Genomic DNA, 112401 nt, shown 5'->3' on the forward strand with positions numbered 1-112401 from the left:
TGCAGTAATTGGGAACGCCCGCCTCCCGCAGGCGCCCGAGAAGCGCGACGTTCTCCTCGATGGCGCCCGAGACAGTCTCCTCCCAGCGGTCGTGGAAGGCGCGGATCGAAGCCTCGTGATGCGGAAAATCCTTGACGAGGAGAGCCACCGCCTCCTCCCAGTCGCGCCCGCGGTCTTGCTCGAGATTCCACTGGCCAGTGCAGACCGTGGACAGAAACCACTCCATCTCGGACTCGTCGTCGAAGATCGTGCGGTACAGATTGCGCGGATCCCAGCGCAGCAGGACATTGCCGACATCGAAGACGACAGTGGTCGGATTCCGGACGCTCAAGGCTACCCCCATATTTTTGGCTTTGGTTTTCCGAAGTCTACTCCGCCGGACCTCGGCGGACCATTCTCAAAAATGGAACCCAGCCCCACGGAAACGGGGACTGACTGGCCATGCCCCACCTGAACCGATGCTGAAGCACTCGGCGGACCAAGACGGAGATTGCGGCATTCCACCGGAACCGTCACAGTTTTCCAAAGGGACGGGACGATCCACAGGCAGCGACGGCCTATGCCAGGGGCACAGAGAGTGACCGAAATGACGAGGGTTATTCCGGGCGTGGCCATTCGGGCCGGCAGCCGGACCACCCGGCACGGCCCGCGGTGAGGTGCCGATGGCCGAGAATGTCAGCCTTCTCCAATATCTCCTCGTGGCGCTCTGCGCCCTGGGGGCCGGGACCCTCGGCGGCGTCGCCGGCTACGGAACCGGGCTCCTGATGCCCCTCGTCCTCGTGCCCATCGTCGGGGCCGATGCGGTCGTGCCCATTATCGGGGTCTCGGCTCTCCTGACCAACGGCAGCCGCGTGGTCGCCTTCCGGCACGAGGTGGACCTGCGCCGGGCGCTCGTCGTCGGCAGCGTGGCGATTCCGACCTGCTTCCTCGGCGCCTACGGCTACACCTTCCTGTCCGGCGCCGGGGCGAGCATCCTGATCGGCTCCTTCCTGATCGCCATGGTGCCGCTGCGCATGGTCCTGAAGCGCCTCCGCGCCAGGCTCTCGGGCACCGGGCTCGCGGCGGCGGGCGCAGGCTACGGGCTCCTCGCCGGCGGCACTTCCGGATCGGGCGTGGTGCTGATCTCGATCCTCATGGCGTCGGGCCTCAACGGGCGCGCCGTCGTGGCGACGGATGCGATCATCTCCATGGCGATCGGCGTCGCCAAGACCGGCGCCTTCCAGGCCTTCGGCGCCCTGCCGCCCTCCTCGTGGATCATGGCCCTGCTGGTCGGCCTCTCGGCAACGCCCGGCGCCTTCATCGCCAAGCGGCTCACGGAAGCCCTGCCGATCCATATCCACAACGCGATCCTCGACGCCGCCATCGTGTGCGGCGGCGTCATCCTGGTCGAGCAGGGCCTGCGCTGAGAGCCCCGCCTCAGCCGCCGATATTGTAGGCCGCGAGCGCCGCCATGTTGACAATGTCCGCATCCGTCGCGCCGAGAGACACGATCTGGACCGGCCTGTCGAGGCCAACCACCATGGGTCCCAGAACCATGGCGCCGCCGAGTTCCTGCAGCATCTTGGTCGAGATGGAGGCGGAGTGGAACGCCGGCATGACGAGCACGTTCGCCGGCCCGGTCAGGCGGCAGAACGGGTATTGCGCCATGACCTCCCGGTTGAGTGCCACATCGGCCGACATCTCGCCGTCATACTCGAAATCGAGCCGCATCCCGTCGAGGATTCGCACCGCCTCCTGGATCTTCTCGGCGCGCTCCGCCCGGGGATGACCGAAGGTGGAGAACGACAGCAGCGCAACCCGCGGCTCGTAGCCGAGGCGCCGGCCGACGCCCGCGGCCTCGATGGCAATCTCGGCCAGTTCCTGCGCGGTCGGCATCTCGTGGATGGCCGTATCGGCCACCAGAACCGTATGGCCCCGCGCCAGGCACAGCGAAATGCCGATGACCCGATGGCCGGGCTTCGCGTCGATCACCCGGCGCACGTCGGCAAGCGCCGTCGAATAGTTGCGCGTGGCGCCCGTCACCATCGCGTCGGCATCCCCCAACGCCACCATGGAGGCTGCGAAATGGTTGCGGTCCTGGTTAATCAGGCGCTGGCAGTCGCGGAACAGGAAGCCCTTGCGCTGCAGGCGTTCGTAGAGGAACTGCGCATAGGTGCTGTTGCGGTGGGACAGGCGCGCATTGTGGATCTCGATGCCCTCGCGGCCTTCGAGATCGATGCCGGCCTGCGCAGCTGTCGCCTGAATGCGGTCCTCGCGGCCGACGAGGATGGCCCGGCCGAGGCCCTGGTTGACGAAGGACAGGGCCGCGCGGATCACCTGCTCCTCCTCGCCCTCCGCGAAGACGACCCGCTTGGGGAAGCGGCGCACGCGCTCGAAGATGCGGTTAAGGGTTCCGGCGACTGGGTCACGCCGGGCGGAGAGCTGCGCTTTGTAGGCGCGCATGTCGACGATGGGGCGGCGGGCGACGCCCGTCTCCATGGCGGCCTGCGCCACCGCCTGCGGGATCGTGTGGATGAGCCGCGGGTCAAACGGGACCGGAATGATGTATTCGCGCCCGAAGCGCGGGCGTGCGCCCTGATAGGCGGCCGCCACCTCGTCGGGCACGTCCTCGCGGGCGAGATCCGCCAGGGCGCGGGCCGCTGCGATCTTCATCTCCATGTTGATGGTGGTCGCCTGCACGTCGAGGGCGCCCCGGAAGATGTAGGGGAAGCCCAGCACGTTGTTGACCTGGTTCGGGTAATCCGAGCGGCCGGTGGCGATGATCACGTCATCACGGATGCGCGCGACCTCTTCGGGCGTGATTTCCGGGTCTGGGTTCGCCATGGCGAAGATGATCGGGTTCTCGGCCATGGAGCGGATCATGTCGTCCGAGAAGGCTCCCTTGGCCGAAAGCCCGAACACCGCATCGGCCCCCTCCATGGCCTCCGCCAGGGTGCGGGCTTTCGTGTTCACCGCATGGGCCGATTTCCACTGGTTCATGCCCTCGGTGCGGCCCTCGTAGATGACGCCCTTGGTGTCGCACAGAACGACATTCTGGGGCGCGAAGCCCATGGCCTTCAGAAGTTCCGTGCAGGCGATGCCAGCCGCGCCCGCGCCGTTCACCACGAGCTTGGTCTTCGCCATGTCGCGCCCGGTCAGATGAAGGGCGTTGATGAGCCCGGCCGCCGCGATGATCGCCGTGCCGTGCTGATCGTCATGGAAGACCGGGATGTCCATGAGCTCGCGCAGACGCTCCTCGACGATGAAGCATTCCGGCGCCTTGATGTCTTCCAGGTTGATGCCCCCGAACGAGGGGCCGAGATAGCGCACGCAGTTGATGAAGGCGTCCGGGTCCTCCGTGTCGACCTCCAGGTCGATGGAATCCACGTCCGCGAAGCGCTTGAACAGGACGGACTTGCCCTCCATCACGGGCTTGGACGCAAGCGCCCCGAGATTGCCGAGTCCTAAGATCGCGGTGCCGTTCGAGATCACCGCCACCATGTTGGAGCGGGTGGTGTAGTCGAAGGCGAGCGAGGGATTTTCGGCAATCGCCTTCACGGGCACCGCGACGCCCGGCGAATAGGCCAGGGACAGGTCGCGCTGGGTCGCCATGGGCTTGGTCGGTACGATCTCCAGCTTCCCGGGCCGCCCCTGTGCGTGAAACTGGAGCGCCTCCTGATCCGTGAAGGTCGGTCGGCTGCGGCGGGGCGTGGACTGATCGGTCATGTGTTTTTTCGCAGAGGGTTGCGGCGGGATGCTCCCGAGGGAGTCTGAGACCTTAAGGCAAGGATGCGTCTCCCCTCAAGACTTGTGCACACCCTCTCCCCTGACCCTATGCCACGGGTGAAAGCCGTGGCGGGTTTTGCTAGGAAGGGCGGGATGTCGACCCAAGCCCGCACCATCTCGCCCGACCGTCCCGAAACCGATGCGCCCGCCGCGGCCAAGCCCGCCGTGCAGGACGGTCGCGTCACGCCCATGATGGCGCAGTATATCGAGATCAAGGCCGCCAATCCCGACAGTCTCCTGTTCTACCGGATGGGGGATTTCTACGAGCTGTTCTTCGAGGATGCTGAAGTCGCGAGCCAGGCGCTCGGGATCGTCCTCACCAAGCGCGGCAAGCACCAGGGGCAGGATATCCCCATGTGCGGCGTGCCCGTGGACCGGGCCGACGACTACCTCCAGCGCCTGATCGGCCTTGGCTACCGGGTGGCGGTCTGCGAGCAGACCGAGGATCCGGCGGAGGCGAAGAAGCGCGGCGCCAAATCCGTGGTGCGACGGGACGTGGTGCGCCTCGTCACCCCAGGCACGATCACCGAGGACCGCCTCCTGGATCCGGGCCGGGCGAACCTGTTCCTGGCGGTCGCACGGCGCCGGGTTTCGGAGCACGAATGGTGCTACGGTCTTGCGGCCGTGGACATCTCGACGGGCCGCTTCACCTTGAGCGAGACGGACGGGGCCGGCCTTTCGGCCGAGATCGCCCGCTTCGATCCCCGTGAGATCCTGGTGCCGGATTCGATCCATGACGATCCGGAACTCGCGCCCTTCTGGCGCGAGACGAAGATCGCCGTCACGCCCCTGCCGCGGGAGGGGCTCGACCCCGCCTCTGCGGAGCGGCGCCTGAAGGAATATTTCGGGGTCGCGACCCTCGATGCCTTCGGGTCCTTCGGGCGGGCCGAGATCGCGGCGGCGGGCTGCGCCCTTTTCTATGTGGAAAAGACCCAGATCGACAGCCGGCCGGTCCTCCATCCGCCTTCCCGCGGGGGGACGGGGGCGACGCTCGCCATCGACGCGGCGACTCGGGCCAATCTGGAACTCACCCGCACCCTTTCGGGAGAGCGGGCCGGGAGCCTGCTCGCCACCATCGACTGCACGGTGACGCCGGGCGGCGCCAGGCTTCTGGGGGAGCGGCTCGCCGGCCCCCTTACGGACCCTGACGCCATCCACGACCGGCAGGATTCCGTCGCGGTTCTCCTGGATGACGGGGCGCTGCGGGACCGCCTCCGGCGCATCCTCAAGCGCTCGCCCGACTTCGCCCGCGCCCTGTCGCGTCTCGGCCTCGGCCGCGGCGGGCCGCGGGACCTCGCCTGCGTTCGCGACGGCCTCCTGGCGGCGCGGGATCTCGGCCTCGAACTCGCCATCGCGCCCAACCTGTCCCGGGAGTTGGCGGAGGCGGCCCGAACGCTGCAATCCCTCGACACGAGCGTCGCCGACAGGCTCGCGGCCCTCCTGGCGGACGAATTGCCCCTCCTGAAGCGCGACGGCGGCTTCGTCCGCGCGGGCTATGCGCCCGACCTCGACGAACTGCGCGAGCTCCAGCAGGATTCCCGCCGTTTCATCGCGGCCCTCCAGGCCCGCTATGCGACCGAGACCGGCTGTCGGACCCTGCGGGTGAAGCACAACCACATGATCGGCTACTTCGTGGAAGTGCCGCAGAACGTGGGCGAGGACCTGCTCAAGGAGCCTTGGAAGGAGATCTTCGTCCATCGGCAGACCATGGCGGGCGCCATGCGGTTCTCCACCGTCGAGCTGGGAGAACTCGAATCGAAGATCGCCTCGGCGGCCGACCGGGCGCTCAAGATCGAGCTCGGGCTCTTCGAGGCGATGGCCCAGGACCTCGTCGCCCTGTCGGCCGACATTGCGGCCGCCGCGGAGGCTATGGCCGTGGTGGACGTGACGGCCGCCCTGGCGGATCTTGCCATGCGGCTCGACTGGACACGTCCCCTGGTCGACAGGAGCCTCGCGTTCCGGATCGTCGGCGGCCGCCATCCGGTGGTCGAGGCGGCGCTCCGGCGGGAGGGCCAGCCCTTCATCGCCAACGATTCCGACCTTTCGGGCAGCGAAGCCGGGCATATCCAGCTCATCACCGGCCCGAACATGGGCGGCAAGTCGACCTATCTGCGCCAGAACGCGCTCATCGTGGTGCTCGCCCAGATGGGGGCCTTCGTGCCCGCGAAGGAGGCCCGGATCGGCATAGTGGACCGGCTGTTCTCCCGGGTCGGCGCCGCGGACGACCTGGCGCGCGGCCGCTCGACCTTCATGGTCGAGATGGTCGAGACCGCCGCCATCCTCAACCAGGCGACCTCCCACTCCCTGGTGATCCTCGACGAGATCGGGCGCGGCACCGCCACCTTCGACGGTCTCTCGATCGCCTGGGCGGCCATCGAGCATCTGCACGAGGCCAATCGCTGCCGCGCGCTCTTCGCGACCCATTTCCACGAGCTGACGGCCCTGGCCGAGCGGCTGCCCCGGGTCTCCAACGCCACCCTGAAGGTGACGGAATGGCATGGGGAGGTCGTCTTCCTGCACGAGGTCGTTCCCGGCGCGGCCGACCGGTCCTACGGCTTGCAGGTGGCCCGCCTCGCCGGCCTACCGGCGGCCGTGGTGGAGCGCGCAAGGGCGATCCTGAGCGAGCTCGAGCGCTCGGACCGGGAGCATCCCAAGAAGGCCCTGGTGGACGATCTGCCCCTCTTCGCCGTTGCGGCCCCGCGCCCGGAACCCGCGAAACCCGCGGCTCCCGATCCCCTGCGGCAGGCCCTCGAGGCTCTCGACCCGGACGAGATGACACCACGGGACGCGCTCGAAGCGCTCTATCGTCTCAAGGGCCAGCTCTGAGCGGAAATGTAACTCTATCGCATTCAGGAAGATTGCGATAAGTTCGCCGGCTCACGGAGTCCGGGTTCCTATGGTCATGCATGTCGCAACGGTCGCTTTCGAAGGAATCGAAGCGCGGACGGTCGATGTGCAGGTCCAGATTGCGGCCGGGAATGTCGCCTTCGCGGTTGTCGGGCTTCCGGACAAGGCCGTCGCGGAATCCCGCGAGCGGGTGCGCTCCGCCCTGATCGCCTCGGGCCTCGCCCTGCCGGCGAAGCGGATCGTCGTGAATCTCGCGCCCGCCGACCTGCCCAAGGAGGGCAGCCATTACGACCTGCCCATCGCGCTCGGCCTCATGGCCGCGATGGGGGCCATTCCGGCCGATGCGCTCAACGGCTTCACGGTGCTGGGGGAGCTGGCCCTCGACGGGTCCATCACGTCGGTGGCCGGAGTGCTGCCCGCCGCCATGGCGGCGGTCGAGCGGCAGCACGGCCTGATCTGCCCGGCGGCCTGCGGCGCCGAGGCCGCCTGGGCGAGCCAGGACCTCGACATCCTGGCACCGGCCTCGCTCATCCAGCTCGCCAACCACTTCAAGGGCAGCCAGGTGATGGCGCGGCCGAAACCGGCGATCATGCCGACCTCTGGCGCCATGCCGGACCTGCGCGACATCAAGGGGCAGGAGAGTGCCAAGCGCACCCTCGAGATCGCTGCCGCGGGCGCGCACAACCTGTTGATGTCCGGGCCGCCGGGGGCCGGCAAGTCTATGCTGGCCCAGCGCCTGCCCTCCATCCTGCCGCCTCTGGCGCCGCGGGAATTGCTGGAACTGTCGATGATCCAGTCCGTGGCCGGCCTGTTGGCCGAGGGGGCGCTCACGAACCGCCGCCCCTTCCGGGCGCCGCATCACTCGGCCTCCATGGCGGCCCTCGTGGGAGGCGGGCTGAACGCCCGGCCCGGCGAGGCGTCTCTTGCCCATCACGGCGTCCTGTTTCTCGACGAATTGCCCGAATTCCAGCCCCAGGTGCTCGATTCCTTGAGACAGCCCCTCGAGGCGGGCGAGATCCTGATCGCCCGTGCCAATCACCGGGTCACCTATCCGGCGCGCTTCCAGCTCGTCGCCGCCATGAATCCCTGCCGCTGCGGGCAGGCCACCGAACCGGGCTTCGTCTGCCGCCGCCAGCCGAACGAGCGCTGCATCGCCCAGTATCAGGCCAGGATCTCGGGGCCCCTGCTCGACCGGATCGACCTGGTCATCGACGTCCCGGCCGTGACCGCCGCCGACCTCATCCTGCCTCCGCCAGCCGAAGGCTCGGCCGAGGCGGCTGCCCGGGTCGCGCAGGCGCGGGAGCGGCAGGCGAAGCGTTACGCGGCCCTCGGACTTGAAGGCGTCACTACCAATGCGGCCTGCCCGCCGCCCGTGCTCGACGAGGTTGCGCAGCCGGATTCCGACGGGGCCACGCTGATCCGCGATGCCGCGAACGCCATGCGCCTCTCGGCCCGGGGCTTCCACCGGGTTCTCAAGGTGGCGCGGACCCTCGCGGATCTGGACGGCGAGGCCAAAGTCCGGCGCATCCATCTGGCCGAGGCCCTGTCCTACCGGGCTTCGGCGGACCGGCGCCCGACCGCGGCGCTGGCCTGAACAATCGGAGGAAATTCGGCCCAGAGCCAGAATTCATCCCTGAGGAAAGATGACGGAAATATTGCACGAGGCTTGATAAGTCTCTCTCGACCCTTGATCTTCCCTGTCACGAAACCGTTCGAAATGAGTCTTATGTCACAACGCAAGGGGCCCGATTCCTCCCGGGGTCCAACCCATACGGTTCAATCGAACGAGGTCACGATGACGCCTTCCCGTCCGGACGAAGCGGCTCCGCTTCGGCTTGCCGTCCCGGCACCGCCTGCTCCCCTTTCGGAAATTCGGGCGAAGAGCATCGTCAAGTTCCTGCCGGGCCTCCGCCGGGCCGTGCGGGACCACGGCACCCTCGACCCCGTCCTCGGCCGGATCGGCTCCCTCGAAGTGCGCCTGGCGACCACCGACAAGGAGATCCGCCAAGCCCAGAAGCTTCGCTTCAAGATCTTTTTTCAGGAGATGGCAGCCGTTCCGGACGGGACGGCCCGGCTCTCCCGCCGCGACGTCGACGATTACGACGCCATCTGCGACCACCTGCTGGTGCTGGACCATGACGTGGAGGCCAAGCCCTTCCGCCCGGCCAAGCCGAAGGTGGTGGGCACCTATCGCCTGCTGCGGCAGGAGGTGGCGGACCGGCATCAAGGCTTCTACACGGCCGGGGAATACGACATCGCCCCGCTGATCGGGTCCCATCCGGGCCTGCGCTTCCTGGAACTCGGCCGCTCCTGCGTTCTCAAGCCCTACCGGAACAAGCGCACGGTGGAGCTCCTCTGGCACGGGATCTGGGCTTACGTGCTGCATCACCGCATCGACGTGATGATCGGCTGCGCGAGCCTGGAGGGGACCGATCCCCACAAGCTCGCCCTGCCCCTGAGCTTCCTTCACCATTACGCCTCGGCGCCGCCGGAATGGCAGGCGAGCGCCCTGCCCGAGCGTTTCACCGCCATGGATATCCTGCCGAAGGAAGAGGTGGATCCCAAGGCGGCGCTCCATGCGCTGCCGCCCATGATCAAGGGCTACCTGCGCCTCGGCGCCAGCTTCGGGCGCGGGGCCGTGATCGACCGCCAGTTCGGCACGACGGACGTGCTCGTGATCCTGCCGGTCTCGGCGATCAATCCCCGCTATATCGACCATTTCGGGCCGAGCGCGAACCGTCACGCGAGCTGAAACTCTCCCGCCGCATAAAGAGCGTCGAGCCCCTCCCGGTAGGTGGGGTAGCGCAGCCTTACGCTGAGTTCGCGCTTGATCAGCCCGTTGGCGATCCGCTTGTTCTCCGCATAGAAGCCGCGCGCTGCAGGGCTCAGATCCGCGTCCTCGAAGGGGATCTCGGCGGGAGGCTCCACGCCCGCGAGGGTGGCCGCATAGGTCACCACATCCTGCGGCGGAGACGGCTCGTCGTCCGCCACATTGTAGATCGCTCCACCCCGGGGACGCGCCAGGGAGGCGGCCAGGATCGCCGCGATATCGTCCACATGGATGCGGTTGAACACCTGCCCGGGCTTGACGATGCGCTGCGCCCGGCCCCGGGCGAGGTTGGCGAGCGCGTTGCGCTCTGGCCCGTAGATGCCCGCGAGGCGAAAAACCTGGACGGCCTGTCCGGTCTCGCGCCCCAGGCCGAGCCAAGCCTCCTCGGCCTCGTGCCGTCGCCGGGAGCCCGGGCTCTGCGGGTTCGCCGGCACAGTCTCGTCCGTCCAGGCCCCGCCCCGGTCGCCGTAAACTCCCGTCGTGGAAAGATAGCCCGTCCAGGCGGGGCTAGAGGCGCGAGCGAGCAGTGCCCGGACCCGGGCGAGGAGCGGGTCGCCTGTTTCCGAGGGGGGCGCGCTGACCAGGAGAGCGTCGGCGCTGCCGATCTCGGCCGCAATCTCCGCATCGCTCGCCTCATCGAGGGACAGGGCCGCAATCCCGTCCCGTCGCAGGCTCTGGGCCTTTCCAGCACTCCTGACCGTGCCGGCCACCCGGCTCCAGGGCAGGCCGGACCGGATGAAGGCCTGTGCCGTGTAGCCGAGACCGAAAACGAAAAGCTTCATGCGGGGACCTCTCCCGGTGCAAGCGCCCGCTCCCACTCGGCGCGGACATCCTCGTCCGCCTCGTGCTCCCGCCGTCCGGCGGCGTGGCGGGCCACCTCGTCAGGGGCAAGCCGCGACAGGGCCCAGACCGCCATGGCGCGCACCAGGGGTGAGGGATCGTCGAGGAGGCGCACGGCCTCCGCCGCAAGGCCCCGCTCACCCGAATTGCCGATGGCGATCAGCACGTTGCGGACGAACCGGTCCCGGCCGGTCCGCTTGATCGGCGTGCCGGCGAACCGGGTCCGGAAGGCGGGATCGTCAAGACGAGCAAGTTCCGCGAGAGGCAGGGCCGCGAGATCGTCGCGCTGGGCGAGACGGGCCTCGCGGGCCGTCTGGGCAAACTTGTTCCAAGGGCAGACCGCGAGACAATCGTCGCAGCCGAAGATGCGGTTGCCGATCCCGGCGCGCAGGTCCTCGGGGATATGCTCCTTATGCTCGATGGTCAGGTAGGAGACGCAGCGGCGGGCATCGAGCCGGTAGGGCTCCGGGAAGGCGTTGGTCGGGCAGATGTCGAGGCAGCGCCGGCACGAGCCGCAATGGTCGCGCTCCGGCGCGTCGACGGGCAGTTCCGCCGTGGTGAAGATCGCCCCGAGAAAGAGCCAGTTGCCGAAATCCCGCGAGATGATGACCGTATGCTTGCCCTGCCAGCCGAGACCGGCGGCCTGGGCCAGAGGCTTCTCCATCACGGGCGCGGTATCCACGAACACCTTCACGTCGGCGCCGCCCTTCGCGGCCAGGAGGCCGGCCGCCTCCTTCAGCTTGCCCTTGATGACGTCGTGATAGTCGCGGTTGCGGGCATAGACCGAAATCGTGCCGCGATCCTTCAGGGTGAGCGCCGCAAGCGGATCCTCGGCAGGGCCGTAATTCAGCCCGAGGAGGATGACGCTGTGCACCTCCGGCCAGAGGGTCCGCGGATCCGAGCGGCGTTCCGCCGTCTCGACCATCCAGTCCATGGCGCCGTGATAGCCCTCGGCCAGCCAGGCCTTGAGGCGCTCGGGCGCGAGCGGGATCGAATCCGGGCGGGCGACGCGGACCGTGTCGAAGCCGAGGGCCTGGGCCCTCTCGACAAAGGCGCGCTTGAGCGCCTCGCCCTCTAGAAGTCGAGGTTGTCGTAATGCTCCCACGGATCCATTCCGGGCACCCGGTCCGCCAGGAGCGCGCGAAAGGACGGCCGGGACTTGATCCTGGCGTACCAATGCTTCGCTGTTTCGTCCTCGTCCCATGGCACGTCGCCGAGATAATCCACAATCGACAGGTGAGCGGCCGCGGCCATATCCGCGTAGGTCAGATGGTGGCCCGCAAGCCAGTTCCGGGTGGCGATCAGGTACCCGATATATTTGAGGTGGTATCGCACATTGGCCCGCGCCGCGCGAATCGCGCCCATATCGGGCGGGCCGCCGCCCAATTCCGCCGGCATGAAGCGCTTGTAGATCTTCTCCGTCGCGACGTAGTCCGACACCTCCATATGGAATTTCGACAGGAACCAGTCCAGGAGGCGGCGAACCTCCACCCGCTGCTCCGCCCCCGCGGGAGGAAGCGGCGGTCCCCAAGGTCCCCGCCCCGGGTATCGTCCAGATATTCGGCGATCACCAGGGAGCCCGGGACCGCAAGGCCGTCATCGTCGATGAACAGGGGCAGGTTGCCGGCCGGGTTGATTTCGAGCAGCGGAACGCGCCGCTCCCAGGGCTTTTCCTCGATCAGCTCCGCTTCGACGCCCAATTCGGCTAGAATCAAGCGTACGAACCGCGAATGCGGACAAAAGGGATGATAATGGAGGATTGCCATGAACGTCTCAGACGCGAAACAGGCGGCGAGAATAAGGCCGTGCTTCGTTAAGGCTCGGTAAGGAATTTTGGTGAATCTCATAAGCTCTGCAAAGCGGGAATGCCGCGGTGCAAGATGCTTGACAGGCCAGGGCCGCCTCTCCCATGTGACGCCGCTCTTTAGGATTTCCAACGATGTCGCAATTCATCGAGGCGCTGTTCCTGGGCCTCATCGAGGGCCTGACCGAGTTCCTGCCCGTGTCCTCGACCGGGCACCTCCTGCTTGTCGGGCACTTCCTCGGCTTCGAATCCACCGGCAAGACCTTCGAGGTGCTGATCCAGCTCGGCGCGATCCTGGCGATCCTGTCGGTCTACTTCAACCGGCTCTGGGCCATCGCCCGAGCGCTGCCCTACGACCCCGATGCCCGGCGCTTCGTGATCGGCGTCCTCATCGCGTTCCTGCCTGCCGCCCTCATCGGCGCAGCCCTGCACGGCTTCATCAAGGACGTGCTGTTCGATCCCTGGATCGTCTGCATGACCCTGATCGGCGGCGGCTTCGTGCTGCTGCTCGTAGACGCCATGCCGCTCTCGGCCGGATACCGGGACGCCACCAAGTTCCCCCTGCCCATGTATCTCAAGATCGGCTTCCTCCAGTGCCTCGCCATGATCCCGGGCGTGTCGCGCTCGGGCGCCACCATCGTGGGCGCGATGCTGCTGGGGGCCGAGAAGCGCGCGGCGGCAGAGTTCTCCTTCTACCTCGCCATGCCCACCATGGCGGGCGCCTTCGCGTATGACCTGCTCAAGAACTACAAGATCCTCACGGCGAACGATGCCTCGCTCATCGTGGTCGGCTTCGTGGCGGCGTTCTTCTCGGCGCTCCTCGTCGTGAAAACCTTCCTCGACTACATCTCCCGCCACGGCTTCGCGCCCTTCGCCTGGTGGCGGATCATCGTCGGCGCAGCCGGGCTCGCGGGCCTGATCGTGTTCGGCTAAAGGAACCGGATGCCCTCCCCCGGAGAAGCACTCGCGGTCACGACCGCGATCGTCGTCGCCCTCGCGGTCACGGTGCTGGCCGTTCTGGCAGGTACGCTTGCCACACCGCACGCGGGGCCGCCCGCCTCCTGCCGGGAATGGAGCGACGGCTGCATGGTCTGCCGCCGCCTTCCCGCCGGCACTGCGGCCTGCTCGACCCCGGGTATTGCCTGCGTGCCCGGGCCGCTGCGCTGCCTCGCGCGCTGAACGGCCCTTTAAGGAGCCGGTGTCTTGTCCGGATAGCGGCAGAGATCCACGATCGGGCAGCGCCAGCATTCGGGCTTTCGCGCCTTGCAGATATAGCGCCCGTGCAGGATCAGCCAGTGATGGGCATGGAGCCGGTACTCGTCCGGGATCAGGGCCTCGAGGGCCACCTGGGTCTCGAGGGGCGTCTTCGTGATGGCGAGCGGAATGCGGTTCGTGACCCGGAAGATATGGGTGTCGACCGCGATGCGCGGATCCCCAAACGCGATATTGACGACGACGCTCGCAGTCTTGCGGCCGACGCCCGGGAAGGTCTCCAGAACCTCGACGGAATCCGGCACCTTGCCGCCGAACTCCTCCACCAGCCTTTTCGAGAACGCGATGACGTTCTTCGCCTTCGTGTTGAAGAAATTGAGGGTCTTGATGCGCTCGCGCAGCCCCTCCTCGCCGAGCGCCACCATCTTCTGCGGCGTGTCGGCGACAGGGAAAAGGCCCCGCGTCGCCTTGTTGACGCCCACATCCGTCGCCTGGGCCGAGAGCGCCACCGCGACGAGGAGCGTATAGGGATTGGTGTATTCCAGCTCGCCCTTCGGCTCCGGGTTGAGATCGTGCAGGCGCCGGAAGATCTCCGCGAGGGTCGCCCGGTCCACGGGCTTGGGTGCACGGCCACGCGTGGCGCGGGCCGGAGCAGCCTTCCCGGCAACCACCTTCGGCACAAGGGTTTTGGCCGCGGATTTGGATATGCGGCGGGTTGACTGCTTCAGATCGGACATGACGGCGTTATAATTCCTGGATGGAAAGCAGCAAGGTGGCATACGAAGCCTCGGACCGGGCCGAACGGCCGGTCTTCGAAGCCGTGATCCGGCCGCACCGATCCCTCGGCCCGCAGGGCTTCCGGATCGTCATGGTCCTTTTGTGCCTCACGTCCATCCTCGCAAGTCTTCCCTTCGTGGCTCTGGGTTTCTGGCCGGTGGTGGGGTTCTTCGGCCTCGACTTCTTCGGCCTCTACCTGGCGTTCCGAATCAATTACCGGCAGGGCCAATCCTTCGAGGTTCTGGTCCTGACGCCCATCCGATTACTGCTCACCAAGGTCAGCCACCGCGGGGAGCGGCGCGAATGGCTGTTCAACCCCCTCTGGACCCGCCTCGACCGCCGGGAGGACGAGGAATTCGGCCTTCAGGAGCTGACCCTGGTGTCCCGGGGTCAGCACGTAGAGATCGCCCACGACCTGTCCCCACCTGAGCGGGAGAGCTTCGCGGAAGCCTTCGGCCGGGCCCTTGCCGACGTGAAGCGGGGCTATTGAGCGCCCCGGGCCGGGCGTCCTTCGTTTCCTCTTTTCTGACCTCTCCCTGGGGAAGAGGCCCTCGGCCGTCATTCCGGGGCCGCGCAGCGGAGCCCGGAACCCATAAACACCAGCGTTTCAGAATAATAAGTCACTGGAGCCGCTGTGCTTATCCTACACCGCCAGTGTTTATGAGTTCCGGGCCCAGCTCTCCGAGCTGTCCCGGAATGACGATGGTATCACAGGAAACGGGTGTCGCTCTCCCGCACGGGAGCTATGATCCTGTACAAAGGAATATGCCCATGCTGGATACATTGCGCGACATCACCATCGAGCCGGCAGCGCTCCAGGTCCCGGACGAGCCCCGTTCGGATTACGAGCGGGTGCGTTCGATCATCGCCTATATCTCCGAGCGCTGGCGGGATCAGCCGTCGCTAGAGGCCATCGCCGAGCATGTGGGGCTCTCGACGACCCATGTGCACCACCTCTTCCGCCGCTGGGCGGGCCTGTCGCCCAAGGCCTTCCTCCAGGCCATCACCCTGGACAACGCCAAGGCCCTGCTTGCCTCCTCGGCCAGCGTCCTCGACACCACCTATGAGGTCGGCCTCTCGGGCCCGGCCCGGCTGCACGACCTTTTCGTGACCCACGAGGCCATGACGCCGGGCGACTACAAGGCCGGCGCCCAGGGGCTGACTATGCGGTTCGGCTTCCACCCCTCGCCCTTCGGCGAGGCGGTGCTGGTCTCCACCGAGCGGGGACTGGCGGGCCTCGGCTTCGTGGACGACGGCGACCGCCAGGCGGCCCTCGCGGACCTGATGCGGCGCTGGCCGAAGGCCGAGTACCTAGAGGACCAGGCCGCCACGGCCCCCCTCGCCCGCCGAATCTTTGAGCCTGGCCGGTGGCGAGCCGAGCAGCCCCTCAAGGTCGTGCTCATCGGCACCGATTTCGAAGTCCGGGTCTGGAAGACCCTGCTGCGCATCCCCCGAGACGGGGCCGCCACCTATTCGGACATCGCCCGGCATCTCGGCAACCCGAAGGCCTGCCGCGCCGTCGGCGCCGCCGTGGGGCGCAACCCGGTCTCCTTCGTGGTCCCCTGCCACCGGGTCCTGGGGAAATCCGGCGCTCTCACGGGCTACCACTGGGGCCTCACCCGCAAGCAGGCGATCCTGGGCTGGGAGGCGGGCCTCCACTGAGGACGTTTTTCCTGGGCAACAGGGCGGAGAGCCCTGTTGTCTTCTTATGGCAGGATTGCAACACTTTCATTCGGGCAAGGGTGGCTGGAAACCATCCGCTCGCCTTCGTCTTGCAGCGCCCGAAAGCCCTTCTTATATCAGCGCCAGCACAGGGGGCGGCCGGCGACGGAAGCACCCTGTCCATGTTCAACCCATTAAGCCATGGGCCGGGCTGCTTTTAGGGCCCGGCGGTCTGCTTGAAAGTGAGGGATCCCGCCATGGGTAAGGTCATCGGTATCGACCTCGGCACCACCAATTCCTGCGTCGCCGTGATGGAAGGCTCGCAGGCCAAAGTCATCGAGAATGCGGAAGGCGCGCGGACGACCCCGTCCATCGTGGCCTTCACGGACGAAGGCGAGCGCCTCGTCGGCCAGCCGGCCAAGCGCCAGGCGGTCACGAACCCCGAGCGCACCTTCTTCGCCATCAAGCGCCTGATCGGACGCACCTTCGACGATCCCATGACCAAGAAGGACATGGGCCTCGTTCCCTATCACATCATCAAGGGTCCGAACGGCGACGCCTGGGTCGAAGCCGACGGCAAGCAATATTCCCCCTCCCAGATCTCCGCCTTCACCCTGCAGAAGATGAAGGAGACCGCGGAGGCCTATCTCGGCCAGCCGGTGACGCAGGCCGTCATCACGGTTCCGGCCTACTTCAACGACGCCCAGCGCCAGGCCACTAAGGACGCCGGCAAGATTGCCGGACTCGAGGTGCTGCGCATCATCAACGAGCCGACGGCGGCTGCGCTGGCCTACGGCCTCGACAAGAAGCAGCACGGCACGATTGCGGTCTATGACCTCGGCGGCGGCACCTTCGACGTGTCGATCCTGGAGATCGGCGACGGCGTCTTCGAGGTGAAGTCCACCAACGGCGACACCTTCCTGGGCGGCGAAGACTTCGACATGCGCCTCGTCGAGTACCTGGCGGCCGAGTTCAAGAAGGAGCAGGGCATCGACCTGACGAAGGACAAGCTCGCCCTTCAGCGCCTCAAGGAGGCGGCCGAGAAGGCCAAGATCGAGCTCTCCTCCGCGCAGCAGACCGAGATCAACCTGCCCTACATCACGGCGGACGCCTCCGGCCCGAAGCACCTGGCCATGAAGCTCTCCCGCGCCAAGTTCGAGTCGCTCGTCGACGACCTGGTGCAGAAGACCATCGAGCCCTGCCGCAAGGCGCTGAAGGATGCCGGCCTCTCGGCGGGCGAGATCGACGAGGTCGTCCTGGTCGGCGGCATGACCCGCATGCCGAAGATCCAGGAAGTCGTGAAGTCGTTCTTCGGCAAGGAGCCCCATAAGGGCGTGAACCCGGACGAGGTGGTGGCCATCGGCGCCGCCGTCCAGGCCGGCGTCCTCCAGGGCGACGTGAAGGACGTGCTGCTCCTCGACGTGACCCCGCTGTCCCTCGGCATCGAGACGCTCGGCGGCGTGTTCACCCGCCTGATCGACCGCAACACCACGATCCCGACCAAGAAGAGCCAGGTCTTCTCCACGGCGGAGGACAACCAGAACGCCGTGACGATCCGGGTCTTCCAGGGCGAGCGCGAGATGGCGGCCGACAACAAGCTGCTCGGCCAGTTCGACCTGATGGGCATTCCGCCGGCCCCGCGCGGCATGCCGCAGATCGAGGTGACCTTCGACATCGACGCCAACGGCATCGTCAACGTGACCGCGAAGGACAAGGCCACCGGCAAGGAGCAGCAGATCCGCATCCAAGCCTCGGGCGGCCTCTCGGACGCCGACATCGAGAAGATGGTGAAGGACGCCGAGGCCCATGCGGCCGAGGACAAGAAGCGGCGCGAGCTGGTCGAGACCAAGAACCAGGGCGAGAGCCTGGTCCACTCGACCGAGAAGTCCCTCAAGGACTTCGGCGACAAGGTCGCGGCGGCCGACAAGCAGGCCATCGAGACCGCCATCGACGCGCTGCGCCAGGCCCTCGGCGGCGAGGACGTGGAGACCATCAAGGCCCGTACCACGGACCTGATGCAGGCCTCCATGAAGCTCGGCGAGGCCATGTACCAGGCCTCGCAGGCCGGTGAAGGTGGCGAACAGGCTTCCGAAGAAGAGCCCAAGAAAGACGATGTCATCGATGCCGACTTCCAGGAAGTCGACGATGATGACAAGAAGAAGCGGGCTTAAAATAAATTAGGCGAATGGCAGGTGGCGAAGGGCGGATGGTTGAAGTGAGGCTTCTCCCATTCTCCCTTCGCCGCTCGCCATTTGCCCCTGCAAGGGGCTAACGCGTTCATGTCGAAGCGCGATTATTACGAGATCCTCGGCGTTTCGCGGACCTGCACCGAAGTGGAGATGAAATCCGCGTTTCGGAAGCTCGCGATGAAGTACCACCCGGACCGCAATCCGGGGGACCACGAGGCCGAGATCAAGTTCAAGGAAATCAACGAGGCCTACCAGACCCTCTCGGACGGTCAGAAGCGGGCGGCCTACGACCGCTACGGCCATGCGGCCTTCGCCAATGGCGGCGCGGGCGGGCCGGGCTTCGGCGGTGATTTCTCCGACTTCATGTCGGACATCTTCGAGAATTTCTTCGGCGATGCCGGGCGTGGCGGGCGCGGGCGCAGCACCGGCGGGCGCGAGCGCGGCGCTGACATGCGCTACAACCTCGAGATTTCCCTCGACGAGGCGTTCCACGGCAAGACCGCCGAACTCAAGATTCCCACCTCGATCACCTGCGAAGTCTGCTCCGGCAGCGGCGCCAAGGCGGGCTCCCAGCCCAAGCCCTGCCCCACCTGCGGCGGCGCGGGCCGGGTGCGCGCGACGCAAGGGTTCTTCTCCATCGAGCGCACCTGCCCCAATTGCCACGGGCGCGGCGAGGTCATCGACGATCCCTGCCCCAATTGCGGCGGCGCCGGACGCGTCACCCGGGAGCGGACCCTGTCGGTCAACATTCCGGCCGGGGTCGAGGACGGCACCCGCATCCGCCTTGCGGGCGAGGGAGAAGCGGGTCTGCGTGGCGGCCCCTCGGGCGACCTCTACATTTTCCTGGCGATCAAGGCGCACCCCTTCTACCAGCGCGACGGGGCGGACCTGTTCTGCCGGGTGCCGATCTCCATGGTGACGGCAGCCCTCGGCGGCGAGTTCAGCGTGCCCACCTTGAGCGGCACCGACGCCCAGGTGAAGGTTCCCGAGGGCACCCAGTCGGGCAAGCAGTTCCGCCTGAGGGGCAAGGGCATGCCCGTGCTGCGCTCGCGGGACGTAGGCGACCTCTACATTCAGGTCGTTGTGGAAACTCCACAGAAACTGAGCAAGCGCCAGCGGGAGCTCCTGATGGAGTTCGACCAGGAATGCTCCAAGGAAAACCACCCGGAAAGCAACGGATTTTTCTCCCGGGTGCGTGAATTCTTCGATGGGCTGAGTGGATCCACTTAGCTTGACGGTCGTTTTCATTGAGTTCTAAAGAACCTGTCCGATCCCGTCTCGAAGGATCCGCTTGTGCTCCAGTCGTTCCAAAGGCCCCGGTCTCGAAAGCTGCCGCTTGGCAAGGACCGCTTTGAAGACGAGGCCCGTTTTCTGCGATCCTGGCTCGAGCGTCCCCTCGTGATGGGTGCCGTCACGCCGTCCGGCAAGGCGCTTGCCCGGACCATGGCGGCCTTCGTGGATCCCCGCATTCCAGGCCCGATTCTGGAGCTTGGCCCCGGCACCGGCCCGGTGACCGATGCCCTCATCCGCCGCGGCGTCGCGCAGGACCGGCTGATCCTCGTCGAGTTCAATCCGGAATTCTGCCAGCTCCTGAAGCGTCGCTTCCCCAAGGCCACCATCGTCCAGGGCGATGCCTACGACCTTGCCGAGACGCTCTCGGGCGTCCTCGCGGAGCCCGCGGCCGCCACCGTGTCGAGCCTGCCCCTCTTCACCAAGCCCATGGACCAGCGCCTGGAGCTTCTGGAGACCGCGCAGGGCATGATGCATGCGGACGCGCCCTTCATCCAGTTCACCTATGCGGTCGTGCCGCCGATCCCGGCGCGCTCGCAGGCCTATCGCACCCGCGCCTCCAACCGGATCTGGCGCAATCTCCCCCCGGCCCGCGTCTGGGTCTACAACAAGGTCACGAATCCATGAGCGCCGCCATGTCCTTCCGCCCGGAATCCTCCTCCGCGAAGGACATGCGTGACAGACTCATCATCGGCCTCGACGTTCCGTCCGTCGAGGAGGCCCGCGCCCTGGTCGACCGGATCGGCGATGCCGGCACCTTCTACAAGATCGGCTACCAGCTCGCCTATGCGGGCGGCTTTGAGCTGGCGCGGGAGCTGATCGACCAAGGCAAGAAAGTCTTTCTCGACCTCAAGCTCCACGACATCGGCAACACGGTGGAGGCAGGCGTGCGCTCGGTCGCGCGCCTCGGCGCCACGCTCCTCACCGTCCACGCCTATCCCCAGACCATGCGGGCCGCCGTCGCCGGCAAAGCCGGCTCTTCCCTGAAGATCCTCGCCGTCACGGTGCTGACCTCCTACGACGACAGCGACCTCGTCGAGGCGGGCTATGCCCCCGTCCCGGCCGCGGAGCTCGTCGCCCGCCGGGCCGCCCAGGCGCGGGACATCGGCGTGGACGGCATCGTCTGCGCGGCCCCGGAGGCGGAGCGCGTGCGTGCCATCCTCGGGTCCGACCGGTTGATCGTCACCCCCGGCATCCGCCCGGCCGGTGCGGAGGCGGGCGACCAGAAGCGCGTCGTGACCCCGGCAGACGCCATCCGCGCGGGCGCCACCCACCTGGTCGTCGCCCGGCCCATCGTGAAGGCCGCGGATCCGCGCGCGGCCGCCGAGGCCATTCTGGCGGAAATCACGCAGGCGGCCTGATCCCCTTCCCGACCGTCATTCCGGGGCGAGCATAGCGAGAGCCCGACCCGGAGGGCCACGCGAAGCGGGGAAACCCATAAACACCGGCGTCTTAGAACAGGGCATTGCAAGAACCGCTGCGCTTTATCCTGCATCGTCAGAGTTTATGGGTTCCGGGCTCCGCTGCGCGGCCCCGGAATGACGCGATCCGCGGGAACGAGCGCTGAAGATCGGCTTGACGCCGCTGCTGCCATGCCGTTCGTTGTGCCGAAACGAACAGGAGTCGCCATGCCCAAAGGCTATGTCATCGCCCGCGTCACCGTCACGAACCCCGAAGCCTATGCGGAATATGCCAAGGGCGCCACGGAGGCGATCCGCCAATATGGCGGACGGCCGCTGGTGCGCGGCGGCGCCTACGAGGCGCTGGAAGGTCCGGCACGGGCCCGCAACGTGGTGATCGAGTTCGATTCGGTCGAGCAGGCGAAGCGCTACTACCATTCGCCCGAATACCAGGCCGCGAAGGCCAAGCGCGATGGCGCCTGCGAGGCCGAGTTCGTGCTCGTTGAGGGAGCCGAGTGATGGCGAAGGGTTACTGGATCGGCCGCGTGGACGTCGCGAATCCGGACGCCTACCAGAATTACGTGCGCGCCAACGCCGCCGCCTTCGCCAAGTTCGGCGCGCGCTTCCTGGTGCGCGGCGGCTCCTTCAAGGCGGTCGAGGGCGAGGCGCGGGCCCGCAACGTGGTGATCGAATTCCCCTCCTACGAGGCGGCACTGGCCTGCTGGGATTCCCCCGAATACAAGGCCGCGAAGGCGGAGCGCGACGGGCATGCGGTTGCCGAGATCATCGTGATCGAAGGATATGACGGGCCGCAGCCTGCATGATTGAGCCGGCCTATGCGGTCCGTCCGGCACGGACGGACGACCTGGGACAACTCGCCGACGTGGAGCGCTCGGCCGCGACGGTCTATATGGAGGCTCTCGGAGCGCCGCCGGGCATCCCCGATACCATGCCGCCTGAGGCCCTGCGCGCCTGCCACGCGGCGGGCCTCGTCTGGGTCGCGACCGATTCCCGCGATGTCCCGGTCGGCTTTCTGGCCGCGCAGGCGCTCGCCGACATGCTCTTCGTGAAGGAGATGAGCGTCCACCGGGACCATCAGCGCCAGGGGCTCGGCCGTCGCCTCCTGCAGGCGGCCGCCGAGCACGGAGCATCCCAGGCCTATGCGGCTCTGGCCCTGACCACGGACCGGCTTATCCCCTTCAATGCTCCCTTCTATGCGCGGCAGGGCTTTGCGGAACTGCCCCCTGAGGCTGCCCCCGAGAGCCTGAGGGAGATCCTCCGCCAGGAGGCGGCCTTAGGCTTCGATCCGGCACGGCGGGTGCTGATGATCCGGCCTCTGTGAGCTTTGCAGGGCGCGCCCATGGAGCTATACCCGGGACGATCGAGGGAGGGGCTCACATGAGCGAGATGCGGCTTGTGGTGGTCGGCGCGGCCGGGCGCATGGGGCGTATGCTCGTCAAGGCCGTGGCCGAGACGGAGGGCTGCCGCCTCGTCGGCGCCATCGCGAAACCCGGCTCGGAGGCGCTCGGCCACGATGCAGGCCTGATCGCCGGGACAGGCCTCCTCGAGGTGGATATCACCGACGATCCCCTGCCCGTCTTCGCCCAGGCCGACGGGGTTCTCGATTTCACGACACCGTCCGCCACAACCGGCTTTGCGGCCCTGGCCGCGCAGGCGCGGATCGTCCACGTGATCGGCACGACCGGCCTGCAGGATCCTGATTTCGCGAAGCTCGAGGCGGCGGCACGCCATGCGCGCATCGTCCAGTCCGGCAACATGTCCCTCGGGGTCAACCTCCTGGCCGGCCTCGTGCGGCGGGCCGCGGCGGCCCTCGGGGAGGATTTCGACATCGAGATCCTTGAAATGCACCATCGCCAGAAGGTGGACGCCCCCTCGGGCACGGCGCTCCTCCTCGGCGAGGCGGCCGCGGAAGGCCGGAAGATCTCCCTCAAGGACCATTCGGTGCGCGTCCGCGACGGCCATACGGGCCCGCGCCGTGCCGGCGATATCGGCTTCGCGACCCTGCGCGGTGGCACGGTGGTGGGCGAGCACAACGTGATCTTCGCGGGTGCCGGCGAACGCCTGGAACTGGGCCACCGGGCCGAGGACCGGGGCATCTTCGCCCGCGGCGCCGTGAAGGCCGCCCTCTGGGCCTTCGACCGGAAGCCCGGCTACTACACCATGGCGGACGTTCTGGGCATGAGCGAAGGGTAAGCGGCGAATGGTTCAGCCTGCTGCGCCGCGCACCCGAACTTCGCCTCGTCTCCCACCGTCGAAACCCACACCCGTCCGATAAACCCCACCATTCGCCATTCGCCCACAACGGAGAACCCCGACCATGAACCGCCTCCTCGTCCTCGCCCGTCACGGCCAGAGCGACTGGAACCTCAAGAACCTCTTCACGGGCTGGAAGGACCCGGGCCTCACGGATCTCGGCGTCGAGGAGGCCCGTGCAGCCGGCCGTCGTCTGAAGGAGATGGGCGTCCAGTTCGACATCGCCTTCACGTCCGACCTGTCGCGGGCGCAGCGCACCTGCCAGCTCATCCTCGACGAGATCGGCCAGCCGGACCTTCAGACGATCCGTGACCAGGCTCTCAACGAGCGCGATTACGGCGACCTGTCGGGCCTCAACAAGGACGACGCCCGGGCCAAGTGGGGCGAGGAGCAGGTGCATCTCTGGCGCCGCTCCTACGACGTGCCTCCTCCCGGCGGCGAGAGCCTGAAGGACACGGTTGCCCGCGTCCTGCCCTATTACATGCGCGAGATCCTGCCCCGCGTCATGCGCGGCGAGCGCGTGCTGGTGGCCGCGCACGGCAACTCGCTGCGCGCCCTGGTGATGGTGCTCGACGGCCTCACGCCGGAGACGATCCCGTCCATGGAACTCGCCACCGGCGTCCCCCTGGTCTACACCCTCAACGCGGACACCACGGTCGAGGGCAAGAAGGTGCTCGAGGCATAAGCCGGCGGGTATCGCGTAACCCTTCTGTCATTCCGGGGCCGCGCAGCGGAGCCCGGAACCCATAAACACAAGTGTCTCAGAACAAGGCATCGCGGGAAACGCTGCGCCTTAACCTGCATCCTCAACGGTTATGGGTTCCGGGCCCACGCCATAGGCGTGTCCCGGAATGACGCGCAACGTCTCTCCTTTTTGCCGCCCGAATGATAAAAGGAAGCCGCGGGAAGAGAGAGCCAACGGGTGCAAAACCAGTTCAGGATGCTCCGATGCCGGATGCCCGGCGTGGAGGCGGTCGTCGCTGCGACGCGCCATAGTTTCGCGCGGCATACCCACGACCAGTATGGGATCGGCGTCATCGTGGACGGCGCTCAGACATCCGCAAGCGGGCGCGGCCCGGTGGAGGCCGGAGCGGGCGACGTCATCACGGTCAATCCCGGCGAGGTCCATGACGGCGCTCCCATCGGGGATGCGGGAAGGGCCTGGCGGATGCTTTACCTCGCCCCCGCCCTCGTGGCGGATCTCTGCCGCGATGTGAGCGACGGGCGGATCGTGCAAGGAGAGTTCTCCAATCCGGTCCTCACGGATGCGCGACTGGCCGACCGGTTTCACCGGCTCTTTGCCTTGATGGTCCGGAACGACGGCGACGGGTTCGCCGAGGAAGAGCTTCTGCGTCTGGTGAGCGCAACTCTCGGAGCGCGCGTTACCACAGGCAATGCCGGCATCCTGCAGGCGATCGCCCGGGCACGCAGCCGGATCGACGACGATCCGTCTAGCTCCGTCACCCTGTCGGACTTGGCCCAAGAGGCAGGTTTGAGCCGCTTCCAGCTTCTGCGCGGCTTCGCGAAGGCTACGGGACTCACGCCCCATGCCTATCTGGTCCAGCGCCGGCTCCACCTGGCGCGGCGGCTCATTGGGGACGGCATTTCTCTCGTCGAGGCAGCGATCATGAGCGGCTTTGCGGACCAGAGCCACATGACGCGGGCGTTCCGGCGGAGCTACGGCCTCTCGCCCGGCGCCTATGCGGAAGCGGCCCGGTAGCGGCCCCGCAATTTCCTTCAAGACGGCTGCCGTATCCTGTCGCCAGACTGATCGGGCTTCACTCTGAACGCCTCTCTGACGCGAGCAAGCCCGATGAGCCTCGAATTCCTGATCACGTCCCTGATCGTCATCGCCTCGCCCGGGACGGGTGCCCTCTACACCCTGGCGACCGGCCTCTCACGCGGCCCGCGTGCCAGCCTTGTCGCGGCTTTCGGGTGCACCCTGGGGATCGTCCCGCACATGCTGGCCGCGATCCTCGGCCTCGCGGCGCTGCTGCATGCGAGCGCCCTCGCGTTTCAGCTCCTGAAATACGGGGGCGTCGCCTATCTGCTCTACATGGCATGGGACGCCTGGCGGGAGCACGGCGCCCTGCGCGTGCAGGAAAATGTCGACGCAGTCTCCGCCCGACAGATCGTCGCCCGGGCGATCCTGATCAACATCCTCAACCCGAAGCTGTCGATCTTCTTCCTCGCGTTCCTGCCGCAATTCGTCTCCGCCGGGGAGCCACACCCGCTCGTGCGGATGCTGCTGCTCAGCGGTGCCTTTATGCTCCTGACCTTCGCGGTCTTCGCAGGCTACGGCCTGTTCGCCGCCGCCATGCGCCGGCACATGGTGTCGCGCCCACGGGCTATGGCGTGGATGCGCCGCAGCTTCGCGGCGGCGCTCGTCGGGCTCGGGGCGAAGCTGGCACTGGCCGAGCGCTGACGCCCTAGATCCAGTCGCCCTGATCCTCGCCGTCGCCCATGTCCCAATCGTCCTCGGGCGGAGCGCCATTGTCCTGCTGGCCGGGATAGAGCGCGTCGGTGATGCTCGCATTGCCCGAATCCGCGCTGGGCGTGTTGTCGAGCCCCGCGAGGGCCGACTTGTCGCCGAGTGCGCTGCCGGCCGCCGCCCCCGCGCCGCCGAAGGCATGCGACAGGGCATTGGCGATCATCATGCCGCCGGCGACACCGGCCGCGGTCGAAAGCGCGCCCTGCAGAAAGCCGCCACCCCGCTGCATGCCGCCGCCCCATGGGCCCGGAGCGCCGGCGCCCATCATGCCGCCCTGCGGCCCACCGAAGGCCGGAGGTTCCGGTTGCGGCTGGCCCCAGGGCGAGGCCTGGCGCGGCGGTTCGCGATAGGAAGGCTCGGAGGGCCGGGGTGCGCCGCCGCCGAAGATGCTGGATAGGAAGCCACCCTGTTGCTGCTGCGGCTGGCGCCGTTCAGCCTCCAGCTCGGCACCCAGGGCCTCGTTGTCGGCCTGGAGCTTGGCGAGGGCCTGCTCCTGCACGAAGACCGCCTGCGCCATGGCGTAGGGTGCGTAAGGCTGCCGACGGACGCATTCGGCGATATAGGCCTCCGCCTCGGGGTCGCGGGGTTGGTTCGCAACCTGCTCCAGGCGGCGGAAAATATCGGCGATGACCTGACGTTCCTGGTCGTTCATGGCAAACCTCCTTCGCGCGTCTTATGCGCCGGACGAGATGTATGCACGGCCAGGGGCTTTTTTAGGGGCGCGGCGACGCGGCTGCCCCGCGTTCACGGAAGCTTGAGCGTCAGGCGGCCCTGACGCTCTCCAGGAACTGGCCGATCTCGGCCCCCAGACGCTCCGCCTGCCGCTCCAGCGCCACCGAGAGATCGGCGACCGATTGGGCGGCCTCGAGGGAATGCACGGCGACCGATTCCGTGGTCCGGATCGCCGCAGCGCCGGCCTGCGCCTCGCTGGAGACCTGAGACACCGAGCGGGCGATTTCAGAGACTGCCGCGGTCTGCTGGCCAACGGCCACGGCCACGGCCGAAACCACCGAAGCGAGATCTTCCACGCTGCCTTGGACGCTGCCGAGAGCCCCGAGAGTGTTGCGTGAGGCTTCCTGCACGGCCTCGATCTGGCGTGCGATCTCCTCGGTCGCCCGCGTGGTCTGCGCCGCGAGGGTCTTGACCTCGGATGCCACCACGGCGAAGCCCTTGCCGGCCTCGCCCGCGCGCGCCGCCTCGATGGTGGCGTTAAGTGCGAGAAGGTTGGTCTGGGCCGCAATGGAACGGATCAGCCCCGCCACCTCGTCGATCTGCGAGGTTGCGGCCGACAGAGCCGCCATGCTGCCGGAGGCGCCGCGCGCTTCCGCAACCGCCTTCTCGGAGGCCTGGGCGGAGGCGTTCGTCTGGGCCGCCACCTCGGCCAGGGAATGATCGAGCTCCTCGGCAGCGCTCGCCACGGCCGAGACATTCACGGACGCCCGGTTCGTGGAATCGCCTGCAACTTGAGCCTGCTGCGTCACGTGATGGGCCGAGCCCTGGAGCTGGCCCGCAGCGGCGGCCAGCTCTCCCGAGGCCTGCCGGACCTCCGCCAGGATCTGCTCCACGGATGCGTCGAAGGCCGCAATTGCCGACGCGATGGCGCCCGCGCGCTCGGCCTCAAAGGAAGCCGTCCGTTCGCGCTCGCCCGTCAGCCGCTCGCGCTCGCGGGCATTGTCGCGGAACACCAGGACCGTGCGGGCCATGGCGCCGATCTCATCCGCAGCCTTGGTCGAGGGGATTTCGGCCATAGCGTCTCCGTCCGCGAGGCGCTGCATGGCCTGCTGCAGGCGGGTGAGCGGAAGCGATATGGAGCGTCCGACAAGCAGCATGAGAACGAGGCCAATCGCGAGGGTGCCGCCCATGACCCAGAGCAGAACCGTGAAGGTCTGCTGCTGTGAGGCGTCCAGCTGCGCATCGGCCCGTTCGGATTCGGCCCGGACCTTTGCGAGGAGCTGTTCCAGCGTCGGCACGAGGAGCTCGAACTGCCCCATCAGATGCTCGCTTTCGCCCGAAACCTTCTGTTCGAGCTCGGACCAGTCCGCGAAGGCCTTGGCATAGGCCGTGCCGGCCTCCTCGATGGCGGGCTTGGCTTCGGCCGAATCTTCGCCGAGGCGACCCACGGTGCGGGAGAAGCGGCCCTGCTCCACATCGAAATTGCCGAGGATCGTGGTGTCCTCGAGGGAGCCGCGGGCGCGGGCTTCCTGGACGAACATGCCGAGGGCCGCAGCCCACAGGCGCTGGCCCATCGGATCGTCGCTGCTGGCGAGGGGCCGCACGAGCTTCTCGAGTTCGGACTGCGCCTTCAGAAGCTCGCCCCGTGCGCCCTGGTCGGCTTGGTAGCCGATCTGGACATAGAGGCTGTCGAGGATCCGGGCCTGCTGAACGAGGCCGGTCGCCCGCTGGACGAGGTCTGCCACCTCGGCTCCGACCAGGGCTGCCCCCGGCGCCGCGTTCATGGCGACGAGTTGCTCCACGAGAGCGTTATGCTGGTCCGAGAAGGCCTGGCTCAGATGGCCGAGGCGCGAGGAGGTCCATTCCCGCGCCGTGACCTTGAGGGCATCAGCCCGGACCCGGAACTGGTAGGCCTTGTCGGCCAGCGCCCCATAGGTCTGCTGAGCCTCCAGCGCCCGCTCCACCTCCAGACGTCCGTTCTGGAAGACCGCCGCAACAATTCCAAACCCGGCGATCATCACGACGCTGAGCGCAGCGACACGCACCCGAACCGACGGCCACCGCAAACGAGCAAAAAGCCTCATTGCCCGCACCTCCGCACATTGTACGGTCGGCACAATGTCGCCCAATTCGTTAACAGTGACTTAGCGTAAAGAAATGCTCTTCTTTCAAGACGAAAGTATTACGCGTCGAAACTCTTTGAGAGCACGCCTAAAGCCAGAGAAGATCGCCGCATCGATAGCCGGCAATCCATCCATTGCTTGATGTCACCTACTGGCTCGGACATTCGTTTACCCGTCCACGAGACCAAGTGCCCGCATATGGGCCACGGCCTGGGGTGCAATCTCCGCAAGGGCAGCAAGCGGCTGCCAGGATGCCTGCTCCACCTCGGCGAGGTCCGGCCGCAGGCTTGCGTTGCGTGGCGCCCGCATGACGTAGCGGATGTCGTGATGCCAGTGCTCGGGCTCACCCTTCTGCGGTCGCGCCGGGATGAGGTGGCTGTCGATGTCGATGGGCAGCCCCGCCTCCCCGTGCCAGGGGTCGAGGACGATATCCGCAAGGCCTGTCTCCTCGACGGCCTCCCGCAGGGCTGACGCCTCGAGGGCCTCAGGCGCTTCGTAATGCCCGCCGGGCTGGAGCCAGCGCCCCAGGGAGCGATGGCGGATGAGGAGGCTCTGCCGGCCCGCCTCATCGAGGATCAGCGCCGAGGTCGTCACGTGGCCCGGAAAGGAGCTGCGGGAATGAATGTCCTCACCCTGCGCGATCTGACGCCGCAGCAGGCCATGGTCCTCGGCCGGGCGCCCGAACCGCGCCGCATGGGCGTCGAGAAGGCCAAGAACCCTCTGCCGGAACGCCGCCGGATCGAAAAGCATCGTGCACCCTCGCATGGAATCGGATCGGCTCCTGCCGGAGCCCACCTATCTTCGAGGATCCGTCCGCGAAGAGCACCGGGCCGGGTGCGTCATCCAACGGTTTTTGCGCTCTCCGCCATCAATGGGCCGGCGCTCTCGGCATGCCCGTGACCTGAGCGGCCGGCTCCTCGCTGAGCCAGCGATAGAGGATCCCGCCCAGCGCTCCGCCCAGGAGCGGCGCGACCCAGAACAGCCAGAGCTGCGCCAGCGCCCAGCCGCCGACGAACAAAGCCGGGCCGGTGCTGCGGGCCGGGTTCACGGACGTGTTGGTGATCGGGATGCCGACCAGGTGGATGAGCGTGAGGGCGAGCCCGATGGCGATGGGCGCAAAGCCCACCGGCGCCTTGCCGTGGGTGGCTCCCATGATGATGAACAGGAACATCATGGTCAGCACCACCTCGGCGACGAGGCCCGAGACCAGGGTATAGCCGCCGGGAGAGTGCTCGCCGTAGCCGTTGGCCGCAAAGCCCTTGGCGAGATCGAAGCCCGGCGCGCCGCGCGCGATGACATAGAGCACCGCCGCCGCCACGATGGCGCCGACCACCTGGGCGATGACATAGGGCGCGATGTCCTTCGCCGGGAAGCGCCCGCCTGCCGCGAGACCGACCGTGACGGCCGGGTTGAGGTGGCAGCCGGAGATATGGCCGATGGCATAGGCCATGGTGAGCACGCTCAGGCCGAAGGCGAGCGCGACCCCGAGCAGCCCGATGCCGACCTGCGGGAAGGCCGCGGAAATCACGGCGCTGCCGCACCCGGCAAAGGTCAGCCAGAAGGTGCCGACGGCCTCGGCAGTATATTTACGGAAGTCCATGCGATCCTCCCTCCATGGACGCGCCGGCGCAGCGCCGGAGGAGGAAGGAATTCGGCCTTTCCCGGATTCTGGCGCGACGATTCTGCGGCGACAGTCACACGGTTTCCTGGCAGCACGGCTCGACCGGAGCCTTTCGGAACCCCGCCCCGGGCGCTGCCTGCCGTCCGGACGGGCCTACGAGCCGCGACGCAGGGATCCGGCGCGGCCAGGAGAGCATATCAAATCGCCGCGCACAGACAAGGAAACCGGCTTGGCCGCGCCGTTTCCTGGTGGTGTGGACGAGGTGCTCCGGGGCCAGGCGCGGAACTGCCCGGAAGGCTCGGCCTATTCGGCGTCGGAGGATTTCAGCGGCCTCACATTGGTCGCGGCCTCGCCTTCCTCCTCTTCCGGGAGAGGCTCGTCCTCGGCCGTGTCGAGGCGCGTCTTCTTGCGCAGGGATACGTACTTCTTCTGGATCTTGACGCGGCTCTCGCGGGCAATCTCCAGGGCGCCCTGGACGAGGGAGCGCTCGGCCTTCTCGTTCTGAAGTTCCTCGGTCAGGCGGCGATTGGCGGATTCGAGGATGCTGCGGTCCTGCTCGAAGCGCTTGGTGAGCTGGTCGATCCGCTCGGACAGGCTCGCGACCTTGTTGTCGGCGCTCTCGATCTGGAAGTCCTTGGCCGCGATGGCCTTGTTCAGCATCTCGACCCGCTCCTGCAGCTCGATGCGCGAGCGCTGGAGCTCGTTGACCATGGCGACCTGCCGCTCGACCTCCTGCTGGGTGGCCTCCAGGCGCCGTTCCACCGTGTTTTTCTCGATGGTGGTCTCCTTGAGGCCGCGCTCGACGCCGCGCAGGGCCTCGTTCTTGTCGCGCAGCTGGTCGCGGGTATGGGCCAGGATCTTGTCGGTCGCGGTGAGGCGCGAGTTGAGGCCTTCGATCTTCATGTCGAGGGCGGAGAGATCCGTCTGATGGGCCGAGCGCTCGGAATCGAGCTGGGTCTCCAGCCGCTGGCGCAGGACCTGCTCGCTCATGAGCTTGGTTTCCAGCTCCGAGGCGCGCTGGCGGGTCGCCTCGAGCTGGGTTTCCAGCTCGCCGTAGCGGTTGGTGAGGCTCGACAGGCGGTAGTTCTGCTCCTCCGCCACCTTCTGGAGCCGCTTCACCTCGTGATCCAGCAGGCCGTTGCGCTCGCGGGTCTCGATCAACTCGCGCTCGGCCCGGGCGACGGTCTGGTCCGCCTCCTGGGCTTCGAGCCGCAGGGCCTGGTTCTCTTCCGTAATGCTCCGGGCGCGCTCGGTCTCGATGGTGAGCTGGTTCTCCAGATCCGCGACGATGGCCTCCTTGTCCTTCACGTTGAGGCGCAGGTCCTCGAGGAAGGAATCCTGCTCGCGCACCCTGGTCTCCGCCTTGCGAAGCTGCGAGATGGTGGCCGAGAGATCGTCGGTCATCCGCGCCTGGGCATTGGACAGCTCGGACAGCTCCCGCCGGAGCTGGGCGGTGGTGTCGGTTTCCTGGCGCAGCACCGCTTCGGTTTCCAGAAGCCGTGACTGAAGCTGCGGATAGGCGCGGATCAATTCGCTCACCGGCTCGCTCAGGAGGGCGAAATCGTCCTTGAGGCTGCGGAGTTCCTCCAGCCGGTCGATCATGTTGGCGAAGCGGACCCGGATCAGCTCGTTCTTCTGGCCGACGGAATCGAGGGCGCCGTTGGGGCGTACGAAGGCGGGCTCCTCCCGGGCGGCCGCGGGAGCCTGCTCCTTCGGCTCGGCCTGCCCCTGCGGTAGGCTCACCACCGGCTCTTCGGCCGCCTCTTCGGCCTTCTTCCCGAAACGGTTCTTGAAAGGCATCCACCCGGATGACATTGCCGATCCCTCTGACCCGGAACTCATTCCGGGCTCTTTTACCTCAGAGGGGGCCGATACGGAAACGAAATTTCGTTACGAAATCTTGTCGCAGGGTCATTCCGCGGCAATCGCCGGGGCCGAACGCCTATCAAGACCGGCCTTCTCGAGGGCTTCCGGAACCGGGCCGCCGGTCGCCCAGTCGAGCAGCTCGACCGTGTGGACGATGGGGATTTCCGTGCCCTTCCCGATCTGCGTCATGCAGCCGATATTGCCGGTGGCGATGAGGTCCGGCCGCGTCCGCTCGATATTGGCCACCTTGCGGGCCCTGAGCTGACCGGCGATCTCGGGCTGGAGGAGGTTGTAGGTCCCGGCGGAGCCGCAGCAGATATGCCCCTCCGGCACATCCTTCACCGTGAAGCCCGCCTTTTTCAGCAGGGTCTTGGGCTCGGTGCGGATCTGCTGCCCATGCTGCATGGAGCAGGCGGAATGATAGGCCACCACCAGTTCGGTCTCCCGGACCGGCTCCTGAAGCGTCAGGCCGGACACGTATTCGGTGATGTCCTTGGCAATTCCTGAGACCCGCGCGGCCTTCCCGGCATAATCCGGGTCGTCCCGGAACATGAAGCCGTAATCCTTGATCGTCGTGCCGCAGCCGGAGGCCGTGATGATGATGGCATCCAGCCCCTCCCCGTCCATCTCGGCGATCCAGGCGTCGATGTTGCGCTTCGCGAAGGCGTGGCTCTCGTCGTCCCGGCCCATGTGGTGGACGAGGGCGCCGCAGCACCCCTCTCCCCGGGCCTGCACCACCTCGACCCCGTGGCGGTTGAGGAGGCGCACGGCCGCCTCGTTGAAGCCGGGCTTGAGAACCGGCTGGGCGCAGCCGGACAGGATGGCGACGCGCCCGCGCCGCGGGCCGTCGGCCCTGAAGGTCCCGGGCCGGTCGAAGGGAGAGCGAGCCGGCACCTCGGCGGGTGCGAGCTCGATCATCGCCTTGAGGCGGTTGCCGAACAACGGCAGGGCACCGACGAGCCCCTTGAAGGGTTTCGCCAAAAGCGCCGCGCCGACCGCCATGCGGAAGCGGTTCGGATAAGGCAGGATCGCGGCCAGGACGGAACGCAGGAGCCGGTCGTGCCAGGGCCGCGTATAGGTCGCCTCGATATAGGCGCGGGCGTGATCGACCAGATGCATGTAATGCACGCCCGAGGGGCAGGTCGTCATGCAGGACAGGCAGGACAGGCAGCGGTCGATGTGCTTGACCACCTCCGGCGTGGCGGGCTTGCCGCCCTCCAGCATGTCCTTGATGAGGTAGATGCGCCCGCGGGGCGAATCGAGCTCGTCGCCGAGGAGCAGATAGGTCGGGCAAGTGGCGGTGCAGAAGCCGCAATGGACGCAGGTCCGGAGAATTTTCTCCGAACTGGCCATCGCCGGGTCTTTGAGCTGATCGGGTGTGAAATTGGTCTTCATCGGTTCAACTCAACTGCCCGCCTGCCAGCGGTCGATGGCGTCCAGGGGATAGATCAGCATGATGATATTGAGGGTGAGATTGTCGCGGATCCAGTAGCCGACGATCACTTCCATGAGAATTGCCACGACCACGGTCAGCCAGACGGGCCAGACCCGCGCCAGCCAGAATCCGGCGATCATCATGACGACGTCCGAGACGGAATTGATCACGCTGTCGCCATAGTAGTCCAACGCGATATTCGTCGCACGGTAGCGCTCGATCACCATGTTGGTGTTCTCGAGAATCTCCCAGGCGCATTCGGCGCCGAGCGCCAGGAGGAACGCGACGCCGAGCGGCAAAGGCTTGCCCCGGACGACGCCGATGAGCCAGGCGCCCATGTAGAACAGGAAGCCGTGGATGATGTGCGTGAACGAATACCAGTCCGTCAGGTGCTGGGAATTGCCCGAATCCCGCACGGTCCCGTGCCAGAATTCCACCGTGCCGCATTTGCAGATGGGCGTGCGCCCCATGGCCAGGAGGATGGCCGCCATAACTGCCACCATGGCGACCGCCAGCCCGGCATAGAGCGCCACCCGGCTCCGTCGTGTTCCTGGAGCCGCGAGCCCCGTTCCGCCGTCCATGCTAGATCCCCGCATACATACGGCCCGGATTCAGGATGCCGGCCGGATCCAGGGAGGCCTTGATGCCCCGGCTCAAGGCCATGACGGCCTCCGCCTGCGGCTCGAACACGTCGAGACGTGAGCGGTCGGCATCGGGTGCGCGCACCAAGGTGGCATGTCCCCCGAGGGCGGAGGTTGCGGCACGGATCGCCGCGGCACCCAGATCCCCCTCGGCCGGTGTGGCAAGCCATACGAGGCCGCCGCCCCAATCGTAGAACCACTGCGCCTCGATGGTCTCAGCCACCCGGGCCACAAGGGTCGGTCCCTTTGTCGGCGCGGTCGAGATGCGCCAGACGGCCCGCTCGCCCCGATCCTGGAAGATGCTCGCATCGCGCAAGGCCTGCCAGACCGCCTCGGCGCCCCGACCTTCGAGGATGTCGGCGCCGCCGAAGCGCTTGAGGAGGCGGCGCAGTTCTCCGAGGCGATAATCCACCGAGACCGAGAAGCCTTCGAGCCGGATCAGCGTGCGCGCGCCCTGCCGGTCGGGGGCAGGCAGGTGGGCTGCTGCGGTCACGTCGAAGGGCGAACCGAGAGCGGCGGACAGCGCCGCGACGGCGCTCTCGTCGTCGAGGCCGCGGATCAGCAGGGTCGACATGCGCTCCGGCTTCGGCAGGACCTTGAAGGTCACCTCGGTCAGGAAGCCCAGGGTACCCCAGGAACCCGCCATGAGCTTCACCAGGTCGAGGCCCGTGACGTTCTTCATCACCCGCCCGCCGGACTTGATGACCTCGCCGCGCCCGTTGACGAAGCGCACACCGATGAGGCTGTCGCGGGCGGCGCCCTCCATGATGCGGCGGGGGCCTGAGAGGTTCATGGCCGCGACCGCCCCGATGGTGGGCTCGCCCCGGCTCCCGAGGAGCAGGCGGTAATCCATGGGTTCGAAGGGGAGCTGCTGGCCCTTTTCGGCCAGGGTCTCGACCACTTCCGCGAGGGGCGTGCCGCTGCGGGCCGAAATCACCATCTCGGCCGGTTCATAGAGCGTGATGCCCGTGAGCGCCGCGGATGTGAGCGAGGCCTCGATCTGGTTGGGGCGCCCCATGGCGGCCTTGGTGCCGTTGCCGCAGAGATTCAGCGGCATGCGCCTGGCGGCGGCATCCGCGACGATGGAGGCGGCGTCCTGCTCGTCGCGGGGAATGAGAGTGTTCACGCGGCAAACCGTCCTTCGAGGGGGAAGACCTTGGCGGGATTGAGCAGCCATCCCGGATCGAAGACGCCGCGCACGCGCATCTGCTGCTCCAGGTCGACGGCGTTAAACTGGTAGGGCATCAGGTCCCGCTTCTCGATGCCGACGCCATGCTCGCCCGTAAGGCAGCCGCCGACCTCGACGCAGAGCTTGAGGATGTCCTCGCCTGCGGCCTCCGCCTTCTCCATCTCGCCCGGCTTGCTCGAGTCGAACATGACGAGAGGATGCAGGTTGCCGTCGCCCGCATGGAACACGTTGGCGACGCCGAGCCCGTAGGATTTCGCGATCTCGTCGATGCGCCGGAGCACCTTGGGGAGCTGGCCGGTCGGGATCGTGCCGTCCATGCAGATATAGTCGGCGACCCGTCCCGTCGCGCCGAAGGCGGATTTGCGGCCCTTCCAGATCGCCGCGCTCTCGGCCTCGGATTGCGAGACCTTCACGGTCTTCGGCCGGAACGGCTCCGCGATGGCGACGATGCGCCGGAGCATGTCGTCGATCTCCTGGTCCGAACCTTCGACCTCGACGATCAGCATGGCGTCCACGTCGAGCGGATAGCCCGCATGCGCGAAGGCGTCGCAGATCTGAATCGCCGGACGGTCCATGTATTCGAGCGCTACCGGAATGATGCCGGCCGCGATAATCGCCGCCACGCAGGCGCCCGCATCCTCCACGCGCTCGAAGCCGAGAAGCGCGGGCCGCGCGCCCTCGGCGGCGCGCAGGATGCGCACGCTCGCCTCTGTGACGATGCCGAGCTGCCCTTCCGAGCCGCAGACGAGGCCCAGCAGGTCGTAGCCTGCGCTGTCGAGATGGGCGCCCCCGAGTTCCACCACGGTGCCGTCGAGAAGCACCATGGTGACGCCGAGCAGATTATTGGTCGTGACCCCGTATTTCAGGCAATGGGCGCCGCCGGAATTCATCGCGATGTTGCCGGCGATCGTGCAGGCGAGCTGGCTCGACGGGTCGGGCGCGTAGAAGAAGCCCTCATGCGCCACCGCCTGGCTGATCGCCAGATTGGTGATGCCAGCCTGGACATGGGCGACCCGGTTCTCGAAATCCACGTCGAGCACCCGGTTCATCTTGGCGACGCCGAGCACGATGGCGTCCGCCTGTGGAATCGCGCCGCCCGAGAGGGAGGTGCCGGCGCCCCGGGGAACCACCTTCACGCCGTTCTCACGGCAGAAGCGCAGGATGGCCGATACTTCTTGAGTCGACGAAGGCAGGACCACGGCGAGCGGCATGTGCCGGTAGGCCGTGAGCCCGTCCGTCTCGAAGGCGCGGCGCTCGTCCTCGGTAACGATCAGGGCCTCGGGCGCCACGAGACGGCCGAGGCCTGCCAGAATCTCGTTTCTCCGCGACAGAACGGCCTCGTCCGGAGTGGGAAATGCAATCGACATGGCGGCCTTTCCTGACACTTCGCGGCGCTGGCCCGGGCTTGCGCCGGGCGCATGTTCGCCGGCCGCGAATGGTAGCTACCCTTGAGGGATTTTTCCAATAATGTGCACTCTCTCTAAAAGGCTCTGCACCGCCCGCAAAGGAGTTTTTGATGCGCCCCCTCGCCTTCCCGACCGCCGCCAGCCCCGTCGGAATCGGCCCGGCAGCCGCCCGGAAGGCCGCCTCGTGAGCGCTCCCACCATGACCCATTCCCTGGAAAACGCCCCTTCGCGGCACCATTCCGCCGACCGACCGAGGCGGCCGCGGGTCGGCCTCTTCGTGACCTGCCTCGTCGATCTCATGCGCCCTTCCGTCGGTTTCGCGGCCGTGAAGCTCCTGGAGGATGCGGGGTGCGTCGTGGAGGTGCCGGTCCAGACCTGCTGCGGCCAACCCGCCTACAATTCCGGCGACCGGGGCACGGCGCGGAATCTCGCCGAGCAGGTGATCGCGGCCTTCCGCGGCTACGACTACGTGGTGGCGCCCTCCGGCTCCTGCGCCGGAACCCTGAAGGTCCATTATCCGGAAATTTTTGCTGACGACCCGAACTGGCTGCCCAAGGCCAACGAGCTTGCGGCCCGCACCCACGAGCTCACCAGCTTCCTCGTGGATGTGATGGGCGTCACCCGTGTCGAGGCGCGCCACGACGGCGCCGTGACCTATCACGATTCCTGCTCGGGCCTGCGCGAATTGAAGGTGCACGACCAGCCGCGCCGCCTGCTCGCCAGCGTCGAGGGCCTGACCCTTGTCGAAATGGCCGACAGCGACGTGTGCTGCGGCTTCGGCGGCACCTTTGCGGTCAAGTATGGCGACATTTCGGGCGCCATCGTGGAAGCCAAGACGAAGAACGTCGCGGCCACCGGCGCCCCGACCCTGCTCGCCGGCGATCTAGGCTGCCTGATGAACATGGCCGGCAAGCTCACCCGCGACGGCCAACCCGTCGCGGTGCGCCACGTGGCGGAAGTACTGGCCGGCATGACGGACGACCCGCCCATCGGCGAGGCCGGGAAGGCCTGATGCGGTGAGCCGGCACGGAACCGTCATCGCACGGCTCTTCGCCATGGACGAGCGCACCTGGGAGCGCCATGCGAGCCCCTGGAGCGTCTGGACACGGGTCGCCTCGTTCCCGCTGCTCCTCCTGGCGATCTGGAGCCATGCCTGGATCGGACCCTGGGCCATCCTGGCGGTCGCCCTCGTGGCCGTCTGGCTGTGGCTCAACCCGCGTCTCTTCCGGCCGCCGGCGCGAACCGACAGCTGGAGCGCCATGGCGACCTTCGGCGAGCGCGTGTGGCTGAACCGCAAGGCCGTGCCGATTCCCGCCCATCATGCCCGCATGGCGAACATCCTTTCGGTCGTGGCGGCGCTCGACGCCCTTCCGGCCTTTGCAGGCGCCGTCCTCACCGACCTCACGGCGGCCCTTACGGGCGCGGCTGTGGTCATGCTCGGCAAGCTCTGGTTCTGCGACCGCATGGTCTGGCTCTACCGGGACATGAAGGAAATCCACCCGCCCTACGCCGCCTGGCTGCGGCCGCGCAACGAGGCCTGACGGACCTAGCCACGGAAGCGGACCCGCCTATAGATTGGCCCCGCAGCAATCTCTGGAGACGCGAATGAAACCGGAAAAGGGCGAATGGCCGGAACCCCACGACGCTGAGGCGCGCCGGAAGATCGCGCCGGTCATCTGCTATCCCGTCGACAGTCTGGCGCCGCCCGATCTTGAGGCCTACCGCGCTGCCCGGGAGGGCTGGCAGAAGGTGGACGAGGTGATCGTGCCGCCGCGCGACGCCCGCAGCTTCCGGGTGCCCGCTGGCTCGTTCTTCCGCATCGTCTCCATCGAGGGGCCGCAGGTTGGAGACCTGAACCTCTGGGCGGACGGGAATCTCGACGAGCGCTTCTTTTCGGGCAAGACCCGGGCCCTGCACGGCACGCATCTCTCGACCGGCGACCGGCTGTGGTCGTCCCTGCCCTATCTTCGCCCCATGGCGACCATCACGCAGGACAGTCTCGACTGGTACGGCTTCGACGAATGGGGCGGCTCCGTGCATGACGTGATCGGCACGCGCTGCGATCCCTACACGCACCGGCTCCTCTCCGGTCACGACTATCACCATTGCTGCCACTCGAACCTGACGCGGGCCCTCGCGCATCGGCTGGGCCGGCCGCTCGAGGCGGTCGAGCCCGCGGTGCACGACGTGCTCAACGTTTTCATGTGCACCGGTTTCACCCGCGACACGGGCCAGTATTTCATGAAGGCGAGCCCCGTCCGGCCGGGCGACTTCCTGGAGTTCTTCGCCGAGATCGACCTTTTGGGCGCCCTCTCGGCCTGCCCCGGAGGCGATTGCAGCACCGAGCATTCCAGCGATGTGGCCGCCTGCCATCCCCTGCTCGTCGAGATCTACCGGCCGAAGGCTCCGCCCGCGGGCTGGACCCCGCCGCCGCGCAATGCCTATGGCGGCCGGCACGGAGAATGAGCCCCGGCTCTATTTGGAATCCATGGCTCGCCGGAGAACCGCCATCACCCGTGGGTCGCCTGACTGCGCGACGTTGAAGCGGAGGAAGCCGGCAGCCGATTGCGAGACGCTGAACACGTTGCCCGGGGCCAGAACCACGTTCTCCTCCACGGCTTTGCGGGCGAGCTCGGCGGAATCCTGGCCATCCGGCAGGCGGCACCAGAGGTAGAACCCGCCCCGCGGCATGAGCCAGGGCCGGATGCCGAGGGGCTCCAGCCGCCTCGCCGTCTCGTGCCGGGCCCGCGCAAGGCGCTGGCGTAGTTCGTCCATGTGCTTGCGGTAACCGCCCCCGGCGAGAACGCCGGCGATCAGCTCGGTCGCGACCGGGCTCGGCCCGCCGAAGCTGGTCGCGACCTGGAGATCGACCAGACCCTCGATCCAATCCGCCCGTGCGGCGATGTAGCCGCAGCGCACCGAGGCCGACAGGGTCTTCGAAAAACTGCCGATGCGGATGACCCGGTTGAGCCCGTCGAGGACGGCGAGGCGCGGCGAGAGCTCCGGCTCGAAATCGGCGAAGATGTCATCCTCGACGATGGTCAGGTCATGGGCTCCGGCGGCGCTGAGGATCCTGTAGGCGACCTGCGGCGACAGGGTGGCGCCGGTCGGATTCTGGAGCGCCGAATTGGTGATGTAGAGGCGCGGCCGCTCAGCGGCCAGCACGGCCTCGAAGGCGGCCGGGTCGGGGCCGGTGGGCGTGTAAGGCACGCCGACGATCCTGACCTGGTGCGCCCGCAGCAACGCCTGGAAATTGAAATAGCCCGGATCGTCCACCAGCACCGTATCGCCGGGCCTGAGTAGGAAGCGGCAGATCAGGTCGATCGCCTGTGTCCCCGAGACTGTGAGCAGAAGCTGTTCAGGCGAAGCCTCGATCCCCTCCTCGGCAAACCGCCCGAGCAGCAGCCTGCGCAAAATCGGCGATCCGCGCGTGCTGCCGTAATCAGCCAGCACCGCCTCCTCGCCCCGCGCAAGGGTGCGCAGGGCACGACGGAGCGCGCCTTGCGGCATCCAATCCGCCGGCAGCCAGCCGCATCCCGGCTTGGCGACCGCCGGGTCCGCATCGAGCGACTGCCGCGACACCCAGAAGGGATCGACGGCCCTGTCGCGCCGTGGGCCTGCCTCCGCCAGCGTCATCGGCGGCAGGCCTGTGCTGGCGACATAGAAACCGGAACCGCGCCGGGCGCGGATCAGACCCTCGGCGACGAGACGGTCATAGGCCTCGACGACCGTGGAGGGCGACACGCCCATGGCCGTCGCGAGGCTCCGGATCGAGGGCAGTCGGTCGCCCGCCACGAGGGCACGGCCCGACACTTTCGCGCGGATCGCCGCCATCACCTCGCCGGTGCGTGTCGGTTCTGTATTCTTCATGCGCCCCGCCGATTGTGTGGCTATCCATACCCATACAGTTTCGTCGAATTGTATTGCATTGTGTCTGTCCGGGCCACCCCCCGCCCCCTTAGGATCCTGCGCGAAAGGAAAAGACCATGGATCGCACGACGGACGGATGGGGCAGCGGGCTCTTGGGTGTCATCATCTTCAGCGGCTCCCTGCCGGCGACCCGGGTCGCGGTCGGCGATTTCTCGCCCCTGTTCCTGACCTCGGCCCGCGCGGCGATCGCGGCTTTGCTCGGAGCGGCCTTCCTCGTTGCTCTTCGACAGACGAGGCCGGCGCGCGGCGATCTCGGCTCGCTCGCGGTTGTAGCGCTCGGCGTGGTGGTCGGCTTTCCGCTTCTGACCGCCCTTGCGCTCCAGCACATCACCGCGGCGCATTCCATCGTGTTCGTCGGCCTCCTGCCGCTGGCGACCGCGATCTTCGGCGTCCTGCGCGGCGGCGAGAGGCCGAAACCCGCCTTCTGGCTGTTCTCGTGCCTCGGCGCCGCGACGGTGGCGGGCTTCGCCCTGGCGGGCAGCGACGCCGGTTCGCTCACGGGCGATCTTTTGATGATAGCCGCCATCCTGCTCTGCGGGCTCGGCTATGCGGAGGGCGCGACGCTGTCGCGACGGCTCGGCGGCTGGCAGGTCATCTCATGGGCCCTGCTCTTGGCTCTGCCCATGATGGCGGCCGTCGCGCTGGCCACCATGCCAGGGTCCTGGAGCGGGATCGGCGGCCCGGCATGGCTCGGGCTCGCCTATGTGTCGGTCTTCAGCATGCTGATCGGCTTCGTCTTCTGGTATCGGGGCCTCGCGCTCGGGGGCATCGCGGGAGTCGGGCAGCTGCAACTGCTCCAGCCCTTCTTCGGTCTGGCGCTGGCCGGCCTGCTGCTCCATGAACCGGTCGCTTGGACGATGATCGCCGCAACGGGCCTCGTCATTCTCTGCGTCGCCGGCGCCAAGCGTTACGCCTGAAAAAATCCAGCGCGCTTCCGGGCCATCCGCCGGCGCATCGACGACGAACGGCCGCGTCACCCATGGCGAGGCCGCATGAGGACCGCGCGGATGGTTTAAGGAACGGCCCGCGGCGCCCATAGGATGATGGCGGCACCACTCAGGCAGACGGCCGCCCCGATCAGGTCCCAACGGTCGGGCCGGGCACCCTCGACCAGCCACAGCCACAGGAGGGAGGCGGCAATATAGATGCCGCCATAGACTGCGTAAGCACGTCCGGCCTGTTCGACCGGGACTAGGGCCAGGAGCCAGCCGAAGGCCGCAAGGGACGCCATGCCGGGCAAAAGCCACAGGATCGACCGGCCGAGCCGGAACCAGGCCCAGAAGGCGAAGCATCCGGCAATTTCAGCAAGAGCCGCGACCGCATAAATCGGGATTGTGCGCATGTCCCCTCTCGGGCTGGATGGGATGATTGGTGCCATTTCGCGCAGGACAGCGCCCCGCCGTTCAAACCTGAACGTGGGGTGGATCCGCATTCGCGAGAAACTGCCGGATTTCGTCCGCCAGCCAATCGCGCACGGCACAAACCTTGGGATGGTCCCGTTTGCCTGGGCGATAGACGAGGTCGTAGCCCCGCTCGGACTCGAGCCGCACATGCGGGAAGAGCGCAACCAGGCGCCCGGCCGCGATATCCTCCGCGACCAACGCACTGCGCCCCAGGGCGACCCCTTCTCCACGAATGGCCGCCTCGATCGCCATGCTGCCGTGACTGTAGATCGGGCCGCGCCTCCTGGGGCCGACCTCCACGCCCGCCATGGCAAACCATTTGTCCCAGTTGCCCAGCCAGCGGTCGTCATGCAGCAGGCGGTCCTCATGCAGCAACCTGCATTCGGCGAGGCTCTCGACCGACAGCAATCCACCCTTCTCCGCCCGGTAGGCCGGGCTGCACACTGGCGTGAGGGTCTCTTCCAGAATTCGCTCTGCGGCGAGGTGCGGATAGCGGCCATGGCCGTAGCGCACGGCCGCATCAATCTGCTCGTTGCTCAGGTCGGCGTCGGGATCGGTGATGTCGAGGTGGATATCGAATTCGGGATGGCGCGCAATCAGCCGATGCAGGCGAGGCCCGAGCCACTTGCTTGCGAATGAGATGCCGACACTGATCGTCAGCCGTTCCGCGCTTTTCGGCGCGCGAAGGCCCTCGGCCTCCCGCGTCAGCTCGGCCAACACGCGGGTGACGACGACCAGCAACCTCGCTCCCTCGTCGGTCAGGACGATCCTTCGGGTCAGGCGCCGGAACAAGGGGACGCCGAGGTGGTCCTCAAGGGTCTTGATATGCCGGCTCACCGCCCCGTGGGTCACGTGCAGTTCCTCTGCGGCCAGGGTCATGCTCGAGAGGCGTCCGGCGGCCTCGAAGGCGCGCAGGGTCTGCAGGGGAGGAAGCCGGTCGAACATGGAGCCGCATGCGTGAGTTTGGCTCACACGTTACGTGAGAACAAATGGTTTGTCAGCCCGGAAGGGCGGCCCTAGCACTGTGAAAATCCGCGATGGCGGCGTCATCCCATTCCGTGCAGCCTGTTCATGTCGACCCAGAGCATTGCGAGCCCCTCCCCTGCCTCCGTGGAACCCGCCGTTCCCCGCGACGCGGCCCCTTCCCTGCGCAGCTTTGGGGCCATGTTGCTGCTGGCCGTCATGTGGGGATTGTCGATTCCGGTCACCAAGCTCGGTCTTCTGACGCTTCCTCCATTGACGCTGACCGCGCTGCGGTTCGCCATCGCGGTGCCGCTTCTGATGCTTTTCATCGTGGGCAGGCAGCGGCTGTCGTGGCGGGCGCTGCCCCATGTCGCTGCCCTCGGGGTGCTGGGCATCGGCATAGGGCAGGTCGCCCAGACCTTCGGGGTCGCCGGCACGTCCGCATCGGTCGGCACCATCATCTCGGCCACCATTCCGGTCTTCATCGTCGTTTTTGCTGCTTTGCGCCTCAAGCAGCCTGTCTCGGGCCGGCAGCAACTGGGGCTGCTGGCGGCCTTCGCGGGCATTGCGCTCGTAGCGCTGGGGAATGAAGGGGGCACCGCGGATCTGTTCGAGACCAGTGTGAGCGGCGCAGCCTGGGTCCTTCTGTCGGCAGTGACCATTGCGTTCTATTATGTCTGGAGCGTCGAACTCACCGACCGATACGGCACCGCTGCCGTCGCGGCCTGGAGCACGTTGTTCGGCTTCATCGCGCTTCTGCCCTGGGCGGGCTGGGAAATGCGGCTCGTTCCTATCGAAATCACGGCCCAGGCCCTCTGGGCTGCGGTCTATCTCGGTGTCGTGGTCACGGTTGCGGGCCTGTTTCTGTGGCTGAGCATCCTGCGCAACGTTCCGGCCCGGATCGCCGCGAGCGTTCAGTATCTGCAGCCCGTCATCGGCATCGCCGCGTCATCCGTCATGTTCGGCGATACCATGGGGGCGGCCTTCGTTGCTGGCGTGGTCCTGATCCTGGCGGGTCTCGCCATGACCATGGCCACCCGCAAACCCGCTCAAGCTGGTTGAGAAGCGGCGCGGCCACCCGAACCCCTCCTGTCAGCGCAATAGCCTCCATGCCGGCGATCAGCGGAAGCCGGCTTTGACTCCGCTCAATTAGGTTGATATCAACATTATATGCGCGACGACAGCGTTTGGAAGAAGCGCCGCCACTAAGCAGGAGGAAGCCGATGTCGTATGTGGAAGGGTTCGTGCTCGCAGTGCCGTCCGCCAAAAAGGAGGTCTACCGCCGGCATGCGGCCGAGGCGGCTGTGCTCTTCAAGGAATTCGGCGCCATCCGCATGGTCGAATGCTGGGGCGACGACGTGCCGGACGGCAAGGTCACGGATTTTCGCGGCGCCGTGCAGGCAAAGGACGACGAGACCGTGGTGTTCAGCTGGATCGAGTACCCCTCGAAAGCCGTTCGGGACGCAGCGAACAAGAAGATCATGACCGACCCGCGCATGGAAGCCATGGGCGCCGAGATGCCGTTCGACGGCAAGCGGATGATCTTCGGCGGCTTCGCGCCGATCCTCGATGTGTGAGGGCATGTGATGGCCAACTCCCACGGCGACTTCATCTGGTATGAGCTTCTGACGACCGACCCCGACGCGGCCGCCCGGTTCTATGGCGCGGTGGTCGGCTGGCGAAACCGCCCGGCCGAAGGCGGTGACGGCGCCTACAGGATCTTCAAGACCGACGATGCGGACATCGGCGGATTCACTGTGCTGCGGCCGGAATGCGAGCAGACGGGCATGCGCCCCGGCTGGCTCGGCTATGTGGGCGTCCGCGATGTCGATGCAACGGCCCACGAGGTCGTTCGGGCGGGCGGACGGCAGCATGTGCCGCCGACGGACATTCCGGGCGTGGGCCGCTTCGCCATGGTGGCGGATCCGCAGGGCGTCAGTTTCTATGTGATGCGTGGCACGATGGAGGGCACGAGCACCGCCTTCGCCCAGGACAAGGTCGGCCATTGTCACTGGAACGAGCTTGCCGCCAGCGATCAGAATACGGCGTTCAGCTTCTATGCCAGCCTGTTCGGCTGGGAGAAGGGCGACGCGATGCCTATGGGAGAGCTGGGCGAATACCGCTTCATCCTCCAAAACGGCACGATGATCGGCGCCATGATGAATCGGCGCCCGGACGGGCCGCCGCCTGCCTGGACCTTTTATTTCGGCGTCGCGGATATCGATGTCGCGGCACGTGCCGTCTCCGAAAACGGCGGCACGATCCATGACGGTCCGGCCGAAGTGCCCGGCGGTGTCTTCATCATCGTCGCTTCCGATCCCCAGGGCGCCCTGTTCGGCCTCGTCGGACCGCGCCGTTCATGACAACCTTTTCGAAGGAACCCGGCATGACCGACGGATTGATCCCCGCTGCGGAGCTGGCCCGCCGCAGTCAGGTGCGCTTTCCGAACGAGAGCGCCGAATACCGCGCAGCGCGCACCGCCCTGCTCGCGGAGGAGATTGCGCTGCGCCGTCATATCGAGCGCGTCGCAGCCCTGCGCCGCGCTCTGCCGCCCGGGGGCGAGGTCGGTGGCAACTACCGCTTCCAGGGAGAAGACGGGCCCGCGAGCTTCGCTGACCTTTTCGGGGACAGGCAGAGCCTTGCGGTCTACAGCTACATGTTCGGGCCGCAGCGCCAGCGGCCCTGCCCCATGTGCACCAACCTGCTCGATGCGCTGGAAGGGAATGCCGCCGATATCGGGCAGCGGATGGCGCTCGTGGTCGTCGCGCGCTCACCCATCGAGCGACTGGCTGCGTGGAAGCGGGAACGCGGCTGGAAGAACCTGCGGCTCTATACGGATCTCGACGGCAACTATTCCCGCGACTATCACGGCGTGCTGCCGGACGGGTCGGAGGTCCCGAGCCTGAACGTCTTCACCCGGCGAGACGGGCCCCCCCGTCATTTCTGGAGCGGCGAGATGACCGGCGAGACCGCCGATCCCGGTCAGGATCCCCGCGGCGCGCCTGATCTTGCGCCCCTCTGGACCGTGCTCGACATGACGCCGGAGGGACGCGGGACGGATTGGTATCCGAAGCTCGAATACGACCGCTGAAACTGACCGGGGTTGCGGCGTCCCTGCGGCCGCCGCTCCCTCGCGCTTTTCCTCAATTCAGGCTAAATAGCCTGTATGACCGTTCACGCCACGTCTCCCCAGTTCAAGCAGAACGCCGCCCGGGCCCTGGCCGATACGCAGTTGCAGAAGGCGCTCGGCAACGTGAAGCAGGGCTTCATCGACAAGCGCCAGGCCGCCACCGAGAAGCTTCCCGAATTCGAGGCCCTGCGCGACACCGCGCGGGACATCAAGAACCACACGCTGCAGCACCTCGACCTCTATCTCGAGGCCTATGAGGAAAAGGTGAAGGCCTCGGGCGGACATGTCCACTTCGCCCGCGACGCCGAGGAGGCGCGCAACCTCATCCTGTCCATCTGCCGGGAGGCCGGGGCCAGGACGGTCACCAAGGGCAAGTCGATGATCTCCGAGGAGATCGGCATCAACGCCCATCTCGAAGCGCACGGCATTCAGCCGGTCGAGACCGATCTCGGCGAGTACATTATCCAGCTCCGCAACGAGATGCCGAGCCACATCATCGCGCCGGCCGTGCACCTGAACGCCACCCAGGTGGAGCAGGATTTCCGGCGGGTGCACAAGAACCTCGACCCGAAGCGTGACCTCTCCGAGCCGGTGCAGCTGCTGACCGAAGCGCGCGCCGTGCTGCGCGAGCGCTTCCTCGCGGCGGATGTGGGCATCACGGGCGCCAATTTCCTGATCGCCGAGACCGGCACCTCCGTCATCGTCACCAACGAGGGCAACGGCGATCTGACGCAGATCCTGCCCAAGACCCACATCGTGCTGGCCTCCATCGAGAAGCTGGTGCCGACCCTCGAGGATGTGAGCCAGATCCTGCGCGTCCTGGCCCGCTCGGCGACCGGGCAGGAAATGTCCGTCTACACCACCTTCTCGACCGGTCCGCGCCAGATCGCCGATGCCGACGGCCCGCAGAACTACCATGTCATTCTCCTCGACAATGGCCGCTCTGCCATGCTCGGCACCGATTTCGAGGAGATGCTGCGCTGCATCCGGTGCGGGGCGTGCATGAACCATTGCCCGGTCTATCACGCGGTCGGCGGTCATGCTTACGGCTGGGTCTATCCTGGCCCCATGGGCGCGGTGCTGACTCCCAGCCTGATCGGGGTCGACAAGGCCGGGCACCTGCCCAACGCCTCCACGTTCTGCGGACGCTGCGAGAGCGTGTGCCCCGTGCGCATCCCCCTGCCGAAGCTCATGCGCCACTGGCGCGAGCGGGAATTCGAACGTCACCTGACGCCGGCCACCTTCCGCTCCGGCCTCGCCGTCTGGGGCTTCTTCGCCCGGCGGCCTGCCCTCTACCGGCTGGCGACCCGCGCGGCGATGGCGGGCCTTGCTCTGGCCGGACGCCGCAAGGGTCGGTTCTCCTGGCTTCCTCTGGCACGGGGCTGGACCAAATCCCGTGATTTCCCGACCCCGCAGGGCGAGACCTTCCAGGCCCGCTGGCGGCGCGAGCGCCGGGGGAGAACCGCATGAGCGCCCGCGACGAGGTTCTGGCCAATATCCGCCGCTCGCTCGGCGTGAAGGGCAACGAGACCATCCGACGTCAGATCGCCATGGAGCGGCTGGAGCGCGCCCCGAAGGGCATCATTCCGGAGCGTGGCCAGGTCTCCGGCGAGGAACGGCTCGCCCTCTTCCGGCGGCAGGCGGAAGCCGCGCTCGCGACCATGACGGAAGTTTCCTCCGCGGACGAGGTGCCGCAGATCGTGGCCACCTTCCTGCGCGACCACAATCTTCCGGCGACCCTGCGCATGGGCCAGGACCAGCGCCTGACCGGGATGCCCTGGGGCGAGACCTCCCTCGAGGTGTCACAGGGGCCGAGCCAGGGCGGTGACATCAACGCCGTGAGCCACGCCTTCGGCGGCGTCGCCGAGACCGGGTCCCTCGTGATGGTCTCAGGGCCGGAAAACCCGTCCACCCTCAATTTCCTGCCCGACAACCACATCATCGTGGTCTCGGCCAAGGACATCGCGGGCGATTACGAGACCGTGTGGAACAAGGTGCGCTTCGCTTTCGGCAAGGGCTCCATGCCGCGCACGGTGAACTGGATCACCGGCCCGTCCCGGTCCGGTGACATCGAGCAGACCCTCCTGCTCGGTGCCCATGGCCCCCGAAGGGTGCATGTGGTGGTCGTGAGGGACTGATCCGGGAGACGTCTTCGCCATGGCCTCCAACTTCATCGCCCGCATGATCCGCTGGTCCGCCTGGACGGGCTGCGAGGCAGGGTTGGAGCATGCGGAGATCAGTCCCGTGGACGGCGGCGTCGAACTTGCCGGCGTCGTCATCGGACAGAACGGGACCATGCGCTACGGTATCACCTACCGGGTGCGGGTCGATGCCGCTTGGCGCACCCGCGACGTCCGCATCCGAACCGCAGCCGGACGGGTCCTGCACCTGGAAAGCAACGGCCAGGGCATCTGGCGCATGAATGGGGCGGAGCGGCCCGACCTCCAGGGCTGCCTCGACATCGATATTCAGGCCACCCCGGCCACCAACACCCTGCCGATCCGCCGCCTGGGGCTCAAGGCCGGCGAGTCCCTCGAGATCCGGCTCTGCTACATTGCCGTGCCGAGCCTCGACGTCTCTCCGCATAACCAGCGCTACACGGCTCTCGAGCCCGACAGGCTCTATCGTTTCGAGAGCCTGGACAGCGACTTCACGGCCGATCTGCCTGTCGACCAGGACGGCTTCGTGCGCGACTATCCGGGCCTGTTCCGCCGCCTTCCCTGAATATCGATGGGCCGTGACAACCGGGCGCAGCCGAAAGGCTTTGCGCTTTCGGGGCGATCTGAGCTAAGTATTTGATAAAGCTCTAGTTTTTAACAGTTCTAAACTATAACATCATGATCGTCTGTTCCTGCAACGTCTTGTCCGACGGCGATGTGAAGGGGTGCCTCACACCGGGTCCGGATTGCCCGCGCACGCCGGCCCAGGTTTATCGCTGTCTCGGATGCAGCCCGAATTGCGGACGCTGCGTGCGGACCATCCGGTCGATCATGGACAAGGCGCTGGCCGAGGCCGGTGTCGAGGCGGTTTCCGCCTGCCAGCGCGGCTGCTGCCCTACCCTCCCCCAGAAAGCGGCGGCCGAGCCGGCCGCCTGATGCGCAAAGATCCTTTCCCCCGTTCGGAATTCCTCTAAATAGAGGGGGCGGCGCGCCAGCGCCTGTTCGACACGAGGGTTAGGATGAAGGGCGATCAGAAAGTCATCGAGTATCTCAATCGCGGCCTGCGCAGCGAGCTGACGGCGGTCAACCAGTACTGGCTGCATTACCGGCTCCTGGACGACTGGGGCTACAAGGAGCTCGCGAAGACCTGGCGCGAGGAATCCATCGAGGAGATGCATCACGCGGACCGCTTCATCGAGCGCATCATCTTCCTCGACGGCTTCGCCAACCTCCAGGTTCTCGACCCCCTGCGGATCGGCCAGAACATCCGCGAAATCCTCGAATGCGACCTTGCGGCCGAATACGACGCGCGGGAGCTTTACGGCGAGGCCGCGGCCTATTGCGAAAGCGTGGGCGACCGGGTGTCAAAGAACCTGTTCGAGGATCTGATGAAGGACGAGGAGGGCCATATCGACTTCCTCGAAACGCAGATCAACCTCGTCGAGCAGCTTGGCCTCCAGCTCTATGCCCAGAAGCATGTGGGCGATGTGAAGAGCGACGATCACTGATCCGACGCTTTCGACACGAGACCTCTTCACGGTGCGCGCAAAAGCTGGTCTTGATGCGCGCATCGTCTTGTTAAAAAAGCCATGCGGATGCAGCCCTCATTTGCGATCGAAAGCCGCCTCGTCGGATGGTCTCGCCTGGCCTCGTGGGCCATGGCCCTCCTCCTGATCGCGACGGTCTGGCCCGGTGCTCTGCACGCAGCCGACACGACGCCCCGGCAGTTCCTGACAGCCCTTTACAAGTCCTATTCTGGCCCCGACGCCATGGGCCTCTCCTGGCGCGGCAGCACGGCCGAGCGCTATTTCGACGCGGCCCTGACGAAACTGATCCTTCGCGACGTGAACGAAGCCAAGGGTGAAATCGGTCGCATCGACTTCGATCCCTTCGTGGCCGCACAGGATTTCGAGATCGCGAGCCTCGCCATCGCGATCGAGTCGGAGAGTGCGGAGGCTGCGACGGGCCTCGTGTCGTTCACCAATCTCGGCCAGCGGACGAAGATCCGGTACGATCTCGCCAAGACGGCCAAAGGCTGGCGGATCGCCAACATCACCTGGGACGAACCCACCGACCTCAAGGGCGATCTTCGCTCCATCCTGGCGCGGGCCCTTTGAGCTCCTGGCCAAGGGTTCACCCACGATAGCCGAGGCTCACCCTCGCAATGTCCCAAAGCTCTCCCGGCGTATCAGGCCGGGAGCAGCGCCATGTCGGAAAATTCAGCGACGGGCAGCGTCACCACACGCAGGTCCGGATCGTGGGGATCGTTGCGGATCGAGAAGCCAAGCTGGCGGCACATGTCGAGCATGGTGGCATTCTCGCGCAGCACCTGGCCCTCGATGACGCGCAGCCCCTCGACTTTCGCCCATTCGATCATCATGCGCATCAGGCTCCAGCCGAGACCGATGCCCTTCAGGTCGGACCGCAGCAGGATTGCGTATTCGCCGGTCTCGTGGTTGGCATCCGCGTGGAGCCGCACCGCACCCATCATCTCGCCGGTCTCCCGGTCGAAGGCCACGAACGCGATGGCGCGGGCATAGTCGATCTGCGTAAGCCGGGCCAGGAAGGTGTGGCTGAAGTCCCGCACGGGCGCGAAGAAGCGCAGGCGCAGATCCTCCGGCGTCACCTGCTCGAAGAAGCGGCGGAACTCCTCCTCGTCCTCTGGCCTGACCGGACGCACGAAGGCCTCGCGGCCGTTGCGCAAAGCAACCACGCGCTCCCACTCCTTGGGGTAGGGACGCACGGCGAAGCGGGGATGCCCCCTCGCCTTGCGGGTCTCGGCCGCAACCGCGATGCGCGCATCCACGGCAATGACGCCATCCTGGTCGGCGAGGAGCGGATTGATGTCGATCTCGCGAATGTCCGGCAGGTCGGCGGAGAGCTGCGCGATCTTCACCAGGACGAGCGCAATAGCCCGCTCGTCCGCCGCCGGCACGTCGCGATAGCCCTTGAGGATCCGCGATACGCGGGTGCGCGAAATCAGGTCGTGCGCGAGCTTGAGATCGAGGGGCGGCAGCGCGAGGGCCTTGTCGTTGATGACCTCCACGGCCGTTCCACCGCGTCCGAAGAGCACGACGGGTCCGAAGGACGGATCGTCCGCGAGACCGACGATCAGTTCCCGCGCCTTGGCGCGCCGCACCATCGGCTGGACCGTGACGCCCTTCACCACTGCCTCGGGCCGCAGGCGCGCCGCCCGTTCGAAGATATCGACCGCCGCCTTCCTGACCGCCTCCTCGGTCGTGAGGTCGAGCTTCACGCCGCCGATATCGGATTTGTGCACGATATCGGGCGAGAGGATCTTCACCGCCACCGTTCCGCCTTCGGCGATGATCGGCCGTGCGGCCGCCGCGGCCTCGTCCGGCGTCCGCGCCAGATGCACGGGGGCAACCGGGATGTCGTAGGCCCTGAGCAGGGCATTGGTCTCGAGCGGATCGAGCCAGTGACGGTTCTCGGCGAGCACGCCCTTGACGATGGCCTGTGCGGCGGCCGTGTCGGGCACGAAGTCCTTCGGAAGGCTGTCCGGCGTCTCCATGAGCTCGGTCTGCGCCTCGCGGTAGCGGACGAGCTGCATGAAGCCGCGCACCGCGTCCGCCTCCGTGGCGAAATGCGGAATGCGCAGCTCCTCGAAGACCCGCGCCGATTCCGGATCCTCGCCGATCCAGGCCGCGAAGACGGGTTTCTGCACGAAACCGTTGGCACGGGCGCGCCGGACGGTGTCCGCAATGGCCGCCGCGGCCTTGGGCGCATCCGTCACGGCCGTGGGAACGTTGAGGATGAGGATCGCGTCGTTGTCCGGATCCGTGAGCAAGGCTTCGAGCGCGACCGCATAGCGGGCGGGATCCGCATCTCCGATGATGTCCACCGGGTTCGAATGCGACCAGGTGGCGGGCAGCACCGCATCGAGCTTGCGGCGCGTCTCGTCCGAGAGGCCTGCCAGCGTACCGCCGAGATCGATGAGCCGGTCGACCGCGAGCACGCCGACCCCACCGCCATTCGTCAGAACGGCGAGGCGGTTGCCTGGGAACGGCTTCTGGCGCCCCAGGGTCTCGGCCGCCGCGAAGAGCTGGTCGAGGTCGAGCACCCGTAGCACTCCCGCCCTGCGGAACGCGGCTTCGAACACGGCATCGGAGCCCGCCATGGCGCCCGTATGCGTGGCGGCCGCCTGAGCGCCTTGCGCATGGCGGCCGGCCTTGATGGCCACCACCGGCTTGGTGCGCGCCGCAGCGCGGGCCGCCGACATGAACTTCTGCGCGTTGTCGATGGATTCGATGTACAGGAGGATCGCGCGTGTCCCGGCATCGCGCGAGAAGTAATCGAGGCAGTCGCTGAAATCGACGTCGATCTTATCGCCGAGGGATACGATGGCCGAGAAGCCCACATTGCGCTGGGCGGCCCACTCCACGAGCCCGGCCGCGACGGCGCCAGACTGGGACACCAACGCCAGATCTCCGGCCAGGGCCCCGCGGGCCGCGAAGCTGGCATTGAGCTTCGCCCGCGGCGCGATGACCCCGATGCAGTTCGGCCCGACGAGGCGCAGACCATGGCGCCGTGCGGCCAGGCGGACCTTCTCGGAGAGGGATCCCGGCCCGTAGCCGAGGCCCGAGGTCGCGATCACGGCCGCGGCCACGCCGCAGCGGCCCGCCTCCTCGATCACCCCGCGCACGCTGGGCGGCGGCACCGCGACCACGATGAGGTCCGGCACCTCGGGAAGCTTGGAGATGGAGGGAAAGCACGCCCTGCCCTCGATCTCCCGATGATGCGGATTGACCGGATGCACAGGCCCAGCGAAGCCGCCCTGGATGAGATTGTGCAGGAAGGTGAGCCCCAGCGACCCGGCGCGGGGGCTTGCGCCGATCACGGCAACGGAGCGGGGCGCGAAGAGCTGGTCGAGGCGATAGGTGGACATGGGCTTTCCGTCGTCTCGTGGCGGGCTGGGAACAACACCTAGGGCACTTTGGCGGAATATCCGAGCCTCAATTTGTCTTTGAGGAGAGCAGATGTCCCACGTCCCGGCTCTCTCCGGCGTTACACCCGGGGCGTCTCGAATTCCATGAAAAGCAGCTCTTCGTCGTAGAATGTGTCGCCGACGCGCAGGGCCTTGCGCTCGATCCCATAGGGCCGGAAGCCGAGCTTGTGGTAGGTACGACGGGCGCCCGTGTTGGAAAGACCGACGGCCGCCTCGAGCACGATGACGTGTGCGGCCGCGTGGGTGACGACTTGCCGGACAAGGGCCTCGCCGAGCCCCTGCCCGCGCAGGTCCGGCTGGACATAGACACCCCACATCACGCCCTTGTGCCGGGCCTTCAGACGGCCCTGGACCGCGAAGCCCGCCATTCCGACGAGCCGCTCTCCGGACCAGCCCCCGAAGATCCGGCCGGGGCCGCTCTCGGGGATCATGGCGCGGAAATCGTCGAGGCTGCGGGCCACCTCCTCCTCATAGCTAGACCCGAAGGCCTCGGGCACACCGGCGAGCGCTTCCAGCCGCAGATCCCGGAAGGCCCGGGCATCGGACGGAACGAGAGGGCGCAGGGAAAGAGGCGGAGGGTTCGGTTGTGCCATGGGCCTGTGTGGAGTGACGAAGCGGAAAGGCGAGCTTGGCCCGTCCCGCGGCTCGCGATCAAGCCCACGCGGGGAACGAAAACTCAAGCTTCCCACAGATAGCGGATGTCGGGCTCCTTCTCGTCGTTCCCGGACCCGTCGGTGAATTCAGCCGGGACAAAGCCATGCCGCTCGTAGAAGCGCCGGGCCTGCGCGTTCTTCTGGAAGGTCCAGAGCTGGAGACGGCTGCTCCCCTCCCGCACGGCCTGCAGCAGGGCCGATCCGACGCCCCGAGAGTGCCAGGCGGGGTCCACATAGAGATGGTCGAGCCAATCGCCGCACAGAGCCGCATAGCCGATGAACTTTCCGTCCGCTTCCGCGAGCCAGACGATGCTTCGGGGAAGCACGAGGTCCCGGAAGAAGGCCAAGTCCTCCTCTGGCGTGTGGAGATCCGGCAGATAGGGAAGGCACGCCTCACGCACCGCACGGTGCAGCCGAGCCACCGCCGGCATATCGGCCGGAGCGGCGCGGCGCAGGAAGAAGCGCGAAGCTCCTTCGGTCACTCGGCCAGCACCCGCGTCGGCGGGAAGATCACCTCCACGAGGGTGCCCTCGTTGGGGCTGCTCGAAATCTGCAGCGCGCCCCGGTTCGCCTCGACCAAGGCCTTGGTCAGGGGCAGGCCGAGCCCCGTGCCGCCGCGCTTGCGTGCCGTTGCCAGCTGCCGGAACGGCTCGAGGGCGGCCTGGATCTCCTTCTCGGTCATGCCGATGCCGGTATCGCGGACCCGGAACGCCACCTCGCCCCGGTCGGTCAGGGCCGTGGAGACGATCACCTGCCCGCCCGCATCCGTAAACTTGATCGCATTCGACACGAGGTTGAGGACGATCTGGCGCATGGAGCGCTCGTCCGCCACCACGGGCGGCAGCTTCTCCGGAAAGCTGGTGCGCACGACGATCCGGTCCCGCGCCGCCTGGGGCTGCAGCAGCGTCACGCAGGCTGAGACGAGACCGTTCAGCCCCACACTCGTGAAGGCGAGCTCCATGCGCCCGGCCTCGACCTTGGCGAGGTCGAGCAGATCGTTCACAAGGCTGATGACATGCGCGCCGGAGGCGTGGATGTCCTTGAGATATTCCTTGTAGCGGTCGATGCCGACGGGCCCGAACCGCTCCTCCAGCATGACCTCGGCAAAGCCCAGAATGGCATTGAGGGGCGTGCGGATCTCGTGGCTGATCTTGGCGAGCAGGTCAGACTTCTGGGCGCTCGCCTCCTCGGCGGCGCGCTTGGCGCCCACGAGCTCGCCTTCCGCCTTCTTGAAGGCCGTGATGTCTCGCAGGACCGCGCAGAATTTCCGGCCCGGCCCGTCATGGACCCGGCCCATGGTCATGAAGAGCGGGATCGTTCCGCCCTGGCGCACCCGCCCCTGGACCTCGCGTCCGTCGTTGAGCAGGCTCTGGACGCCGGGCGAGCGCAAACCTTCGAGATAATCGAGGGCGACGATATGGCTTTCCGGCGCGAGGAGAACCGTGATCGCATCTCCCACCACCTCGCCCTGGTCGTAGCCGAACAGGGCCTCGGCCGAGCGGTTGAGGGACACGATGCGGCCGGTCTCGTCGAGAACGATCACTCCGTCGGTCGCGGTGTCGAGGATCGATTCCAGCTCCTGCATCCGGCCTTCGCGCAGGCGCAGCTCCGCCTCAAGAACCGGAAGACGACGGTCGGCCTCCGTGTCCTGGATCCGGCGGATCGTCATGAGATCGGCAGGTTCCCCGTTCCACTCGGCCTTGGCCCGGCGCACCTCGACCGGTACGCTCTCGCCCTGCCGGGTCGCAATCGCCCGGGGCGAGCCCTCCTGCTCCCGGCCGGAAGGCGCAGGAGAGCTGCCGAAAAGGCCCGCGATGCCGCCGGCCGCCAGATCGGCTCCGGTCTCGTGGCCGGCAAGGTCGAGCAGGCTGCGATTAGCGAACAGGATCTCGTTGCCCCGATGGACAAGCACGCCGATGGGCAGGCGGTCGAGCACCCTGTCCCCGTCGAGGGTCGGCGGGACCGCAGGCGCGGGCTCCGCTGGGGCCGGCTCCTGTTCGGATGCCGGCGGAGGCACGACGTCACGCGGCGGTTCCTCGGCCTCGAAACGCGCCCCGAGGGCGCGGGCAATCTCGCGGAAGGCGCTGCGCTCCGCATTCGACAGTCCCATTTCGGAACGGGCCGGAACAACGGAAGCTTCCGCAGGCGCGGGAATCTCCGGCGCAGCCTCGTCCGTCCCCAGCTCGGCCAGGGTTGCCGCGACCGTCTCGCGCAGGCGCTCGAACAGAACCTCGTCGTGGCTGCGGATTTCCTCAGCGGGGGACAGATCCGGCGCCCCTCCGTCCATCTGAGGATCCGGCTCGCTCTCCGTCGCTGGAGCGGCAGGCGCCGCCCGCTCGCGGACGGCGTCCATGCGCACAAGGCCGAAGCCCCTGAAGCCGACAAGCGTCCGCTGCGGTCCGAAGACCGGCATGCCGGCCCAATCGACCGGGACCTGTCGGTCGGAGCCGTCCATGTTCCACAGGATTGTCCGGGCGCTCCAGGTCTCGCGCCGCGCGAAGAGCGATGCGATCTCCTGGCCGGGATCCTCCGCGAGAGACCCTGCCACCTCGTCCCAGGTCATTCCAACGATGCGGGAGGATTCGGGGCCGACCGCCTCGGCCAGGCCCGCTGATACGTCCAGGAAGCGGGTCTCGGGATCGGTCCGCCAGACGAACCGGATCGGGCCGCGCCGGTCGCCGCTCTGCCTAGGCTCCTCCCCGGCTGCCGGATGCGTCTTTTCGGTCTGGGGTGCTTTCTCCCGAACAGGACGACCATAGGCGCGCGGAAGCGAGCCGACGACGGCCGTGACGAGGACGGTCTCGCCATCGAGATCCGTCAGTCGGCAGGCGCAGGTCACGGGCGGCGACAGGCCAGCCGGGTCGAGGCGCAGGCGTTCGAGCCGCGTCCCGTTCCTGGGGGCGAGACCGCCGCCCAAGGCCCTCAGGCGGCTCCTGGCCTGAAGGGCCGGAAAAACGACGCCGGTTTCATTAGCGAGGACCCACCGCAGGCCTGACGCGGCCGATGATGCCCAGAGGAGCCTATCTCCCGCCTGGCTCCAGACGAGCACGGCCGTCTCCGGCCCGGCGGGAAATGCCGAGGCCGGGTCGGCGGCAAGCCGCGCCAGCATTCTTTCGAACCGGTCCGGAGCACCCGTCATGAACGGCCTCGACCTTTCACTCCATTCGCCGCGGGACATAAAGCGGCGGCTTCGCATTATCGGATAATGGGGCCTGTGCCTGAACTCCTAAATCTCTTTACTTCGTGATAACCTTAATGAATAGGCACGGCCTTGATCTTGATTTTGCGCTGCACAATGTGATATTGCACTGCACAACAGCCTTAACAGGAGCGATCCATGGCGACCAACCAGACGACGGGTTACGAGATTCCGGAAGAGATGCGCGATTTCGCCGAAAAGAGCGTCGAGCAGGCCCGCAAGGCCATGGACGGCTTCCTCGGCGCCGCGCAGAAGACGGTCGATACCTTCGAGGGATCGGCGAACACCGCCCAGGCGAGCATGAAGGACGCGACCCGCAAGACCCTCACCTATGCGGAGCTGAACATCGCGGCCGCCTTCGACCTCGCGCAGAAGATGGTGCGGGCCAAGAACGTCCAGGAAGCCATGCAGTATCAGGCTGAGTTCGTGCGCTCGCAGGTCGAATCCATGCAGACCCAGATGCGCGAATTCGGCACCATGGCCCAATCGGCCATGAAGCACACCACCACCAAGAAGTAAGACCTGCCAAGCGAGGACGTGGCCATGGCCGACGCGAAGAAAGCACGCGCCCCGCGTGCCAGGAAGCAAGCCTCCGCCCCGAAGCCCGGGCCGGAACTCGCCCTTGAGACGGCGCGGAGCGAACCGGTCTCCGAGACTCATCCTGCCCATGCGGCTGTGGAAACCCCGCTCCAGTCTCACACGAGCACGGACCGGATGGGAGAGCCGATGCAGTTCTCCCGCTTCGGCCAGGAGCGCACGGAGGCTCTGAGGCATGCTTTGAGCGAGGCCGCCCTGGCCACCGCTCACGGTGCCCTCGAGGTCAACGACAAGATCATCGCGGCCATGCAGCGCCAGAGCGAGACCGCCATCGACCTGTGGCGCTCCGCCATCGACGCGCCGCATCCGGCGGAGGCGCTGCGCCTCCACACGGACAGGTCCCGCCAGGCCTATGAAGCGGCGACCGCCCAGTGGAAGGACATCGCGGAGGCGACGACGCGCTGGTTCCAGCGGAGCCTGGAGCCCTTCCACTCCGTGCTGGCCGACCGCACCCGCTGAGACCTGTGCCCGTGGGCCTCAGGGCCCGCGGCACCTGTTCCCCGCCGCCGGAACATGCAGTATGGCTCGGCCATGACCGGCCGTGCCCCTTCTCGTCCTGTTCCTGCCGTGATCGCCGTCGTCCTGCGCGGCGACCATGTGCTTCTCGTGCGGCGCGCCAACCCGCCCGATGCGGGCCTGTGGGGATTCCCGGGCGGCAAGATCGAATATGGCGAAACCGTCGCGGACGCTGCCCTGCGCGAACTGCAGGAGGAAACCGCCATTGCGGCGCAGGCGGGCGAGGTTCTCGCGACCCTCGACATTCTCGACCGCGACGAGGGCGGCCATCTCCGACACCACTACATCCTGATCGCCGTCCGCTGCATCCTCGTGTCCGGTGAGCCCCTGGCCGGGGACGATGCGCTCGAGGTGCGCTGGTTTCCGGTTTGTCAGCTCGATCCCGCGCGCCTGCCCATGAGCGCCGATGTAGACACGATCGCGCGCCTTGCGCTGCAGGCCTCACCGGCGTGACCGCCCGAGCCTTGCCGTTTGCCGAAACGAAAGGGCCCTGCCGGGAAGGCAGGGCCAAGGTCTCGTTGTCTCTCGCTTCCGGCCTTAAAGCCGTCGGGTCGACGCAATCTCCGCATGGGGAGCCCTTACGGTCAAGCTTTCCAGGCCCGCTATAGTTGATGAAAAGTAAACGTTTACAGATCGGAAAGCATATCGGTAAGTGAAACTTGGTAGTCTATTGCAATATTATTCACATCGCTCTTATCTTCCGCCCGACAGGCACTTCAAGCCTTGCGCTTTTGGTCCTCAAGCACGGAAAAAAGTGATGCGTACCTCTCTCCTTGGACTGATTACCGGAACTGCAGCCCTGGCCATCACGGCCGCGACCGCCCAGGCCGCCGACCTGCCCGCGCGTTATTCCCCTGCCCCGGCCTATGAAGCCATGCCGGCCTTCACCTGGACGGGCTTCTATGTGGGCGCGAATGTCGGCTACGGCTGGAGCACCGGCAGCAGCCGCTATTTCGATCCCGCCTTCGGCTATGCGGGCGGCGGCAAGAGCGGCGGCTTCGTAGGCGGCGGTCAGGCCGGCTACAATTACCAGTTCGGCATGTTCGTCCTCGGCGCCGAGACCGACATCCAGTACGCGGCCGTCGGCAACAAGGGTGCGTCCTACGGCCTGTACTATTATTCGGGCAATTCGGACGGCTATTTCGGCACGATCCGCGCTCGCGCCGGTGTCGCTTTCGACCGCGCCCTCGTCTATGCCACGGGCGGCTTCGCCTATGGCGATATCGGCGGCAACATGGCCTTCGATCCCCTACTCGGCTATCGCCGGAGCGACAGCACCCATGGCGGCTGGACCGTCGGCGGCGGCGTGGAATATGCCGTGTCGGGCAACATTTCGGCCAAGGTCGAGGGCCTTTACGTGAACCTCGATACGCGCAGCAACTATGTGGGCAGCGCCTACGGCGTGCGCCGCGACACCGAGTTCGGCGTCCTCCGGGCCGGCGTGAACTACAAGTTCAACTGACGCTTTTCGCGCTCAGGCAAAGACAGGGGCTCGGCATCGCCGGGCCCTTTTCCGTTTGGGGGACGCAAAACGGCAATCCTCCGGCAACCGAAGGCGCCTATGCTCCCGGGCGAATCCCCGCATCCGACCGGACGGCGGGCGTCCTGGAGGAGACTTTCGTGAAGAAGCTGGCTGCTGTCGCCGGACTGGCATTGCTGAGCGCCGGATGCGCCTATCCCCCGCCAGGGGAGCTGGCCATGACCTGCACCGACTATATCGGCCGGCCGATCTCGGACCGGATCGCCGCCTACGGACCGCCGCAGACGGTCGTGAGGCTCAGCCCCACGGAGGTCGGCTACACCTTCTTCACGAAGACGACGACCTATTCTGGGGGCGAGGTCTATTACACGACGAACTACATGGTGGGCGTCGATACTCATCGCATGCCGGTCTATGCGACCACGACCACCTGCCAGGGCACCTTCATCACCCGCGCCCTTTCTGACGCCATCCCGATCGAGCAGCGCATCATCGTGGATGTCAGGAACTAGAACGGTTCTTGCGCGCTGTCCTCTTTGCGGGCATGCCGCCCTCGCTTGATATGCCGGGACGGCAATCTCGCCCATTGGAACAGGTCGCTCGCATGATGAAGCCACGGCCCCTCGCCGGATATCTTCCCGCCGCAGCCCTGGCGCTCCTTGCGAGCGCCATCTGGCCGATCGCCAGCGCCTGGAGCCAGGAAGGTGAAGACAGCCCCTTTGCGGACGCGGACATGCAGCCGGGGCGGCAGGCCCGCTGCAGCGAGGTCGCTGCCCTGATCGAAGGACGGGAGACGGGGCAGCAGCGGGTGGATTTCAGCGTCGTCGGGAGCTTGGCCCTGGTCCATCACGACGGTACCCTCGCGTATCTCGGGCTCTGTGGAACACCGCCCGAGCCCAAGGTGCTTTGCGTGACCTACCAGACGAACGGCATGCAGGTGGGCGACAAGGTCATCGTCACGGGCGGCTTCAGCAAGCCCAGCCCTGATTACGTTCTTCTCGATCCTTGCCTGGCCTCGCGCCCCGAAGCGGGCGGCGAATAGGCGGCCTCATTCCCCGGCCTGGGAGATGGCGACCACATTCCGGCCCGACGCCTTGGCTTGGTAAAGCGCGAGGTCGGCGTCGCGGATGAGCCGGTTGACGGTCACGTTCCGGGCTGTGGCACAGCCGACGCTGACGGTGGCCGAAACCCGATGACCCAGGACGGTCTGGGCCGCGCCCGCGAAAGCCCGCCGGACCTCCTCCGCCAAAGCCTCGGCCTTCTGCCTTGGGATCGGAAGGATGGCGGCGAACTCCTCCCCGCCCATGCGGCCGAACGAGCCCTTCGGCAGGTGGGTGGCGAGAATCCGGCCGAACAGGGTCAGGATATGGTCGCCCACCTCGTGCCCGTAGCTGTCATTGACCTTCTTGAAATTATCGAGGTCGAAAAGCAGGCAGGTGGCGGCCTTGCCCTCCAGCCTGCGGAGCAGGTCAGTCGCATTGCGGAAGACGGCCCGCCGGTTCGGAATTCCCGTAAGGGGATCGACCAGGGCGGCCCGCTTATGCTCTTCCTCCACCTGCTCCTTCGCCATGGACAGGAACACGAAAGCCGCCACCGGCGTGAAGAGGACCAGGAACATCCCCATATTGGCGGACCACCGCATCACCAGCACGTCGATCCAGCCGATGCCTGTCGTCGCAAAGACCAGAATGCTCCGGAAGGCATGAAAAACCGTCAGGAGCAGCAGGAGCGCGATGGCCACCCGCTGGGAGACCAGCACCTGCCGCGCATGCCGCCACAACTCCCATGCGGAGAGAAGCGTGTAGAACTCGCAGATGAGAGACACGACCAGGAGCCGCATCTCGAACCGATCCTGGATGAGCGGAAACAGCGCGGTCCAGACGACCAGCCCCGGCAGGGTCACCAGAAAGAGACGGGAGCGCCCGTTGAAGGCCCGGCATCCCGCATAGAGGATGCCGTAGACCAGCGTCATGACGGCGTTCGACACATAGAGAACCGAGGGACTGACCGGCACTAGGCCGAGGCTGACGAGCCCCATGCCGAAAGGGACGAGGCAAAAGGCCGTCCCCCACAAGGCCAGCGCCTTGACGTTCCGGTTCAGGAGCCAGGAGAACAGCAGCAGCAGCCCGAGCACCCCCGTGAGGGTCAGGAAGGCGAAACCGAGGGTGGCGGGATCGAGCTTCATGAAATGGCGACACCGTCCCATGCCGGAGCGCCCGACCGTTGGTTCTCTCCGCTCCGGTTCGTCGCTCTCATGAATTGTCCCACCATCGGAAAGAATCCTCGAGGTAGCGAACAGGGCCCACAGCCTCGGGACTGTGCGTCATGTGCACGGAAATGATACCTTGCGCAACCGGAAGGCCCGCTTCTTGGCAGAAGAAGCCGCCCCAGATCTTGCACTCTCTTAACGAACTCTTTTCCCGACGGCCGCTTAAGCTTAGGTTTTTGCGGCCAGAGCACTGACTTACGTTATGTCATTCGGATTACACAGGAATGCGGATGCCACAGCTGCGGTCGCGGTGCCACCGAAGAACCGGATGCAAGCCCGATCGTTATCGTGGATGATGCCGTCTGGCGTCCGGCCCGGCGGCATCCTGCCGCGGGGTCTCGGCGCCCAACCTCAGCGAGTTTCATGAGCAGACAGACCAAGAGCGTCGCCATTCCGCCGAACGAGGCCGCCATCGTGACGGCGAGCAACATGACGGAGCTGGAGCTGGTTCTCCCGGATCTCAGCGACGATGATCTTCCCGAGATCCCGACCTTTCTCGTCGCCTGCGCCATGCGCTTCCACAGCGATCCGCAATTCGTCCAGGAGCAGCTCGACTGGCTGGCCCGGATGCGGGAAGCGGACGTGGACGAGGGGCTGAAGCCGGACGAGCTCAACGCCTCCAACGACGACTGACCTTTACGACCGCTTCCCCTGCTTCAACGCGAGGAGGCGTTGAGCCGCGATGCCACCGGGCGTCCCGGCGGAGACACGGTCGTGCAGCCGCTCGATCTGCTGCTGCTGGAGCCGCAGAAGAGCCTGCAAGCCGTCGATCCGGGCGCGGAGCAGACGGGCTTCGTGGAGCCGGTCGAGGACACCCGTGAGGGCGGGGCGTCCCGAGGCCTCGGTGGAATCGTTCATCGGTGCTGATGCAAGTGGACAGGAGGGACCCGAAGGCCCGCCATCATCTGACGCGAAATGAGGTAATTTGACGGCCACGCTTCCCCGAAGGGGCGGACGTTTCAGCGCAGATGACCGGAAGATGGTACAGCCGCCCCGGCTCGAACGGGGGACCCCCAGATCCACAATCTGGTGCTCTAACCAACTGAGCTACGGCTGCACACGGGGCAGGGTGTAATCGCCCGGGCGATCAATTTCAAGGCTTCTTTGCACCCGTCGCGTCAAAAACGAAACGGCGGGCCGAAGCCCGCCGCTTGATGGCCGTTTGGCCGGAAAAGAAGCCTTCCGGGCCTTATTCTGCAGAGGCGCCAGCGGCCTTGAGGACGGGCGTCCAGCGTGCCACCTCGGATTCCACGAGCTTCTGGAGCGCCGCGGGGGTACGCTCCTCCTTCGAGGGAATCACGCCGCCGAGGTCCAGGAGGCGCTTGCGGGTGTTCTCGTCGTCCAGGGACTTCACCAGGGCGTCGTTGAGCTTGGCCACGATTTCGGGCGGGGTGCCCTTGGGTGCGAACACGGCGTTCCAGGCGCTGACTTCATAATCCGGCAGGCCTGCCTCCTTCGTGGTCGGCACGTTCGGCAAAGCGGGCGAGCGCTCCGGCGTCGCGATGGCATAGGCCTTGATGTTGCCGCCGAGGATCTGCGGCGCGACGTTGACGATCTGGTCGGTCATGTAATCGACCGTGTTGGCCATCAGGTCGTTCAGGGCCGGGCCCGTGCCGCGATAGGCCACCATGGTGGGCTTCACCTTGACCACCGAGTTGAAGAAGATGCCGGTGGAATGGGACACGGAGCCCACGCCCGCATGGGCCATGTTCACCTTGTCGGCATTGGCCTTCATGTAGTCGAGGAAGCCCTTGAGGTCGTTGGCTGGGAAGTCCTTCTTGGCCACGATCACGATGGGCGTACCGGCCGCCAGGCCGATGGGCGCGAAGTCTTTGGCCGGGTCGTATTTCAGGTTCGGGTAGAGGGCCGGCGCGGCCCCATGGGTGCCCATGTGCCCCATCATGATCGTGTAGCCGTCGGGCTGGGACTGGGCGCCGCGGGTGATGCCGGTGGTGCCGCCGGCGCCCGCCACGTTCTCGATCACGATCTGCTGACCGAGAGTGCGGGACATGTGATCCCCGACGATGCGGGCGATCACGTCCGTGGGGCCGCCGGCCGCGAAGGGCACGATCATGGTGATCGGCCGCTGCGGATAGTTGCCTTGCGCCTGGGCGCCGGTGGCCGCAAGGGCAAGGCCGGCCGCAAGGGTCAGTGCGATTTTCTTCATGGTTTCCTCCGTCTAACGCAGTTCCTTGGCTTTGTTATTATGGAACAGCGGGCCAATCCGGCCAGCTATTCGGTGAACACTTCGTCCCTCCCCTTCCGGATCGAGGGCAGCAGCGCCACGACCAGCATGACCACGGCCACCAGAAGCAGCACGCCGCTGACCGGACGGTCGATGAAGGTCTCGAGCGAGCCCCGCGACAGGATGAGCGCCCGGCGCAGATTTTCCTCCAAAAGCTTGCCCAGCACGAAGCCGAGAAGCATGGGAGCAGGCTCGAAGCCGAACTTGATCAGCAGGTATCCGACGATCCCGAAGAACCCGATGAACATCACGTCCGTCGGCAGGGAATTGATGGAATAGATGCCAATGCAGCAGAACATCAGGATCGCCGGGAACATCAGGTGGTACGGCACCTTGAGCAGCCGCACCCACATGCCCACCATCGGCAGGTTGATGACGAGCAGCATCAGGTTGCCGACCCACATGGAAGCGATCATGCCCCAGAAGAGCTCAGGATTGCGGGTCATCACCTGCGGCCCCGGCACGATGCCGTGGATCGTCATGGCACCGACCATGAGGGCCATCACGGCATTCGGCGGAATGCCGAGGGTCAGGAGCGGGATGAAGGAGGTCTGTGCCCCCGCATTGTTGGCGGATTCAGGCCCCGCGACCCCCTCGATGGCGCCGCGCCCGAAGCGGCTCGGATCCTTCGCGAGCTTCTTCTCGATCGTGTAGGACGCGAACGGCCCGAGCACCGCCCCGTTGCCCGGCAGGATGCCGAGGATGGCGCCGATGAAGGTGCCGCGCAGCACGGGCTTATAGGATTGCCGGAAGTCCTCCCGGTTCGGCAGGAGACGGCCGATGGCCTGGCGGACCACGTCCCGGGTCTCCGTATGGTCGAGGTTGCGCAGGATCTCGGCAATGCCGAAGACGCCCATGGCGAGCACCGCGAAATCGATGCCGTCGATCAGGAATGGAAGCCCCAGGGTCATGCGCTCCTCGCCCGTCTCCAGGTCGAGGCCGACCGTGGAGAGGAGAACGCCGACCAGGATCATCGCGATGGCCTTGAGGATCGACCCGCGGGCTAGGACCACGGCGAAGACCAGGCCCATGACCATGAGGGAGAAATACTCGGCCGGGCCGAAGATAAGGGCGAGGCTCGTGAGCGGCGCGCCGAGGGCCGCGATGACGACGGTCGCGACCGTGCCGGCGAAGAACGACCCGATGGCCGCGATCCCGAGCGCGATGCCTGCGCGGCCCTGGCGTGCCATCTGGTGGCCGTCGAGGGTGGTGACCACGGAGGTCGCCTCACCCGGGATGTTCACCAGGATCGCCGTGGTCGAGCCGCCATACTGCGCGCCGTAATAGATGCCCGCCAGCATGATCAGGGCGCCGACAGGGTCGAGCCCGAAGGTGATCGGCAGCAGCATCGCGATGGTCGCGATGGGGCCGACGCCCGGCAGGACCCCGATGAGGGTGCCCACGAGGCAGCCGAGGAAGGCGAGCCCAAGATTCTGGAACGACAGCGCGACGCCGAAGCCGAGGCTCAGATTGGAGACCAGATCTCCCATGTCAGATCTCCTCGGGCTGCGTGACGACGTCGATCTTGCCGTCCTTACGGCGCCCGCCGGAGATGTGGATCACCACGGCGGCCACGGCCATGAGGGCGGCAAGGACCCGCAGAATGGTCTTCTGCGACCATCCGTCGGGCATGAGGCCGGCGAGGCTCTGGGGGAAGACCGGGATCGGCAGGTTGAGAAGGTCCCCGAACAGCACCATGCAGAAGGGCGTGAGCCCGAAGGCCAGGACCAGGAGCGGCCGGAGCTGGACCTCCGGGGCCGCATAACCGCCGATGATGATGGCGAGTGGCCCCGCCACGATCATGCCGAGGCCCGGAATGGAGACGGGCCCGAGGCTGAAGGGCCGGATCGTTACAGCGAAGGCCAGAATGGCCACCACCACGAAGAAGGGACCGCGCAGGCTCCAGGCCTCGAGAGGCTCTCCGTCCTTCAGGAAGGCAGCCACCAGAAGAGCGATGCCGCACAGGCCCACCCCATAGGCCAGCCAGTCCGGGAGCATGCCTGGACCCATCGCGTTCAGGTGCCCCTGGGACAGGCCCCGTGTGAGCCAGAGCGCCAGCCCGGCGAGAAACACCAGAGACAATCCGGCAGCGAGATTCTGCGGCGAGCGAACCGGCCCGCGGCGGTCCCGACCGCCCTCCTCAGACATGGACATTCGGCCTCCCGATAGGGCGCATTTACGGGGCGCCCGTTGTTCTTCACGTTCGATTTGTGCCCAAACCGGGACCCGGGATCAACCAATCCGGCAAAGTTTTCAAGGGATTTGACCCTCCGGTCCAGCCTATTGGGCGTAAGACCTTCGGCCAATCCGGAGATCCGGACTGGCACAGCCGGAACTTTCGGCAATTTAGTTCTTTGCAATCCGGCAGCTCATATATACCTAAGCACCCGCATTCCTCGACACGCGTTCAAGAAGATCTCCAGGACAGGCGCATGGACTATTTTCTCTCAAGCACATTTCTCCTGTCCCTGCTTCAGGTCATCTGGATCGACATCCTGCTTTCGGGCGACAACGCGGTCGTCATTGCCATGGCCTGTCGCTCGCTGCCGCCTCATCAGCGCAAGCTCGGCATCGTGCTCGGCGCCAGCGTCGCGGTCGGTCTCCGGATCCTCTTCGCGCTCGTGATCTCCTACCTCCTCGGCGTGCCCTACCTGCGCATCGCGGGCGGGCTCCTGCTGTTCTGGATCGCCCTCAAGCTGATCCAGGGCGAGGACGAGGACGGCCACGAGGTGAAGGCGAGCGACTCGCTCTGGAAGGCCGTGCGCACCATCGCGATCGCGGATGCCGTGATGAGCCTCGACAACGTGGTCGCCATCGCGGCCGCCTCGCGGGGCCACCCGGAGCTGTTCATCTTCGGCCTGCTCCTGTCGATCCCGCTCATCATGGTCGGCGCCTCGCTGATCACGAGCCTGCTCACCCGCTTCCCCATCTTCATCTGGGCGGGCGCGGCGCTGCTGGGCTACATCGCGGCCGAGATGATCGTCACGGATCCGGTCATCCTGGGCTGGCTGGCCGCCGGCTATCCGCAGCTCGTCCTGCCCGATCCGGGCCATCCGCCGCTCGACCTCAAGCCGGTCGGGATGGTGTTCTACGGCGCTGCCGCCATCGGGGCCCTGTTCGTGATCGCGGGCGGATGGCTGCTCGGCCGCAGCACGGGCCGGAAGGAAGCCGGGACCTGAAAACCTGACGTGAAGATCGATTCTGGAAGGGAGTTGCCCTTCCGGGATCGGACCTGATGTTCTCACCCCAAGGATCCGGTTGACGCGGGCGGAGCCGGCAGGCACACAACACCGCAAGCCGCCCCGTCACGCCCATGTCCTCATCCCGCCCGTCCTTTTCCGTTTCCGGCCTCAGACTGGGTGCCCGCGCCGCTCTTCCGGCGTTTCCGGGCTTCATCGTCTTCTCCATGGCCTTCGGGACGGCAGCCGCGCAGAAGGGCCTTTCGCTCGGCGAGACCCTGGGCCTGAGCGCCTTCGTCTATGCGGGCGCGTCCCAGATGGTGGGGCTCGAGATCTGGCAGAAAGTCTGGTCGCCCGCGACGATCCTGGCGATCATGACCGTCACGGCGGTCGTCAATGCGCGCATGATCCTGCTCGGAGCGACCCTGCAGCCCTGGCTCAGGCACGAACCCCTGCCCCGCACGGCTCTCAACCTTTTCCTCGTGACAGAGGCGGGCTGGCTCATCAGCACCCGCTATCAAAGCGAAGGCGGGCGCGACACGGGCCTGCTGCTCGGTTGCGGGGTGACGCTCTGGCTCGTGTGGCTCGCCTCGACCTTCACGGGCTATTTCGCCGGCGCGCTCGTTCCCGAGCCCCGTCGCTTCGGCCTCGACCTCGTCATGCCGGTCTTCTTCAGCGTGATGCTCGTGCCCCTATGGAAGGGCGCACGCCACGCCCTGCCCTGGCTCGTGGCCGGGCTCGTCTCCGTCGCGGTTCATGCGTTCGTGCCGGGCTATTTCTTCATCGTCGCCGGAGCCCTGGCGGGCGTCATCGCCGGGATGCTGCTCGAATGACCGGCTTCGAGGCTCTTGCGGCAGGCCCCTGGGGCTCCGCCCTCGCGATCGCCGCCATGGCACTCGCCACCTATCTGTGCCGGATCGCGGGCGCGGCCGTCATGAGCCGTGTGGCGATCACGCCTCGCATGGAACGGGGCCTGCGCGCCCTGCCCGGCTCGATCATCCTGGCGACCGTCCTGCCCATGACCCTCGACAGCGGGCCGCCGGCCTTCGTGGCCATTGCGGCCGGTGTCGTCGTGATGATGCTCACCCGGATCGAGCTCGCCGGGCTCGCGGCCGGGCTAGGCACCCTCAGCCTCATCCGGGCGCTGGGATTCTGAGGTCCGCTTCAGCCGCAGGCGGATGCGATAGGACAGCCCGTCCCTGACATTGCGATAGGCATCGAGGACCTGCTCGCGGGACCCCTGGACGATGGTCGGGTCCGGCGTCGGCCAGTATTCGACCTCGGCCGCGATGGTGCGGGTCAGTTCGAGAGCGGCATGGTGGGCCTCCGGCGAGAGGGAGATGATGAGGTCGAAATTGAGCCCCTCCCACTCCTCCAGTTCGTGCAGGGTGCGCGGCTTGTGGCGGCTGCCGTCGATGCCGATCTCGTCGAGGATGGCGGCCGTGAAGCCGTCGGGCTCCCCTTTCCGCACTCCGGCGGACTGGACGTAGATCGACTGCCCGAAATAGTGGCGCGCAATGGCCTCGGCCATGGCGGATCGCACCGCGTTCATGGCGCAGACGAACAGGACGGAGTGAACCCGCTTGGGCCGCGCCTCCGTCACCATCAGCCTTTCCAATGGAGCGCGAAGATCAGCGTGAAGATGCGCCGCGCCGTATCGAAATCGAGGACGAGCTTGCCGTCGAGGCGCTTCATCAGAAGTTCGGCCGCCTCGTTGTGCAGGCCGCGGCGCCCCATGTCGATAGCCTCGATCTGTGCCGCGGAGGCCTCGCGGATCGCCCGGTAATAGCTGTCGCAGATCATCTGGTAGTCGCGGATCGTCCGGCGGAAGGGCGTCAGCGAAAGATGGTGGGTGACGAGGGGCGTCCCGTCCTGGGCCCTCACCTCGAGACAGAGCTTCTTCTCGACAAGGCCGATCTGGAGCAGGTAGGGCCCCCCTCGTAGTGGGGCAGCGCGAAGAAGTTCTCCTCCAGGATGTCGTAGATCGCGATGGCGCGCTCATGCTCCTGGTCCGGGTTGCCCCGGCCGATGGAGGCCTCGTCGAGCGTGACGGCGACCAACCGGCATCGCTCGTTCCCTTCGCTCGCCATGCGACCTCCGATCCGTCACAGGTTCAGGCGGATCGCCACCGATCGCGCATGCCCCTCCAGCCCCTCCGACCGTCCGAGTGCGATGGCGGCCGGCCCGAGCGCCCGCAGCGCGCCCGGGTCGCATTTCAGGATCGAGGTCCGCTTCATGAAGTCAAGCACCCCGAGGCCGGATGAGAACCGGGCGGAACGGGCGGTGGGCAGCACGTGGTTGGGCCCGCCCACATAATCACCGATAGCCTCGGGCGTGTGGCTGCCGAGGAAGATCGAGCCCGCATTGCGGACTTTGGACGCCAGGGCCTCCGGATCCGCGGTCTCGATCTCCAGGTGCTCGGGGGCGAGCCGGTCCACCAGCGGGACCGCATCGTCGAGGCGTCCCACGAGGATGATCGCCCCGTAATCGCGCCAGCTCGCGCCCGCGATATCGGCCTTCGGCAGGGTCTCGAGCTGGCGCAGGACGGCAGCCTCCACCGCATCGGCCAGGGCCGGGCTGTCGGTCACGAGGATCGACTGGGCGACAGGATCGTGCTCGGCCTGGGCCAGGAGATCGGCCGCGACCCAGTCGGGATTCGCGTGTGCGTCGGCCAGGATGAGCACCTCCGAGGGCCCGGCGATCATGTCGATGCCGACCTGCCCGAAGACCCGGCGCTTGGCGGCCGCCACATAGGCGTTGCCCGGGCCGACGATCTTGCTCACGGGCCGGATCGTGCCCGTGCCGTAGGCCAGGGCCGCCACGGCCTGCGCGCCGCCGACGCGGAAAATCTCATCGACGCCCGCGAGCCGCGCGGCCGCAAGGACGAGCGGATTCGTCTCGCCCCGCGGGGTCGGCACCACCATGGCGACACGCGGCACGCCCGCGACTTTGGCCGGAACCGCGTTCATCAGCACGGAGGACGGGTAGCTTGCCCGCCCGCCGGGCACGTAGAGACCGACGGATTCGATGGCGGTCCAGCGCCAGCCGAGCGTCACGCCCACCGAGTCGGTGGTCATGGAATCGTGCGGGCGCTGGGCTCGGTGATAGGTTTCGATCCGCTCCTTCGCGAGCGCCAGGGCCTCGAGCGTCTCGCGCTCACACTGCGCCTCGGCGGCATCGATCTCGGCCTCCGAGATCCGCAAAGTGCCGGGGCTGAGATCGAGATGGTCGAAGCGCCGCGTATAGTCGATCAGTGCATCGTCGCCGCGGGCGACCACGTCGTCGATGATGGTGCGGACGGCCTGGTCCACATCCTCCGAGACCTCCCGCTTGGCGGCGAGCAGGGCCGCGAAGGCCTGCGGAAACGCGGCATCCCGCGCGTCGAGCCTCTGAGCCATCACACCGGCCCCGCCGCCGGCGTCTCGTCATGCGTGGGCCGGTTCTCGGCGGCCCAGACGGGTCCTAGATCTTTCATCTGCATCTCGATGCAATCCACGTCGACCTGAATGGCCCCGCCTTCGGCGAAGATCAAGGTGGCCGTGCCCGAAGGCGCATTGGTCTCCTCGAATGAGATGGCCAGGAGGTTGAGCACAGCGTCCTTGTTCGTCTGGTCGATGCCGCGCACGCGCACGCCCTTGACCTGCTGGAAATGCATCCCGGTCAGGCGCCGCTGGGGCGGAGTGTCGGAGCGCGACTCCCAATCAAAGCGGCGCGCCACGATGGCGAAGCAGCGCTCCTTCGGCAGATAGGCGATATCGCCCACCCGGACGACAGCATCCTGAAGATGCATCGAGATGACCGTGAGGTCTTCCGGGTCGAGCGCGACGAGTTTCAGGAGATCCATGGGCCTTGAACCTGTTGCTGAAGCCTTGACGGCTAGGTAGAGAGCCCATGCGCCAAGCGCAACCTCCGGCCGGATATCTCCGGTCGCGCTCAGCCCCTCAGCCGCTCGATATCGGCTCCGCAGCGTGCGAGCTTGCTCTCCAGGGCCTCGAAGCCCCGGTCGAGATGGTAGACCCGGTTGATCGTCGTCTCGCCTTCCGCCGCCAGGCCGCCGATCACCAGGGATACGGAGGCGCGCAGGTCCGTCGCCATCACGGGCGCGCCCTTGAGGGTCGGCACCCCTTCCACATAGGCGCTGTCCCCGTCGAGGCGGATCCGGGCGCCGAGGCGGGCCAGCTCCTGCACGTGCATGAACCGGTTCTCGAAGATGGTCTCGCGGATGCGCGACGTGCCGCTGGCCCGGGTCATGAGAGCCATGAACTGGGCCTGCAGGTCGGTGGGGAAGCCCGGGAACGGGTCCGTGGTCACGTCGACCGGCTGGATCCCATTGCCGTTGCGCCGCACGCGGATGCCGCCCACGTAGGGGGTCACCTCGGCGCCCGCCTGGCCCAGCACGTCGAGGGCGAATTGCAGGAGCTCCGGCCGGGTATTTTCGAGGATGATGTCACCGCCCGTCATGGCGACCGCCATGGCATAGGTGCCGGTCTCGATCCGATCCGGCAGCACGTCGTGAGACGCGCCGCCAAGGCGGGCGACGCCCTCCACGACGATCTCGGACGTGCCGGCGCCCTGGATCTTGGCGCCCATCTTCACGAGGCATTCGGCCAGATCGACCACCTCGGGCTCCCGGGCAGCGTTGCGGATCACGGTCGTGCCCTGCGCGAGGGTCGCGGCCATGAGCGCCACATGGGTGCCGCCGACCGTCACTTTCGGGAAGTCGATCTCGGCGCCCCGGAGGCCCTTCGGGGCGGTCGCCACCACGTAGCCGCTGTCGATCTCGATGGCGGCGCCAAGCTTGGCCAGGGCCATGATGAGGAGGTCCACCGGGCGGGTCCCGATGGCGCAGCCGCCCGGCATGGAGACCTTGGCATGGCCGAACCGGGCCAGGAGGGGCGCGATGACCCAGAAGCTCGCCCGCATGGTGGAGACGAGCTCATAGGGCGCGCAGGTGTCGATGACGGATTTCGCCGTGAGGCGGATCGTCTGGCCGGTCTGGGTCGATTCGCCCGGGCGCCGTCCCGCGATCATGTGATCGACGCCGAAATTGCTCATGATCCGCAGGAGGGACGAGATGTCGGCCAGGCGCGGCACGTTGCCGAGTTCCAGGGTTTCGTCCGTCAGGAGGCTGGCGATCATTAGAGGCAGGGCCGCGTTCTTGGCACCTGAGATCGGAATCGAGCCTGTGAGAGGCGCGCCGCCCCGGATTCGAATGCGGTCCATGAAGATCCCCTTGTTACGACCCTTATGCGACCTATGCCGCCCCCGGCCCCAAAGGGCTAGTCGGACGGCTTGTCGCGCTTGTCGGCCTGATCGGGCGCAGGATGAGCGGTTCCGGGGTCGCTGGCAACCTTGCGTCCCCGGGCCTGGGCCTTTCGCCGTTTCAAGTTCTCTTTCAGGGCTGCCTTGAGGCGCTCGGCCCTGTCCTGCGATTTACCGTCGGTCATGTTTCCACGCGACCCATCGTCGCCGCGACCCAATAAAGGCTTCGCAAGCCGGCCTCAACCGGAATATCTCCTCATTCCGGGATTGACTGGGATCAATGCTGTCTAGTTCATGCGTCGTCATGATGACGGCACCATGGCTGCATCCGGTGAGATGATGGATTATCAGAATTTCTTTACTTCGGCCCTCGACCGCCTCCAGGCGGAACGGCGCTACCGGGTCTTCGCCGATATCGAGCGTCTCGCGGGCCGATATCCGGAAGCTGTCTGGCACAGCCCCGCCGGCCCGAGGCCCATCACGGTCTGGTGCTCCAACGACTATCTCGGCATGGGCCAGAACCGGGACGTGACCCGCGCCATGGTGGAGACGGCCTGGCGCATCGGCACGGGCGCAGGAGGCACCCGCAACATCTCCGGCAACAGCCACGCCATCGTGGGTCTCGAGCGGGAACTCGCCGACCTCCACGACAAGGATGCGGCCCTGGTCTTCACGTCCGGCTACGTCTCCAACCAGACCGGCATCTCGACCATCGCCAAGCTGATTCCGAACTGCCTGATCCTGTCGGATGCCCTCAACCACAACTCGATGATCGAGGGCGTGCGCCAGTCGGGCTGCGAGAAGGCAATCTTCCGGCACAACGACGTCGAGCACCTGGAAGAGCTTCTGAAGGCCGCCGGCGACCGTCCCAAGCTCATCGCCTTCGAGAGCGTCTATTCTATGGACGGGGACATTTCGCCGATCCACACGATCTGCGACCTGGCCGAGCGCTACGGCGCCATGACCTATCTCGACGAGGTCCACGCGGTGGGCATGTACGGCCCCCGCGGGGGCGGCATCGCCGAGCGCGAGGGCGCCATGCACCGCATCGACGTGATCGAGGGCACCCTCGGCAAGGCCTTCGGCGTCATGGGCGGCTACATCACCGGCACCCGGGCCGTGATCGACGCGGTGCGCAGCTTCGCGCCCGGATTCATCTTCACGACGGCTCTCCCGCCTGCCGTCGCGGCCGCCGCGACCGCCTCGGTCCGCCACCTGAAGGCCTCTACGGTCGAGCGACAGAAGCACCAGCGCCAGGTGGCGCGGACCAAATCGGTCCTCTCCGGCGCCGGCCTGCCGCTTCTCGACACGGCGACCCATATCGTGCCCGTGATGGTGGGCCATGCGGAAGCCTGCAAGACCGCCTCGGACCGCCTGCTGGAAAAGCACGGCATCTATATCCAGCCGATCAACTATCCGACGGTCCCGCGCGGCACGGAGCGCCTGCGCATCACCCCCGGCCCCTTCCACACGGACGCCCATATCGACGCCCTCGCCCGTGCCCTGGTCGAGGTCTGGACCGCCCTCGACCTGCCCCTCGCGCCCAAAGCTGCCGCGGCGGAATAAATTTGAACTTCAACCTTGCGCCGGGCGCTGCCCTGTGGCAGTAACCCGGCGCGCCCAACGCATGCTGCCGTAGCTCAGTGGTAGAGCACTCCCTTGGTAAGGGAGAGGTCGAGAGTTCGATCCTCTCTGGCAGCACCATTCTTTCCAAGAGCTTAGAGGTTAAGTGCCAGGTCCTCCCTCGTAGGTTCGATGAGAGAGCCTTCCGGCAAAGCGAGGGAAAAATGCAGCCGTCGTAAGCACGACCTGGGTCCGGCACTGAATGTGGTCAGGCACGCTCTGCACGTGGGCAAAAGCATGCGACTAAACTAGCTTTCTACGATGAACTAGATATCGGCAGATCTTACTTAAGTGGGAAGAAATATCAGCCATGGAAGTGAGGGCGGCCGGCCGATGACTACCTCTCCTCCAAAAACGAAAAACTCGGAAATAGAAGCCAGTGCGTCTTTGCAACAGTGTCGTGAAAAGAGCCGCAGCGTTCGAACCTCAGTTTACGTCACGAAAGCTCTTCGATAGTAGCATTTCTGTGGGAGCCTAAGGCTTTTCCGATGGACAGACTTCCGAGCCTTCTAATTGAGCTGTATTTGGTAGCTGGAATGAACGACTATACAAAACTGTTCAATCGCTTCTCAGCAGCCGGATACCGCTTGTTTCGTGCGACGGTTTATGCCCTTACCGCTTACTGCCTTCTGCGCACACAAAGCTATTATCAATTCAGTTTTTTCTTGATGTCTGTAGCAATTTTCGGTCTCAGCCTTATCAATGGCACACGGTGGATCGCGAATTCCCTGCTCTTTGTGTTCGTTGTGATTTCCGTCCTTCCTAAAGGGCTTCCGTATCTTGATACATTGTACGCCTTAAAATAGCCCCTCCTGAAAGCCAGAGCTTAACGACGCATCGAGTTGCGGGCTGCAATTTATACCTTCTGTATCTCCAGCGAAGTCGTTAGGCAGTTACACAAATCTGAGCCTGCCGGAATAGTCTTGTGATGAGATCTGACTTTTCCAGAGCACTACCCTCTTTTTCCTAATGACAGGGACGCTGGATACTAAACCTATCAAGTAGCATTTGCTGACAAGCAGATTACCGTCCGCCAACGAGCACGAAGACGGCTGCCCTGGGCAGGAGGGCATTAGCCTTCCAGAAGAATACGGCAATCGGCGCAATCTGGCTCTGATCAACGATCGCTGGGAACGGCGGAACCTCTGTGCCCCCCGCATTGCATCTTAAGACCAAGGAAGAAAAAGCCCCGCCGGGGGCGGGGCGTGCTGGAAGCTCAGCAGGAAGCGGAACGATCCGGCTCCGGGGGAAGCCGCTCGTCTTTGCCGGACCGCCTTAGGGTCGAAAACTTGTCCGAAGCTTAGCTGGAGAATTTTCTCCTTTCCGGCATGGTGCGGATCGGGCTTTCGGCAAATCTCCCCGATGCCTCGCGCTCGATGCTTGATTTGTCCGCTCCATCGGGGCTTTGTCGTGGGCGGCGAAACACTTTCATTATCCTTCGCCTCGGGAATCACGGTTTGAGCGATCGCGTCGAATATTGGTGGATCCGTCAGGAGGCCGGGATCCAGCCGGCGGAGGTCACGTTCCGGGGCGGCATTCCGGTCCATGCCCGCCTGATCGGGACTCAGGAGACCCTGGCGGCCATCTCGTTCGAACTGATGGAACGGCTCCCCGCCGCACCCAGACCGGTCCTGGAGCAAGCGGCTCCGCCAGCGCCCCGAACACCGGCGGACCGGTCCGGACGCATCGTCTGGCTTGTCGGGATCATCCTGCTGACGTTGATCGTGCTGTTTTCGGGCCGGCTGTTCGACGCTCTCAAATAGCCTTTCAGCGCTTTGCTTACGGCTCCCGACGCTTCCGGCAGAGCTCTTCCAGGGCCGTGATTCTCGCCTCGACGAGATCAGCCAGGTCACTGCCGGGATGGAGCGTCCGCAAGGTGCGTACGGCTGCCTTCAGCTCGCCCAGCGTGGCCTTGCGGACAGGTTCGGGCTGGGCGATGCGCAATGCGCGAGACTTCATCGGTAATCCCCTCCCCGTTCGAATCTTCATGCCGGGAGAGAAGCGTCGGAATACGGCTTTCCTGAGCCTGGACCAAAGCGCTTTGGAGATGCCTGCCAGCCATGCGCCCGAGTACGTTGCATTCCCCAACGGAACGATGCGAGGGCGGAACCGTTGCCGTTCATCACGACAAGGGGAGAAGTGACGATGCGATACCTGGTTGCGCTGGGCTGGGCCCTTCTTGCCGGTTCCGCCATGATGTCCTCGGGCACCGCCGCCGAGCGGGCTCCGGCCGACCCATCGCAATGGGAACAGCAATATCATGGTCGCGAGCGAACCTATTACCGCGAGCATCGTCTGCGCTCCTATCAGGAATCCCGCTCCGGTCTGCGGCAGGGCGCGAACTGCGTCACGCCGAAGGGCGTCTGCTGGATCGCCGAACCTCTCTCGCCGGGCCGCTCCTGCAGCTGCGAGACCCGCCGCTTCGGCACGATCGAGGGCCTCGTCGGCGGCTGATCCGGTCAGGAGGTGCGGAACTCGCGCATGGCGTCCGCCGCCTGATATCCCCAATAGGTGAGCTGGGCCGCGGCCTTTCCGAAAATGCCGCCGCTCCAGGACAGGCCGAACGGCGCGAAGAGCCGATAGCGATCGCTCGCGCCGCTCATTCCCTCGGCCACCACGGTGCCGCCGATGGCTGTCGTGTTCATTCCATGCCCGCCGAAGGCCGTGCAGTACCACACGCCCGGCTGCCATTGACCGATCTGCGGCATGAGATGGCGCGCATAGGACATGAGCCCTGACCACGCCACATCCACCTTCAGCTCCGCGAGCTGCGGATAGGTGGTCACCATCTCGCGCCGCAGGAGAGCCGCGATGTTGCGGGGATCGCCGGTCCGCGTCGTGATGCGCCCGCCCCAGAGAATGCGGTCTCCGTTCTCAACGACGCGGTAGTAATCGCCCGCACGGCGGTCATCGAGAATGGCCGCGGAGGTGCGGATCGCATCGCGTACCAGATCGGGGCGCGCTTCCGTCAGAAGCACATAGGTGGCAATCGGCAGAAAGGCCCTGCGCAGCGCCGGAAGGACAGCTTCCGTATAGCCGCCAGTCGCGAAGAGAATCTGCTCCGCCTCGACGATGGCCCTGTCGGTCTCGATACGCTTGCAGGCGCCAAGAAGGTCGCCTCCAGCGACGGGCGAGTTCTCGAAGATTCGTCCGCCGAGACGCACGATCTCGCGGGCGAGTGCACGTCCGTAATTCAGCGGGTGAAAGTGGAACGCATCCTCATCGAGCAGACCTTCGCGATATTTGGGCGACGCAAAGAGAGCTGCCATTTCATCCCGCGGCACATAACGCAATCTGAGGCCGAACTCGCGCTCCTGACGGTCGCGCAGGGCCTGAAGCGCGCCGCGGGCCTCGTAACGCACCGCCTTCACGATGCCGGGCACAGGCTGCGCCTCCGCGATGGCGAGATCCGCGATGTTGCGGCGGACGATCTCCACACCCTCCATGGAGAGGCGATAAAGTTCCCGCGCCTGGTGAGGTCCGACGCGTCGCTCGATCTGCGACAATCCCGTCGCGAAGCCGGCTGACACGAAGCCGCCGTTGCGGCCGGAGGCGCCCCAGGCGATCCTGCGCGCCTCGAACAGCGCGACGGAGCGGCCGGCACGGGCGAGTTGCAGTGCCGCCGTCAGTCCGGCGAGCCCGCCTCCGACGATGCAGACATCCACATGGATGCGTCCCTCTGCGGCCGGATAGGATTCATGGCTCGCAAGAGTGCGGGTGTAGTAGCTGTCGATATAGGAAGCGGCCATGGTTGCGAAGCCTCACGCGGAAAGCTGAGATCGTATGGAGAGCGTCACGATACCTCCGATGGTGCGAGATGCGCTCGGCAACGCTGGAGATGGACCTTGAACAGCGCATCCTCGGGCGCGACCGAGACCAGCTCTTCCAGGAGGCGTGCGGCCTTATCCCACTCGCCCGCCTCGCAGAGAGCGTGCGCTTCGTTCCAGAGCGGCAGGGTCGCGACCTGCTCCGGCCGCGCCGCCAGCTCCGGCTCGTCCGGCATATCCATCCCGAGGAGTTCGTAGACCGCCATTTCGCCATGAGCGCCTTCGGGAACCGTTCGGTCCACGAACCGGAACAGGAAATCCTTGCCGGCGCCGTCGCGCACCGCCTCGCTCACCAGGATGGTAGTTCCGTAGTGCTTGTTCAGTTTCTCGAGGCGCGATGCCACGTTCACCGTATGGCCGAGCGCCGTGTAGTTCATGCGGTCGACGGATCCCACATTGCCGACCACAGCCTCGCCGGTCTGGACACCGAAGCGCGTGCGCATCGGCGCGCCACCTTCGGCCACGAATTCCGCATTGAGACGGTCGAGATGTCGCGCGGCGCGCAGTGCCCCGAGACAGGCGAGCGCCACATGGTCCTCCCGGGCCTCCGGCGCATTCCAGAAGGCCATGATGCTGTCGCCGATATATTTGTCGATGGTGGCGCCGGAACGGATCAGGTCGTTGCCGATCTCGCTGAAATAGCGGGAGGTCTTGCTCATCACCTCCTCGGGATCGAGCGCCTCCGCCATGGTGGTAAAGCCGGCCACGTCCGAGAAGAGGACCGTGATCGGCTGGCGCGTGCCGCCGAGTTCCGACGAGAAGCGCCGGCCGATGATGCCCCGCACGAGCGCCGTGGGCACGTAGCGCATGAAATTGCTCAGAGCCAGTTCCAGCGTATCGATGGCGCGCGACAGTTCCAGCACCTCGACGATGCGCGAGGGCGCGCGCCGCAGATGCCCGAACTCGAACCGCATGATCCGCCGGATGTCGTCCGTCGCGGTCCTTAAGGGGAGCGCCAGTCGTCGCGAGACGAGGAGCACGATGAGAAGCGCGACGATCACCGACGCGGCGCTCACCAGGAGCAGCGCGGAGCGGATCTGCTCCGCCGGTCCCATCATCGTGTCATACGGAATGGCGACCGCGATGAAGAGGTTGTCGAAGCCCTCCCTCACCTGCTCGGCATGGCCGAAATAGTTCTGGCCGTCGACCGTGAAGGACAGGCTTCGTCCCGTCGCACCGTCACCGTCCCGGAAGGCGCGGAACAGGCCACTGAGGAGCGGTGAATCGAGATCGTCGACGGTCAGAAGCCGGTCTTCCGCATCGGCCTGGTTGATCTGACGGAGCGAGCCGCCATGCGGGTGCGCAATCAACGCGCCGGCCCGGTCGAAGATCACCAGCTCGAGCTCGGGCGGAAAGCGCAGCTTGTCCAGGTAGAGATCGAGGCTGGCCAGGGTCATGTCGATGCCGAAGACCGCATCGGACCGCTGGCGCGATTTCTGTGCCAGCGTCACGCCCACCCGCGGCACGTTGGCGAAACGGTAGGGAGGCGTGAGGACCGTCCCATTCGCGGTTTGGCTCATGGTGTACCAGGGCCGCTTGCGCGGGTCGAAATCCGTCGGCTGAGGCGGAATGCGCCGCAACTCCCGGCCCTCCGCGTCGACTGTGACCCACTCCACCATCTCTCCCGCAGGCCCCGGCTGGACGATCTTGTAGGCGAGCACCGCATTGCCGATATCGGGGCCGAGCTCCGGAGGGCGGCTGTCGTCGAGGGTCTGGACGAGGATATGGCTGCCGTCGCCCCGGCCGATGAACAGGCCCGTGGTGGCCGGCAGGATCCGGTCGAGGTCCTTGAGGGCGGGTGTCAGGATGACGGCCAGTTGGCCGAGTGGCAGGTTCGGGTCGACCGTGAGCGAAACCGTATCGAGGACGGCACTCGCCACGCGCAGGGTTCCGGCCACCTCGTTTCGGACGCTCCCGGTGATCCGGCCGAAATCCTCCTCGGCGTCACGAAGGGTCAGGGTCGTGAGCTGGTGATGGTTGACGCCGATCAGGGTGCCGGAGATCGCCAGCACGATGATCGTGAAGACGAGGGCGACGACCGCCTGGAGGGACCAGAGAACGCGTTTATCGCCCGCCCACCGCATCAGGCTGCGCCCCCGAGGAGCCGCAGACGGCCGGCCCGCAGGGCCCTGGCCCTAAGTCTCTGGGTCGGGGATCCAAGGCCATATGCGCGAGGGCCGGACAGGGTCAGCTCCTAGAGGCCGTCAGGTCGGAGGCGTCGAGATAGATCCGGACGAGCCTCTCGCAGCCCGCCCGGTCCGTTTCGTCGAACCGGTTCGGGTGGGGACTGTCCAGGTCCAGGACACCGAGCACCTCCCCGTCGCGGATCAGGGGAACGACCAGCTCGGAGCGTGAGGCGCTGTCGCACGCGATGTGGCCTGGAAAGGCGAAGACATCCGGCACGACGATGGAGGCCCTGCGCTCAACGGCGGTCCCGCACACCCCCTTCCCGACCGGGATGCGGATGCAGGCCGGCTTGCCCTGGAAGGGGCCGAGCACGAGGCCGGGCCCGCGCATGAAGTAAAACCCGGCCCAGTTCAGGTCGGGCAGGATGTCGTAGATCAGGGCCGACATGTTGGCCGCATTGGCGATGGCGTCCCGCTCGCCGTCCACGAGCCCCGAAAGCTGCTGGGCAAGCGACTCGTAGATCTCCGCCTTGCTGGCGGTCTGGGGAAGGGCTTTTGCTTCGAACATGAGATTCCCCTTAGGAGGCGGTCCGAGCCTTGTCCAGGCCCACGGGTTTCTTGAGCATTCATCAAAGAGCGCGGCGGAACAACCCTTTCTCTTAAGGGCACTTCCCCGGCCGAAGAGGGTATGCGAGGAAAAGTCCTTTCCGGCCTGCGATGATTTGCATCGAGACAAATCCTCGGATTTGTTGGAAAATATACCTTAAAGCTCCAGCAGATTCCCGCCCGAGATCCATGACCTCACATTACCGCCCTCCCTGCCAGGCTTGCTCCAGCTGCGATACGCGGCGGATGGCGGTCTGCTCTGCCCTTCAGGACGACGAGGTCAATGAACTCGAGCGCTCCATGAGTTTCGTGCGCCTCGAACCCAACGACGCCCTGGTCGAGGAAGGCGAGCCCCGTCGCCGGGTCTATACCCTGACGTCCGGCATGCTGCGCCTGTCCCTGGCCCTGCCCGACGGCCGCCGCCAGATCACCGGCTTCCTCATGCCCGGCGATTATCTGGGCCTGGCCGATGACGAAACCTATGCGCAGACCGCAGAGGCCGTGATGCCGTCCGGCCTGTGCTCGTTCTCGGTTCGCGACATGGACCGGCTCACGGAGCGTTTTCCGCGCCTGCGCGACCGGCTCCACCTGATGACCCGCACGGCCCTGCGGCAGGCCCGCGAGACCCAGATGATCCTCGGACGGCTCGCCCCATCCGAGAAGGTCGCGTCCTTTCTCCTCAGCCTGTCGGCGCGCGCCGTTGCCCATAGCCGTCCGGCGAGCCCCGTCCAGCTGCCCATGACCCGGACCGACATCGCCGATTATCTCGGGCTCACCATCGAGACCGTCAGCCGGACCTTCACCAAGCTGAAGACTCAAGGGCTGATCCGGCTGCCCGATCCCCACTCCGTCGAGATCCTCGACAAGGAGCGTCTCGCGACCGTGGCCGGAATCACCATCAACTGACGGCTTTTCGCCCGCACTGGTGAACCGGGATACGGTTGATCAGGATCAAGGCGGACTTTTCGGGCAAAGCCTATGCGTCCATCTGGGCCGGTTCCGTGCCGGCCGGAGCAGGACGTCGCTCATGACCGATCATCTCGTTCGCCGCTACGGCTGCCTGCCGGTGCCGCGCTATACTTCCTATCCCACCGCGGCCGAGTTCGGCACGGCTGTGGGCGCACAGGAGCATCAGGCCTGGCTGCGGCGGCTCGACCCCCGCGACGGCGTCTCGGTCTACCTGCACGTGCCCTATTGCCGACAGCTCTGCCTCTATTGCGGCTGCCATACGAAGGCGGTGCTCCGGGACGAGGTCATCGACCGCTACCGGGCCGGCCTCGAGGCCGAAATCGCCCTCGTGGCCCGTTCCGTCGAGGAGCCTTTGCGCATCGCGCGGATCCACTGGGGCGGAGGCACGCCGAGCCTTCTCGGCGCAGAAGGCCTCGACAGGGTCATCGACGCCCTCTCCCGTGTGTCGGTCTTCCAGACGGGCTTCGAGCACGCCATCGAGCTCGATCCCCGCTCGGTCGACCGCGCCCTCGCGCAGGGTCTCGCAGCCCTGGGCATTAACCGGGTGAGCCTGGGTGTCCAGGATCTGGATGATACGGTGCAGATCGCCATCGGGCGCGTGCAGCCCTTCGAGGTGGTGCGTAATGCCGTGGAGGTGCTGCGCGAGAGCGGGATCGGGCGCCTCAACCTCGATCTCATGTACGGCCTGCCGCACCAGAGCATCGGCTCCATCCGGGACACCTGCGCACAGGTCCTCTCCCTCGGGCCCGATCGGGTCGCCTGCTACGGCTATGCCCACATGCCGCAGCGCAAGGCGAACCAGCGCCTGATCGACTCTGCCGCCCTCCCCGGCACGGAGGAGCGTTTCCGGCAGGCCCAGGCGGTCGCCGAAGCCTTCACGGGAAGCGGCTACGTGGCCATCGGCCTCGATCACTTCGCCCGCCCGGACGATCCACTCGCACGGGCCAGCCGCTCCGGCACCCTGCGCCGGAATTTCCAGGGCTATACGGATGACGACCGGCCGAATCTCGTGGGCTTCGGAGCTTCGGCGATCTCGCAGCTCCCGGACGGCTATGTCCAGAACGCCACCGATATCGGGGCCTATCTGCGCTGCGTCGAAAAGGGACGGCTCGCCACGGCGCGGGGCTACCGGCTGACCCTGGACGACCGGGCGCGGGGCGCGATCATCGAGTCGCTCATGTGCAATTTCACGGCCGACCTCAGCGTCCTCGGGGACCCGTCCCACTACGTGGATGAGCTCGCGCTCCTGCGCCCCCTGGTGGCCGACGGCATCGTCACGGTTCAGGATCACCGCATCGCGATCACGGAGGCCGGCCGGCCCTTCGTGCGCCTCGCGGCTGCAGTGTTCGACCAGTTCCGGGCCGAAGACGCCTCGCGCTTCAGCGCCGCCGTGTAAGGCGCATCACTCCACGCGCACGACGACGCTGTCGGTCGCGCCCTTCGCGTCGATCACCGACAGGCGCACGAAGCCCGCGCCCGGCGGCTGCCAGAACGTCTCCCGGCGCACGGAGCGCCCGTCCCGCCCACCCTCGACCGGCGCTCCGTCCACCAGCCAGGTCAGCGGCGGCACGCCGCCGGAGGCCTTGAGGGCCAGGCTCCCGTGCTCGTCGGCCTCACCCGCGAAGCCGAGATCGACCCGCGAGCCGTCGAGTGGAAACGTGATCCTGAGGGGCGCCTGCACGGTCGACGCGAGGGTCTTGGGCACATCCTGGCGCACATGGCGCAGGGGCGGCGGCAGGGTTGCGGTGGTCGCCTGGAGCGCGAAGGGCGGTATGGGCAGCGCTTCCGGCTCTGCCCCGAGGCGACCATAGGCATCGAACAGGATCGGCGCGGCCGCCATGCGCCCGACAAGGCCCGGAACGGCGCTTCCGTCGGGCCGGCCGATCCAGACGCCGATGGTGTAGTTGCGGTCGTATCCCACCGCCCAGGCGTCGCGATAGCCGTAGGACGTGCCGGTCTTGAATGCGATGCGCCCCGCAAGCGCATTGTCCGGCGGCGGCGCGCCGCGCAGGATGTCGAAGACATACCAGGCCGAGACCGGATCGGTGATCCGGCGGAGCGTGTCGGACGGAGCAGGTTCGCCGATGCGCCGCACAAGATCCGGCACCTCCCCGCCCCGGGCGAGCCCCGCGAAGATCCGCGTGAGGTCCGTGAGCGTGATGCCGAGGCCGCCGAGGCCGATGGCGAGGCCGGGCGCGGCCTCCTTCGGCATCGCGACGCCTGTCCCGGCCTGGTTCAGCCGCGCCAGAAGGCGGGCCGGGCCGAGCGCATTCAGGAGCTCGACCGCCGGCACGTTGAGGGAGAGCTGGAGCGCCCGCCGCGCCGTCACGGTGCCCTGGAAGCCGAGATCGAAATTCTCCGGTTGGTACGCGCCATAGCGCGAAGGCCTGTCGTCGAGCAGCGTCTCGGGATGCGCGAGTCCGCTCTCGAAGGCGAGCGCATAGATGACCGGCTTCAGGGCCGAGCCCGGAGAGCGCAGGGCCCGCGTCATGTCGATGGCGCCCGCCCGCTCGCGGCTCATGTAATCCGGGCTGCCGACCTGCGCGCGGATCTCGCCGGTGGCGTTGTGGATCACCACGATGGCGAGGGACAGGCGCGCGTCGAACCGCTCGATCCGCTCCCGCGCGAGGCGCTCCAAATTCGCCTGGAGGCGTCCGTCCAGGGCAAGCCGTTGCATCTTCTCGGCAGGCCGGTCGGCCACCGCCTGCTCGGCCGCATGCGCGGCCAGCATCGGGAAGGCGTGACGCCGCTTCGGAACCGGCTCCGCCTTCGCGGCCTCGGCCTCCGCGGCCCCGATGACGCCGCGGGCACGGGCCCTGTCGAGAACCCGGTCCCGCGCCCGGCGGGCGGCCTGCGGATCCCGGTCCGGGCGTCGTATTTCGGGAGCCTGCGGCAGCGCCACGAGGAGCGCCGCCTCCGCGAAGGACAGGCGCTTCGGCTCACGCCCGAAATAGGACAGGCTCGCGGCCCGCGCGCCCTCCAGGTTTCCGCCATAAGGCGCAAGGGTGAGGTAAAGGGTGAGGATCTGGTCCTTGGTGAGCCGGCGCTCGAGCTGGATCGCCCGCACCATCTGGCGCAATTTCGCGCTCAGGCTCCGCTCCTCGCGCGGCTCCAGAAGGCGTGCCACCTGCATGGTGAGAGTGGAACCGCCGGACACGACGGCGCCGTTGCGCACGAACTGGGCGGCCGCTCTCAGCATGGCGAGCGGATCGACGCCGATATGTTTCTCGAACCGCGCATCCTCATAGGCCGCGAGCATGGACAGGTAATGCGGGTCCACATCCGCCGTCGTGATGGGCAGGCGCCAGCGCCCCTCCTCGGTCACGAAGGGCCGCAGAAGCCGCCCGTCACGGTCGAGGACGACGGTCGAGCGCATCTCGGCGACGCTCATATCCACGGGGCCGAGGCTCTCCGCATAGCCCCAGAGGGCGAGCCCCGCCGTCACGGCAACGGCCGCCAGCCCGGCCGCGATGCGGCGGCCGGCCCGGGACAGCCGTGTGCCGCCCGCCCGCATCAGGGCCTCGCCTGCACCACCTCGACGGAGCCGAAGCCCGTCCGTCCGAAGCGCTCGGGACGATACATGTCCTCGACCTGCGCGGCAGGATGTACGTAGCGGCCAGGCGAGACCGCCCGCACCATATAGGCCACCGTGAAGAAGGCCGATTGGTCGGGCTGCCGGTCGAAGGCCGCAACGAAGCGGTCGTCGCGGTATTCCACATGGGCGGGCTCCACGTCCCGCTTGAGCCAGGGCAGGCCCTCCACCGTGTCGCTGTCCACGAGCCGGGGATTGTCAATCTCGAAGCCGGCCGGCAACCGGTCGACCAGAAGGACGCGCGCCTGACGGGCCTCCGCCTCGGTGACCTTGAGGACCACCACGAGCCGCTCGTTCTGCCGCACGCCGGAGGGCTGAACCTGACTGCCGTCGAGCCGGTAGTAGCTGCGCTCCACCGTGTAGCCGCGCGACAAGGCGGGCTCCGGCTCGACCGGGTTGCCCGTCACGGTGACGACCGCCTGGACGGCGGCCGGCCCCGCATTGGCCAGGGTGACGGAACCGTCGTTCAAGGCGGCATCCCGATAGGTGCGGTAGAAGGCGCCCTTCCGCTCCGAACCATCCACCTTGAGCACCATCGCCTGCGCGTCGCGGGCCACGGCCTGGGCTGCGAGCACGAGCCAGGCCTCCTCCTGCGTGCTGGTGCGCCGGGTGCCGCGCTCCTCCTCGATGACCCTCGCGACCGGCTGCATGACGGCCGGCACGCTGTCGGTCTCGGACGCGAGGGTGAGAAGCCCCGCCCCGTCACGCAGGCGCGACCCGTAATCGGCCCGGTAATCGCCCGTATCCTTCTCACTCCGCAGTTGATCGACGGCGGACGCGAAAGCCTTCTGGGCTCGGCCCCGGTCGCCCAGCAGGGCCAGGGCGGCGGCGATCTGGCCGCGCGCCAGAGCCGAGCGGAACTCACCCAGCTTGGTGTCGGCCAGATAGCGCAGATCGCCCATGACCGGGCGCCCGTTGCGCGCCAGCACATAGGCCGCATAGGCGAGGTTCGCGGCGTTGTCCTCCACCTGCGTGGTGTTGGCCACGAAGTTGCGCAACCGGTCGAGGGCAAGCGTGAAAGCCACTTGCGGCACCGCGAAGCCACGTTCCCGCGCCCGGGTCAGGAAGTCCATCGCATAGGCATCAAGCCAGATGTCGTCCCCGCCGACGCTCCACAGACCGAAGGAGCCGTTGGAATCCTGGCGTGCCAGGATGCGCTCGATGGCCGAACGCACCCGCTCGTCCGCCTTCTCGTCGAGGGAGAGCTTCTCCTCCTCGGCGAGCGTGTTGACGTAGAGCAGCGGCAGGGCGCGGCTGACCACCTGCTCGGTGCAGCCGTAAGGATAGCGGTCGAGGGCCTGGAGGAGCCCCGGTACGTCGAGGCTCGCCATCGGCGAGACCGACAGGGACACGGCGCCACTTCCGGCGAGGATGTCGGCCACGAGATCCCGCGAGAGGGTGACGCTCGCACCCGGATCGAGGCTGCGCACCGTGCGGCGGGTGAGCGCCCCGGTGCCGGGCTGGATCGTGACCGCGAAGCGCTGCGACAATTCTCCGATCCCCGGCCCCTTGAGGGTGACGTCCACAATCGCCGGGCCCTGCCCGCCGGCCGTGACCGGAATGGCGACGCTGCCCTTCGCCTTCTCGGCGAGCTTCACGGTCGAGCGCATGGCATCGGCCGCGACGATCACGCCTCCGCGAATGTCGAGATCGACCGTATAATCCCCGGCCGGGCCCTCCACATTGTCGATCTGAAGGAAGAACCGCGAACGGTCGCCCACCGACAGGAAGCGCGGCATCGTGCCGGCGAGCACCACGGGATCGCGCACGATCACGTCGGCGGATGCGCTGCCGACCCGTTCCTTTGTCCAGGCAACCGCCATCACGCGCACGGTGCCGTTGAAGGCCGGGATCTCGAAATCCACATGCGCGGTGCCGTCGGGCCCGACCGTCACGACGCCCGAATAGCGCGCGAGCGGCTCCTGGGTCGGCGGGATGCCATCAAGAGGCTTCGGCTCCATGTCGCCGCCGGAGCGGATCGCGCCGCGGGTGCCCTGCATGCCGTCGATGAGATAGCCGTAGAGGTCGCGGATCTCGGAGGAGAGCTGCTTTTGCCCGAAGAAGTGGCTCGTCGGGTTCGGTGCCTCGTAGCGGGTGAGGTTGAGGATGCCCACATCCACGGCCGCGACGGTGATCCGCGCCTCCTCGCCGGGCCTCAGCCCTTCGACCTTGACCGGCAGGCTCAAGGTCCCACGCGGGCGGATCTTGTCAGGAGCGTTGAGGTTGACGGCAAGCGAGCGCGCCTCCCGGTCGATCTCGAACCAGGCGGTGCCGAGCGCGCGCCCCGGCATGCGCCGCGCCGCTTTGTCGAGCGGGCGATGCGCCATGACGACGATGTAGGCTCCCGGGCCCCATTCGGCCTTGACGGGCAGGCTCACATCCGTGCCGGACGCCGCCACATCCACCACGCGGATGTCCTGCACCTTGTCGCTCACGACCGCGAGGGTCGCCTTGCCGGCGAAGCGCGGGTTGAGCCGCAGCTTCATGGTGTCGCCCGCACGGTAGCTCGCCCGGTCGAGTGTCATGTCGAGAAGGTCCGGCGTGTCGGCCGTCTGGTCGCCCGACCACCCCACCGTGAAGGACAGGCTGGTCTGGGCCGTGTCGCCGAGATCGGCAGCGCTCACGTCGAGCCGATAGGTGCCCCATTCCACGGGCGCCGAGATACGCGCCGGCGCATCCGCCTTCACGTCGATGCGTCCGTCCGCGACGCGGCGGGTGTTCTTGACCGGCTCATAGCTCCAGCGCCCGTCCGAATTGTACCATTGATAGCGCCGCTCGATCTTGTAGAGGTTCCAGGTCGCCGGACCCGCGAGGCGCTTGCCCGCAGGATCCGCGAGGACCACGTCGAAGGTGGCGTTCGCGCCCTCACCGAGCTGGCCTGAAAAGTTCTTGCGCACACCGACCACAGGACCTTTCGGCAGGATCGGGAGCGTCACGCTGCGCTCCACGGCCCGCCCTCCGGCCTCCGCGACGCGAAGGGTGATGCGGGCCTCGGTGGGACGCGGCGCTCCGACGTTCTGGACCGGGATCTGGAGACTGGCGCGCCCCTGCGCATCCGTCGTGGCGGCCTGCTCGATCTCGACCGTGGAGGCCTCGACGGCCTCGTCGTCGAGGCCGACCGCGAAACCCTCGAGCCCCTTCACGCCGCTCGCAGCCGCTGCCGCAACCGCGACCTCGCCCGTCACCGTGAGGTCAGCGCCCGGCGCGCCGTAGAGATAGCGGGCCGACAGGTCGATGGGGGCGGGTTGGCCCGGGCGCAGGGCCTCGGCCTTCGGCTGAAGGTTCACCTCCAGCCGCTCGGGCACGTAATCCTCGACGAGGAAGCTCGTCTCGCCGACGGAGGGGCCCTTCGGGTCCGTGTAGGCGGCGATCCGCCAAGTGCCGCGTAAAGAACCCGGCAGGATCGGGATCGACAGGGCGCGCCCGCCGAGCCCCTGGTCCTCCACCAAGGCGCGACGGTATTCCACCCCGTCCGGACGGCGGACCACGAGGGTGAGCGGGACATTGGGCACGGCCGTGCCCCTGACGTCGCGCAGGAGCGCCGTGAGCGCCACGGTCTCGCCGGTGCGATAGACGCCCCGCTCCGTGTAGAGATACGCATCCATAGTACCCGAAACGACGCGTCCCTTGACGCCCCGGTCGCTCAGGTCGAAGGCCGCCGAACCGAGATCGAGGAAGCCGTAATCGTCCCCCATGGTCGCGACCACGAGGCCGGGTGCAAGACCGCCCTCGCCCTTGGCAAGGCCCGGATCGAACTGGGCGACGCCCGTCGCGTCGGTCTTCTTCGTGGCCAGCACCTCGTTGTTGCGGGCCACGAGCCGGATCTCCACGTCGGCCCTCGGTGCTGCGCTCGCAAGCGAGCGCACGAAGACCTGGACGCCGCCCTTGCCCGTGAAGGCCGTCAGCCCGAGATCCGACACCACGAACCATTGCGTGGCGATATTGCCGAAATCCTCGTCGCCCGAGCTGCCCGGCGGGTCGCCGTCATTGGGCTTGGCGGTCATCACGTAGATGCCGGGCTCCAGCCTGCCGACCGCTTCCATGACCGGGAAGGCCGTGATCACGTCCCGGTTGAGTTCGGAGGCGGTGTCGAGCGTGCCGCTCCAGATTTTCACGCCCTTCTCGCGACCGATTTCGGCGGCGGAATAGCGCGAGAGCTGGCCGAGGAAATCGTAGGATCGCACGGTCGGCAGAAGGCTGCGGTCGCCGATCCGGTAAACCTCCACGTCCACCTTGCGGGTGTTGACGGATACGACCGGGATGCCCTCCTGCCCGGTGCTCGGCAGGACATAGTTGCGGCCCGTGAACCGGGCCTGGGGAGCACGGTCGCGCACGTAGATCTCGTAATCGGCGGAGGCCAGGAGGCTCTCGCCGACGGAGGACGGCAGGCCCTGCCGCAGCACCACCGCATAGCGCTCGCTGTGCTTCAGGCCATCGACGCAAAGCTGCTGCCCCTCGACCGAAACCGCTGGGCTCGCATTGCCCGAGACGGCCACGAAGGGCGCGAAATCGACCTTGCCGGCCGCGAGCGGATCCGAGAACTGGAAGCACACCCGGGGCGAGGCAGCGTCGGAATCCACCTTGAAGTCGAGGACGCGGAAGCCATGCTCCTCGCGCAGCGGCTCATAGACGGCGCGGATGGCGGGATCGTCCTTGAGCTGAAGGCTCGCCGCATAGGCATTGAGGGCCGGGCGCCAATATTGCTGCGCCGCATAAGCCTGCCCGAGAAGGGCCAGCGCCGCGGCCTCGCCCGCTGGGGTCATGGCCCGCTGATAGGCCGCGAAGGAAGCGGCGAGCCGACGGTTCTGCAGGTTCTCCCGCTCCTCCCAATTGTCGCCGGGGACGACCGCGAGAGCCGCACGGGCATAGCCGGTCCAGTTGGCCGCATTTCCGGGCTCGAGGGCGATCGCCGCCGCGAAGGCGTTCATGGCCTGGTTGGCGAGGCCGCGCCCCAGCATCGTCTCGCCGCTGCGGCGCAGGGCGGCGGCGTTCCGGTCGCCCGCGAAGCCTGCGCTCTCCTTCTTCAGCGCCTGCTCCAGCCGCACGGCCTGGCTCGCCAGTTCGTCGCTGACGAAAGGCTTCTGCGCCTGCTGGGCATGAGCCGGCAGGGACCCATCCATGAGGGATCCGGCCATCATCCCAACGGCAATGACGGCCGCGCGCATCAAACGACGGATCATGGATTCTCCCCTGCCCTTCCGTGCGGCGAGAGCCTAGAGCATTTTTGGGCGGAGGGGGATTCGGTTCGCGATGAAAAAATTCTGCTGATGCGCAGTGTGAGGCGAGACGCCGTGGAGCGTGTGCTCCGTCAGGCCTGGTGCTCCCGGCGCATGCCCTCGTTCACGGTCTCCTCGCCGAGAGCGCCGCGATGGGCCTTATCGAGCTCCTCGCTGTAGCGGCGCAGGAGGTGGCTCTCGGTCAGGAGCCCCAGGACCTTGCGGTTCTGTCCATTGTCCACCACCGCGAGCTCTTCGCTCTGAGTCTGGTCGAAGATGCTCGCCGCCTCCTTCACGTTCATGGCCGGGACCAGCATGTCGTCCCGGTAGCGCAGGAGGGACGCGATGTTGTCGCCCGCATCGGCCTCCAGGCCGGACCCGTAGGCCTCAGGGACGAGGATGATGCCCGCATAGCGGCCTGCCTCGTCGGCGGCCACGACCCGCTGCGCGGAGCCGAGCGGGAACTTCCGACGGAATTCCGTCAGGGTTGCGGGGATCTGGATGGTCTTGACGTCGCGCCGCATCATCCGCCCGACGGTCAGGCTGCGCAGCCAGCCCACGTCCTGCGCGCTGCGGATGGTCTCGCCGCGCAGGTGCAGGCGCCATGTGGAGAAGGAATAGCCGAAGGTCTGGCGCACCACGATGGCGGCCATGATCGAGGCCGTGAGCACGATCCCGCTGATGGCGAGATCGCCCGTCGTCTCGAGGGCCAGGAACGTGATGGTCAGCGGCCCGCCGACAATGCCGACCGCGAGCGACGCCATGCCGACAATGGCGGAGACCACCGGGTCCACCGCAAGCGGCATGATCGGCCCGGCCACGATGGCGAAGATCTTGCCAAGGAGCACCCCGAGGAGAAGGGACGCGAAGAACAGGCCGCCGCGGAAACCCGAGCCGAGGGAGATCGCCGAGGCCGCAACCTTGGCGGCGAAGAGCAGCGCCAGCATCCAGAGGCCGAGCCCGCTCTCCAACTGGATGTGAAGCGCCCCGTGACCGGCCGACAGGGCCTGCGGGACGAAGAGCCCGATTCCTCCGACCGCCAGCCCTCCGATGGCAGGCCGGAAGATCGGCGGGCAGCGCGTGGCCACGAAGGCCCGCTCGACCAGAGTCACGAGCCGCATGATCCCGACCGACACGCCGCCCGCCACCAGCCCGAGCAGGAGGAACGGGAAGTAATCCCCGGCCGTCAGCTCCGGCACGGGCGGCACGTCGATGAGATTCGGGGCCGTCTGGAGCACATGGCCGACCAGGACGGCCGCGAGCGTGGCGGCCATGACGGGCGCGACGGTCGCGATGGAATAGACGCCGATGATCAGTTCGAAGCCGTAGAACGCGCCGGTGAACGGCGCATTGAACGCGCACGCGATGGCGCCGGCTGCACCGCACCCTACGAGGACGCGCACGTCGCTCCGGCGCAGGTTCAGGCGCCGCGCGGCCCAGGAGGCGATGCCGGATCCCATCTGCGTGTAGCCGGCCTCCAGGCCCACCGAGGCGCCGAACCCATTGGACAGGATGGTCTGAATGCCCACGATCGCGCTGTCGCTCAAGGACAGGCGGCCCCCATGGAGGGCGTTGGCCTCGATCGGGTCCACGAGGTGGGTCGACCGGTAGCGGGAGACGAGCCAGGCGCTCAAGCCTACCAATGCTCCGCCGAGGGCCGGGATGAGGGCATGGCGCGGCTCGATGGACGAGAGCGCGCTCAGGCTTTCGTCCAGGGTGATCTCGAAGAGCAGGCTGTGCAGCAGCCGCACGATGAAGCCCATGGCCGAGACGATGACGCCCGAGACCGCCCCGACCACGGCCGCCAGCATGACGAACGGCACCTCGCGCCGCCGGATCAGGGCCTGGAGGCGTGGGTGATTCAACAGACGGTCGGGGGAAAAGGCTTTCACAACGAAACCACGGAACAATTGGCCCGTGGTTTGTCATGGCCCCCAGGGGGTGTCAAAGGTTTATGTGGCCTACCGGTTAAGGTAACGGTCCGTCAGTTCCTGGGTCCTGATCTTCGTCTTCTGCAGGTCGCAGGCAAGCGTCGCCGGACCCATACCGGTGCCCTGGAACCACTCGTAGCCGACCGGCTCGCCGCAATCCGCATCGCGGAACGCCACCCAGGCCCGCTGGGCCTTCTGAAGGGCCTGCTTCCAGTTGCGGCGCTGCTCGGCGGACATGTCGCCGCTCTTGTCGATGGCAGCCAGCGCCTTCTTGTAGACGCCGTTGAGTTCCCCGTCGGCGGCCTTCAGGGCTTTGTCCAGGCAGGCGCTCTGAGCGTAGGTGGAGGTCTCCGAGTCGCAGGGCGTGGCGGGGGCGCTCTGGGCGAATGCGCCCGAGGTCGGAATCGCGATGGCCAGGACAATGCCTGCGAGAAGGGCGGACGGATATTTCATGAAAGGGTTCCACCGTCTGGTGTTTGGGAACGGGCTCTGCGAAAATAATCCGGATCTTGAGGGAGACGCCAGATGAATCGCGCTTGCCTGCGCCCTATCCTGCACCTGTGTGTCGCCCTGGCCTCCCTCGGCGCGGGCGCAGGATTGCCGGCCAAGGCGCAGCCCGCCCCCGCCGCGCGAACCCCGGACCCTGCGGCGACCGAGGCTGCGCGGGGCGCCTTCGAGGCCCTGCCCGAAGCGGAAAGGCGGGCGATCCAGGAGAGCCTGATCTGGAGCGGCGACTATAGCGGCGTGGCGGACGGCACCTTCGGGCGCCAGACCTTCGAAGCGATCGCGGCGTTCCAAAGGCGGGCCGGCAGGCCGGCGACAGGCATTCCGAGCGCGGCCGACCGAACGGCTCTTCAGGCCGGGCTGAAGAGCGCCGTTTCCGCCGCGGGCTTCGAAACCCTTATGGATGCGCGCACGGGCGTGCGGATCGGCGTGCCGTCGCGCCTCCTCGTCAGGCAGGGCGACAATCCCAACGGAGGAAGCCGCTGGCAGAGCCCGGATGGGAAGATCACCCTCGACACCCGCGTCGCCCCCGCGGACGCGACGCTGGCCTCCCTCTACGAGCGCAACCTCGCCATCAAGACGCCCGGCCGCGCCGTCACCTACAAGGTGCTGCGGCCCGACTTCTTCGTGATCGCCGGAGAGACGCCGACCGGCAAGTTCTACACGCGCTACGCGGACGGTCCGGGGGGCATCCGGGCCTTCTCGATCGGCTACGATAAATCCGTTGCAGCCCAAACCGACCGTCTGGTGGTCGCCATCGCCAATTCGTTCGTGCCTTTCCCGGAATCCTCACCGGCCGCACCGGCCCCGACCGTTGCGCAGTCCGCGCCTGTCCCGAGGGCCGCACCCGGCGGCGGATCGGCGCCTTTCGGCACCGGCCTCGCAGTGGGCACACGGCAGGTCCTCACGGCCGCGCCGGTGGACCGGTGCAAGGAGGTGCGCGTCGGCGACGTGAAGGTGCAGCAGGTCAAGGGCAGCGGCCCCTTCCTGCTGGAAACCGTACAGGACCTGAACGCCAAGCCCGCCCAGCTTTCCACAGCCTCATCCTCGGACGACGGCGCGCCGGTTCTGGTGCTCGCTTTCGGAAACGACGGCGAGGGGCTCCGGCTCAATGCCGTCGCGGGAACGCGCTCGGGCAAAGCCGCGCTCGCAGCTCCGCTCCAGCCCGGCGCGAGCGGCGCGCCCGTCTTCGACGGAACGGGTGCGCTCACCGGATTCGTGGGCGCCCTGCCGGCCAATCCGCGCAAGGTGGCCGGGATCGTGCCGAGCACCCTCTACCCGGTCGTCCCCGCACCAGAAGCCATTAAGATCTTCCCCAGCCTCGCGGCGGGCGGGGCGAGACCGGCAGCACCGATGAGCGCCGCCGATCTCGTGAGCACGATGCGGGCCTCCGCAGTCGCGTTGGCCTGCACGCCCTGACGGGAGCCTTACTCCGCCGCCTGCCCGGCCCGCTCCGTGGCGCCGAACTCCAGACCCTGGTGGTCGCAGAGGCGCCGGTAGAGCCCCTGCCGGCGGTAGAGGGCCTGATGGGTGCCCTCCTCGACGATCCGCCCCTTGTCGAAGACCAGGATGCGATCCAGCGCCCGGACGGTGGAGAGCCGGTGGGCAATGACGATGGAGGTTCGGCCTTCCATGAGCCGCTCCATCGCCTGCTGGATCAGCACCTCCGATTCCGAGTCGAGCGCGGAGGTCGCCTCGTCCAGGATCAGGATCGGCGCATCCGCCAGGAAGGCCCGCGCGATGGCGACCCTCTGGCGCTCGCCGCCCGAGAGCTTCACGCCGCGCTCGCCCACGAGGGTTCCGTAGCCCTTGGGCAGGCGCTCGATGAAGTCGTGCGCATTGGCGAGCCGCGCCGCCCGCTCGATCTCGGCCATCGTGGCGCCGGGGCGCGCATAGGCGATGTTCTCGGCGAGCGTCCTGTGGAACAGGATCGGCTCCTGCTGCACGATGGCGATCTGCGACCGTAGCGACGCCTGACGCACCGCCGCGATGTCCTGACCGTCAATCAGGATGCGCCCGTCCGACACGTCGTAGAGCCGCTGCACGAGCTTGACGAGCGTCGTCTTGCCCGAGCCGGACGGACCGACGAGCCCGACCCGCTCGCCCGCGCGGACCGTGAGCGACAGGTCCCGATAGAGCGGCGTCGCGTGGCCCGCATAGTGGAAGTCCACGTGGTCGAAGACGATCTCGCCTCTCTCGATGCGGATCGCAGGCGCCGCCGGACGATCCTTGATCCCGATGGGCTCGTCGTAGATCGACACCAGCTCCTCCATGTCGTTCACGGACCGGCGCAGGTTGTTGATGTGCATGCCCACATCGCGCAGGTAGCCGTGGATGACGAAGTAGGTCGTCAGTACATAGGCGAGATCGCCGGGCGAGGCGCGGTTCTCCCACCAGAGCCAAACCGCCGTGCCGATGATGGCCGCGCGGATAATGAGGAGCGCCACGAGCTGCGTCGTGCCGCTGTTCGTGCCGCGCTGCCAGACCCGCCGGGTGCGGTTCTCCCACTTGTCCAGCACGCCCTTCAGCCGCGAATCCTCTCGGATCTCCGCGCCGAACGCCTTCACGACCGCGTTGCAGCTCAGGGCATCGGCCAGGGTGCCGCCCATCCGCGTGTCCCAGGCATTCGCCAGCCGCGCCGCAGGCGCCACGTAGAGGGTGGACAGGAGCGCCGTCATGGCGATGTAAGTCACCGTGCCGATGGCGATCACCAGCCCCATGACGGGCCAGTGCAGCCCGAGGACGACCATGGAGCCGATCAGCACCACGAGCGATGGCAGGAGCGCGAGCAGGAGCGTGTCGTGCAGGAGATCGAGCGCCCACATGCCGCGGGTGATCTTGCGCACAATGGAGCCGGCGAAGCTGTTGGCGTGCCAGTCGGTCGAGAATCGCTGCACCCGCGCGAAGGCATCCTGCGCAACGCGCGACATGACCCGCAGCGTCATCTCGACGATGCCGTAGAAAGCCAGATGGCGCAGGAGGACCATCACGAGGCCGAGCCCCGTCATGACGATGAAGGCGCTCAGCGCGCCGGACAACGCGGCGTCCCGGTCGCTCGCCCCGAGCGAGATGGCGTCGACGAGGCGGCCCGCGAAGACCGGCATGAACACGTCCGCGAGCGTCGCGGCCATCATGGTGACGACGATGAGGAGAACGTATTTCGGTTCGCGGCGCCAATGCCGGAACGTGAAACTCAAAACGTCGCGGGTCGCGTCCCCGCGTCTCTTCTGCTGACTCATGGGATGATCGGTCCGCACGGGGCGGACCTCTCCTGAAATTGGCGGAACGGCGGATGTGGCGGCGCTCGGACGCCGCGGCTCGCGTTCACGAAATCGACGAAAGGAGGTTTTCTATCGGGCTCTCGGAGCCCGGAGCGTTCGACCTAAAGTCCGAACACGGGAGGAACATTGCGCAAGCGTGCGACAACTGCCATGCAATCCTCCCTCATCAAGAAATGAACCTGATGAAGACGTACCGGATATTGTCGCTCCTGGCAACGGCCGCAGGGATATTTTCAGGTTTTTCGTGCTCAGAACTTCATCAAAAGATGTGATCCGACAGATCACTCGGAATCGTGGTGCGCCGTTTCCTCACACGGGAGCGAGCTGCCGATGAGGCGGCGCCGGAAGCTCCACGCGGATCGCATCACCCGGCCGAATCTCGCCGCCCTCTAGAACAATGCCCATGATCCCCGCCTTGCGGACGAGCTTGCCGTCCGGGTCCCGGTCGAGCACGGCCGCCATCATGCCCTTTTGAAAACGGTCGATCTGGACGCACGGATTGCGCAGGCCCGTCACCTCCACGAGCGCCTCAGGGCCGAGGCGAAGCCGTGTGCCGGCCGGCAAGGACAGGAGATCGATTCCCCGCGTGGTAACGTTCTCGCCCATTTCTCCGGCCAGGACGCGAAAGCCCTTCAGGCGCAGTTCGTCGTGAAGCTCCGCATGAATCAGGTGGACCTGCCGGAGGTTCGGCTGCGTCGGGTCCTTTGCGACCCGCGAGCGGTGGCGGACGGTCTCGCCCGCATGGGCATCCCCTTCGACACCGAGCCCGGCGAGGAGGCGGATACGGTCCCGCTTCGTCTTGCTGAAGGCGTGCGTCGGATGGCTGCTGACCGCCTCGACGATGGGATCCATCACGCAACTCCCACGATGCCGACCGTCAGACGACCGTGAGGTCAACCACCTGCATGCCCCGGTCGCGCAGGCGGTCCGAGAGAATGCGGCGATGACAGATAGCGGGATCGCGCTCGAAGCACAGGAGGCAGACCGGCTGCTGCTGCGCAAGGTCGGCCAGCTGCTCGAAGGCCTCCTCGGCCTCCGGCGTGGTGAGGACCTCTTCGCAATAGATCCGCTTCATCATGGCGGCGTCGCCGGCGCGGGCGGCCTGGCGCCCCTCCTTTGGGGTACCGAGACGGATGAAGTGGTCGTAGCCGATCTCCCGTTGGGACAAGGCCTCCCGCAGCGCGGATTTCGAAAAGCCGCGCTTGCGCGACAGGGCCACGGCCCGCACGTCGGCAAGCACGGCGACGCCCGCATCCTGCAGGGTGGTGAGGAAGCGGTCGAGATCCGCTCCCTCATAGCCGATGGTGAAGAGCCGAGGTTTCTTCATGCGCCCAGGGTTACATGGACGGCATCGGCCGTCCAGGGCTTTGGGGCTGCTTGTAGGGACGCAGGGCATCGGGGATGCGCATGTCCCGCGGCGCCTGGAAATCTCTTGCGGCACCGCGCATCCTCTGGGGCGGCTGCGGCAGGCCGCTGCGGTCGCTGTAATCGACGGCTCGTCCGCGCGGTTGCGTTTCCTGCCCCGTCAATGCATTGGCACAGGCCACATCGAGGACGGTCGCGCCCGCCACGGCCCCGAAGGCCACCGCAACCCGGTCGCGATGCGCCCGCGGATCGCGCAGGGCGTTGCCGAGCGTTGCGAGATCGAGCGCATCGCCGGCGACACGCCCCCAGATCCAGGGTGTCGGATCCCGCTGCGAGAGGATGCCGATTCCGGTGGCGATCTCGCGCATGCCGTAGGCCCGGATGAGACGCTCGTGATCCTCCATGCCGAGCCAGCGCGCCATGCTCCTGGCACCCAGCACTTCGGCGGCGCCGAGCGCGAGGCTGAACCAGCCAAGCCCACGGGCCATCGTCTCTGCGGAGGCCGGCGAGCGGCGGCGGGAACGATCGTATCGGTGCTGAGCCATGGGGAAACCTCACTGGGGCTTGAGGACGACCTTGACGCAGCCGTCCTTCTTGTCGCGGAACGTTTCGTACATCTGCGGCCCCTCTTCGAGGCCGACCGTGTGGGTGATCACGAAGGAGGGATCGATCTGCCCCTCCTGGATCCGCCGCAGCAGATCGTCGGTCCACCGGTTCACGTGGGTCTGGCCGGTGCGGACCGTGAGGCCCTTGTTCATGAGGGCGCCGAACGGGATCTTGTCGAGGAGCCCGCCATAGACGCCCGGCACGGACAGGACGCCCGCAGGACGGCAGACATAGATCATCTCCCGCAGCACGTGCGGCCGGTCGGATTCGAGCATGACGGCCTGCTTGGCGCGGTCGAGGATCGTGTCCGGATGCGTCAGGGACACATGCGCCTCCATGCCGACCGCATCGATGCACTTTTCAGGGCCTTTGCCGCTCGTCAGCTCGTTGAGGCGTTCGATGACGCTCTCTTCCTGGAAATTGATGGTGATCGCGCCGCCTGCCCGCGCCATGCTCAGGCGCTCGGGAACGCAGTCGATGGCGATCACCTGCCGGGCCCCGAGCAGGAGGGCACTGCGGATCGCCATCTGGCCGACCGGTCCCGCACCCCAGATGGCGACCGTGTCGGTCGGCTCGATGTCGCACTGGACGGCCGCCTGCCATCCGGTGGGGAAGATATCGCTCAGGAACAGGACCTTCTCGTCCGGAATGCCGTCGGGGATCTTCACATGGGTCGTGTCCGCATAGGGCACGCGCAGGTATTCTGCCTGTCCGCCCGCATAGCCGCCGGTGAGATGGGTATAGCCGAACAGCCCCGCCGTCGTATGGCCGAAGGCCTTGGCGGCGAGATTGGCGTTACGGTTGGTGCGCTCGCAGACTGAAAAATTACCGCGCCGGCACTGGTCGCACTCCCCGCAGATGATCGTGAAAGGAATCACGACCCGGTCGCCGACCTTCAGATTCTTGACGGACGATCCGACCTCGACCACCTCGCCCATGGTCTCGTGGCCCATGATGTCGCCCTTTTCCATGCCGGGCATGAAATGGTCGTAGAGGTGCAGGTCGGATCCGCAGATGGCGCAGCTCGTCACCTTGATGATTGCGTCGCGGGCCTCCTCGATCTCCGGATCGGGAACCGACTCGCAGCGAATGTCTCCCTTCCCGTACCAGCGAAGCGCTTTCATTCCCGTCTCCCGTAAACGCGCAAGGACCGGCCGGGCGTCGGCCGGGTAACGCTAAGGAAGACTTTCTGGGAATCGTTGCGTTCCCTCGCGACCCGAAATTTCCGTCCCGGCCAGAGAGGGGATCAGGGCTCACAGATGAGCCGGCAGTCCACGGATGAGCTCGGCCAGCGCCGGCTCCAGGACCCGGTAGGCCGCATCCTCCACGTCGAACCACTGGGCGTCGCGCTGGCCCTTCTCGCGCCAGGTCTTGAGCTGCTTGGAGACTTCGAGCGGGTAAACCTCGACCCGGCACAGGTCGAAATGCTCGGTCCGGCGCTTCCAGTACTCGTAATGCCCGATGGGCTTGTTCTGGATGGAGCCCTTGACGCCCGCCTCCTCGACAGCCTCCTGGGCGGCCGCCTTGTGCGGCTTCTTGCCCTTCATGGGCCAGCCCTTGGGAATGAGCCACCGCTTGGTCTCCCGCGAGGTGACGAGAAGCACCTCGACCTTCCCGTCCTTGATCCGGAACGGAAGGGCCGCGACCTGGCACAGTTCGCCGTTGGGAAGACTGATGGCTTTTTTGGGCATTCTCTGCTGAAAGAGGCTCTCTTGAGGTGAGGGCTCAAATCTGATTGATTTGAGCCGGCTAATCAACAACCAAACCGCAAAGTTCCGAACCTGTTTCGGGACGAGCGGTTCCAGACCGTACGACAACCCAAATGAATGCCCGGCAACGGCCGGCCGGGCCCGGTCCCGGGGCGGATACTCAACCATGCAAGACGATCTGAACACGCGTTTCGAAGCGGCCTGCGCGGTCGCGCGGGAAGCCGGAGCCCTGGCGCGCCGGCGTTTCCTCGAACGGCCCCGCTCGCAGCGCGCCGACATGAAGGGTCCGCAGGACTTCCTCACGGCCACGGATTCCGAGGTGGAGGAGCTCATCAGGAGCCGCCTCCTGGCGCTTTTCCCGCAGGATTCCTTCTTCGGCGAGGAGGGCGGCGGCTCCTTCGAGCGGGATGTCTGGGTGGTGGACCCCATCGACGGAACGGCGAATTTCGCCCGCGGCATCCCGCATTTCGCCGTCTCCATCGCATTCCTTCGGGACGAACGGGTCGAGATCGGCATCGTTCTCGACGTGATGCACGACGAACTCTACACGGCCCGGCGCGGTGGCGGCGCGGCCCTGAACAGCAAGCCCATCCATGTGAGCGGGCTCGCCGATCTCCGCCAGGCCACCGTGGAGGCCGGTTGGTCCGCCCGGATGCCGTCCGAGCCTTATCTGGCCATGGTGGAGCGCCTGAAGCAGGCCGGCGCCAACGTGCGCCGCGGCGGCTCCGGGACCCTCGGGATCGTGTATGTGGCGGACGGCCGGATCGACGCCTATTGCGAACTCCACATCAATGCCTGGGACGTCCTGGCCGGGCTCCTGATCGTCGAGGAAGCCGGAGGCGTGACCAACGACTTCCTGGCCGGCGACGGGCTCCGCACGGGGAACCCGGTGCTCGCCTGCACGCCGGAGCTCGCCGGCCCCGTCACGGCCGCCACGGGCATCCGCATCGGCAAAGCGGCGGCCTGATGCCCGCTCCCGGGCCTCTTTTCCACAGGCAAAGGGGCTTTTTCGCTTGCGGGACCGGGCTTTCGCCCGATCCCTCGAAAGACGCATTCAAGGGTCTTGACCGGCAGGCCTATTGATTGGAGCTTAGCCGACCAAGAAAAACAAAATACCATCCACGTGGGAGGATCCAAGTGAAACTGAAGAAGACCTTCATTGCGGCCACGATGCTGGCCGGCACCACCGCGGCCCTGTCGTTCCTGTCGGCCGCTTCGGCCCAGGCCCAGGGCGCGCTCGTGATGTATTGCGGCGTGCAGGAAGAATGGTGCCGGGCCATGACGACCGCCTTCGAGCGGGAGACGGGCATCAAGGTTTCGATGACCCGCAAGAGCTCGGGCGAGATCTACGCCCAGGTCAAGGCGGAGTCCGCCAATCCCCGCGCCGACATCTGGTGGGGCGGCACGGGCGACCCGCACATGCAGGCCGCCGAGGAAGGCCTCACGGTCGAGTACAAGTCGCCCAAGCTCGGCGAGCTTCAGGACTGGGCGGTGCGCCAGTGGGAGCAGTCCAAGAACCGCACGGTCGGCATCTATTCGGGCGCGCTCGGCTTCGGCTACAACACCGAGCTCATCAAGTCGAAGGGCGTCGCCGAGCCGAAATGCTGGGCCGATCTGCTCAATCCCAAGCTGAAGGACGAGGTCCAGATGGCGGACCCGAACTCCTCCGGCACGGCCTATACGCTGCTGGCCACCATCGTCCAGATCATGGGCGAGGATAAGGGCTTCGACTATCTCAAGTCCCTGCACAAGAACATCAACCAGTACACCAAGTCCGGCGCCGCTCCGGCCAAGGCCATGGCGCTCGGCGAGACCACGGTCGGCATCGCGTTCATGCACGACATCGTGACCATGGTGGTGGACAAGGCTCCCGTGAAGGTCGTCGCCCCCTGCGAGGGCACGGGCTACGAGATCGGCTCCATGTCGATCATCAAGGGCGCCAAGAACATGGACAGCGCCAAGAAGTTCTACGACTGGGCGCTGACCCCCGCGGCGCAGAAGCTCGGCGCGGAGGCCAAGTCCTACCAGGTGCCGTCGAACAAGAGCACGCCGGTTCCGCCGCAGGCTCCGAAGCTCGAAGAAATCAAGCTGATCAACTTCGACTTCGCGAAGTACGGTTCCTCGGAGGAGCGCAAGCGTCTCCTGTCCAAGTGGGACAACGAGGTGAAAAACCTGCCGAAATAGTCGGCCCGGTCTTCCGTTCGGCGAGGCCCGCAAGGCCTCGCCGCTTTTTTGTCATTGGTGAACACCCCTGGAGGACGGCCTCGGCGCCCCTCCAAGGATTCGTGCGAGGATGGATATGTCGCGGGCAACCCTCGGCTGGATCGTCCTGGGCTGGATCGGTTACGCGCTCCTGCCCTGGTATGGCTTCGATCGCGCTGCTTCCGTCGGCTGGACGGATGCTCTTGTGGGCGGATCGGGCCTGGTGCTCGGCCTGAAGGGCGCATGGTGGCTCCTGCCGGTCATCGCCCCGCTGCTCATGCTGCTGCGCCCCGCCATGCGGCCCGACCCGGCCTCCCTGGCCGACTGGCTGACCGGGGCGGGCATCCTCGGCCTTCTCCTCATCCTGCTGCAGGGCTTCTCCATCGGCCTCAACGGCTGGACTTACGACTTCCTCAAGTCGCTCTTCGGCGAGCCCGGCCCGCATCAGGCCGGCATGGGCTACGGCGCCGCGCTCACGGCCACGGCCTTCCTCATCCTGCTCTGCCACGGGCTTGCGGCCCGGGGCTGGTGCCGGGGCGATGCCTTCGTGACCTCGTCCATCGGCGTGGTCATCGCCCTCATCATCGTGTTCGTGTTCTTCCCCGTCACGACCATCCTGGCCAGTGCCTTCGCGGACGATGCGGGCCATTTCGCCCCCCTGGTCTTTCTGGAAAAGTTTGTGGACCGGTCGATCTGGGGCCTCGACTGCCTGACCGGCGACCTGCGCTGCGGCGTTGCCTGGAACACCCTCTTCCTCGGCATCCTCGTGGCCTTCGGCACCACCGCGCTCGGCCTCGCCTTTGCGCTGATCGCCACGCGCACGAGCTTCCGCTTCAAGAAGCTGCTGCGCGTCATGAGCGTCCTGCCCATCATCACGCCGCCCTTCGTGATCGGCCTTGCGCTGATCCTGCTCTTCGGCCGCTCGGGCGCCCTCTCGGCTGTTCTCTACGACTGGTTCGGCATTCCGCGCTCCCGCTGGATCTACGGCCTGCCCGGCGTCTTCATCTCCCAGCTCCTGGCCTTCACGCCGATCGCCTTCCTGGTGCTGATCGGGGTGGTCCAGGGCATCAGCCCCACCCTCGAGGAAGCCTCCCAGACCCTGCGCGCGAAGAGCTGGACGACCTTCCTCACGGTCACCCTCCCGCTCATGCGTCCAGGCCTCGCCAACGCATTCCTGCTCGGCTTCGTGGAAAGCCTCGCCGATTTCGGCAATCCCCTCGTCCTCGGCGGAAACTACGAGGTGTTGTCCACCAAGATCTTCTTCGCGGTGGTCGGCGCGCAGCAGGACCAGGGACGCGCAGCGGTTCTATCGATCATCCTGCTCGGATTCACGCTCGGCGCCTTCTGGCTCCAGCACGCCTGGCTCGGCAAAAAGGTCTACACCACGGTCACTGGCAAGGGCGATGCGGGCATTCCGCTGCCGCTGCCGCGCCGGGTCGCCCTTGCGTCCTATCTCACGGCGATCCCCTGGGCCGTGTTCACCCTCGTGGTCTACGTGATCATCTTCGTCGGCGGCTTCGTGCGCTCCATGGGCCGCGACTACACGCCCACCCTCGACCATTTCCTCACGGCCTTCCGGGTCGAGCAGGCCGAGTGGGGCCTGTACTTCTCGGGCTCCGCCTGGGATTCCTTCTTCGCCACCGTGAAGGTCGCGGCGCTCTCGGCTCCGCTGACCGCGGCCATCGGCCTGCTCACCGCCTATCTCCTCACGCGCCAGCGCTTCTCGGGCCAGCGCGCCTTCGAGTTCGGCACGCTCCTGAGCTTCGCCATTCCGGGCACGGTCGTCGGCGTATCCTACATCCTGGCCTTCAACGTGCCGCCCATCGAAATCACCGGCACGGGCTTCATCCTGGTGATGTGCTTCGTGTTCCGTAACATGCCGGTGGGCGTGCGCTCCGGCATCGCGACCCTGAGCCAGATCGACAAGAGCCTCGACGAGGCCTCCCTGACGCTGGGCGCCCGGTCGGCCACCACCATGCGCCGGATCGTGCTGCCGCTGCTCCGCCCCGCCATCGTAGCCTCGCTGGTCTATTCCTTCGTGCGCGCGATGACCGCGGTCAGCGCCGTCATCTTCCTCGTCACGGCGGAGTACAACATGGCCACGACCTATATCGTCGGCCGCGTCGAGGCGGGCGAGTTCGGCCTTGCCATCGCGTATTCGACGGTGCTCATCTTCGTGATGCTCCTGGCGATCGTCGCCATCCAGTTCGCCGTCGGCGAGCGGCGCCTGGGTCGCCGCAGCGCCGGCACCAACACTGCTCCCATCGCCATCCAGGCTGCGCCATGAACCAGATGTCCAACGTATCCTCCCTCTCCGTCCCAGGTGCCGCGCGAACGACCCGCAAGGAGGCGGCCTCCGTGGAGTTCCGCAACGTGACCAAGCGCTACGGCAAGGTCACGGCCGTGGACAGCGTGTCCTTCTCGATTGCGCCCGGGGAACTCGTGACCCTGCTCGGCCCGTCCGGCTGCGGCAAGACCACGACCCTGCGCATGATCGCCGGCCTGGAAATGGCAAGCGAAGGCCAGATCCTGATCGGCAACCGGGACGTCACGAACCTCTCGGCCGCCGACCGCGACGTGAGCATGGTGTTCCAGTCCTATGCGCTCTTCCCGCATATGTCGGTGCTGGAGAACGTGGCCTATGGGCCGTCCGTGCAAGGCATCCCGAAGAAGGAAGCCCACGCGATGGCCATGGAGAAGCTCGGCCTCGTAGGCCTTACGGGCCTCGAGAAGCGCGCGCCCTCCGAATTGTCCGGCGGCCAGCAGCAGCGCGTCGCCGTGGCGCGCGCCCTCGTGCTCGAGCCGCAGGTCCTGCTCTTCGACGAGCCCCTCTCCAACCTCGACGCGAAGCTGCGGCGACGGGTGCGTGAGGACATCCGCGAATTGCAGCAGAGCCTGAACCTGACGGTCGCCTATGTGACCCACGACCAGGAAGAGGCGCTCGCGGTCTCCGACCGCATCATCGTGATGTCGAATGCCCGCATCGCCCAGACCGGCGCCCCGCGGGAACTCTACGAGGAGCCGGCCGACCTGTTCGTGGCCGACTTCATCGGCGACGCGAACATTCTCGACGGCACGCTCCTCAGCCGGGAGGGCTCCGACGCGCAGGTGCGCATCGGCGGTGTGGTCCTTACCCTGCCCCATCGCGGCGCGAATCCGGGCCCGGTCAAGCTCGCGGTGCGGCCCGATGCCATCCTTCTGGAGGAAGGCCCGGCCGGAGAGGGAGTCCTGGCGGGCACTGTCCGGAAGGCCTCCTATCTCGGGACGCAGGTGGAATACGATGTGGAAAGCCCCATCGGCACCCTGTTCGTGGTTCAGTATGGCCGCAAGGAGCCCATCGCACCGGGCACGCCGGTCTCGATCTCCCTGACGCGCCAGCGCGGCGTGGCGGTCATTCCTAACGCCTGAAATGGTGGGAGCGGCAGGCGCCTAAACCTGTCCCTCGTCCGGAATGCTCAGGATGGTCCCGCACGCCTTGCAATGGATCGCATCCCGATCATGGAGGCGGAGGCCGCAGACGGGACATGGAAAACGGATCTTCGGCGGCCTTAAGAGAACCTGGACCAGCCGCAGGAACAGGGTCACGCCGAAGATCATGATGACGACGGAAACCAGGCGCCCGACCGTTCCGCTGAGCGTGACGTCGCCGAACCCCGTCGTCGTCAGCGCGGCGACCGTGAAGTAGAGCGCGTCGATGTAATTGCCGATGGCCGGGTTGGACCGATGCTGGGTCTCGTAGACGAAGCCGGTCATGACAAAAATGAAGACGCCGAGATTGACCGAGGCGACGATGAGATCCTCGTTCCGTCGGAAGAAGTTGCTGTCGGCTCGGAGGCGCGACAGGAGCTGATAGGTCCGAAGGAGCCTCACCGTGCGAAGAATGCGCAGGAAACCGATTCCTTCACCGACGATGGGCGCGAGGAAGGACACGATCGCGGCCACATCGGCCCAAGTGCTCGGCCTTGCGAGGTCACGCCACGGGGTTCGGCTGATGGCGAAACGGGCCGAGAAATCGGCAAGGATGACGAGACCGATCATGGTGTCGAGCCATTCCATCGCGGCGAAGCGCGGCAGGAAAGAAGACACCACGATGAAAAGGATCGTCGTGACATCGAAGATCAGGAGCCCATAGCGGAATCGATAAGCCGTGTGCGAATTGCCCTCGTAAAGGGCCCTCACCCTTTCGATCATCTTCCTGAGGCTTCCCCGATGCATGCGACGGCGCCGGAAACCTCTCTTGTCAGCCCTGTTCACAACAGGTTTATCGGCCATGGTTTAACCTGTAAGTCTTCGCCCGAACTCTAGCAGGCGCACCCGGACCGAACGAGTCGTTCCGGCAGGCGCCATTCCTGGCATATTTTCGAACCGACAAGACCCCATCCGATGCTCAAGGCCCTGATTTTCGACATGGACGGTACCCTCGTCCACAGCGACCCGGTTCACCTTCAGGCTTTCGCGGAGGTGCTCGGGCCGGAGGGCGTCGTGATCGACGACGTGGTGTTCCGCAATTCCATCATCGGCCACACCAACGAATCCATCTTCGCGACCCTGCTGCCCAACCATTCCGTTTCCGAGCACGAGGAATTCGCGGAGCAGAAGGAAGCGGCCTTCCGCAGGCTCGCGACGGATCTCAAGCCCCTGGACGGGCTGCCGGAACTCCTCGACTGGGCGGATTCGAAGGGCATCCATGTCGCCCTCGTGACCAATGCGCCGATCCTGAACGCCACCCACATGCTCGGCATCATCGGCGTGGCGGAGCGTTTCGCCGTCAAGGTGACGATCGAGGACGTCGTCCGCGGCAAGCCGGATCCCCTTCCCTATCTCACGGCCCTGGAGCGGCTCGGGATCGATGCCCGGGACGCGATTGCCTTCGAGGATTCGCCGTCCGGCATGAAGGCCGCCAAGGGAGCGGGGCTGTTCTCCTTCGGCATGCTGACGGGCCTCACCACCGAAGAGATCACGGCCGCGGGCGCCGACCGGACCATCGCGGATTTCCACGACCCTGCCCTCTGGGACATCCTGGAGGAGCGGATCCGCGCCTGAGTTTTCCAGTTCAGGCCGCGTCGGATTGCCGCTCTTCGGGCTGCCCACTTTCCGTTTCGTCGAATCGGTGGCGGGCCGCCAGGATCTGGTCCCGGTTGCGGATGGCCCAATCGCCAAGGCCGCGCACCGTTTCGAGCAGCGAGCAGCCGAGCGCCGTCAGGCGATATTCGACCTTGGGCGGAATCGTCGGATAGACCGTGCGCTGCACCAGCCCGTCGCGCTCCAGGCCGCGCAGGGTCAGGGTCAGCATCCGCTGCGAGATTCCCTCGACGATGCGGCGCAGCTCGTTGAAGCGCTTCGGCCCGCTGCCGAGCTGGACGACCACCTGAACGGTCCATTTGTCGCCGACCCGGGACAGGATCTCGGTCACGGTTCGGCAGTTGGTGGGAACATGGATGTGACCGGGTGTCAAAAAAGTGCCTCCTTGCGGCGGGCTCCAAAAGTTACTTTATGAGCCTCGGTAACAAAACGGAACTTAGTTGGTTTTCCGTTTCATGCAATCCCGAGGAGACTCCATGTCGCTGAAGCTTCACACGATCATCGCCAGCACGCGCCCCGGCCGGGTCGGCCCCGGCGTCGCACACTGGTTTAATGACTTTGCCGCCGAGCATGGCAAGTTCGATCCGGTCCTGGTGGATCTCGCCGATTTCGACCTGCCCGTCTTCAACGAGCCCGAGCATCCGCGCCTGAGGAACTACCGCCACGCTCACACCAAGGCCTGGAGCGAGAGCGTAGCCTCGGCCGATGCCTTCGTGTTCGTCACGCCCGAATACAATTACGGCCCGCCGCCCTCGCTTCTCAACGCCTTGAACTATCTGGCCGTCGAATGGGCCTACACCCCGGCCGGCTTCGTCAGCTATGGCGGTGTCTCGGGCGGCCTGCGCGCCGTTCAGGTGACCAAGCAGATCCTCACCACCTTCAAGATGATGCCGATTCCGGAAGGCGTGCCGATGCCCATGGTGTTCCCGCACCTGGAGAACGGAAAGCTGAAGCCCGAGGAAATCTACAAGACATCCGCCACCGCAATGCTCGACGAGATGTACAAATGGGCAGAGGCGCTCAAGGGTCTCCGCAGCCAACACAAGGCGTCGCTGCAGACAAAGGCTCAGGCCGCGTAATTCGGGAATTGCCGAGCGCAAAAAAGGCGCCGTTGCACGGAGCAACGGCGCCTTTGTTTTAACCTGTTCGATGGCGGCTTACAGCCGGCCCGCCAATGCGGTCTCGTAGAGCCGGCGGGCGCTCTCCTTCGTAATCGGAACCGGGTTGCCGCCCGCAGTCGGATCGTCCGGGGCCATGGCGGACATCTCGTCGAAGCGGGCTGCGTCGATCTTCAGGCCCTCCAGCGTGTGCGGCACACCGAGATCCTTGCGCAGCTGCAGCACCCAGTCGAGGAAGGCCTGGAAGCTCGGCTCCAGCCCGATATAGGCGGCGAGCCGCTCGATCCTCTCTTCGATGGCAGCGCGGTTATAGACCAGCACGTAAGGCATGAAGACCGCGTTGGTGAGCCCGTGATGGGTGTCGTAGAGTGCGCCCGCAGGATGCGACAGGGCGTGGATGGCGCCCAGCCCCTTCTGGAACGCGGTGGCGCCCATGGCGGCGGCCGACATCATGTTGGCGCGGGCCTCGATGTCCCGCCCGTCCTTGTAGGCCCGCGGCAGGTATTCCTTCACGAGGCGGATGCCCTCCACGGCGATGCCGTCCGCCATCGGGTGATAGCCAGGGGCGCAATAGGCTTCGAGGCAATGGGCGAGCGCATCGAGCCCCGTCCCGGCCGTGATGTGAGGCGGCATGCCGACCGTCAGCTCCGGGTCGCAGATCGTGATCCTCGGCATCATGAGCGGATGGAAAATCACTTTCTTGGTGTGGGTCGCCTCCTGGGTGATGACGCCCGCGCGCCCCACCTCCGAGCCGGTGCCGGCCGTGGTCGGCACCGCGATGATCGGCGCGATCCCCTTCGGGTCCGCCCGGGTCCACCAGTCGCCGATATCCTCGAAATCCCACATGGGCCGCGTCTGGCCCTTCATGAAGGCGATGACCTTGCCGGCATCGAGAGCCGAGCCGCCGCCGAAGGCCACGACACCGTCATGCCCGCCGGCCCTCAGGGCCTCCAGCCCCTTGTAGACATTGGTCTCGACCGGGTTCGGCTTGATCTCCGAGAAGATTGCGGCCTTGAGGCCCGCGGCCTTCAGGGCCTCCAGGGCGTTCTTCGTCATGGGCTGGGTGGCGAGGAACGGGTCCGTCACGATGAGCGGCGCCGTCATGCCGACCGATTTGCAGGCCTCGGCCAGTTCGGCGATGCGGCCGGCGCCGAAGCGGATCGCGGTCGGGTAGTTCCAGTTGGAGCGGGGAGAAGCGGTCATGTGAGGCGCACTCAGAGCTGACGGAGATGGAAGGATTTCGGACGGGTGAGCGACTCGTAGGCGAGGCGCGAGAGACTGGCGCCGCGGCCCGTATCCTTCACGCCCGTCCACGCGAGAGCCGGATCGAGATAGTCGCAGCGGTTCATGAAGACGGTGCCGGTCTCAAGCCTGTCGCCGATCGCCTCCGCGGCATCCAAGTCGGAGGTCCAGATGGCGGCCGAGAGGCCATAGGGCGAGTCGTTCATGAGGCGGATCGCCTCCTCGTCGCCCTTCACCTTCATGATACCGACGGTTGGCCCGAAGCTCTCCTCGCGCATCACGCTCATGGAATGGTCCACATGCGTGAGCACCTGCGGCGCCAGATAGGCGCTGTCCCCGCGATCCGCCGCGAAACGCTTCGCGTCGATATGCGCCCTGGCGCCCTTGGCCACGGCCTCGGCGTTCTGCTGGCGCACGAGGTCGGCGAAGCGCTTATGCGCCATCGGCCCGAGGGTCGTCGCCTCGTCGAGCGGGTTGCCGAGCACGTATGTGTTCACGAGCGCAACCGCACCTTCCACGAATCGGTCATAGTGCTTTTCATGGACGTAGATGCGCTCGATGCCGCAGCAGCACTGGCCGGAATTGAAGAAGGCGCCGTCCACCAGGTTCTCGATGGCGTGGCCGATATCCGCATCCTCGCGCACATAGGCCGGGTCCTTGCCGCCGAGTTCGAGGCCGAGCGACGTGAACGAGCCCGCCGCCGCGCGCTCGATGGCCCGCCCGCCCGCGACCGAACCGGTGAAGTTGCAATGGTCCACGAGACCGCCGCCGAGAATGCGGCTCGTCTGATCGTGACTGAGATGAAGGTTCTGGAAGAGGCCCTTCGGCAGGCCGGCCCGGTCGGCCGCCATCTGGAAGCGCTCACCCGCCAAAACGGTCTGCGAGGCGTGCTTGAGCAGAACCGCGTTGCCGGCCATGAGCGCCGGCGCGACGGTGTTGATGGCCGTGAGATAGGGGTAGTTCCAGGGCGCGACGACCAGCACGAGGCCGACCGGCTCGCGCTTGATCATGCGCCGGAAGCCCGGCTTCTCGTCATCCGGCGGAAGAGCCTTCAGGCTCTCCTCGGCGATGCGGACCATGTGGCGCGCCCGCTCCTCGACGCCCCGGAACTCGCCGCCGTAGCGGACGGGGCGGCCCATCTGCTGGGCGAGCTCCGGCACCACCTCCTGGTTCATGGCGACGAGCGCATCGAGCAGGCCCAGAACCTTGGCGGCGCGCTCGGCAAGGGGCACGTGCCGCCAGGCCTTCTGTGCCTCTCGCGCCGCCGCGATGGCGGCCTCGATGGCGGTCTCGGACATGATGGGACGGCGAACGAGCTCGCGCCCGTCGATGGGGGAAACGCAGACGATATCGGTGTCGGCCATGATCGTGCTTTTTCAGATGATCTCGAAATACCGGGCGAGCTGCCAGTCGGTGATGGCTTTCCTGGCCTCCCGTTCCTCCCATTCGCGCGTTGCCGCATAATGGTCAACGAAAGTGTCGCCGAAAAGCTGGCGGGCGGGCTTCGAGGCCCTCAGGCGCTCGGCGGCCTCGCCCAGCGAGCGGGGCAGTGCCCGCTTCTTCGGATGCTTCACCTCGTAGGCATTGCCCTGGATCGGATCGCCGGGCTCGATCCTGTGCTCGATGCCCCAGAGGCCCGACCCGATGGCGGCCGCGAGCGCGATGTAGGGATTGATGTCCGCCGCCGCGACCCGGTACTCCACGCGCTGCGATTTCTCGGAGCCGGGGATCACGCGCAAAGCCGTGGTGCGGTTCTCCACGCCCCAGGCCGCATCGGTCGGCGCCCAGAAGCCCGGGATGAGGCGCGTATAGCTGTTCACCGTGCAGGCAACCATGGCGAGCATCTCGGGCATCAGCTGCTGCTGCCCGCCCACGAACCAGCGCATCGTGTCCGACATGTTGTGCGGTTTGTCCGGATCGTAGAAGGCGCCCTTGCCGGACTTCACGTCGCGCAGGGAGGTGTGGAGATGGCCGGACTGCCCCGGCCAGTCGCGGGACCACTTGGCCATGAAGGTCGCCATCCAGCCGCGGCGCTGGGCGAGGATCTTGGTGTAAGTCTTGAACAGGGCAGCCTTGTCGGCGGCCTGAAGCGCATCGTCGACTCGGATGGCCGCTTCGAGCACGCCGGGGCCGGTCTCCGTGTGGAGGCCCTCGATCTCGAAATCCATCTTGGCCGCCATGTCGAGCAGGTCGTGATAGAATTCCGAGTGCACGCCCGAGCGCAGCACCGAATAGCCGAAGAAGCCGGGCGTGATGTTTTTCAGGCCGCGATAGCTTTTCTCGCGGACGGAATGCGGCGTCTCCTCGAACAGGAAGAACTCGAACTCGGCCGCGGCCGAGACCGCGAAGCCCATGTCGTTTGCCCGGTCGAGCACCCGGCGCAGGGTCCCGCGGGGACAGGCGGCTTCCGCATAGCCCTCGAACTCGGCCAGGAAGAACGGCAGGTCGTTCTCGAAGGGGATCAGCCGCATGGTATCGGGCAGGATCCTTGCCGTGGCGTCCGGATAGGCCGTGTGCCAGCCGGTGAGCGTGGTGTTGTCGTAGAGCTGGTCGTTCGAGTCCCAGCCGAGCACCACGTCGCAGAAGCCGAAGCCCTTCTCCAGGGCGGATTCGAACTTGTCCCGGGCCATATACTTCCCGCGCATGATGCCGTCGACATCGACGAGACCGATCTTCACGAAGGGCAGGTCGCGGCTGCGCACATAAGCGGCCGCATCGGCCGCCGTCCTGATCTTTGGTATGTCCATGCGAAATGTGGGGGCGTTCATGCCGGAACCCTGGCGAGAAGGAGCAGGAGGGGGAGCGCAGGATCCGCGCTCCCCCAGGTTCATCAATAGGATCTGTACTCGGCCTCGCCCTTGGACACGGCGAACTCCTCCTCGGGCGAGAGGATGAGCTTATGACGTCCATGGACCAGGAAATAGGCCATCATGACCGCATAATAGACCGCGACCCCGATCACCGCCGTCTGGAAGACCGGATCGGTGAACTGGAAGAAGAGCGTGACGGCCGCGATGACCATGCAGATCACCGCGCCCGCGACGCCGAAGGGGCTCACATAGGGCCGATGGAGATGCGCGAATTTCCGCTTCAGCACGATGTAGGACATGCCCTGCA

107 protein-coding genes, 2 tRNA genes and 2 pseudogenes (2 of these 111 running past the window's edge) are annotated in these 112401 nt (G+C 66.7%); 56 read left to right on the forward strand and 55 right to left on the reverse strand.

All coding sequences use genetic code 11. The features are described from left to right. A protein-coding gene (locus tag C4E04_RS15980) for an HAD family phosphatase (protein ID WP_245416121.1) crosses the window boundary here: on the reverse strand, window positions 1–331 show its 5' portion. 287 nt of this gene lie to the left of the window's left edge; 331 of the gene's 618 nt are visible here — the first part of the coding sequence; its start codon is at window positions 329–331; its stop codon lies beyond the left edge, outside the window. 331 nt (window positions 332–662) lie between these two features. Between C4E04_RS15980 and C4E04_RS15985 the strand changes: the two genes are divergently transcribed. Next, complete coding sequence (locus C4E04_RS15985; protein WP_109598933.1) at window positions 663–1406, forward strand: sulfite exporter TauE/SafE family protein; 744 nt, start codon at window positions 663–665, stop codon at window positions 1404–1406. Window positions 1407–1416: 10 nt separating this feature from the next. Here the strand turns inward: C4E04_RS15985 and C4E04_RS15990 are convergent, their stop codons facing one another. Beyond that, window positions 1417–3705: an NADP-dependent malic enzyme gene (locus C4E04_RS15990; protein WP_109598935.1), complete on the reverse strand. Its 2289-nt coding sequence runs from the start codon at window positions 3703–3705 to the stop codon at window positions 1417–1419. A gap of 153 nt (window positions 3706–3858) precedes the next feature. Here C4E04_RS15990 and mutS point away from each other — a divergent pair, with 153 nt between their 5' ends. The 3 genes from mutS (at window position 3859) to C4E04_RS16005 (ending at window position 9364) form a co-directional block, all read left to right on the forward strand. Continuing rightward, on the forward strand, window positions 3859–6591 hold the full coding sequence (gene mutS, locus C4E04_RS15995) for a DNA mismatch repair protein MutS (RefSeq protein WP_109598937.1): 2733 nt from the start codon (window positions 3859–3861) through the stop codon (window positions 6589–6591). Window positions 6592–6661: 70 nt separating this feature from the next. Beyond that, complete coding sequence (locus C4E04_RS16000) at window positions 6662–8206, forward strand: YifB family Mg chelatase-like AAA ATPase (protein ID WP_109598939.1); 1545 nt, start codon at window positions 6662–6664, stop codon at window positions 8204–8206. Between the two features lie 201 nt (window positions 8207–8407). Continuing rightward, complete coding sequence (locus C4E04_RS16005) at window positions 8408–9364, forward strand: GNAT family N-acetyltransferase (protein WP_109598941.1); 957 nt, start codon at window positions 8408–8410, stop codon at window positions 9362–9364. Here C4E04_RS16005 and C4E04_RS16010 read toward each other — a convergent pair. The 4 genes and pseudogenes from C4E04_RS16010 to C4E04_RS21490 form a co-directional block, all read right to left on the reverse strand. Next, complete coding sequence (locus tag C4E04_RS16010) at window positions 9352–10224, reverse strand: SDR family oxidoreductase (RefSeq protein WP_109598943.1); 873 nt, start codon at window positions 10222–10224, stop codon at window positions 9352–9354. The genes C4E04_RS16005 and C4E04_RS16010 overlap by 13 nt on opposite strands. Beyond that, the gene (gene queG / locus C4E04_RS16015) at window positions 10221–11273 is read right to left on the reverse strand and encodes a tRNA epoxyqueuosine(34) reductase QueG (RefSeq protein ID WP_371682068.1); all 1053 of its coding nucleotides are present in this window, start codon (window positions 11271–11273) and stop codon (window positions 10221–10223) included. The genes C4E04_RS16010 and queG overlap by 4 nt, the downstream gene beginning before the upstream one ends. Before the next feature lie 83 nt (window positions 11274–11356). Next, entirely contained in the window at window positions 11357–11773 is a 417-nt protein-coding gene (locus C4E04_RS21485; protein ID WP_245416122.1) for a glutathione S-transferase family protein, read from the reverse strand. Between the two features lie 104 nt (window positions 11774–11877). After that, window positions 11878–12129 (reverse strand): annotated as a pseudogene (locus C4E04_RS21490) (glutathione S-transferase N-terminal domain-containing protein); the annotation flags it as partial. Between the two features lie 92 nt (window positions 12130–12221). Between C4E04_RS21490 and C4E04_RS16025 the strand changes: the two are divergent. Continuing rightward, the gene (locus C4E04_RS16025; protein WP_109598947.1) at window positions 12222–13019 is read left to right on the forward strand and encodes an undecaprenyl-diphosphate phosphatase; all 798 of its coding nucleotides are present in this window, start codon (window positions 12222–12224) and stop codon (window positions 13017–13019) included. A 254-nt stretch (window positions 13020–13273) separates the two neighbouring features. Here the strand turns inward: C4E04_RS16025 and nth are convergent, their stop codons facing one another. Further along, window positions 13274–14035 (reverse strand): endonuclease III, encoded by a 762-nt coding sequence (nth, locus tag C4E04_RS16035; RefSeq protein WP_109598951.1) that lies wholly within the window; start codon window positions 14033–14035, stop codon window positions 13274–13276. 20 nt (window positions 14036–14055) lie between these two features. Here nth and C4E04_RS16040 point away from each other — a divergent pair, with 20 nt between their 5' ends. The 13 genes from C4E04_RS16040 to C4E04_RS16100 all read left to right on the forward strand — a co-directional run bounded on the left by C4E04_RS16040 (window position 14056) and on the right by C4E04_RS16100 (window position 25315). After that, window positions 14056–14565, forward strand: a complete 510-nt coding sequence (locus C4E04_RS16040) for a DUF2244 domain-containing protein (protein WP_109598953.1) — start codon at window positions 14056–14058, stop codon at window positions 14563–14565. 281 nt (window positions 14566–14846) lie between these two features. Next, the gene (locus C4E04_RS16045; RefSeq protein ID WP_109598954.1) at window positions 14847–15737 is read left to right on the forward strand and encodes a bifunctional helix-turn-helix domain-containing protein/methylated-DNA--[protein]-cysteine S-methyltransferase; all 891 of its coding nucleotides are present in this window, start codon (window positions 14847–14849) and stop codon (window positions 15735–15737) included. A 257-nt stretch (window positions 15738–15994) separates the two neighbouring features. Beyond that, complete coding sequence (gene dnaK, locus C4E04_RS16050) at window positions 15995–17908, forward strand: molecular chaperone DnaK (RefSeq protein WP_109598956.1); 1914 nt, start codon at window positions 15995–15997, stop codon at window positions 17906–17908. 108 nt (window positions 17909–18016) lie between these two features. Continuing rightward, the gene (gene dnaJ / locus C4E04_RS16055) at window positions 18017–19156 is read left to right on the forward strand and encodes a molecular chaperone DnaJ (protein WP_109598958.1); all 1140 of its coding nucleotides are present in this window, start codon (window positions 18017–18019) and stop codon (window positions 19154–19156) included. 63 nt (window positions 19157–19219) lie between these two features. Beyond that, entirely contained in the window at window positions 19220–19843 is a 624-nt protein-coding gene (locus C4E04_RS16060; protein ID WP_109598960.1) for a class I SAM-dependent methyltransferase, read from the forward strand. Window positions 19844–19851: 8 nt separating this feature from the next. Beyond that, window positions 19852–20577: an orotidine-5'-phosphate decarboxylase gene (gene pyrF / locus C4E04_RS16065; protein ID WP_245416124.1), complete on the forward strand. Its 726-nt coding sequence runs from the start codon at window positions 19852–19854 to the stop codon at window positions 20575–20577. Window positions 20578–20844: 267 nt separating this feature from the next. Further along, window positions 20845–21135, forward strand: a complete 291-nt coding sequence (locus C4E04_RS16070) for a DUF1330 domain-containing protein (protein WP_109598964.1) — start codon at window positions 20845–20847, stop codon at window positions 21133–21135. Then, window positions 21135–21440 carry a DUF1330 domain-containing protein gene (locus C4E04_RS16075; RefSeq protein ID WP_109598966.1) on the forward strand — a complete coding sequence of 102 codons (306 nt, stop codon included), beginning with the start codon at window positions 21135–21137 and terminating at the stop codon, window positions 21438–21440. Before C4E04_RS16070 ends, C4E04_RS16075 begins: the two co-directional genes overlap by 1 nt. Beyond that, on the forward strand, window positions 21437–21958 hold the full coding sequence (locus C4E04_RS16080) for a GNAT family N-acetyltransferase (protein WP_109598968.1): 522 nt from the start codon (window positions 21437–21439) through the stop codon (window positions 21956–21958). The genes C4E04_RS16075 and C4E04_RS16080 overlap by 4 nt, the downstream gene beginning before the upstream one ends. A gap of 65 nt (window positions 21959–22023) precedes the next feature. Continuing rightward, window positions 22024–22830, forward strand: a complete 807-nt coding sequence (gene dapB, locus C4E04_RS16085; protein ID WP_109601201.1) for a 4-hydroxy-tetrahydrodipicolinate reductase — start codon at window positions 22024–22026, stop codon at window positions 22828–22830. Between the two features lie 124 nt (window positions 22831–22954). Continuing rightward, entirely contained in the window at window positions 22955–23575 is a 621-nt protein-coding gene (locus C4E04_RS16090) for a 2,3-bisphosphoglycerate-dependent phosphoglycerate mutase (RefSeq protein ID WP_109598970.1), read from the forward strand. A gap of 270 nt (window positions 23576–23845) precedes the next feature. Further along, complete coding sequence (locus C4E04_RS16095) at window positions 23846–24610, forward strand: AraC family transcriptional regulator (RefSeq protein WP_245416125.1); 765 nt, start codon at window positions 23846–23848, stop codon at window positions 24608–24610. A gap of 93 nt (window positions 24611–24703) precedes the next feature. After that, a complete protein-coding gene (locus C4E04_RS16100) occupies window positions 24704–25315 on the forward strand; it encodes a LysE family translocator (protein ID WP_109598974.1) in 612 nt (203 codons plus the stop codon). Window positions 25316–25319: 4 nt separating this feature from the next. Here C4E04_RS16100 and C4E04_RS16105 read toward each other — a convergent pair whose 3' ends face one another. The 9 genes from C4E04_RS16105 to C4E04_RS16145 all read right to left on the reverse strand — a co-directional run bounded on the left by C4E04_RS16105 (window position 25320) and on the right by C4E04_RS16145 (window position 36295). Then, window positions 25320–26033 (reverse strand): DUF2076 domain-containing protein, encoded by a 714-nt coding sequence (locus C4E04_RS16105; protein WP_109598976.1) that lies wholly within the window; start codon window positions 26031–26033, stop codon window positions 25320–25322. A 109-nt stretch (window positions 26034–26142) separates the two neighbouring features. Further along, entirely contained in the window at window positions 26143–28137 is a 1995-nt protein-coding gene (locus C4E04_RS16110) for a methyl-accepting chemotaxis protein (protein ID WP_162559427.1), read from the reverse strand. 207 nt (window positions 28138–28344) lie between these two features. Continuing rightward, a complete protein-coding gene (locus C4E04_RS16115; RefSeq protein ID WP_162559428.1) occupies window positions 28345–28926 on the reverse strand; it encodes an NUDIX hydrolase in 582 nt (193 codons plus the stop codon). A gap of 118 nt (window positions 28927–29044) precedes the next feature. Next, entirely contained in the window at window positions 29045–29776 is a 732-nt protein-coding gene (aqpZ, locus tag C4E04_RS16120) for an aquaporin Z (protein ID WP_109598982.1), read from the reverse strand. A gap of 324 nt (window positions 29777–30100) precedes the next feature. Then, entirely contained in the window at window positions 30101–31612 is a 1512-nt protein-coding gene (locus tag C4E04_RS16125; RefSeq protein WP_162559429.1) for a chromosome partitioning protein ParA, read from the reverse strand. Window positions 31613–31708: 96 nt separating this feature from the next. After that, window positions 31709–33058, reverse strand: a complete 1350-nt coding sequence (gene glcF / locus C4E04_RS16130; protein ID WP_109598986.1) for a glycolate oxidase subunit GlcF — start codon at window positions 33056–33058, stop codon at window positions 31709–31711. A gap of 9 nt (window positions 33059–33067) precedes the next feature. Continuing rightward, window positions 33068–33679: a DUF2585 family protein gene (locus tag C4E04_RS16135; RefSeq protein ID WP_109598988.1), complete on the reverse strand. Its 612-nt coding sequence runs from the start codon at window positions 33677–33679 to the stop codon at window positions 33068–33070. Window position 33680: 1 nt separating this feature from the next. After that, complete coding sequence (gene glcE, locus C4E04_RS16140; RefSeq protein WP_245416126.1) at window positions 33681–34865, reverse strand: glycolate oxidase subunit GlcE; 1185 nt, start codon at window positions 34863–34865, stop codon at window positions 33681–33683. Next, entirely contained in the window at window positions 34862–36295 is a 1434-nt protein-coding gene (locus tag C4E04_RS16145) for an FAD-linked oxidase C-terminal domain-containing protein (RefSeq protein WP_109598992.1), read from the reverse strand. Before C4E04_RS16145 ends, glcE begins: the two co-directional genes overlap by 4 nt. 238 nt (window positions 36296–36533) lie before the next feature. On the opposite strand from C4E04_RS16145, the gene C4E04_RS16150 reads away from it, so the two are divergent. The 3 genes from C4E04_RS16150 (at window position 36534) to C4E04_RS16160 (ending at window position 38800) form a co-directional block, all read left to right on the forward strand. Continuing rightward, a complete protein-coding gene (locus C4E04_RS16150) occupies window positions 36534–37346 on the forward strand; it encodes a (Fe-S)-binding protein (RefSeq protein WP_109598994.1) in 813 nt (270 codons plus the stop codon). A 4-nt stretch (window positions 37347–37350) separates the two neighbouring features. Then, window positions 37351–37875, forward strand: a complete 525-nt coding sequence (locus C4E04_RS16155; protein WP_245416127.1) for a DUF6653 family protein — start codon at window positions 37351–37353, stop codon at window positions 37873–37875. A 64-nt stretch (window positions 37876–37939) separates the two neighbouring features. After that, window positions 37940–38800 (forward strand): DUF1989 domain-containing protein, encoded by an 861-nt coding sequence (locus tag C4E04_RS16160; protein WP_109598996.1) that lies wholly within the window; start codon window positions 37940–37942, stop codon window positions 38798–38800. Window positions 38801–38809: 9 nt separating this feature from the next. On the opposite strand, the gene C4E04_RS16165 is transcribed toward C4E04_RS16160, so the two are convergent. After that, a complete protein-coding gene (locus C4E04_RS16165) occupies window positions 38810–40204 on the reverse strand; it encodes a PLP-dependent aminotransferase family protein (protein WP_109598998.1) in 1395 nt (464 codons plus the stop codon). A gap of 116 nt (window positions 40205–40320) precedes the next feature. Here C4E04_RS16165 and C4E04_RS16170 point away from each other — a divergent pair, with 116 nt between their 5' ends. Then, window positions 40321–41181 (forward strand): DMT family transporter, encoded by an 861-nt coding sequence (locus tag C4E04_RS16170; RefSeq protein ID WP_109599000.1) that lies wholly within the window; start codon window positions 40321–40323, stop codon window positions 41179–41181. A gap of 95 nt (window positions 41182–41276) precedes the next feature. Here the strand turns inward: C4E04_RS16170 and C4E04_RS16175 are convergent, their stop codons facing one another. Beyond that, window positions 41277–41606, reverse strand: coding sequence for a YnfA family protein (locus C4E04_RS16175; protein WP_109599002.1), 330 nt, complete (start codon window positions 41604–41606; stop codon window positions 41277–41279). Window positions 41607–41667: 61 nt separating this feature from the next. Beyond that, window positions 41668–42612: a transcriptional regulator GcvA gene (gcvA, locus tag C4E04_RS16180; RefSeq protein ID WP_109599004.1), complete on the reverse strand. Its 945-nt coding sequence runs from the start codon at window positions 42610–42612 to the stop codon at window positions 41668–41670. 219 nt (window positions 42613–42831) lie between these two features. Between gcvA and C4E04_RS16185 the strand changes: the two genes are divergently transcribed. The 10 genes from C4E04_RS16185 (at window position 42832) to C4E04_RS16230 (ending at window position 50036) form a co-directional block, all read left to right on the forward strand. Continuing rightward, window positions 42832–43692 carry a DMT family transporter gene (locus C4E04_RS16185; protein ID WP_109601206.1) on the forward strand — a complete coding sequence of 287 codons (861 nt, stop codon included), beginning with the start codon at window positions 42832–42834 and terminating at the stop codon, window positions 43690–43692. Window positions 43693–43853: 161 nt separating this feature from the next. Beyond that, entirely contained in the window at window positions 43854–44207 is a 354-nt protein-coding gene (locus tag C4E04_RS16190) for a DUF1428 domain-containing protein (RefSeq protein WP_109599006.1), read from the forward strand. Window positions 44208–44216: 9 nt separating this feature from the next. Next, a complete protein-coding gene (locus tag C4E04_RS16195) occupies window positions 44217–44993 on the forward strand; it encodes a VOC family protein (RefSeq protein ID WP_109599008.1) in 777 nt (258 codons plus the stop codon). 23 nt (window positions 44994–45016) lie between these two features. Then, the gene (locus C4E04_RS16200; RefSeq protein ID WP_109599010.1) at window positions 45017–45721 is read left to right on the forward strand and encodes a DUF899 family protein; all 705 of its coding nucleotides are present in this window, start codon (window positions 45017–45019) and stop codon (window positions 45719–45721) included. Between the two features lie 75 nt (window positions 45722–45796). Next, window positions 45797–47230 (forward strand): LutB/LldF family L-lactate oxidation iron-sulfur protein, encoded by a 1434-nt coding sequence (locus tag C4E04_RS16205; RefSeq protein WP_109599012.1) that lies wholly within the window; start codon window positions 45797–45799, stop codon window positions 47228–47230. After that, window positions 47227–47898 carry a lactate utilization protein gene (locus C4E04_RS16210; protein ID WP_109599014.1) on the forward strand — a complete coding sequence of 224 codons (672 nt, stop codon included), beginning with the start codon at window positions 47227–47229 and terminating at the stop codon, window positions 47896–47898. Before C4E04_RS16205 ends, C4E04_RS16210 begins: the two co-directional genes overlap by 4 nt. A 19-nt stretch (window positions 47899–47917) precedes the next feature. Next, the gene (locus C4E04_RS16215) at window positions 47918–48484 is read left to right on the forward strand and encodes a putative glycolipid-binding domain-containing protein (protein WP_245416128.1); all 567 of its coding nucleotides are present in this window, start codon (window positions 47918–47920) and stop codon (window positions 48482–48484) included. Between the two features lie 113 nt (window positions 48485–48597). Next, complete coding sequence (locus C4E04_RS16220) at window positions 48598–48855, forward strand: bacterioferritin-associated ferredoxin (protein ID WP_109599015.1); 258 nt, start codon at window positions 48598–48600, stop codon at window positions 48853–48855. Between the two features lie 83 nt (window positions 48856–48938). Next, window positions 48939–49427, forward strand: a complete 489-nt coding sequence (gene bfr / locus C4E04_RS16225) for a bacterioferritin (protein WP_109599017.1) — start codon at window positions 48939–48941, stop codon at window positions 49425–49427. A gap of 87 nt (window positions 49428–49514) precedes the next feature. After that, the gene (locus tag C4E04_RS16230; RefSeq protein WP_162559430.1) at window positions 49515–50036 is read left to right on the forward strand and encodes a DUF3828 domain-containing protein; all 522 of its coding nucleotides are present in this window, start codon (window positions 49515–49517) and stop codon (window positions 50034–50036) included. 71 nt (window positions 50037–50107) lie between these two features. Here the strand turns inward: C4E04_RS16230 and C4E04_RS16235 are convergent, their stop codons facing one another. The 4 genes from C4E04_RS16235 to C4E04_RS16250 all read right to left on the reverse strand — a co-directional run bounded on the left by C4E04_RS16235 (window position 50108) and on the right by C4E04_RS16250 (window position 56677). Continuing rightward, window positions 50108–52825 (reverse strand): bifunctional acetate--CoA ligase family protein/GNAT family N-acetyltransferase, encoded by a 2718-nt coding sequence (locus tag C4E04_RS16235; RefSeq protein WP_109599021.1) that lies wholly within the window; start codon window positions 52823–52825, stop codon window positions 50108–50110. A gap of 119 nt (window positions 52826–52944) precedes the next feature. Next, window positions 52945–53478, reverse strand: a complete 534-nt coding sequence (locus C4E04_RS16240; RefSeq protein WP_109599023.1) for a GNAT family N-acetyltransferase — start codon at window positions 53476–53478, stop codon at window positions 52945–52947. An 83-nt stretch (window positions 53479–53561) separates the two neighbouring features. Next, window positions 53562–54020, reverse strand: coding sequence for a GNAT family N-acetyltransferase (locus tag C4E04_RS16245; protein WP_245416129.1), 459 nt, complete (start codon window positions 54018–54020; stop codon window positions 53562–53564). After that, entirely contained in the window at window positions 54017–56677 is a 2661-nt protein-coding gene (locus tag C4E04_RS16250; protein WP_174219285.1) for an ATP-binding protein, read from the reverse strand. Before C4E04_RS16250 ends, C4E04_RS16245 begins: the two co-directional genes overlap by 4 nt. Window positions 56678–56875: 198 nt before the next feature. Between C4E04_RS16250 and C4E04_RS16255 the strand changes: the two genes are divergently transcribed. From C4E04_RS16255 to C4E04_RS16280, 6 genes are all read left to right on the forward strand, one after another. Then, window positions 56876–57256: a phasin gene (locus C4E04_RS16255; protein WP_109599025.1), complete on the forward strand. Its 381-nt coding sequence runs from the start codon at window positions 56876–56878 to the stop codon at window positions 57254–57256. Window positions 57257–57280: 24 nt separating this feature from the next. Continuing rightward, window positions 57281–57793: a phasin family protein gene (locus tag C4E04_RS16260; RefSeq protein WP_109599027.1), complete on the forward strand. Its 513-nt coding sequence runs from the start codon at window positions 57281–57283 to the stop codon at window positions 57791–57793. Between the two features lie 72 nt (window positions 57794–57865). Beyond that, window positions 57866–58303 (forward strand): NUDIX hydrolase, encoded by a 438-nt coding sequence (locus C4E04_RS16265; RefSeq protein ID WP_210204580.1) that lies wholly within the window; start codon window positions 57866–57868, stop codon window positions 58301–58303. Window positions 58304–58607: 304 nt separating this feature from the next. After that, window positions 58608–59312, forward strand: coding sequence for an outer membrane protein (locus C4E04_RS16270; protein ID WP_109599031.1), 705 nt, complete (start codon window positions 58608–58610; stop codon window positions 59310–59312). 158 nt (window positions 59313–59470) lie between these two features. After that, the gene (locus tag C4E04_RS16275) at window positions 59471–59842 is read left to right on the forward strand and encodes a hypothetical protein (protein ID WP_109599033.1); all 372 of its coding nucleotides are present in this window, start codon (window positions 59471–59473) and stop codon (window positions 59840–59842) included. Between the two features lie 92 nt (window positions 59843–59934). After that, the gene (locus C4E04_RS16280; RefSeq protein WP_109599035.1) at window positions 59935–60372 is read left to right on the forward strand and encodes a hypothetical protein; all 438 of its coding nucleotides are present in this window, start codon (window positions 59935–59937) and stop codon (window positions 60370–60372) included. Window positions 60373–60378: 6 nt separating this feature from the next. Here C4E04_RS16280 and C4E04_RS16285 read toward each other — a convergent pair whose 3' ends face one another. Then, entirely contained in the window at window positions 60379–61515 is a 1137-nt protein-coding gene (locus tag C4E04_RS16285; protein ID WP_162559431.1) for a GGDEF domain-containing protein, read from the reverse strand. 447 nt (window positions 61516–61962) lie between these two features. On the opposite strand from C4E04_RS16285, the gene C4E04_RS16290 reads away from it, so the two are divergent. Continuing rightward, complete coding sequence (locus C4E04_RS16290; RefSeq protein ID WP_109599039.1) at window positions 61963–62232, forward strand: hypothetical protein; 270 nt, start codon at window positions 61963–61965, stop codon at window positions 62230–62232. Between the two features lie 3 nt (window positions 62233–62235). Here C4E04_RS16290 and C4E04_RS20965 read toward each other — a convergent pair whose 3' ends face one another. The 5 genes from C4E04_RS20965 to C4E04_RS16315 all read right to left on the reverse strand — a co-directional run bounded on the left by C4E04_RS20965 (window position 62236) and on the right by C4E04_RS16315 (window position 65998). After that, window positions 62236–62457 (reverse strand): hypothetical protein, encoded by a 222-nt coding sequence (locus C4E04_RS20965; RefSeq protein ID WP_162559432.1) that lies wholly within the window; start codon window positions 62455–62457, stop codon window positions 62236–62238. A 122-nt stretch (window positions 62458–62579) separates the two neighbouring features. Further along, window positions 62580–62656: transfer RNA gene (locus C4E04_RS16300), tRNA-His, on the reverse strand. A gap of 132 nt (window positions 62657–62788) precedes the next feature. Continuing rightward, window positions 62789–63766: a tripartite tricarboxylate transporter substrate binding protein BugD gene (locus C4E04_RS16305; protein WP_109599043.1), complete on the reverse strand. Its 978-nt coding sequence runs from the start codon at window positions 63764–63766 to the stop codon at window positions 62789–62791. Between the two features lie 65 nt (window positions 63767–63831). After that, window positions 63832–65334 (reverse strand): tripartite tricarboxylate transporter permease, encoded by a 1503-nt coding sequence (locus C4E04_RS16310; protein WP_109599045.1) that lies wholly within the window; start codon window positions 65332–65334, stop codon window positions 63832–63834. A gap of 1 nt (window position 65335) precedes the next feature. Continuing rightward, window positions 65336–65998 (reverse strand): tripartite tricarboxylate transporter TctB family protein, encoded by a 663-nt coding sequence (locus C4E04_RS16315; RefSeq protein WP_109599047.1) that lies wholly within the window; start codon window positions 65996–65998, stop codon window positions 65336–65338. 278 nt (window positions 65999–66276) lie between these two features. Between C4E04_RS16315 and C4E04_RS16320 the strand changes: the two genes are divergently transcribed. The 3 genes from C4E04_RS16320 to C4E04_RS16330 all read left to right on the forward strand — a co-directional run bounded on the left by C4E04_RS16320 (window position 66277) and on the right by C4E04_RS16330 (window position 68179). Next, a complete protein-coding gene (locus tag C4E04_RS16320; RefSeq protein ID WP_109599049.1) occupies window positions 66277–67023 on the forward strand; it encodes a TerC family protein in 747 nt (248 codons plus the stop codon). A 134-nt stretch (window positions 67024–67157) separates the two neighbouring features. Then, window positions 67158–67856 (forward strand): AzlC family ABC transporter permease, encoded by a 699-nt coding sequence (locus C4E04_RS16325; protein ID WP_109599051.1) that lies wholly within the window; start codon window positions 67158–67160, stop codon window positions 67854–67856. Further along, window positions 67853–68179: an AzlD family protein gene (locus tag C4E04_RS16330; RefSeq protein ID WP_109599053.1), complete on the forward strand. Its 327-nt coding sequence runs from the start codon at window positions 67853–67855 to the stop codon at window positions 68177–68179. The genes C4E04_RS16325 and C4E04_RS16330 overlap by 4 nt, the downstream gene beginning before the upstream one ends. Here the strand turns inward: C4E04_RS16330 and C4E04_RS16335 are convergent. The 6 genes and pseudogenes from C4E04_RS16335 to C4E04_RS21120 all read right to left on the reverse strand — a co-directional run bounded on the left by C4E04_RS16335 (window position 68141) and on the right by C4E04_RS21120 (window position 72470). Beyond that, window positions 68141–68629 carry a low molecular weight phosphatase family protein gene (locus C4E04_RS16335; protein WP_109599056.1) on the reverse strand — a complete coding sequence of 163 codons (489 nt, stop codon included), beginning with the start codon at window positions 68627–68629 and terminating at the stop codon, window positions 68141–68143. The two genes, C4E04_RS16330 and C4E04_RS16335, sit on opposite strands and share 39 nt — an antisense overlap. Beyond that, window positions 68629–69113 (reverse strand): annotated as a pseudogene (locus C4E04_RS16340) (UPF0262 family protein). The gene C4E04_RS16335 and the pseudogene C4E04_RS16340 overlap by 1 nt, the downstream one beginning before the upstream one ends. A gap of 15 nt (window positions 69114–69128) precedes the next feature. Continuing rightward, window positions 69129–70421 carry a histidinol dehydrogenase gene (gene hisD / locus C4E04_RS16345; RefSeq protein ID WP_109599058.1) on the reverse strand — a complete coding sequence of 431 codons (1293 nt, stop codon included), beginning with the start codon at window positions 70419–70421 and terminating at the stop codon, window positions 69129–69131. Beyond that, the gene (locus C4E04_RS16350; protein WP_109599060.1) at window positions 70421–70867 is read right to left on the reverse strand and encodes a DUF2948 family protein; all 447 of its coding nucleotides are present in this window, start codon (window positions 70865–70867) and stop codon (window positions 70421–70423) included. The genes hisD and C4E04_RS16350 overlap by 1 nt, the downstream gene beginning before the upstream one ends. 89 nt (window positions 70868–70956) lie before the next feature. Next, window positions 70957–72246 carry a UDP-N-acetylglucosamine 1-carboxyvinyltransferase gene (gene murA, locus C4E04_RS16355; RefSeq protein ID WP_109599062.1) on the reverse strand — a complete coding sequence of 430 codons (1290 nt, stop codon included), beginning with the start codon at window positions 72244–72246 and terminating at the stop codon, window positions 70957–70959. A gap of 56 nt (window positions 72247–72302) precedes the next feature. Next, the gene (locus C4E04_RS21120; RefSeq protein ID WP_174219286.1) at window positions 72303–72470 is read right to left on the reverse strand and encodes a hypothetical protein; all 168 of its coding nucleotides are present in this window, start codon (window positions 72468–72470) and stop codon (window positions 72303–72305) included. Window positions 72471–72624: 154 nt separating this feature from the next. On the opposite strand from C4E04_RS21120, the gene hemA reads away from it, so the two are divergent. From hemA to C4E04_RS16375, 4 genes are all read left to right on the forward strand, one after another. Beyond that, window positions 72625–73851: a 5-aminolevulinate synthase gene (gene hemA, locus C4E04_RS16360; RefSeq protein WP_109601214.1), complete on the forward strand. Its 1227-nt coding sequence runs from the start codon at window positions 72625–72627 to the stop codon at window positions 73849–73851. Between the two features lie 63 nt (window positions 73852–73914). Further along, a tRNA-Thr gene (locus tag C4E04_RS16365) sits at window positions 73915–73989 on the forward strand. Window positions 73990–74444: 455 nt separating this feature from the next. Continuing rightward, on the forward strand, window positions 74445–74714 hold the full coding sequence (locus tag C4E04_RS16370; RefSeq protein ID WP_162559433.1) for a hypothetical protein: 270 nt from the start codon (window positions 74445–74447) through the stop codon (window positions 74712–74714). A 651-nt stretch (window positions 74715–75365) separates the two neighbouring features. Continuing rightward, window positions 75366–75671, forward strand: a complete 306-nt coding sequence (locus tag C4E04_RS16375; RefSeq protein ID WP_109599066.1) for a hypothetical protein — start codon at window positions 75366–75368, stop codon at window positions 75669–75671. Between the two features lie 16 nt (window positions 75672–75687). Here C4E04_RS16375 and C4E04_RS16380 read toward each other — a convergent pair whose 3' ends face one another. Further along, a complete protein-coding gene (locus tag C4E04_RS16380; RefSeq protein ID WP_162559434.1) occupies window positions 75688–75867 on the reverse strand; it encodes a hypothetical protein in 180 nt (59 codons plus the stop codon). Between the two features lie 186 nt (window positions 75868–76053). Between C4E04_RS16380 and C4E04_RS16385 the strand changes: the two genes are divergently transcribed. After that, window positions 76054–76362 (forward strand): hypothetical protein, encoded by a 309-nt coding sequence (locus C4E04_RS16385; protein ID WP_109599071.1) that lies wholly within the window; start codon window positions 76054–76056, stop codon window positions 76360–76362. A gap of 5 nt (window positions 76363–76367) precedes the next feature. Here C4E04_RS16385 and C4E04_RS16390 read toward each other — a convergent pair whose 3' ends face one another. The 3 genes from C4E04_RS16390 to C4E04_RS16400 form a co-directional block, all read right to left on the reverse strand. Continuing rightward, on the reverse strand, window positions 76368–77657 hold the full coding sequence (locus tag C4E04_RS16390) for an FAD-binding oxidoreductase (protein ID WP_109599073.1): 1290 nt from the start codon (window positions 77655–77657) through the stop codon (window positions 76368–76370). A 44-nt stretch (window positions 77658–77701) separates the two neighbouring features. Further along, entirely contained in the window at window positions 77702–79819 is a 2118-nt protein-coding gene (locus tag C4E04_RS16395; protein WP_109599075.1) for an adenylate/guanylate cyclase domain-containing protein, read from the reverse strand. A gap of 103 nt (window positions 79820–79922) precedes the next feature. Then, window positions 79923–80429, reverse strand: a complete 507-nt coding sequence (locus C4E04_RS16400) for a GAF domain-containing protein (protein WP_109599077.1) — start codon at window positions 80427–80429, stop codon at window positions 79923–79925. Between the two features lie 227 nt (window positions 80430–80656). Between C4E04_RS16400 and C4E04_RS16405 the strand changes: the two genes are divergently transcribed. Continuing rightward, window positions 80657–81373, forward strand: coding sequence for a Crp/Fnr family transcriptional regulator (locus tag C4E04_RS16405; protein ID WP_245416130.1), 717 nt, complete (start codon window positions 80657–80659; stop codon window positions 81371–81373). Window positions 81374–81494: 121 nt separating this feature from the next. Further along, on the forward strand, window positions 81495–82832 hold the full coding sequence (gene hemN / locus C4E04_RS16410; protein ID WP_109599081.1) for an oxygen-independent coproporphyrinogen III oxidase: 1338 nt from the start codon (window positions 81495–81497) through the stop codon (window positions 82830–82832). Window positions 82833–82838: 6 nt separating this feature from the next. Here the strand turns inward: hemN and pbpC are convergent, their stop codons facing one another. From pbpC to C4E04_RS16430, 4 genes are all read right to left on the reverse strand, one after another. After that, a complete protein-coding gene (pbpC, locus tag C4E04_RS16415; RefSeq protein WP_109599083.1) occupies window positions 82839–84950 on the reverse strand; it encodes a penicillin-binding protein 1C in 2112 nt (703 codons plus the stop codon). Continuing rightward, on the reverse strand, window positions 84950–90166 hold the full coding sequence (locus C4E04_RS16420; protein ID WP_371682069.1) for an alpha-2-macroglobulin: 5217 nt from the start codon (window positions 90164–90166) through the stop codon (window positions 84950–84952). Before C4E04_RS16420 ends, pbpC begins: the two co-directional genes overlap by 1 nt. A 170-nt stretch (window positions 90167–90336) precedes the next feature. Beyond that, complete coding sequence (locus C4E04_RS16425) at window positions 90337–92055, reverse strand: chloride channel protein (RefSeq protein ID WP_109601216.1); 1719 nt, start codon at window positions 92053–92055, stop codon at window positions 90337–90339. Between the two features lie 150 nt (window positions 92056–92205). Beyond that, a complete protein-coding gene (locus C4E04_RS16430) occupies window positions 92206–92628 on the reverse strand; it encodes a lysozyme inhibitor LprI family protein (protein ID WP_109599087.1) in 423 nt (140 codons plus the stop codon). 72 nt (window positions 92629–92700) lie between these two features. On the opposite strand from C4E04_RS16430, the gene C4E04_RS16435 reads away from it, so the two are divergent. Next, window positions 92701–94098, forward strand: a complete 1398-nt coding sequence (locus tag C4E04_RS16435; protein WP_109599089.1) for a peptidoglycan-binding protein — start codon at window positions 92701–92703, stop codon at window positions 94096–94098. Between the two features lie 8 nt (window positions 94099–94106). Here the strand turns inward: C4E04_RS16435 and C4E04_RS16440 are convergent, their stop codons facing one another. The 6 genes from C4E04_RS16440 to C4E04_RS16470 all read right to left on the reverse strand — a co-directional run bounded on the left by C4E04_RS16440 (window position 94107) and on the right by C4E04_RS16470 (window position 99622). Next, window positions 94107–95918 carry an ABC transporter ATP-binding protein gene (locus C4E04_RS16440; protein WP_109599091.1) on the reverse strand — a complete coding sequence of 604 codons (1812 nt, stop codon included), beginning with the start codon at window positions 95916–95918 and terminating at the stop codon, window positions 94107–94109. Between the two features lie 351 nt (window positions 95919–96269). Beyond that, window positions 96270–96812: an MOSC domain-containing protein gene (locus C4E04_RS16450; RefSeq protein WP_109599096.1), complete on the reverse strand. Its 543-nt coding sequence runs from the start codon at window positions 96810–96812 to the stop codon at window positions 96270–96272. 25 nt (window positions 96813–96837) lie between these two features. Further along, window positions 96838–97287, reverse strand: a complete 450-nt coding sequence (locus C4E04_RS16455; protein ID WP_109599098.1) for a DUF488 family protein — start codon at window positions 97285–97287, stop codon at window positions 96838–96840. A 10-nt stretch (window positions 97288–97297) separates the two neighbouring features. Beyond that, window positions 97298–97870 carry a cyclase dehydrase gene (locus C4E04_RS16460; protein ID WP_109599100.1) on the reverse strand — a complete coding sequence of 191 codons (573 nt, stop codon included), beginning with the start codon at window positions 97868–97870 and terminating at the stop codon, window positions 97298–97300. A gap of 9 nt (window positions 97871–97879) precedes the next feature. After that, window positions 97880–99055: a zinc-dependent alcohol dehydrogenase gene (locus C4E04_RS16465; RefSeq protein ID WP_109599102.1), complete on the reverse strand. Its 1176-nt coding sequence runs from the start codon at window positions 99053–99055 to the stop codon at window positions 97880–97882. Window positions 99056–99184: 129 nt separating this feature from the next. Further along, the gene (locus C4E04_RS16470) at window positions 99185–99622 is read right to left on the reverse strand and encodes an NUDIX hydrolase (protein WP_109599104.1); all 438 of its coding nucleotides are present in this window, start codon (window positions 99620–99622) and stop codon (window positions 99185–99187) included. 184 nt (window positions 99623–99806) lie between these two features. Between C4E04_RS16470 and C4E04_RS16475 the strand changes: the two genes are divergently transcribed. From C4E04_RS16475 to C4E04_RS16490, 4 genes are all read left to right on the forward strand, one after another. Next, complete coding sequence (locus C4E04_RS16475) at window positions 99807–100607, forward strand: inositol monophosphatase family protein (protein WP_109599106.1); 801 nt, start codon at window positions 99807–99809, stop codon at window positions 100605–100607. Between the two features lie 203 nt (window positions 100608–100810). Beyond that, window positions 100811–101824, forward strand: a complete 1014-nt coding sequence (locus C4E04_RS16480) for an ABC transporter substrate-binding protein (protein WP_109601218.1) — start codon at window positions 100811–100813, stop codon at window positions 101822–101824. Window positions 101825–101939: 115 nt separating this feature from the next. Beyond that, complete coding sequence (locus C4E04_RS16485) at window positions 101940–104129, forward strand: iron ABC transporter permease (protein ID WP_109599108.1); 2190 nt, start codon at window positions 101940–101942, stop codon at window positions 104127–104129. Between the two features lie 5 nt (window positions 104130–104134). Then, entirely contained in the window at window positions 104135–105250 is a 1116-nt protein-coding gene (locus C4E04_RS16490; protein WP_109599110.1) for an ABC transporter ATP-binding protein, read from the forward strand. Between the two features lie 21 nt (window positions 105251–105271). On the opposite strand, the gene C4E04_RS16495 is transcribed toward C4E04_RS16490, so the two are convergent. Then, entirely contained in the window at window positions 105272–106033 is a 762-nt protein-coding gene (locus C4E04_RS16495) for a potassium channel family protein (protein ID WP_245416131.1), read from the reverse strand. A gap of 192 nt (window positions 106034–106225) precedes the next feature. Between C4E04_RS16495 and C4E04_RS16500 the strand changes: the two genes are divergently transcribed. Next, window positions 106226–106885: an HAD family phosphatase gene (locus C4E04_RS16500; protein WP_109599112.1), complete on the forward strand. Its 660-nt coding sequence runs from the start codon at window positions 106226–106228 to the stop codon at window positions 106883–106885. Window positions 106886–106895: 10 nt separating this feature from the next. Here the strand turns inward: C4E04_RS16500 and C4E04_RS16505 are convergent, their stop codons facing one another. Beyond that, entirely contained in the window at window positions 106896–107297 is a 402-nt protein-coding gene (locus C4E04_RS16505; RefSeq protein WP_109599115.1) for a helix-turn-helix domain-containing protein, read from the reverse strand. A 103-nt stretch (window positions 107298–107400) separates the two neighbouring features. Here C4E04_RS16505 and C4E04_RS16510 point away from each other — a divergent pair, with 103 nt between their 5' ends. Then, window positions 107401–108003 carry an NADPH-dependent FMN reductase gene (locus C4E04_RS16510; RefSeq protein ID WP_109599117.1) on the forward strand — a complete coding sequence of 201 codons (603 nt, stop codon included), beginning with the start codon at window positions 107401–107403 and terminating at the stop codon, window positions 108001–108003. 78 nt (window positions 108004–108081) lie between these two features. On the opposite strand, the gene C4E04_RS16515 is transcribed toward C4E04_RS16510, so the two are convergent. From C4E04_RS16515 to C4E04_RS16530, 4 genes are all read right to left on the reverse strand, one after another. Beyond that, window positions 108082–109245: an iron-containing alcohol dehydrogenase gene (locus C4E04_RS16515; protein WP_109599119.1), complete on the reverse strand. Its 1164-nt coding sequence runs from the start codon at window positions 109243–109245 to the stop codon at window positions 108082–108084. A gap of 11 nt (window positions 109246–109256) precedes the next feature. Beyond that, on the reverse strand, window positions 109257–110648 hold the full coding sequence (locus C4E04_RS16520) for an aldehyde dehydrogenase family protein (RefSeq protein WP_109599121.1): 1392 nt from the start codon (window positions 110646–110648) through the stop codon (window positions 109257–109259). A gap of 12 nt (window positions 110649–110660) precedes the next feature. After that, on the reverse strand, window positions 110661–112052 hold the full coding sequence (locus C4E04_RS16525; protein WP_245416132.1) for a glutamine synthetase family protein: 1392 nt from the start codon (window positions 112050–112052) through the stop codon (window positions 110661–110663). Between the two features lie 62 nt (window positions 112053–112114). After that, on the reverse strand, window positions 112115–112401 hold the 3' portion of the coding sequence (locus C4E04_RS16530) for an amino acid permease (protein WP_109599125.1). The gene runs 1249 nt beyond the window's last position; the window shows 287 of its 1536 coding nt (coding positions 1250–1536); the start codon falls outside the window, past its right edge; it ends in the stop codon at window positions 112115–112117.

Source organism: Microvirga sp. 17 mud 1-3 (assembly GCF_003151255.1).
Classification (GTDB): domain Bacteria; phylum Pseudomonadota; class Alphaproteobacteria; order Rhizobiales; family Beijerinckiaceae; genus Microvirga.

Coding starts and splice junctions, on each gene's coding strand:
- C4E04_RS15985 (WP_109598933.1), top strand. CDS start 663: ATGGCCGAGAATGTCAGCCTTCTCCAATATCTCCTCGTGGCGCTCTGC.
- C4E04_RS15990 (WP_109598935.1), bottom strand. CDS start 3,705: ATGACCGATCAGTCCACGCCCCGCCGCAGCCGACCGACCTTCACGGAT.
- mutS (WP_109598937.1), top strand. CDS start 3,859: ATGTCGACCCAAGCCCGCACCATCTCGCCCGACCGTCCCGAAACCGAT.
- C4E04_RS16000 (WP_109598939.1), top strand. CDS start 6,662: ATGGTCATGCATGTCGCAACGGTCGCTTTCGAAGGAATCGAAGCGCGG.
- C4E04_RS16005 (WP_109598941.1), top strand. CDS start 8,408: ATGACGCCTTCCCGTCCGGACGAAGCGGCTCCGCTTCGGCTTGCCGTC.
- C4E04_RS16010 (WP_109598943.1), bottom strand. CDS start 10,224: ATGAAGCTTTTCGTTTTCGGTCTCGGCTACACGGCACAGGCCTTCATC.
- C4E04_RS16025 (WP_109598947.1), top strand. CDS start 12,222: ATGTCGCAATTCATCGAGGCGCTGTTCCTGGGCCTCATCGAGGGCCTG.
- nth (WP_109598951.1), bottom strand. CDS start 14,035: ATGTCCGATCTGAAGCAGTCAACCCGCCGCATATCCAAATCCGCGGCC.
- C4E04_RS16040 (WP_109598953.1), top strand. CDS start 14,056: ATGGAAAGCAGCAAGGTGGCATACGAAGCCTCGGACCGGGCCGAACGG.
- C4E04_RS16045 (WP_109598954.1), top strand. CDS start 14,847: ATGCTGGATACATTGCGCGACATCACCATCGAGCCGGCAGCGCTCCAG.
- dnaK (WP_109598956.1), top strand. CDS start 15,995: ATGGGTAAGGTCATCGGTATCGACCTCGGCACCACCAATTCCTGCGTC.
- dnaJ (WP_109598958.1), top strand. CDS start 18,017: ATGTCGAAGCGCGATTATTACGAGATCCTCGGCGTTTCGCGGACCTGC.
- pyrF (WP_245416124.1), top strand. CDS start 19,852: ATGTCCTTCCGCCCGGAATCCTCCTCCGCGAAGGACATGCGTGACAGA.
- C4E04_RS16070 (WP_109598964.1), top strand. CDS start 20,845: ATGCCCAAAGGCTATGTCATCGCCCGCGTCACCGTCACGAACCCCGAA.
- C4E04_RS16075 (WP_109598966.1), top strand. CDS start 21,135: ATGGCGAAGGGTTACTGGATCGGCCGCGTGGACGTCGCGAATCCGGAC.
- C4E04_RS16080 (WP_109598968.1), top strand. CDS start 21,437: ATGATTGAGCCGGCCTATGCGGTCCGTCCGGCACGGACGGACGACCTG.
- dapB (WP_109601201.1), top strand. CDS start 22,024: ATGCGGCTTGTGGTGGTCGGCGCGGCCGGGCGCATGGGGCGTATGCTC.
- C4E04_RS16090 (WP_109598970.1), top strand. CDS start 22,955: ATGAACCGCCTCCTCGTCCTCGCCCGTCACGGCCAGAGCGACTGGAAC.
- C4E04_RS16095 (WP_245416125.1), top strand. CDS start 23,846: ATGCCCGGCGTGGAGGCGGTCGTCGCTGCGACGCGCCATAGTTTCGCG.
- C4E04_RS16100 (WP_109598974.1), top strand. CDS start 24,704: ATGAGCCTCGAATTCCTGATCACGTCCCTGATCGTCATCGCCTCGCCC.
- C4E04_RS16105 (WP_109598976.1), bottom strand. CDS start 26,033: ATGAACGACCAGGAACGTCAGGTCATCGCCGATATTTTCCGCCGCCTG.
- C4E04_RS16110 (WP_162559427.1), bottom strand. CDS start 28,137: ATGAGGCTTTTTGCTCGTTTGCGGTGGCCGTCGGTTCGGGTGCGTGTC.
- C4E04_RS16115 (WP_162559428.1), bottom strand. CDS start 28,926: ATGCTTTTCGATCCGGCGGCGTTCCGGCAGAGGGTTCTTGGCCTTCTC.
- aqpZ (WP_109598982.1), bottom strand. CDS start 29,776: ATGGACTTCCGTAAATATACTGCCGAGGCCGTCGGCACCTTCTGGCTG.
- C4E04_RS16125 (WP_162559429.1), bottom strand. CDS start 31,612: ATGTCATCCGGGTGGATGCCTTTCAAGAACCGTTTCGGGAAGAAGGCC.
- glcF (WP_109598986.1), bottom strand. CDS start 33,058: ATGAAGACCAATTTCACACCCGATCAGCTCAAAGACCCGGCGATGGCC.
- C4E04_RS16135 (WP_109598988.1), bottom strand. CDS start 33,679: ATGGACGGCGGAACGGGGCTCGCGGCTCCAGGAACACGACGGAGCCGG.
- C4E04_RS16145 (WP_109598992.1), bottom strand. CDS start 36,295: ATGTCGATTGCATTTCCCACTCCGGACGAGGCCGTTCTGTCGCGGAGA.
- C4E04_RS16150 (WP_109598994.1), top strand. CDS start 36,534: ATGACCCATTCCCTGGAAAACGCCCCTTCGCGGCACCATTCCGCCGAC.
- C4E04_RS16160 (WP_109598996.1), top strand. CDS start 37,940: ATGAAACCGGAAAAGGGCGAATGGCCGGAACCCCACGACGCTGAGGCG.
- C4E04_RS16165 (WP_109598998.1), bottom strand. CDS start 40,204: ATGAAGAATACAGAACCGACACGCACCGGCGAGGTGATGGCGGCGATC.
- C4E04_RS16170 (WP_109599000.1), top strand. CDS start 40,321: ATGGATCGCACGACGGACGGATGGGGCAGCGGGCTCTTGGGTGTCATC.
- C4E04_RS16175 (WP_109599002.1), bottom strand. CDS start 41,606: ATGCGCACAATCCCGATTTATGCGGTCGCGGCTCTTGCTGAAATTGCC.
- gcvA (WP_109599004.1), bottom strand. CDS start 42,612: ATGTTCGACCGGCTTCCTCCCCTGCAGACCCTGCGCGCCTTCGAGGCC.
- C4E04_RS16185 (WP_109601206.1), top strand. CDS start 42,832: ATGTTGCTGCTGGCCGTCATGTGGGGATTGTCGATTCCGGTCACCAAG.
- C4E04_RS16190 (WP_109599006.1), top strand. CDS start 43,854: ATGTCGTATGTGGAAGGGTTCGTGCTCGCAGTGCCGTCCGCCAAAAAG.
- C4E04_RS16195 (WP_109599008.1), top strand. CDS start 44,217: ATGGCCAACTCCCACGGCGACTTCATCTGGTATGAGCTTCTGACGACC.
- C4E04_RS16200 (WP_109599010.1), top strand. CDS start 45,017: ATGACCGACGGATTGATCCCCGCTGCGGAGCTGGCCCGCCGCAGTCAG.
- C4E04_RS16205 (WP_109599012.1), top strand. CDS start 45,797: ATGACCGTTCACGCCACGTCTCCCCAGTTCAAGCAGAACGCCGCCCGG.
- C4E04_RS16210 (WP_109599014.1), top strand. CDS start 47,227: ATGAGCGCCCGCGACGAGGTTCTGGCCAATATCCGCCGCTCGCTCGGC.
- C4E04_RS16215 (WP_245416128.1), top strand. CDS start 47,918: ATGGCCTCCAACTTCATCGCCCGCATGATCCGCTGGTCCGCCTGGACG.
- C4E04_RS16220 (WP_109599015.1), top strand. CDS start 48,598: ATGATCGTCTGTTCCTGCAACGTCTTGTCCGACGGCGATGTGAAGGGG.
- bfr (WP_109599017.1), top strand. CDS start 48,939: ATGAAGGGCGATCAGAAAGTCATCGAGTATCTCAATCGCGGCCTGCGC.
- C4E04_RS16230 (WP_162559430.1), top strand. CDS start 49,515: ATGCAGCCCTCATTTGCGATCGAAAGCCGCCTCGTCGGATGGTCTCGC.
- C4E04_RS16235 (WP_109599021.1), bottom strand. CDS start 52,825: ATGTCCACCTATCGCCTCGACCAGCTCTTCGCGCCCCGCTCCGTTGCC.
- C4E04_RS16240 (WP_109599023.1), bottom strand. CDS start 53,478: ATGGCACAACCGAACCCTCCGCCTCTTTCCCTGCGCCCTCTCGTTCCG.
- C4E04_RS16250 (WP_174219285.1), bottom strand. CDS start 56,677: ATGACGGGTGCTCCGGACCGGTTCGAAAGAATGCTGGCGCGGCTTGCC.
- C4E04_RS16255 (WP_109599025.1), top strand. CDS start 56,876: ATGGCGACCAACCAGACGACGGGTTACGAGATTCCGGAAGAGATGCGC.
- C4E04_RS16260 (WP_109599027.1), top strand. CDS start 57,281: ATGGCCGACGCGAAGAAAGCACGCGCCCCGCGTGCCAGGAAGCAAGCC.
- C4E04_RS16265 (WP_210204580.1), top strand. CDS start 57,866: ATGACCGGCCGTGCCCCTTCTCGTCCTGTTCCTGCCGTGATCGCCGTC.
- C4E04_RS16270 (WP_109599031.1), top strand. CDS start 58,608: ATGCGTACCTCTCTCCTTGGACTGATTACCGGAACTGCAGCCCTGGCC.
- C4E04_RS16280 (WP_109599035.1), top strand. CDS start 59,935: ATGATGAAGCCACGGCCCCTCGCCGGATATCTTCCCGCCGCAGCCCTG.
- C4E04_RS16285 (WP_162559431.1), bottom strand. CDS start 61,515: ATGAAGCTCGATCCCGCCACCCTCGGTTTCGCCTTCCTGACCCTCACG.
- C4E04_RS16290 (WP_109599039.1), top strand. CDS start 61,963: ATGAGCAGACAGACCAAGAGCGTCGCCATTCCGCCGAACGAGGCCGCC.
- C4E04_RS20965 (WP_162559432.1), bottom strand. CDS start 62,457: ATGAACGATTCCACCGAGGCCTCGGGACGCCCCGCCCTCACGGGTGTC.
- C4E04_RS16305 (WP_109599043.1), bottom strand. CDS start 63,766: ATGAAGAAAATCGCACTGACCCTTGCGGCCGGCCTTGCCCTTGCGGCC.
- C4E04_RS16310 (WP_109599045.1), bottom strand. CDS start 65,334: ATGGGAGATCTGGTCTCCAATCTGAGCCTCGGCTTCGGCGTCGCGCTG.
- C4E04_RS16315 (WP_109599047.1), bottom strand. CDS start 65,998: ATGTCCATGTCTGAGGAGGGCGGTCGGGACCGCCGCGGGCCGGTTCGC.
- C4E04_RS16320 (WP_109599049.1), top strand. CDS start 66,277: ATGGACTATTTTCTCTCAAGCACATTTCTCCTGTCCCTGCTTCAGGTC.
- C4E04_RS16325 (WP_109599051.1), top strand. CDS start 67,158: ATGTCCTCATCCCGCCCGTCCTTTTCCGTTTCCGGCCTCAGACTGGGT.
- C4E04_RS16330 (WP_109599053.1), top strand. CDS start 67,853: ATGACCGGCTTCGAGGCTCTTGCGGCAGGCCCCTGGGGCTCCGCCCTC.
- C4E04_RS16335 (WP_109599056.1), bottom strand. CDS start 68,629: ATGGTGACGGAGGCGCGGCCCAAGCGGGTTCACTCCGTCCTGTTCGTC.
- hisD (WP_109599058.1), bottom strand. CDS start 70,421: ATGGCTCAGAGGCTCGACGCGCGGGATGCCGCGTTTCCGCAGGCCTTC.
- C4E04_RS16350 (WP_109599060.1), bottom strand. CDS start 70,867: ATGGATCTCCTGAAACTCGTCGCGCTCGACCCGGAAGACCTCACGGTC.
- murA (WP_109599062.1), bottom strand. CDS start 72,246: ATGGACCGCATTCGAATCCGGGGCGGCGCGCCTCTCACAGGCTCGATT.
- C4E04_RS21120 (WP_174219286.1), bottom strand. CDS start 72,470: ATGACCGACGGTAAATCGCAGGACAGGGCCGAGCGCCTCAAGGCAGCC.
- hemA (WP_109601214.1), top strand. CDS start 72,625: ATGGATTATCAGAATTTCTTTACTTCGGCCCTCGACCGCCTCCAGGCG.
- C4E04_RS16370 (WP_162559433.1), top strand. CDS start 74,445: ATGAACGACTATACAAAACTGTTCAATCGCTTCTCAGCAGCCGGATAC.
- C4E04_RS16380 (WP_162559434.1), bottom strand. CDS start 75,867: ATGAAGTCTCGCGCATTGCGCATCGCCCAGCCCGAACCTGTCCGCAAG.
- C4E04_RS16385 (WP_109599071.1), top strand. CDS start 76,054: ATGCGATACCTGGTTGCGCTGGGCTGGGCCCTTCTTGCCGGTTCCGCC.
- C4E04_RS16390 (WP_109599073.1), bottom strand. CDS start 77,657: ATGGCCGCTTCCTATATCGACAGCTACTACACCCGCACTCTTGCGAGC.
- C4E04_RS16395 (WP_109599075.1), bottom strand. CDS start 79,819: ATGCGGTGGGCGGGCGATAAACGCGTTCTCTGGTCCCTCCAGGCGGTC.
- C4E04_RS16400 (WP_109599077.1), bottom strand. CDS start 80,429: ATGTTCGAAGCAAAAGCCCTTCCCCAGACCGCCAGCAAGGCGGAGATC.
- C4E04_RS16405 (WP_245416130.1), top strand. CDS start 80,657: ATGACCTCACATTACCGCCCTCCCTGCCAGGCTTGCTCCAGCTGCGAT.
- hemN (WP_109599081.1), top strand. CDS start 81,495: ATGACCGATCATCTCGTTCGCCGCTACGGCTGCCTGCCGGTGCCGCGC.
- pbpC (WP_109599083.1), bottom strand. CDS start 84,950: ATGCGGGCGGGCGGCACACGGCTGTCCCGGGCCGGCCGCCGCATCGCG.
- C4E04_RS16420 (WP_371682069.1), bottom strand. CDS start 90,166: ATGATGGCCGGATCCCTCATGGATGGGTCCCTGCCGGCTCATGCCCAG.
- C4E04_RS16425 (WP_109601216.1), bottom strand. CDS start 92,055: ATGCTGGCGGCCGTGGTCGGGGCGGTCTCGGGCGTCATCGTCTCGGCC.
- C4E04_RS16430 (WP_109599087.1), bottom strand. CDS start 92,628: ATGAAATATCCGTCCGCCCTTCTCGCAGGCATTGTCCTGGCCATCGCG.
- C4E04_RS16435 (WP_109599089.1), top strand. CDS start 92,701: ATGAATCGCGCTTGCCTGCGCCCTATCCTGCACCTGTGTGTCGCCCTG.
- C4E04_RS16440 (WP_109599091.1), bottom strand. CDS start 95,918: ATGAGTCAGCAGAAGAGACGCGGGGACGCGACCCGCGACGTTTTGAGT.
- C4E04_RS16450 (WP_109599096.1), bottom strand. CDS start 96,812: ATGGATCCCATCGTCGAGGCGGTCAGCAGCCATCCGACGCACGCCTTC.
- C4E04_RS16455 (WP_109599098.1), bottom strand. CDS start 97,287: ATGAAGAAACCTCGGCTCTTCACCATCGGCTATGAGGGAGCGGATCTC.
- C4E04_RS16460 (WP_109599100.1), bottom strand. CDS start 97,870: ATGGCTCAGCACCGATACGATCGTTCCCGCCGCCGCTCGCCGGCCTCC.
- C4E04_RS16465 (WP_109599102.1), bottom strand. CDS start 99,055: ATGAAAGCGCTTCGCTGGTACGGGAAGGGAGACATTCGCTGCGAGTCG.
- C4E04_RS16470 (WP_109599104.1), bottom strand. CDS start 99,622: ATGCCCAAAAAAGCCATCAGTCTTCCCAACGGCGAACTGTGCCAGGTC.
- C4E04_RS16475 (WP_109599106.1), top strand. CDS start 99,807: ATGCAAGACGATCTGAACACGCGTTTCGAAGCGGCCTGCGCGGTCGCG.
- C4E04_RS16480 (WP_109601218.1), top strand. CDS start 100,811: ATGCTGGCCGGCACCACCGCGGCCCTGTCGTTCCTGTCGGCCGCTTCG.
- C4E04_RS16485 (WP_109599108.1), top strand. CDS start 101,940: ATGTCGCGGGCAACCCTCGGCTGGATCGTCCTGGGCTGGATCGGTTAC.
- C4E04_RS16490 (WP_109599110.1), top strand. CDS start 104,135: ATGTCCAACGTATCCTCCCTCTCCGTCCCAGGTGCCGCGCGAACGACC.
- C4E04_RS16495 (WP_245416131.1), bottom strand. CDS start 106,033: ATGATCGAAAGGGTGAGGGCCCTTTACGAGGGCAATTCGCACACGGCT.
- C4E04_RS16500 (WP_109599112.1), top strand. CDS start 106,226: ATGCTCAAGGCCCTGATTTTCGACATGGACGGTACCCTCGTCCACAGC.
- C4E04_RS16510 (WP_109599117.1), top strand. CDS start 107,401: ATGTCGCTGAAGCTTCACACGATCATCGCCAGCACGCGCCCCGGCCGG.
- C4E04_RS16515 (WP_109599119.1), bottom strand. CDS start 109,245: ATGACCGCTTCTCCCCGCTCCAACTGGAACTACCCGACCGCGATCCGC.
- C4E04_RS16520 (WP_109599121.1), bottom strand. CDS start 110,648: ATGGCCGACACCGATATCGTCTGCGTTTCCCCCATCGACGGGCGCGAG.
- C4E04_RS16525 (WP_245416132.1), bottom strand. CDS start 112,052: ATGAACGCCCCCACATTTCGCATGGACATACCAAAGATCAGGACGGCG.